At 64.6% G+C, this 115,343-nt stretch carries 102 protein-coding genes, 1 tRNA gene and 3 pseudogenes (2 of these 106 only partly in view); 39 read left to right on the top strand and 67 right to left on the bottom strand.

Annotation, left to right across the window (positions count from 1 at the left end; genetic code table 11):
• The 3 genes from RMCB_RS21735 to RMCB_RS21725 all read left to right on the top strand — a co-directional run.
• Positions 1-878, top strand: the 3' portion of a protein-coding gene (locus tag RMCB_RS21735; RefSeq protein WP_062830424.1) for an ABC transporter permease. 139 nt of this gene lie to the left of the window's left edge; the window shows 878 of its 1,017 coding nt (coding positions 140-1,017); its start codon lies beyond the left edge, outside the window; the stop codon is at positions 876-878.
• Between the two features lie 52 nt (positions 879-930).
• Positions 931-1,980 (top strand): substrate-binding domain-containing protein, encoded by a 1,050-nt coding sequence (locus tag RMCB_RS21730; RefSeq protein WP_062830535.1) that lies wholly within the window; start codon positions 931-933, stop codon positions 1,978-1,980.
• 77 nt (positions 1,981-2,057) lie between these two features.
• A complete protein-coding gene (locus tag RMCB_RS21725; RefSeq protein WP_029368301.1) occupies positions 2,058-2,897 on the top strand; it encodes a DeoR/GlpR family DNA-binding transcription regulator in 840 nt (279 codons plus the stop codon).
• Between the two features lie 7 nt (positions 2,898-2,904).
• Here RMCB_RS21725 and RMCB_RS21720 read toward each other — a convergent pair whose 3' ends face one another.
• From RMCB_RS21720 to RMCB_RS21710, 3 genes are all read right to left on the bottom strand, one after another.
• Positions 2,905-3,780, bottom strand: a complete 876-nt coding sequence (locus RMCB_RS21720; protein ID WP_029368302.1) for an SDR family oxidoreductase — start codon at positions 3,778-3,780, stop codon at positions 2,905-2,907.
• 21 nt (positions 3,781-3,801) lie between these two features.
• Positions 3,802-5,040, bottom strand: a complete 1,239-nt coding sequence (gene mshC / locus RMCB_RS21715) for a cysteine--1-D-myo-inosityl 2-amino-2-deoxy-alpha-D-glucopyranoside ligase (protein ID WP_062830534.1) — start codon at positions 5,038-5,040, stop codon at positions 3,802-3,804.
• Between the two features lie 121 nt (positions 5,041-5,161).
• Positions 5,162-5,920 (bottom strand): 3'(2'),5'-bisphosphate nucleotidase CysQ, encoded by a 759-nt coding sequence (locus RMCB_RS21710; protein WP_062830423.1) that lies wholly within the window; start codon positions 5,918-5,920, stop codon positions 5,162-5,164.
• Between the two features lie 131 nt (positions 5,921-6,051).
• On the opposite strand from RMCB_RS21710, the gene RMCB_RS21705 reads away from it, so the two are divergent.
• Both RMCB_RS21705 and RMCB_RS21700 read left to right on the top strand, forming a co-directional pair.
• Positions 6,052-6,438 carry a DUF2628 domain-containing protein gene (locus RMCB_RS21705; protein ID WP_062830422.1) on the top strand — a complete coding sequence of 129 codons (387 nt, stop codon included), beginning with the start codon at positions 6,052-6,054 and terminating at the stop codon, positions 6,436-6,438.
• Positions 6,439-6,444: 6 nt separating this feature from the next.
• Complete coding sequence (locus tag RMCB_RS21700; protein WP_062830421.1) at positions 6,445-7,122, top strand: DUF6891 domain-containing protein; 678 nt, start codon at positions 6,445-6,447, stop codon at positions 7,120-7,122.
• 22 nt (positions 7,123-7,144) lie between these two features.
• Here RMCB_RS21700 and RMCB_RS21695 read toward each other — a convergent pair whose 3' ends face one another.
• The 6 genes from RMCB_RS21695 to RMCB_RS21670 form a co-directional block, all read right to left on the bottom strand.
• A complete protein-coding gene (locus RMCB_RS21695) occupies positions 7,145-8,062 on the bottom strand; it encodes a TIGR03619 family F420-dependent LLM class oxidoreductase (protein ID WP_062830420.1) in 918 nt (305 codons plus the stop codon).
• A 170-nt stretch (positions 8,063-8,232) separates the two neighbouring features.
• Positions 8,233-9,069, bottom strand: coding sequence for an Rv2133c family protein (locus RMCB_RS21690; RefSeq protein ID WP_062830419.1), 837 nt, complete (start codon positions 9,067-9,069; stop codon positions 8,233-8,235).
• Positions 9,053-9,640 (bottom strand): Rv2134c family protein, encoded by a 588-nt coding sequence (locus tag RMCB_RS21685; protein ID WP_029368310.1) that lies wholly within the window; start codon positions 9,638-9,640, stop codon positions 9,053-9,055. The genes RMCB_RS21690 and RMCB_RS21685 overlap by 17 nt, the downstream gene beginning before the upstream one ends.
• A gap of 35 nt (positions 9,641-9,675) precedes the next feature.
• Positions 9,676-10,347 carry a histidine phosphatase family protein gene (locus RMCB_RS21680; protein ID WP_062830418.1) on the bottom strand — a complete coding sequence of 224 codons (672 nt, stop codon included), beginning with the start codon at positions 10,345-10,347 and terminating at the stop codon, positions 9,676-9,678.
• 25 nt (positions 10,348-10,372) lie between these two features.
• Positions 10,373-11,203 carry an undecaprenyl-diphosphate phosphatase gene (locus RMCB_RS21675; RefSeq protein WP_062830533.1) on the bottom strand — a complete coding sequence of 277 codons (831 nt, stop codon included), beginning with the start codon at positions 11,201-11,203 and terminating at the stop codon, positions 10,373-10,375.
• Between the two features lie 45 nt (positions 11,204-11,248).
• A complete protein-coding gene (locus RMCB_RS21670; protein WP_029368313.1) occupies positions 11,249-11,560 on the bottom strand; it encodes a hypothetical protein in 312 nt (103 codons plus the stop codon).
• 114 nt (positions 11,561-11,674) lie between these two features.
• On the opposite strand from RMCB_RS21670, the gene RMCB_RS21665 reads away from it, so the two are divergent.
• From RMCB_RS21665 to RMCB_RS21655, 3 genes are read left to right on the top strand one after another with little or no spacing between them, the layout of a single operon-like run.
• A complete protein-coding gene (locus RMCB_RS21665) occupies positions 11,675-12,697 on the top strand; it encodes a YncE family protein (protein ID WP_201028328.1) in 1,023 nt (340 codons plus the stop codon).
• Between the two features lie 2 nt (positions 12,698-12,699).
• Positions 12,700-12,960 carry a DUF5703 family protein gene (locus tag RMCB_RS21660; RefSeq protein WP_029368317.1) on the top strand — a complete coding sequence of 87 codons (261 nt, stop codon included), beginning with the start codon at positions 12,700-12,702 and terminating at the stop codon, positions 12,958-12,960.
• A complete protein-coding gene (locus RMCB_RS21655; RefSeq protein WP_072278526.1) occupies positions 12,960-14,021 on the top strand; it encodes a quinone-dependent dihydroorotate dehydrogenase in 1,062 nt (353 codons plus the stop codon). The genes RMCB_RS21660 and RMCB_RS21655 overlap by 1 nt, the downstream gene beginning before the upstream one ends.
• 87 nt (positions 14,022-14,108) lie before the next feature.
• Here RMCB_RS21655 and RMCB_RS21650 read toward each other — a convergent pair whose 3' ends face one another.
• Entirely contained in the window at positions 14,109-14,633 is a 525-nt protein-coding gene (locus RMCB_RS21650; RefSeq protein ID WP_062830415.1) for a YbhB/YbcL family Raf kinase inhibitor-like protein, read from the bottom strand.
• Between the two features lie 9 nt (positions 14,634-14,642).
• A complete protein-coding gene (locus RMCB_RS21645; protein ID WP_062830414.1) occupies positions 14,643-15,986 on the bottom strand; it encodes a M20/M25/M40 family metallo-hydrolase in 1,344 nt (447 codons plus the stop codon).
• Between the two features lie 117 nt (positions 15,987-16,103).
• Here RMCB_RS21645 and RMCB_RS21640 point away from each other — a divergent pair.
• A tRNA-Leu gene (locus RMCB_RS21640) sits at positions 16,104-16,189 on the top strand.
• Here the strand turns inward: RMCB_RS21640 and RMCB_RS21635 are convergent.
• From RMCB_RS21635 to RMCB_RS21620, 4 genes are all read right to left on the bottom strand, one after another.
• Positions 16,171-17,817 carry a recombinase family protein gene (locus tag RMCB_RS21635; RefSeq protein WP_011560558.1) on the bottom strand — a complete coding sequence of 549 codons (1,647 nt, stop codon included), beginning with the start codon at positions 17,815-17,817 and terminating at the stop codon, positions 16,171-16,173. The genes RMCB_RS21640 and RMCB_RS21635 overlap by 19 nt on opposite strands.
• 189 nt (positions 17,818-18,006) lie before the next feature.
• A complete protein-coding gene (locus RMCB_RS21630; protein ID WP_011560559.1) occupies positions 18,007-19,506 on the bottom strand; it encodes a replication initiator in 1,500 nt (499 codons plus the stop codon).
• Between the two features lie 4 nt (positions 19,507-19,510).
• Positions 19,511-20,956, bottom strand: a complete 1,446-nt coding sequence (locus RMCB_RS21625; protein ID WP_017205322.1) for an FtsK/SpoIIIE domain-containing protein — start codon at positions 20,954-20,956, stop codon at positions 19,511-19,513.
• A gap of 92 nt (positions 20,957-21,048) precedes the next feature.
• Entirely contained in the window at positions 21,049-21,393 is a 345-nt protein-coding gene (locus RMCB_RS21620) for an SCO3933 family regulatory protein (RefSeq protein WP_011560561.1), read from the bottom strand.
• Between the two features lie 253 nt (positions 21,394-21,646).
• Here RMCB_RS21620 and RMCB_RS21615 point away from each other — a divergent pair, with 253 nt between their 5' ends.
• Both RMCB_RS21615 and RMCB_RS21610 read left to right on the top strand, forming a co-directional pair.
• On the top strand, positions 21,647-22,447 hold the full coding sequence (locus tag RMCB_RS21615; RefSeq protein WP_011560562.1) for a hypothetical protein: 801 nt from the start codon (positions 21,647-21,649) through the stop codon (positions 22,445-22,447).
• A gap of 6 nt (positions 22,448-22,453) precedes the next feature.
• The gene (locus RMCB_RS21610; protein WP_005110618.1) at positions 22,454-22,921 is read left to right on the top strand and encodes an NUDIX hydrolase; all 468 of its coding nucleotides are present in this window, start codon (positions 22,454-22,456) and stop codon (positions 22,919-22,921) included.
• Positions 22,922-22,929: 8 nt separating this feature from the next.
• Here RMCB_RS21610 and RMCB_RS21605 read toward each other — a convergent pair whose 3' ends face one another.
• The 8 genes from RMCB_RS21605 to RMCB_RS21565 form a co-directional block, all read right to left on the bottom strand.
• A complete protein-coding gene (locus tag RMCB_RS21605; protein WP_005110615.1) occupies positions 22,930-23,466 on the bottom strand; it encodes an HD domain-containing protein in 537 nt (178 codons plus the stop codon).
• A 349-nt stretch (positions 23,467-23,815) separates the two neighbouring features.
• Positions 23,816-24,058, bottom strand: a complete 243-nt coding sequence (locus RMCB_RS21600; RefSeq protein WP_005110614.1) for a hypothetical protein — start codon at positions 24,056-24,058, stop codon at positions 23,816-23,818.
• On the bottom strand, positions 24,055-25,830 hold the full coding sequence (locus tag RMCB_RS21595) for a ThiF family adenylyltransferase (RefSeq protein ID WP_011768281.1): 1,776 nt from the start codon (positions 25,828-25,830) through the stop codon (positions 24,055-24,057). The genes RMCB_RS21600 and RMCB_RS21595 overlap by 4 nt, the downstream gene beginning before the upstream one ends.
• On the bottom strand, positions 25,827-26,840 hold the full coding sequence (locus RMCB_RS21590) for an SMODS domain-containing nucleotidyltransferase (RefSeq protein WP_005110610.1): 1,014 nt from the start codon (positions 26,838-26,840) through the stop codon (positions 25,827-25,829). Before RMCB_RS21590 ends, RMCB_RS21595 begins: the two co-directional genes overlap by 4 nt.
• Positions 26,827-27,942, bottom strand: a complete 1,116-nt coding sequence (locus tag RMCB_RS21585; protein WP_011560565.1) for a CBASS cGAMP-activated phospholipase — start codon at positions 27,940-27,942, stop codon at positions 26,827-26,829. Before RMCB_RS21585 ends, RMCB_RS21590 begins: the two co-directional genes overlap by 14 nt.
• Before the next feature lie 177 nt (positions 27,943-28,119).
• The gene (locus RMCB_RS21580; protein WP_011560566.1) at positions 28,120-28,863 is read right to left on the bottom strand and encodes a nucleotidyl transferase AbiEii/AbiGii toxin family protein; all 744 of its coding nucleotides are present in this window, start codon (positions 28,861-28,863) and stop codon (positions 28,120-28,122) included.
• A complete protein-coding gene (locus tag RMCB_RS36295) occupies positions 28,860-29,771 on the bottom strand; it encodes a hypothetical protein (RefSeq protein WP_017205323.1) in 912 nt (303 codons plus the stop codon). Before RMCB_RS36295 ends, RMCB_RS21580 begins: the two co-directional genes overlap by 4 nt.
• Positions 29,772-30,385: 614 nt before the next feature.
• Positions 30,386-31,548 (bottom strand): IS3 family transposase gene (locus RMCB_RS21565; RefSeq protein ID WP_225323256.1). Its coding sequence is split into 2 segments (ribosomal slippage): positions 30,386-31,261 and positions 31,264-31,548, totalling 1,161 coding nucleotides; the frame shifts between segments, so codons are not numbered across the junction.
• 68 nt (positions 31,549-31,616) lie between these two features.
• On the opposite strand from RMCB_RS21565, the pseudogene RMCB_RS21560 reads away from it, so the two are divergent.
• A pseudogene (locus RMCB_RS21560) lies at positions 31,617-32,060 on the top strand (DDE-type integrase/transposase/recombinase); the annotation flags it as partial.
• A 40-nt stretch (positions 32,061-32,100) separates the two neighbouring features.
• Here RMCB_RS21560 and RMCB_RS21555 read toward each other — a convergent pair.
• The 14 genes from RMCB_RS21555 to RMCB_RS21490 form a co-directional block, all read right to left on the bottom strand.
• The gene (locus RMCB_RS21555; RefSeq protein ID WP_011856018.1) at positions 32,101-33,300 is read right to left on the bottom strand and encodes an acyl-CoA dehydrogenase family protein; all 1,200 of its coding nucleotides are present in this window, start codon (positions 33,298-33,300) and stop codon (positions 32,101-32,103) included.
• 160 nt (positions 33,301-33,460) lie between these two features.
• Positions 33,461-34,567, bottom strand: coding sequence for an NDMA-dependent alcohol dehydrogenase (locus RMCB_RS21550; RefSeq protein ID WP_011560572.1), 1,107 nt, complete (start codon positions 34,565-34,567; stop codon positions 33,461-33,463).
• A gap of 148 nt (positions 34,568-34,715) precedes the next feature.
• Entirely contained in the window at positions 34,716-35,126 is a 411-nt protein-coding gene (locus tag RMCB_RS21545) for an SCP2 sterol-binding domain-containing protein (protein WP_005110592.1), read from the bottom strand.
• Positions 35,127-35,217: 91 nt separating this feature from the next.
• The gene (locus RMCB_RS21540) at positions 35,218-36,276 is read right to left on the bottom strand and encodes a BtrH N-terminal domain-containing protein (protein WP_005086581.1); all 1,059 of its coding nucleotides are present in this window, start codon (positions 36,274-36,276) and stop codon (positions 35,218-35,220) included.
• A gap of 49 nt (positions 36,277-36,325) precedes the next feature.
• Positions 36,326-37,471 carry an acyl-CoA dehydrogenase family protein gene (locus RMCB_RS21535; protein ID WP_005086582.1) on the bottom strand — a complete coding sequence of 382 codons (1,146 nt, stop codon included), beginning with the start codon at positions 37,469-37,471 and terminating at the stop codon, positions 36,326-36,328.
• A 38-nt stretch (positions 37,472-37,509) separates the two neighbouring features.
• A complete protein-coding gene (locus RMCB_RS21530; protein WP_017205326.1) occupies positions 37,510-39,129 on the bottom strand; it encodes a fatty acid--CoA ligase in 1,620 nt (539 codons plus the stop codon).
• A gap of 26 nt (positions 39,130-39,155) precedes the next feature.
• Positions 39,156-39,809, bottom strand: a complete 654-nt coding sequence (locus tag RMCB_RS21525) for a transglutaminase-like domain-containing protein (protein WP_011560574.1) — start codon at positions 39,807-39,809, stop codon at positions 39,156-39,158.
• Positions 39,806-41,263, bottom strand: a complete 1,458-nt coding sequence (locus RMCB_RS21520; protein ID WP_011560575.1) for a cytochrome P450 — start codon at positions 41,261-41,263, stop codon at positions 39,806-39,808. Before RMCB_RS21520 ends, RMCB_RS21525 begins: the two co-directional genes overlap by 4 nt.
• Before the next feature lie 145 nt (positions 41,264-41,408).
• Entirely contained in the window at positions 41,409-42,908 is a 1,500-nt protein-coding gene (locus RMCB_RS21515) for a flavin-containing monooxygenase (RefSeq protein ID WP_017205328.1), read from the bottom strand.
• Between the two features lie 76 nt (positions 42,909-42,984).
• A complete protein-coding gene (locus RMCB_RS21510; RefSeq protein WP_012296509.1) occupies positions 42,985-43,950 on the bottom strand; it encodes an alpha/beta hydrolase in 966 nt (321 codons plus the stop codon).
• Positions 43,947-45,464, bottom strand: a complete 1,518-nt coding sequence (locus tag RMCB_RS21505; RefSeq protein WP_011560579.1) for a flavin-containing monooxygenase — start codon at positions 45,462-45,464, stop codon at positions 43,947-43,949. The genes RMCB_RS21510 and RMCB_RS21505 overlap by 4 nt, the downstream gene beginning before the upstream one ends.
• A 44-nt stretch (positions 45,465-45,508) precedes the next feature.
• Positions 45,509-47,002, bottom strand: coding sequence for a flavin-containing monooxygenase (locus RMCB_RS21500; RefSeq protein ID WP_011560580.1), 1,494 nt, complete (start codon positions 47,000-47,002; stop codon positions 45,509-45,511).
• Positions 46,999-47,922: a hypothetical protein gene (locus RMCB_RS21495; protein ID WP_005086594.1), complete on the bottom strand. Its 924-nt coding sequence runs from the start codon at positions 47,920-47,922 to the stop codon at positions 46,999-47,001. Before RMCB_RS21495 ends, RMCB_RS21500 begins: the two co-directional genes overlap by 4 nt.
• 13 nt (positions 47,923-47,935) lie before the next feature.
• Positions 47,936-48,790, bottom strand: a complete 855-nt coding sequence (locus RMCB_RS21490) for an SDR family NAD(P)-dependent oxidoreductase (protein ID WP_011560581.1) — start codon at positions 48,788-48,790, stop codon at positions 47,936-47,938.
• A gap of 197 nt (positions 48,791-48,987) precedes the next feature.
• On the opposite strand from RMCB_RS21490, the gene RMCB_RS21485 reads away from it, so the two are divergent.
• Complete coding sequence (locus RMCB_RS21485; protein ID WP_005131302.1) at positions 48,988-49,551, top strand: TetR/AcrR family transcriptional regulator; 564 nt, start codon at positions 48,988-48,990, stop codon at positions 49,549-49,551.
• A 181-nt stretch (positions 49,552-49,732) separates the two neighbouring features.
• Here RMCB_RS21485 and RMCB_RS21480 read toward each other — a convergent pair whose 3' ends face one another.
• Positions 49,733-50,602, bottom strand: coding sequence for a metal-dependent hydrolase (locus RMCB_RS21480; RefSeq protein ID WP_011560583.1), 870 nt, complete (start codon positions 50,600-50,602; stop codon positions 49,733-49,735).
• 69 nt (positions 50,603-50,671) lie between these two features.
• Here RMCB_RS21480 and RMCB_RS21475 point away from each other — a divergent pair, with 69 nt between their 5' ends.
• From RMCB_RS21475 to RMCB_RS21450, 6 genes are all read left to right on the top strand, one after another.
• Positions 50,672-51,346, top strand: a complete 675-nt coding sequence (locus RMCB_RS21475) for a TetR/AcrR family transcriptional regulator (RefSeq protein ID WP_011560584.1) — start codon at positions 50,672-50,674, stop codon at positions 51,344-51,346.
• Positions 51,347-51,689: 343 nt separating this feature from the next.
• Positions 51,690-53,291, top strand: a complete 1,602-nt coding sequence (locus RMCB_RS21470) for an acyl-CoA carboxylase subunit beta (protein ID WP_011560585.1) — start codon at positions 51,690-51,692, stop codon at positions 53,289-53,291.
• Positions 53,292-53,296: 5 nt separating this feature from the next.
• Entirely contained in the window at positions 53,297-55,330 is a 2,034-nt protein-coding gene (locus tag RMCB_RS21465; RefSeq protein ID WP_005116476.1) for an ATP-binding protein, read from the top strand.
• 54 nt (positions 55,331-55,384) lie between these two features.
• Positions 55,385-56,539 carry an acyl-CoA dehydrogenase family protein gene (locus RMCB_RS21460; protein WP_011560586.1) on the top strand — a complete coding sequence of 385 codons (1,155 nt, stop codon included), beginning with the start codon at positions 55,385-55,387 and terminating at the stop codon, positions 56,537-56,539.
• Between the two features lie 26 nt (positions 56,540-56,565).
• Entirely contained in the window at positions 56,566-58,119 is a 1,554-nt protein-coding gene (locus RMCB_RS21455) for an acyl-CoA synthetase (protein WP_011560587.1), read from the top strand.
• Positions 58,120-58,338: 219 nt separating this feature from the next.
• Positions 58,339-58,932, top strand: a complete 594-nt coding sequence (locus RMCB_RS21450) for a TetR/AcrR family transcriptional regulator (RefSeq protein ID WP_011560588.1) — start codon at positions 58,339-58,341, stop codon at positions 58,930-58,932.
• Here the strand turns inward: RMCB_RS21450 and RMCB_RS21445 are convergent.
• From RMCB_RS21445 to RMCB_RS21390, 11 genes are all read right to left on the bottom strand, one after another.
• Positions 58,929-60,653, bottom strand: a complete 1,725-nt coding sequence (locus RMCB_RS21445) for an acyclic terpene utilization AtuA family protein (protein WP_011560589.1) — start codon at positions 60,651-60,653, stop codon at positions 58,929-58,931. The two genes, RMCB_RS21450 and RMCB_RS21445, sit on opposite strands and share 4 nt — an antisense overlap.
• Positions 60,650-61,462 carry a TIGR03084 family metal-binding protein gene (locus RMCB_RS21440; RefSeq protein WP_011560590.1) on the bottom strand — a complete coding sequence of 271 codons (813 nt, stop codon included), beginning with the start codon at positions 61,460-61,462 and terminating at the stop codon, positions 60,650-60,652. The genes RMCB_RS21445 and RMCB_RS21440 overlap by 4 nt, the downstream gene beginning before the upstream one ends.
• Position 61,463: 1 nt before the next feature.
• Positions 61,464-62,231 (bottom strand): enoyl-CoA hydratase/isomerase family protein, encoded by a 768-nt coding sequence (locus tag RMCB_RS21435; RefSeq protein ID WP_011560591.1) that lies wholly within the window; start codon positions 62,229-62,231, stop codon positions 61,464-61,466.
• A gap of 43 nt (positions 62,232-62,274) precedes the next feature.
• Positions 62,275-62,745 carry a hotdog family protein gene (locus RMCB_RS21430; protein ID WP_011560592.1) on the bottom strand — a complete coding sequence of 157 codons (471 nt, stop codon included), beginning with the start codon at positions 62,743-62,745 and terminating at the stop codon, positions 62,275-62,277.
• Positions 62,742-63,233, bottom strand: coding sequence for an FAS1-like dehydratase domain-containing protein (locus RMCB_RS21425; RefSeq protein ID WP_017205330.1), 492 nt, complete (start codon positions 63,231-63,233; stop codon positions 62,742-62,744). The genes RMCB_RS21430 and RMCB_RS21425 overlap by 4 nt, the downstream gene beginning before the upstream one ends.
• Before the next feature lie 32 nt (positions 63,234-63,265).
• Positions 63,266-63,691, bottom strand: a complete 426-nt coding sequence (locus RMCB_RS21420; RefSeq protein WP_011560594.1) for a dihydroxy-acid dehydratase — start codon at positions 63,689-63,691, stop codon at positions 63,266-63,268.
• Positions 63,688-64,146, bottom strand: coding sequence for an FAS1-like dehydratase domain-containing protein (locus tag RMCB_RS21415; RefSeq protein WP_011560595.1), 459 nt, complete (start codon positions 64,144-64,146; stop codon positions 63,688-63,690). The genes RMCB_RS21420 and RMCB_RS21415 overlap by 4 nt, the downstream gene beginning before the upstream one ends.
• Positions 64,139-65,182: an LLM class flavin-dependent oxidoreductase gene (locus tag RMCB_RS21410; protein WP_014382413.1), complete on the bottom strand. Its 1,044-nt coding sequence runs from the start codon at positions 65,180-65,182 to the stop codon at positions 64,139-64,141. Before RMCB_RS21410 ends, RMCB_RS21415 begins: the two co-directional genes overlap by 8 nt.
• Complete coding sequence (locus tag RMCB_RS21405; protein ID WP_011560597.1) at positions 65,179-65,616, bottom strand: Zn-ribbon domain-containing OB-fold protein; 438 nt, start codon at positions 65,614-65,616, stop codon at positions 65,179-65,181. The genes RMCB_RS21410 and RMCB_RS21405 overlap by 4 nt, the downstream gene beginning before the upstream one ends.
• On the bottom strand, positions 65,613-66,779 hold the full coding sequence (locus RMCB_RS21400) for a thiolase family protein (RefSeq protein WP_011560598.1): 1,167 nt from the start codon (positions 66,777-66,779) through the stop codon (positions 65,613-65,615). The genes RMCB_RS21405 and RMCB_RS21400 overlap by 4 nt, the downstream gene beginning before the upstream one ends.
• A 280-nt stretch (positions 66,780-67,059) precedes the next feature.
• The gene (locus RMCB_RS21390) at positions 67,060-68,064 is read right to left on the bottom strand and encodes a helix-turn-helix domain-containing protein (RefSeq protein WP_011560599.1); all 1,005 of its coding nucleotides are present in this window, start codon (positions 68,062-68,064) and stop codon (positions 67,060-67,062) included.
• 114 nt (positions 68,065-68,178) lie between these two features.
• Here RMCB_RS21390 and RMCB_RS21385 point away from each other — a divergent pair.
• The 3 genes and pseudogenes from RMCB_RS21385 to RMCB_RS21375 all read left to right on the top strand — a co-directional run bounded on the left by RMCB_RS21385 (position 68,179) and on the right by RMCB_RS21375 (position 71,114).
• Positions 68,179-68,499, top strand: a pseudogene (locus RMCB_RS21385) (2Fe-2S iron-sulfur cluster-binding protein).
• A 30-nt stretch (positions 68,500-68,529) separates the two neighbouring features.
• On the top strand, positions 68,530-69,918 hold the full coding sequence (locus RMCB_RS21380) for a cytochrome P450 (RefSeq protein ID WP_017205331.1): 1,389 nt from the start codon (positions 68,530-68,532) through the stop codon (positions 69,916-69,918).
• Positions 69,915-71,114, top strand: a complete 1,200-nt coding sequence (locus RMCB_RS21375; protein ID WP_011560602.1) for an NAD(P)/FAD-dependent oxidoreductase — start codon at positions 69,915-69,917, stop codon at positions 71,112-71,114. Before RMCB_RS21380 ends, RMCB_RS21375 begins: the two co-directional genes overlap by 4 nt.
• Positions 71,115-71,130: 16 nt before the next feature.
• Here RMCB_RS21375 and RMCB_RS21370 read toward each other — a convergent pair whose 3' ends face one another.
• From RMCB_RS21370 to RMCB_RS21355, 4 genes are all read right to left on the bottom strand, one after another.
• Entirely contained in the window at positions 71,131-71,712 is a 582-nt protein-coding gene (locus RMCB_RS21370) for a TetR/AcrR family transcriptional regulator (protein WP_005110548.1), read from the bottom strand.
• A gap of 90 nt (positions 71,713-71,802) precedes the next feature.
• On the bottom strand, positions 71,803-72,714 hold the full coding sequence (locus RMCB_RS21365) for an alpha/beta fold hydrolase (protein ID WP_011560604.1): 912 nt from the start codon (positions 72,712-72,714) through the stop codon (positions 71,803-71,805).
• Positions 72,714-73,151 carry a PaaI family thioesterase gene (locus tag RMCB_RS21360; protein WP_011560605.1) on the bottom strand — a complete coding sequence of 146 codons (438 nt, stop codon included), beginning with the start codon at positions 73,149-73,151 and terminating at the stop codon, positions 72,714-72,716. Before RMCB_RS21360 ends, RMCB_RS21365 begins: the two co-directional genes overlap by 1 nt.
• A 45-nt stretch (positions 73,152-73,196) precedes the next feature.
• A complete protein-coding gene (locus tag RMCB_RS21355; protein ID WP_370474583.1) occupies positions 73,197-73,850 on the bottom strand; it encodes a TetR/AcrR family transcriptional regulator in 654 nt (217 codons plus the stop codon).
• An 84-nt stretch (positions 73,851-73,934) separates the two neighbouring features.
• Between RMCB_RS21355 and RMCB_RS21350 the strand changes: the two genes are divergently transcribed.
• From RMCB_RS21350 to RMCB_RS21340, 3 genes are read left to right on the top strand one after another with little or no spacing between them, the layout of a single operon-like run.
• Positions 73,935-75,428, top strand: a complete 1,494-nt coding sequence (locus RMCB_RS21350; RefSeq protein ID WP_024445489.1) for an acetyl-CoA acetyltransferase — start codon at positions 73,935-73,937, stop codon at positions 75,426-75,428.
• Positions 75,425-76,525, top strand: a complete 1,101-nt coding sequence (locus RMCB_RS21345) for a zinc-dependent alcohol dehydrogenase (protein WP_017205332.1) — start codon at positions 75,425-75,427, stop codon at positions 76,523-76,525. The genes RMCB_RS21350 and RMCB_RS21345 overlap by 4 nt, the downstream gene beginning before the upstream one ends.
• Positions 76,526-76,560: 35 nt before the next feature.
• The gene (locus tag RMCB_RS21340) at positions 76,561-77,139 is read left to right on the top strand and encodes a carboxymuconolactone decarboxylase family protein (protein WP_014382408.1); all 579 of its coding nucleotides are present in this window, start codon (positions 76,561-76,563) and stop codon (positions 77,137-77,139) included.
• Positions 77,140-77,446: 307 nt separating this feature from the next.
• Here the strand turns inward: RMCB_RS21340 and RMCB_RS21335 are convergent, their stop codons facing one another.
• Genes RMCB_RS21335 through RMCB_RS21325 form a run of 3 tightly spaced genes read right to left on the bottom strand, consistent with a single transcriptional unit; the run spans position 77,447 to position 79,217 of the window.
• Positions 77,447-77,959 carry a YkgB family protein gene (locus tag RMCB_RS21335; protein WP_062830413.1) on the bottom strand — a complete coding sequence of 171 codons (513 nt, stop codon included), beginning with the start codon at positions 77,957-77,959 and terminating at the stop codon, positions 77,447-77,449.
• 23 nt (positions 77,960-77,982) lie between these two features.
• Positions 77,983-78,630: a nitroreductase family protein gene (locus RMCB_RS21330; protein WP_062830412.1), complete on the bottom strand. Its 648-nt coding sequence runs from the start codon at positions 78,628-78,630 to the stop codon at positions 77,983-77,985.
• A 47-nt stretch (positions 78,631-78,677) separates the two neighbouring features.
• Complete coding sequence (locus RMCB_RS21325) at positions 78,678-79,217, bottom strand: carboxymuconolactone decarboxylase family protein (protein ID WP_062830411.1); 540 nt, start codon at positions 79,215-79,217, stop codon at positions 78,678-78,680.
• 111 nt (positions 79,218-79,328) lie between these two features.
• Between RMCB_RS21325 and RMCB_RS21320 the strand changes: the two genes are divergently transcribed.
• The gene (locus tag RMCB_RS21320) at positions 79,329-79,952 is read left to right on the top strand and encodes a TetR/AcrR family transcriptional regulator (protein WP_062830410.1); all 624 of its coding nucleotides are present in this window, start codon (positions 79,329-79,331) and stop codon (positions 79,950-79,952) included.
• A 31-nt stretch (positions 79,953-79,983) separates the two neighbouring features.
• Here the strand turns inward: RMCB_RS21320 and RMCB_RS21315 are convergent, their stop codons facing one another.
• From RMCB_RS21315 to RMCB_RS21295, 5 genes are all read right to left on the bottom strand, one after another.
• Complete coding sequence (locus tag RMCB_RS21315) at positions 79,984-81,216, bottom strand: PucR family transcriptional regulator (RefSeq protein ID WP_062830409.1); 1,233 nt, start codon at positions 81,214-81,216, stop codon at positions 79,984-79,986.
• Between the two features lie 15 nt (positions 81,217-81,231).
• The gene (locus tag RMCB_RS21310) at positions 81,232-82,092 is read right to left on the bottom strand and encodes a phytanoyl-CoA dioxygenase family protein (protein WP_062830408.1); all 861 of its coding nucleotides are present in this window, start codon (positions 82,090-82,092) and stop codon (positions 81,232-81,234) included.
• 150 nt (positions 82,093-82,242) lie between these two features.
• Positions 82,243-83,358: a Zn-dependent alcohol dehydrogenase gene (locus RMCB_RS21305; RefSeq protein WP_062830407.1), complete on the bottom strand. Its 1,116-nt coding sequence runs from the start codon at positions 83,356-83,358 to the stop codon at positions 82,243-82,245.
• A gap of 17 nt (positions 83,359-83,375) precedes the next feature.
• On the bottom strand, positions 83,376-84,914 hold the full coding sequence (locus RMCB_RS21300) for a class I adenylate-forming enzyme family protein (protein ID WP_072278520.1): 1,539 nt from the start codon (positions 84,912-84,914) through the stop codon (positions 83,376-83,378).
• A gap of 9 nt (positions 84,915-84,923) precedes the next feature.
• Positions 84,924-86,093 carry a saccharopine dehydrogenase family protein gene (locus RMCB_RS21295; protein WP_062830405.1) on the bottom strand — a complete coding sequence of 390 codons (1,170 nt, stop codon included), beginning with the start codon at positions 86,091-86,093 and terminating at the stop codon, positions 84,924-84,926.
• 216 nt (positions 86,094-86,309) lie between these two features.
• On the opposite strand from RMCB_RS21295, the gene RMCB_RS21290 reads away from it, so the two are divergent.
• The 7 genes and pseudogenes from RMCB_RS21290 (at position 86,310) to RMCB_RS36915 (ending at position 93,852) form a co-directional block, all read left to right on the top strand.
• Positions 86,310-86,990 carry a TetR/AcrR family transcriptional regulator gene (locus tag RMCB_RS21290; protein ID WP_165606307.1) on the top strand — a complete coding sequence of 227 codons (681 nt, stop codon included), beginning with the start codon at positions 86,310-86,312 and terminating at the stop codon, positions 86,988-86,990.
• A 247-nt stretch (positions 86,991-87,237) separates the two neighbouring features.
• On the top strand, positions 87,238-88,743 hold the full coding sequence (locus RMCB_RS21285) for an APC family permease (protein ID WP_063979654.1): 1,506 nt from the start codon (positions 87,238-87,240) through the stop codon (positions 88,741-88,743).
• Positions 88,740-90,071, top strand: coding sequence for an MFS transporter (locus RMCB_RS21280; RefSeq protein WP_062830403.1), 1,332 nt, complete (start codon positions 88,740-88,742; stop codon positions 90,069-90,071). Before RMCB_RS21285 ends, RMCB_RS21280 begins: the two co-directional genes overlap by 4 nt.
• Positions 90,072-90,218: 147 nt before the next feature.
• Positions 90,219-90,923, top strand: a complete 705-nt coding sequence (locus RMCB_RS21275; RefSeq protein ID WP_062830402.1) for a hypothetical protein — start codon at positions 90,219-90,221, stop codon at positions 90,921-90,923.
• Between the two features lie 123 nt (positions 90,924-91,046).
• Complete coding sequence (locus RMCB_RS21270) at positions 91,047-91,637, top strand: MspA family porin (RefSeq protein ID WP_062830401.1); 591 nt, start codon at positions 91,047-91,049, stop codon at positions 91,635-91,637.
• A 29-nt stretch (positions 91,638-91,666) separates the two neighbouring features.
• Positions 91,667-92,245 (top strand): hypothetical protein, encoded by a 579-nt coding sequence (locus RMCB_RS21265; RefSeq protein ID WP_131805564.1) that lies wholly within the window; start codon positions 91,667-91,669, stop codon positions 92,243-92,245.
• 228 nt (positions 92,246-92,473) lie between these two features.
• Positions 92,474-93,852 (top strand): annotated as a pseudogene (locus RMCB_RS36915) (flavin monoamine oxidase family protein).
• A 35-nt stretch (positions 93,853-93,887) separates the two neighbouring features.
• On the opposite strand, the gene RMCB_RS21255 reads toward RMCB_RS36915, so the two are convergent.
• The gene (locus RMCB_RS21255) at positions 93,888-94,868 is read right to left on the bottom strand and encodes an SGNH/GDSL hydrolase family protein (RefSeq protein WP_084388575.1); all 981 of its coding nucleotides are present in this window, start codon (positions 94,866-94,868) and stop codon (positions 93,888-93,890) included.
• A 244-nt stretch (positions 94,869-95,112) separates the two neighbouring features.
• Between RMCB_RS21255 and RMCB_RS21250 the strand changes: the two genes are divergently transcribed.
• The 3 genes from RMCB_RS21250 to RMCB_RS21240 all read left to right on the top strand — a co-directional run bounded on the left by RMCB_RS21250 (position 95,113) and on the right by RMCB_RS21240 (position 99,062).
• A complete protein-coding gene (locus tag RMCB_RS21250) occupies positions 95,113-96,648 on the top strand; it encodes a flavin-containing monooxygenase (RefSeq protein WP_062830399.1) in 1,536 nt (511 codons plus the stop codon).
• Positions 96,645-97,712, top strand: coding sequence for an alpha/beta hydrolase (locus tag RMCB_RS21245; RefSeq protein ID WP_062830398.1), 1,068 nt, complete (start codon positions 96,645-96,647; stop codon positions 97,710-97,712). Before RMCB_RS21250 ends, RMCB_RS21245 begins: the two co-directional genes overlap by 4 nt.
• Before the next feature lie 81 nt (positions 97,713-97,793).
• Positions 97,794-99,062, top strand: coding sequence for an HNH endonuclease signature motif containing protein (locus tag RMCB_RS21240; protein ID WP_062830397.1), 1,269 nt, complete (start codon positions 97,794-97,796; stop codon positions 99,060-99,062).
• A gap of 37 nt (positions 99,063-99,099) precedes the next feature.
• Here the strand turns inward: RMCB_RS21240 and RMCB_RS21235 are convergent, their stop codons facing one another.
• From RMCB_RS21235 to RMCB_RS21225, 3 genes are all read right to left on the bottom strand, one after another.
• Entirely contained in the window at positions 99,100-101,556 is a 2,457-nt protein-coding gene (locus tag RMCB_RS21235) for a hypothetical protein (RefSeq protein ID WP_062830396.1), read from the bottom strand.
• A 230-nt stretch (positions 101,557-101,786) separates the two neighbouring features.
• Positions 101,787-103,163 carry an alpha/beta hydrolase gene (locus RMCB_RS21230; protein WP_062830395.1) on the bottom strand — a complete coding sequence of 459 codons (1,377 nt, stop codon included), beginning with the start codon at positions 103,161-103,163 and terminating at the stop codon, positions 101,787-101,789.
• 19 nt (positions 103,164-103,182) lie between these two features.
• The gene (locus RMCB_RS21225) at positions 103,183-105,021 is read right to left on the bottom strand and encodes a S8 family peptidase (protein ID WP_062830394.1); all 1,839 of its coding nucleotides are present in this window, start codon (positions 105,019-105,021) and stop codon (positions 103,183-103,185) included.
• Between the two features lie 424 nt (positions 105,022-105,445).
• On the opposite strand from RMCB_RS21225, the gene RMCB_RS21220 reads away from it, so the two are divergent.
• From RMCB_RS21220 to RMCB_RS21210, 3 genes are all read left to right on the top strand, one after another.
• Positions 105,446-107,260 carry a peroxidase family protein gene (locus RMCB_RS21220; protein ID WP_062830393.1) on the top strand — a complete coding sequence of 605 codons (1,815 nt, stop codon included), beginning with the start codon at positions 105,446-105,448 and terminating at the stop codon, positions 107,258-107,260.
• Positions 107,257-108,357, top strand: coding sequence for a catalase family protein (locus RMCB_RS21215; protein ID WP_062830532.1), 1,101 nt, complete (start codon positions 107,257-107,259; stop codon positions 108,355-108,357). Before RMCB_RS21220 ends, RMCB_RS21215 begins: the two co-directional genes overlap by 4 nt.
• A gap of 119 nt (positions 108,358-108,476) precedes the next feature.
• Positions 108,477-111,077 carry a LuxR C-terminal-related transcriptional regulator gene (locus tag RMCB_RS21210; RefSeq protein WP_062830531.1) on the top strand — a complete coding sequence of 867 codons (2,601 nt, stop codon included), beginning with the start codon at positions 108,477-108,479 and terminating at the stop codon, positions 111,075-111,077.
• Positions 111,078-111,080: 3 nt separating this feature from the next.
• On the opposite strand, the gene RMCB_RS21205 is transcribed toward RMCB_RS21210, so the two are convergent.
• Together RMCB_RS21205 and RMCB_RS21200 are read right to left on the bottom strand one after the other, a co-directional pair.
• Entirely contained in the window at positions 111,081-115,148 is a 4,068-nt protein-coding gene (locus tag RMCB_RS21205) for a bifunctional nitrate reductase/sulfite reductase flavoprotein subunit alpha (RefSeq protein WP_062830392.1), read from the bottom strand.
• A gap of 132 nt (positions 115,149-115,280) precedes the next feature.
• Positions 115,281-115,343: the end of a universal stress protein gene (locus RMCB_RS21200; protein WP_062830391.1), read on the bottom strand. Its footprint extends 330 nt past the window's final position; only the last 63 of its 393 coding nucleotides appear in the window; its start codon lies off the right edge, out of view — the gene reads right to left on this strand; its stop codon occupies positions 115,281-115,283.

The raw sequence follows: 115,343 nt of genomic DNA, 5'->3' as shown, positions 1-115,343 counted from the left end.
ACTTCAGCTACCGCAGCGTCCGGTTCGCCACGCCGGACAACGCGCTGACGATCCTGGTGGCCGCCGCGCCGTTCGCGCTGGTGGCCCTCGGGCAGACCTTCGTGATCCTCACCGGGGGCATCGACCTGTCGGTCGGCAGCGTGATCGCGGTCAGTGCGATGACGGCGTCCTCGGTGGTGGTCGGCCATCCCGACCGGATCTTCCTGGGACTCGTGGCAGGGGTCGTGGTGGGTCTGCTGATCGGCCTGCTCAACGGGCTGGTGGTCAGCAAGCTGGGGGTGGCACCGTTCGTCGCGACACTGGGCACCCTGACGGCGGGCTCGGGCCTGGCCTACGTGATCGGTGGCGGGGCGCCGATCAACGGGCTGCCCGGCGAATGGGGCAAGATCGCCAACACCACGCTGTTCGGCGTCCAGCTGCCGGTTCTGATCATGATCGCCGGCTTCATCGTCTCGTATCTGGTGCTGCGCAAGACCTCCTTCGGGGTGCGGGTGTACGCCGTGGGTGGAAACCGGACCGCGGCCGACGTCGCCGGCGTGAAATCCGGGCAGATCCTCGTCGCGGTGTACACCCTCAGCGGTGCACTCGCGGGGCTCTCGGGCGTCATCCTGTCCTCCCGCGTCATCTCCGGCCCGCCCAATCTTGGGTCCGGCTATGAGCTGGCCGCCATCGCCGCCGTCGTCATCGGTGGCGCGAGCCTGCTCGGCGGCCGCGGATCGGTCTGGGGCACCCTGCTGGGCCTGCTGCTGATCCAGACCCTCAACAACGGCCTGGACATCCTCGTCGTGCCCGCCTACTGGCAGAAGGTCATCAGCGGCGTGCTGATCGTCGCGGCGGTCGCGGTCGACGTGTGGGCCGTGCGCAGACGCAGCAGTTGACCCGAAAAGCTTGCACCCCAACCTCATCCACTTACAGAAAGGCACCACCCCGATGTCCCGCAGACTGACCCGCATGCTCGTGACGGCAGCGGTTCCCGCCCTCATGGTGTCCGTAGCCGCCTGTGGCGCAGGTGATCCCAGCGCCAAGAACGGCCAGCCGTCGACACGTGTCGGCGTCACCGTCTACGACATGTCCTCGTTCATCACCCAGGGCAAGGAAGGCGCCGAGGCCTACGCCAAGGCCAACAACATCGACCTGGTGTGGAACTCCGCGGGCGGCGACGTCTCGACCCAAGCCAGCCAGGTCGACCAGCTGATCAACCAGAAGGTGGACGCCATCGTGATCGTCCCCGTACAGGCGGATTCCCTTGCGCCGCAAATGGCTTCGGCCAAGGCCGCCAACATTCCGGTGATCGCCGTGAACACCGCATTGGCCGATTCGGGTGCGCTGAAATCCTCCGTGCTGCCCGACGACGTCGCCGCCGGGGCCCAGGAAATGCAGATGATGGCCGACAAGCTCGGCGGCAAGGGCAACATCGTGGTGTTGCAGGGCCCGCTGGGATCTTCCCCCGAACTCGACCGCACCAAGGGCATCAAGGACACGCTGACCAAGTACCCCGGCATCAAGATCCTGGCCATCGACACCGCCAACTGGAAGCGCGACGAGGCGGTCAACAAGACGAAGAACTGGATCTCCAGTTTCGGTGACCAGATCAACGGCATCGTCTCGGAGAACGACGACATGGGCCTCGGTGCCGTGCAGGCGCTCTCGGAGGCGGGCAAGTCGGTGCCCGTGGTCGGCATCGACGGCATCCAGGACGGCCTCGAGGCGGTCAAGAGCGGCAAGTTCATCGGCACCTCCCTGCAGCACGGCCGAGTCGAGATGGCCGAGGGCATCGCGGTGGCACAGCGCGCCGCGAAGGGCGAGCCGGTCGAGAAGAGCTACGTCTACAAGATGCCGCCCGTGACGCCGCAGAACGTCGACCAGTATTACCAGAACGTGGTGACGGGCAAAGACGCCTTCCTCGCCCAGCTTCCTGCGCTGGTCGCCCAGAACCTGGCCTCGGGTGATCTCTCCAACGAGAAGCTCAACCAACCGTGACCGCGATCAGCGTCTAAGTAAGGTACGGACGGGGCGTGCGGGGCGCGTCCCGTCCGTATGACAGAACAGGAGGCCCGATGCCGAACCCAGCGGGTGTTGGTCGGTCGCACCGCGACGGACAGGCCGAGCCTCCGGCGGGACCGAACGAACGCCGCGCGGCCATCCTGGAAATGGTGATGGCCGCCGGATCGGTGAAGATCGAAGATCTGCCCGACGCGTTCGGTGTCAGCCTGATGACGGTGCACCGCGATCTGGACACCCTGGCCACCCAGGGGCTGATCCGCAAGACCCGCGGGGTCGCGACGGCCATGCCGAGCACCCTGTCGGAGGCCAGCACCGAGTTCCGCGCCCGCCAGAACGTCGCCGACAAGCACGCCGTCGCCAACGCCGCGCTACAGATGATCGAACCCGGGCAGTCGGTGATCATCGACGACTCCACCACGGGGCTGCATCTCGTGAGCCAGTTGCCCGAGCGTCAGCCGCTGACCGTCATCACCAACTTCCAGTCGGCGCTCGACGCTCTGCTCAACCAGCCCGGCCTGAACGTCATCGCGCTCGGCGGCCAGTACTACCCGTGGTGCCGGGCCTACATGGGATCGTTGACGCTCACCGCGCTGCGGAACATCCGGGCCGACGTCTTCATCATGTCGACCTCCGCCGTCACCGACGGCATCTGCTTTCACCAACATCACGACACCGTCCTGGTGAAGCGCGCGATGTTCGAATCGGCGCGCACCCGCATCGCCTACCTCGACCACTCCAAGTTCGAGCGCCGCGCACTGCATGCCCTGGGCCCGCTGAGCGACTTCGACACCGTCATCGTCGACAGCCGCACCCCTGAGGACCAGATCCGCGCGCTGCGCCTCGACGGCGTCAACGTCGTGGTCGCCCCCGATATCGGCGCGTCCGCGCTGTAGCCCGCGGCTACTTCTCCAGCGCCTCGGTGCGCGCGCTCGTGGACCTGCCGAGCGCGGCGGCCTCGGCATCCAGCTTCGGCAGCAGCTCGGGAGTGAACTTGCGAATATCGCGCTCGCCCAACGGGGTTGCCACCACCGGGCGGATCCAGCGGAACAGGCCGACCCAGTCCGGGCAGTAGATGCGGCTCTTGCGGCCCTCGATGCCCTTGACGAACGCCGCACCGCACTTGTCGACCGTGGTGGTCTGCTTGAGCGGCCCGGGCATCTTCGACAGCATCACGCGGAACGTCGAGAGATCCGACTTCGCGTCCTGCACCAACGGGGTGTCGATCCAGCTCATATGGGCCGAACCCACATCGACACCGAGGTGGGCGACCTCCAGCCGAAGTGTGTTGGCGAAATACTCGGCGCCTGCCTTGGAGGCGTGATACGCCGCGAGCCCCGGCGCGGAGGTGAAGGCCGCCAGCGAAGACACCACCAGCACGTAGCCGCGGCGCTTGATCACCTCGGGCAACGTGGCGCGGACGGTGTTGAAGACGCCGACGATGTTGACGTCGATGACGCGCTTGAACGCCTCGGGGTCCACCTGAAGCACCGAGCCGAAGCTGGCGATGCCGGCGTTGGCGACCACGATGTCGATGCCGCCGAACCGCTCGACGGCGGCGTCCGCAGCCTTTTGCATGGCAGGCAGGTCCCGCACATCCGCCAGGGCGGTCAGCACATGTTCCTCACCCAGCTCGGCGGCCAGGGCGGCGAGCGGGGCCTCGTCGAGATCGGTGAGTACCAGCTTGGCGCCCTTGCGGCGCAGGCGGCGGGCCACCTCCTCGCCGACCCCGCGAGCACCACCGGTGATGAAGACGACCTTGCCGTTGACTGAACTCATGCCGCCAACGTACCGCCCTGTTTAGAGCTCCACACCCAGCAACGCGTCGATCGCGGTGGCCACTGCGCGTGGTGCGCTCGGATCGTGCCCACCGTAACCGATCGCGTCGTCAGCCCAACCATCAAGGGCTGCAAGGGCTTTCGGGGTGTCCAGATCGTCGGCGAGATATTGCCGAACCCGCGCGATCACGTCGGTTGCATCCGGGCCACCGGGCATGGTCGTGGCGTGCCGCCAACGTTCCAGCCGGGCGTTGGCCTCGTCGAGCACCTGCTGGCTCCAGTACCGGTCGGCACGGTAATGCCCCGCCAGCAACCCGAGGCGGATGGCACCCGGGTCGACGCCGTCGGCGAGCAACCGGGACACCAGCACCAGGTTGCCGCGGCTCTTGCTCATCTTGTGCCCGTCCCAGCCGATCATGCCGGCGTGCACGTAGTGGCGCGCGAATCTGCGCTCGCCCGTGACGGATTCGGCATGCGCCGCCGAGAACTCGTGGTGCGGGAAGATCAGGTCGCTGCCGCCGCCCTGGATGTCGAGGCCGGTGCCGATGCGGCTCAACGCGATAGCCGAACACTCCACATGCCAGCCCGGACGGCCCGGCCCGAACGGAGACGGCCAGCTCGGCTCGCCGGGCCGGTGCGCGCGCCACAGCAGCGCATCGAGCTCGTCGCCCTTGCCGGCCCGGTCCGGATCTCCGCCACGCTCGCCGAACAGGCGCAGCATGGTCTCGCGGTCGTATCCGGATTCGTAGCCGAACTGCACGGTGGCGTCGGCCCGGTAGTAGACGTCGGGGTACTGCGGATCGTCGACCACGTACGCCGCACCGGAGGCGAGCATCTTCTCGACCACCTCCACCACTTCGCCGATCGCGTCGGTGGCGGCCACGTAGTCGTGCGGCGGCAACACGCGCAACGCCGTCATGTCTTCGCGGAACAGCTGGGTCTCGCGGTCACCGAGCGCACGCCAGTCCAGGCCGTCGCGCGCGGCCCGCTCGAACAGCGGGTCGTCGACGTCGGTGATGTTCTGCACGTAGTGCACGGTGTGCCCGGCGTCCAGCCACAGGCGATACACCAGGTCGAACGTCAGATAGGTTGCGGCGTGGCCGAGGTGCGTAGCGTCGTAGGGCGTGATGCCGCAGACGTACATGGTGGCCGTCGGCCCCGCCGCGACGGGGCGGACCTGCCGGTCTGCGGTGTCATAAAGGCGCAGCTGAGGACCCTGCCCCGGGAGGGTAGGGATGTTCGGCGCCGGCCAAGACTGCATGGCTTCGACTTTAGGGTGCTCGGTCAGCACGGGTCTCCCCCGGTCGGTCGGGTCACCGAAGACAGCCTCGGTTCACACCAGACAGACAACGCCGAACGCAGATCCATTCCCGCCTTTTCGATCACGCCGCGCCGATCGCCTCGAGCAGGATCGGGGCCAGCTCCTGGCGGCACATCACGAAATCCGGCAGGTAGGGGTCGGCGCGGTTGTAGACCAGCGTGGACCCGTCCAGCCGGGACGCGTGCAGCCCGGCTGCCAGCACCACACCGGCCGGGGCGGCCGAATCCCATTCCCACTGCCCGCCGGCGTGGATGTAGGCGTCGACATCGCCACGGACCACAGCCATCGCCTTGGCCCCGGCAGAACCGATCCGCACCAGCTCGAAGTCCAGCCGCTCGCGCATCCGCCACAGCACCGGCGGCGGCCGGTTGGTACTGGCGGTGATCCGGATCGGGCCGTCCCGGCGCGGCGGCGGGGGCTGCACGGTGTCGCTGCGGTACACCTCGCCGCGGGCCGGCAACGCCACCACCGCGTCGGTCAGCCCAGGACCGCCCGCTCGGTGGCGCTGCCACAGCGCGATGTGCACGGCCCAATCCTCACGACCCGGAAGCGAATACTCGCGCGTGCCGTCGACGGGATCGACGATCCACACGCGGTCGGCATCGACCCGCGCCAAATCGTCGACAGCTTCTTCGCTGAGCACCGCGTCCTGGGGCCGGGCCGCGGCGAGCCGGTCCAGGATCAGGGCGTTGGAGCGCAGATCGCCCTCGTCGCCCAGGTAGTACGGGTCGTAGAAACCGATCTCCTCACGCACGGCCAGCAACAACTCGCCGGCCTCCTGGGCCACGGCAGCGGCCAGGTCGGCATCGGTCGAGTGCATCCAGTCAGTTTGACTGGTGCGCGGGACGGACCTCGAATCGGGGTTGGGCCGTGGTGGTTGCGCCGATCGCGTGGCGAAGCCGGGCCGCCGGCACCATTAGGATTCATCGGGTGACCGAGCAAACCCCGAGCATGACCCTGTCCCCCGCCTGGCAAAGGCGATTCGACTTCTTCAATGTCTACGGCCTGCCCAACTCATCGCCGGAATCCAAGGCGGCCTACCGGTCACTGCCGTTCGGCACCAAGTTCCGCATCGGCTCGAACTTTCCGGCCTTCTTCTTCGGCCCCATCTACTTCTTCGTCAAAGGCATGTGGCGCAAGGGCCTTACCCTGTTCGGCCTTGCGATGGCCCTTTCGGTGGTGCTCGTGGTACTCGACGTGCCCGACAGCGTCGGCCGCGCCGCAGGCATAGCCGTGGCCTCGGTCGCGATGAGCACCGCCAACTACGCGTACTACCTGCATGTGACCAGAGGTAGCCAGTCGTGGAATCTCTTCGAGGGTTTCGGCCGGAAGCGGTAGCCGGCGATGCGAATCCTCGACTGGGACACCGGCGATCTCGACGAGCTCAGCGGTTTCATCCGCACGCGGTTGGTCGCGGGCTTCTGGGAGTTCGACGAGCTGCTCGACTGGGTGACGGCGTGGGTGGACGATTCCGGGGTGGTGACGCCCGAGGAGGCCACGGCGCTGCTGCAATCGATGTGGGGCCAAAGGCTTTCCGAACAGGCGGCGTGGCAGGACACCGGCGACTACGGGCGGCTGCAGTACCTGTTCACCCAGTTGGAGTCGGAAGGCATCCTGGCCCGGATGTGCTTTTCGTGCTGCACCACATGCGCGACGCACGACATCGACGACGAACGGACACCCAACCCCGATCCGAACGACTGGTATCGCTTCCGCGAGTGGGCGTACACCTTCTTCCACGAGCAGGACGCCGTCCGGCTCGGCGATCCCGACCCCGTGCTCTACTTGGGCTACAGCGCCTTTCGCCCGCACCCGGCGTTACCGCAGGCACTGATGCGCGCCGCTGCGGCCGGTGACACATCGGCGGCCGAAGAGATGACCGACCGCACCGAGACCCTGCTCGGTGAGCGAATCGTCTTGTTGGCCAACCACTATGGGCTGGCGACCACGTGGTCCGGGTCCAGGCACGACCGTATCGAGGTCAACGTCCGCGAATGGCGTAAGCCGCTGCCCGGCCAGTGATTTCGCGTATGGTCCGACGACGTTAGACAGCGGGCGCGATCTCCTCGATGACCCACTGCGCGTAATCCAGGTACGCGCTTGCGTCTTGCACCGGTGGTATCGGCACACTGCTCGTCGTCACCCCCAGTTCACCGAACCGCCCCAGCTTGTCGATGATCTCGCCCGCACTCATGCCCGGACGCTGGGTCGGATCGTCGTTGACCACATGGCCTTCGCCGATCAGCGAGGTGCCCAGGCCGTACACCACTTCGAACGGACGACCGTCATAGGTCGGCTGGGATTTGATGAAGTCGATTCTCGCCGGAAAGTCATCGGGTTGGGTGAGGAATGGCATCCAACCGCAACTGAACCTGGCCGCCCGTTCGAGCGCCCGGTCGGCGTCACCCCCGATCCAGATGGGGATGTGCGGACGCTGCACGGGCTTGGGCTGGAACGCGACATTGTCGAACGACACATACTTGCCTTCGAAGCTCGGCGACTCGCTGGTCCACAGTTCGATGATGGCGGCGAGGTACTCGTCGGCCATCCGCCCCCGTTCGTGAAACGGCACCCCGAGCATGCGGAATTCCTCTGCATCCCAGCCGATGCCGAATGTCACGCCGATACGTCCGCCACTCATCCAGTCCGCAGTCGCCAACGCCTTGGCCATGACGATGGGGTGTTGCACGGGCAAGAGCGTGGCGCAGGTGTTCAGCCGGATACTCCGCGTCGCACCTGCGAGATACGCCTGGGCGACCGTGGAATGGAAGTAGTGCGGTCCGGTGAGTTCGACGTGCGTGCGCGGCACGACGAAATGCTCCGGGACGGCGAGCAGCGAGTATCCGAGCTCCTCGGCCCGCTTGGCCATCCAGGTCTGGTCAGCCCCCGAAACGGTGAGCTCCCAGGGCTGGGTCAACGCCGCAAGTTCCATGGTGTGGGGCATGACAAACATCAGCTGCATCGTTGCCGTCCTTCCGCCGCGCCGCGCCGGCACGTCAGCGGTCGCCGCACGACCCGACGGGCGAAGATCTGTTCCATAGCCTGAGTCTGTGCTCGCGTTGCGCGGGCGGGCAGAGTAACCGGCTACCCGAATTCAGGCCGACGCGCCGGGGCCGTCGCTCAACGGAGCCCCTAGAACGCCGGCCACGGGATCGGCCTGCGCCGGTCCGGCGTCGGCATCACCGGATTGTCCAGCAGCCCAGCAACTCTGGCGCGCAGTGCGGAAACTTCGCGGTCGGTGATGTGGTCGCACAGTTGTTCGGCCAGGCCGCCGGCCAGCCGGTCTCGCAAGGTCGCCACCGCGGCCAGCGTGTCGTCGTCCACGGGCTTGCCCGCCCAGCCCCACAGCACGGTGCGCAGCTTGTCCTCGTGGTGCAGGCTGACACCGTGGTCGACGCCGTAGACCTTTCCATCGACGCCGGCCAGGATGTGCCCACCTTTACGGTCGGCATTGTTGATCAGCACATCGAAGACCGCCATGCGATACAGCCGGGGGTCGTCGGCGTGCACGAGTGTCACCTCGTCGCCGGCGTAGTCGTAGGCCTGCAAGATCGGCATGTATCCGGGTGGCACACGGCCCGCGGGCACCAGATCGACGAGATCGAGCGCGGCCTCGGGGACTTCGCCGTCGTCGTCCCCTGGCTGGTCCACCCAGCGCTGCACCATCCCGATGCCTGCAGGTCCATCACGAATGATGGTCTGGGGCACGATGTTCCACCCCAGCGCCACCGACACCAGATACGCGGCCACCTCGCGGCCTGCGAGTGTGCCGTCGGGGAAATCCCACAGCGGGGCCTCGCCACGCACCGGTTTGTACACGCAGTGGACCACAGCGTCCCGCAGTTGCGCCTCGCACAGGAAGGTGGCGTTGCTCGCCGAACGGATCCGACCGATGACCGTGAGTTCGCCGCCCGCCAACGCCTCATCGAGGTCAAAGGAGTCCGGCTCGCCGTCAGCCCTCGGCGTCATCGTCGGTTCCGGCGATGGCACCGCGCCGGTAGCCGTTGGTACGTACGCAGATGTGGCCGTCGGGGTCCAGCGGCTCGTCACACAGCGGGCACGGCGGCCGGCCGGCAGAGATGACCCGGTTGGACCGCGTCGCGAACTCCCTCGCCGACTCGGGCGTCAAGAACACCCGCACCGCGTCGGGGCCCTCCTCGGCATCGTCGAGCACCACCGATGCATCGAACTCGGCATCGGAGACCGCCAGCAGTTCCACCACCACCGTCTGCGCTTCGGAGTCCCAGCCCAGGCCCATGGTGCCGACGCGGAACTCCGCGTCCACGGGCGTGATGAGCGGCCGCAGGTCGGCCACTTCGCCGGTATCGGGCGGGATGGGGGTGCCGAAGCGACGGTTGATCTCCAGCAGCAGGGCCCCGATGCGTTCGGCCAGCACCGCGACCTGCTGCTTCTCCAGCACCACCGAGATCACCCGGCTGTCGTGGACAGCCTGCAGGTAGAAGGTCCGATTACCGGGTTGACCGACGGTCCCGGCCACGAAGCGGTCGGGAGTGCGGAAGACGTGAATTGCGCGGGCCATGGCACCTTCCAAAATACCGGTTGGAGCACCAACGGTCAGTCAGTGGACCCGCCGACCACCGCATCGGTGGCAGGTTTGGCAGCCAGCCCAGCGCTCAGCTGCGGACCGGTGTGGTTGATGTGCACGACAAATGGGCGCATGTCGGTGTAGCGGATCACGCTCATGGACGCCGGATCGGCGGTGATGCGCTGAAAGCCGTCGAGGTGCACGCCGAGCGCATCGGCAAGGATCGCCTTGATCACGTCGCCGTGGGTGCATGCCACCCACAGCGCGTCGCCGCCATGCTCGGCGGCCAGCTCACGGTCGCGTTCCCGGATCGCGGCCACCGCGCGGGCCTGGACCTGCGCCAACCCCTCCCCGTCGGGGAACACCGCGGCGCTGGGCTGTTGCTGCACGACGCCCCACAGGGGTTCTTTCACCAGCTCGCCGATCTTGCGGCCGGTCCACGCGCCGTAGTCGACCTCGGTCAGTCGTTCGTCGACGATCGGCTCGACGCCGAGAGCAGCGGCCAGCGGCTGCACCGTCCGCTCGCAGCGCAGCAACGGCGACCGGACGATCGCCCGCACCGGCAGCTCACCTACCCGGCCGACGACGGCCTCGGCCTGTTCGACGCCACGCTCGTCGAGGTCGACGCCTTCCGACCGGCCCGCGAGCGTCTGGGCAGTGTTCGACGTCGAGCGCCCGTGCCGCAGCAGGATGACGGTCATATCAGCTCCTCGCGCATGCACTTGATCATTGGGCCGCCAGTACCCCGGTACCCAGCAGCACGAGCACCACCGCGCCGGCCACCACGCGGTAACCGACGAACCAGTACATGCTGTGGGACACGAGGAATTTCAGGAACCAGGCGATGGCGGCGAAGCCGACGACGAAGGCGATGACCGTCGCCACCAGCAGTTGCGGACCGCTGGCGCTCATGCCCTCGCCGACCGGATGAAACGCGTCGGGCAACGAGAACAGCCCCGACGCGAACACCGCGGGGATGGCCAGCAGAAATCCGAACCGGGCCGCCAGTTCGCGGTCCAGCCCGAGAAACAGTCCCGCGCTGATCGTCGCCCCCGATCGCGACACGCCCGGCACCAGCGCAAGGCACTGCGCCAGGCCGACCACCACGCTGTCCCGCCAGGTGAGCTGCTCCACCTGGCGTGTCTGCTTACCGAAATACTCAGCCGCGGCGATCACCGCCGAAAACACGATCAGTGCCGACGCGACGAGCCAGAGATTGCGTGCGCCGGTGCGGATCTCCTCCTTGAACAGCAACCCGAACACGCCGATCGGGATGCTGCCGATGATGACGAACCAGCCGAGGCGGTAGTCGGCGTCCCGGTGCGCGGCGACGAACAGCCCGTTGAACCAGGACTTGACGATCCGCCAGATGTCCCGCGCGAAATAGACCAGCACCGCCAGTTCGGTACCGAGTTGGGTGACCGCGGTGAACGAGGCTCCTGCGTCGTCATGGAAGAACAGTCGTGACGTGATCGCGAGGTGCCCGGACGATGAGACCGGAAGAAACTCGGTGAGCCCCTGCACAATCGACAGCACGACAACTTGCAGCCACGACATCGCCGGCACGTCAATCACGACGACGACCGTACCGTGGGGGTTCGGTCAGCGCCCCAGTCGCGGTACCGGCTGCGCGTCGGCGACCGCGTCGCGCACCGTCGCCGACAGGCTGCGCTCGTCGGTCAGATCGATGTCGGTCAGCTTGCGGCTGGCGAGCGCCACCACGTCTTCTTCAGCGGGCACCGGCCCGGACAAGCGCGGCCGGTACACCTCGATGATCAGCTGCCCGCGTTCGATGTGGAAGGAGAAGGTACGGCCGTCACCGACCTGGCCAAATCCACTGGCGTGGACACCCGTGGAAATGTCCTCGATAGCAAACTCCTGGTACCCCGGTTCCCGGTCTGCGGCGAGGGTCATGCTTCGCACCATACTCTTGCTTATGCAAGCACGTGCGCGAGACGCGTCCAATCGCCCGCTGCGGTGGTGCATAGACTGGTCGGTCAACCATCCGCCCCGAACGAGAGCCATCCGTTGCGCCTAATCCCTGCAGGTCAGCCGATTCGTGCTGGCGTGGCAGCACTGGCACTGCTGCTCGCGCCGGGTTGTTCGTCAAACCCGGCCGATGCTCCGCCACCGACCATCGAACCCGCCCAGGCCGCGGTTTCGCCACCGGTCACGGGCGCCCCCGACGGCGAAGTCCGCCCGGTCGGCGGCCGTGCACAGTCCGCGGTGTTCGATCCAGCAACGGCCATCCTGGCCGTCCTCGGGCCCGGGCCCGACGGGCAGTCGATGGTCACTCTCGTGGCGGGGACCCAGCCGCCGCGCACTGTCCTGCTCCCCGCGACGGCATCGACGATGGCTGCCGACGGCCACGGCGGGATCCTCCTCGCGACGCGGGGCGGGTACTTCCGCGTCGACATCGCGGCGGGCAAGGCGACCAAAGTCACCGTCGCCGGCGAGCAGGACACCGATTTCACCGCGATCGCGTTGCGGGCGGACGGCAAAGCGGTACTCGGCAGCGCCGACGGCGCGGTCTACACCCTGAGTTCCCCCGACACCGTCGGCGCCAAACTGAAGATCTTCGCTCGGGTGGATGAGCTTGCCACCCAGGGGAATACCACGGTGGTGTTGGACCGCGGCCAGACCTCGGTCACCGAGGTCGACGTCACTGGCACCAAGGCCGAGCAGGCGCTGCGAGCCGGCGACGGCGCCACCACCATGGCCGTCGATCCCCACGGCCGGGTCCTGGTCGCCGACACCCGCGGCGACGAACTGCTGGTGTTCGGTACCGACCCGCTGATCATGCGTCAGCGCTACCCGGTGCGGGCCGCGCCGTACGGGCTGGTCGGCACATCACGGCTGGCCTGGGTGTCACAGACCGCCGACAACACTGTCATTGGTTACGATCTTGACACCGGCATTCCCGTCGAAAAGGTGCGTTATCGAACCGTGCAGCAACCCAACTCCCTGGCCTATGACGACAAGTCCGGCACGCTGTATGTGGTGTCCGGCTCGGGAGCGGGCGTGCAGGTGATCCCGCGCGCGGGGGGATGACCATGACATCGATACAACGCGGCCGAATGCCGGCGGGGTGGGACGCCGAGGGGCTCTCCGACGAGTACGAGTGGGTGCCGCTGCGGCTGCCACCCGACGTGACCAGGCTCAGCGCATCCATCCGACTGTCCATCGAAGCGGAATACCGCGGCTGGGAACTCACCCGGGTGCGGGCCTATACAGACGGGAGTCGACGGGTGCTGTTGCGCCGCAGGAAGACCGCCGCCACCACGCCGGGCACCCCGGACCAGCCGACACCGTGATCTACAGCGCGCTGCGGCGGGCACTGTTCCTGGTGCCGCCCGAACGGATCCATGTCTGGGTGTTCGCGCTGTTGCGCATCGCATCGGGCCCGGCGGCGTTTCGGCGGGCGCTGACGCGCTGGTTGGCGCCGTCCGACCCGGTGCTGGCCAGCACGGTATTCGGGGTGCGGTTCCCCGGGCCGATGGGACTGGCCGCCGGATTCGACAAGGACGGCCGCGGCCTGGCCACCTGGGGTGCGCTCGGTTTCGGGTACGCCGAAGTGGGCACCGTGACCGCCGCCGCCCAACCGGGCAATCCACAGCCACGCCTGTTCCGCCTGCCCGACGACCGCGCACTGCTCAACCGCATGGGCTTCAACAACGCGGGTGCCGGCGCACTGGCGATGCGGTTGGCCCGGCACGCTGCCGAAGTGCCGATCGGGGTGAACATCGGCAAGACCAAGGTCACCCCGGCCGAGCGCGCGGTCGAGGACTATGCGCGGAGCGCGCGACTGCTGGGCAACCTGGCCGCCTACGTGGTGGTCAACGTCAGTTCCCCCAACACCCCCGGGCTGCGCGACCTGCAGGCGGTGGCCTCACTGCGACCGATCCTGGCTGCAGTCAAGGCAGAGACCACCAAGCCGGTGCTGGTCAAGATCGCGCCCGACCTCTCCGATGCCGATATCGATGAAATCGCCGACCTGGCAGTGGAATTGGGCCTCGCCGGAATCGTCGCGACCAACACCACGATCTCGCGTGACGGCTTGGCCACCCCCGGCGTCGACGACCTCGGGGCGGGCGGCATCTCGGGGCCGCCGGTGGCCCGGCGTTCGGCTGAGGTGCTGCGCCGGCTGTACCGCAGAGTGGGCGACAAGCTGGTGTTGATCAGCGTGGGCGGTATCGAGACGGCCGACGACGCCTGGGACCGGATCACCTCCGGGGCCACGCTGCTGCAGGGCTACACCGGGTTCATCTATGGCGGCGGTTTGTGGGCCAAGCAGATTCACGACGGCATCGCCGAACGCCTACACGCAGGCGGGTTCGCATCACTGTCCGACGCGGTGGGCTCGGCCGCCCGCTGACCACCACACCGCGAGGGTGCGTGTCTGCTGCCTGACACGCGGGCGTGTCGCGGAGCAGACACGCACCCTCGCGGTGCTGCGCTGGGGCTACTTCTGCTCGTAGTTGCCGTGGATGACGGCGCGAGCGATGGCCTGGCTGAACAGGTTGAAGCCGAGGTAGGCCGGCGTGGCACCGTCGGGCAGTTCGAGCGACTCGACGGGCAGCGCGTGCACGGCGATGTAGTAGCGGTGGGGGCCGTGTCCGGCCGGCGGGGCGGCACCGATGAAGCGCTTGAGGCCGGCGTCGTTGGCCAGCGTGACTGCGCCACCGGGCAATTCGCTGCCGTCCCCCGCACCTGCGGGCAGTTCGGTGACGGAAGCGGGCAGATCGGCCACTGCCCAGTGCCAGAAACCCGATCCGGTCGGGGCATCGGGGTCGTACATGGTGACGGCGAAGCTCTTGGTCTCGGCCGGGAATCCCGACCAGCTCAGCTGCGGCGACACATCGGAACCACCCGCGCCCATGATGCCGCTGACCTGGTCGTTGCCCAGCGGCTGCCCGTCGGTCACCGACTCCGAGGTCAGCGTGAAGGTCGGAAGCTGTGGCAGGTTGTCGTACGGGGAATTGCTCATGATGCCCTTTCAGCAGTGCGTCAAGAAATGTTCGAGGACCTTCGCGCCGAACTGTAATGCGTCGACGGGTACCCGCTCGTCCACCCCGTGGAACAGCGCAGCGAAGTCCAACTCCGGCGGCAGCTTCAGTGGGGCGAAGCCGAAGCAGCGAATACCCAACCGCTGGAACGATTTCGCGTCCGTGCCGCCGGAGAGCATGTACGGCACGATGCGCGCGTCGGGATCCACCGCCAGCAGCGCGGCATTCATCGCGTCCACCAGATCGCCGTCGAAGGTGGTTTGGTACGACGGCAGGTCACGCTCCCAGCTGCGCGTGACGTTCGGCCCGATGAGCTCGTCGATCTCCCGCTCGAACGCCGCCTTGCGGCCCGGCAGTACACGGCAGTCCACGACGGCCTCGGCCGTGGCCGGAATGACGTTGGCCTTGTAGCCGGCTTTCAGCATGGTCGGGTTGGCCGTGTCACGCAGCGTGGCCGACACGATGCGCGCCACCCCGCCGAGCTTCTCGATCGCCACATCCAGGTCCGGGGAGTTGACGTCGAACTCGTAGCCCGTCTCCTCCGAGACCGCGGCCAGGAACTGCTCCACCGCCTCATTGAGGACCAACGGGAAGCGGTGCCGGCCCAGCCGGTCGACCGCACCGGCGATCGCCGTCACGGCGTTGTCGTCATGCACCATCGACCCGTGCCCAGCCCGGCCCCGCGCCGTCAACCGCATCCAGGACAGCCCCTTCTCGGCTGTTTCGATGAGGTAGAGCCGCCGCTCACCGCCGTTCTTGCGCGGGACGGTCAACGAGAATCCACCGACCTCGCCGATCGCCTCGGTGACTCCGGCGAACAAGTCGGGCCGGTTGTCCACCAGCCAGTTCGCCCCGTAGGTGCCGCCGTGCTCCTCATCGGAGACGAATGCGAACACCAGATCGCGCGGCGGCACGATGCCCGCCCGCTTGAAGTGCCGGGCCACCGCGATCATCATCCCGACCATGTCTTTCATGTCGACCGCGCCCCGGCCCCAGACATAGCCGTCTTTGATCGCACCGGAGAACGGGTGCACGCTCCAGTCCGCAGGCTCGGCCGGCACCACGTCGAGGTGCCCGTGGATCATCAGCGCCCCGCGCTGTGGGTCGGCGCCGGGCAGCCGCGCGAACACGTTGCCCCGGCCTGGCGCGCCGGCTTCGACGTACTCGGTGGTGTAGCCGACCTCGCGAAGCCGGTCAGCGACCCATTCGGCACAGTCGGCCTCGCCTTTGGTCGTGGCGGGGTCGCCGGTATTGGAGGTATCGAACCTGATCAGAGCGCTGACGATGTCGACCACTTCGTCAGCGCTGCCCACGGGGTCAGTCACAGTCACCATTCGTACCACTGCAGGCACCGTCGCGCGGTGGGCCGACACGGCGGCTTGCACCGACCTGGTTTGGGTCCTGGGCCCTCAATCCGTTAGCCTTAGGCGCCCAACCACTGAGGTTGGCAAGTCCGAGTGGCGGAATGGCAGACGCGCTAGCTTGAGGTGCTAGTGCCCTATTAACGGGCGTGGGGGTTCAAGTCCCCCCTCGGACACATCCGGCGACACGACTCAGGTCGGCAGTCGCCGTGACTCGCCGAAGATGCGGGTCGTAGTCGAGACGCAGGCCCAAGCTTGCGTACACCTCGGCGCGCTCAGCTCCGGTTGCCGCGCCGAGGATGACCGACAGTCCGCCTAACTCCTTAACTAACTCACTGATCTCGGCGGCACACATGGCGCGGGGCCGCTCCACTCGCTCAACGCGTGCCCTCAGCTCGTCGCGCTCGGCGGTACGTTGACGCAACGCAGCAGTTAGATCCTCAACGGCCACGCCAGACTCCACGGCGGTGATCAAGGCAGCCACTTTGGCATTCGCCTCGCTCAGCTGGCGCTGCAAGGCGGCGTAGCCAGGTCCGGCCGCCGGGTCCACGTCTTGCCCGCGTGCGAGGTCTTCTGGATCGGCCAGAGTGGCGATCCATTCGTCGAGTCGCGCTGTCACTGCGTCTTCGCGGAGATAGACGGTGCGCGGATGATCACTCAGGTCCACAGGTACAGAACGTGACTTGCCGAACTCACAACGGTAGAGGATCCGCGTTGTTTGCTTCCCCGGCCGGGCGGCGCCCTGCATTCGCCGTCCACATGCGGCGCAGAACAGCAGCCCACGCAGCGCATACGGCACTGTCGATTCTCTGCTGCACACGCGACCGGGACCACGCCGCGCCTGCATCCGGAGACGAACAGCCTGCGCCAGCTCATCAGGGATCAGCTCTTCGTGCGTGCGTCGATCGGGTGCGATCCAGTCGGCCCGATCGCGCCACCGCATGCGAGTCTCATATCCCGCGGCGACATCATCGGGGTTCAAAAGGACCTCATACTTCTCCTGCTTGCCCCAGACACGGATACCGCGGTACGCAGGGTTGTCGAGAATGGCGCGGATCGCCGAATGGGACCATCCACGTGGGTCACGATGCCGGTTCCGTGCCGGGTCGTATTGGCTCGGTGATGGCACTCCATCGTCGGTGAGCTGCTGTGCGATGAAGCGCAAGCCAGCACCATCGGCATACATGCGATAGATCCGCTCGACGGTCGGGGCGGTCTCGGGGTCAGGCTCCAGGCGGTGAAGACGCTGCCCAAGACTTGCCTTGGCGGGGTTTGGGTGCGGGCCGGCATCGACGAGTTGATAACCGTACGGTGGGCGACCGCCGAGGTATCTGGTTGTGTCCTGCGCGAGTGCCGACATCGCGGTACGCACGCGCATCTGGATTCGCGCACGTTCTCCCTTGCTCATTCCGCCAAAGAGCGTCATCACGAGGTCGTGTGCCTCGGATCCGGGATCAACCGCTCCGCCAACTTCAGGCACCCATAGGCCGACCCCGTAGTGCGTGAGCACCGGGAAGGTGAGCGCAAATTGCGGTCCGTAGAACGCGCGAGCAGGTTCCCCGATCACGACGGCATCGAAGCCACGGCCACGAGAAGTGACATCTGCGAGCAGACGTGAAGCCTCCGGCCTGCGTTTCCAGGGAAGCGACCGGCTCTGGCCTATATCGAAGTAGTCGGCGGCGAGGACGCCGCCATGCGGACTGATCAGATCGATGGCACGACGTTTCTGCCAGCTGCGGCTCGCCTCCGGATCTTGGGCGTCCTCGGTACTCACTCGGCCATAGAAGGCGAACCTGAGGCTCATGCCACTCCCCTCCCTGATCTAGGCGTCCGGTCCCGCATAGCCAGTATGACGTTTACCAGCGCGCGGTTGGCCTCGCGCGGGAGCCGATACCGGTTCGGCAGGTCAATTTCAACACCTCCCTCTGACATGTTCGGAGCATCGACTCGAACGTCACACTCGGAGCGAGCATGTGTCGTAGTCGGGCATCTTTCAGCCATCGCTTGCCCCTAGCGGATCCCATTGTTCGTTGTGGGCTTGGCGACGTGCTTCTACCAGTCCGATGAGGCGGGAGTGGATGCGTTGGAGGGCCGCGGAATAGACGAGACTGCGATCGCCGAGGCTGCCGAGGCCGGCACGTTCGAACTCCCACGCCACCAGATCATCGCGACCGGCGAAGTCACAGTTGGGATCGTATTGGTATGCAGTGCTTTTCAAGCGTTCTTCACGCGTCCAAATGGCGCGCTGTTCGCGCAGCACGGTCATGGTAGTGGAATAACGGCGGGATTTGCTGGTGATGTGGCCGCGGAATCCGAGGGTGTGCAACCACCGCCCGATGCCGGACAGTCCTTTGTCCGCGAGATCGCTGATGGTGGTCAGGATGGTCCGCACATGCTCTGACACGTCCAGGTCGGGTATGGCTTCCGTAGATAGGCGGCGCGCGCTGATTCCGAGGTCTACCAAGGATTTGGTGACATACTTGGCGAGATAGCGTGCCACCAGCCGGCCAGACATGGACCGTCCTGAGCCTGACCCTGGTTCTGGTTCTGGTTCTGGTGGAGCACTTTTCACTGGTTTTGCGGATGCGGCGAGGGGTTGGGTGTCGATCTGTGTGCCGAAACGCATCGTCCGCGCATCGGTATCAGCGGTCGGATCGTCGATGGTGAGCGTGACGGTGCGGGCGGCGTGTTGGATGATGGTGGCGAGTTCGACTGCACCGATGGGTGATTCCCAATCGGTCTGATCGGGGTCGTCTTGGGGGTCCAGGCGGATCAGGGCGTGGATGTGTGGGATGGCGCGGGCTTGCAGTTCGACGATTTTGATGAAGCTCACCCGCACCGCATCCGGATCCACACCGGTGGCTTTCAGTTCTTTGCGGAGGGTGCGCCGCATGGTGATGGTGAAGCGTCGCCACAGTTCGGGAAGATGCCAGGCGAACAGGACATGCCCGGCATAGTCGTAGCACTCCGGACAGAGCGGCTGACCGACCCGCTCGTCGCCATGATCATGGGACATGCTGCACCACAATTGTTTTCCATGCGGGCAGCGGCGGTAGCCGCCGATCCGGTGCTGGTCTCGGCATACCTGCGCTTTCTTGTCCCCCGACGTCGTGGCGGTGTGGACGGCCCCGAAGCTGGGGGCAGTCAGGGTGAGGAAAACTTGCGGATGATCGCCCACCGCGGTGGGCATGCCGTGGTGGCCTCCCGCAGCGCCGGCGTGCACGAGTTGCCAGGTGTCGCGGGCGTAGAGATCTGAACACGACGGGCAAATGTGGGCGCGACGGTTGTTGCACCGCGTCCACACCACCCGCTGACGCCCGTACTCATCGGTACCGATCAGCTGGATGGGGTGAGCGCAGAATCCGACGGATTCTGCTCGTCGCCACCAGGATTGGTATCCCATCGACGCGGCCCGGCGCACCATCTGCTCGACCACTCGGGTGGTATCAACTGTATCCGGAACACCCGGCAGGGCAAGCTGCGCCGATGTCATGGAGCTATTCACCGCTGCCCTCACCCACGGTGTGCCCGGTATCGGTGTTGTGTGGCTGGTGGGTCTTGTTCGGTCGGCTCGGGGGTCGGCGGAACCGAGTGGCCAGCGCGGTGATGTCGTGGTCGGTGACGTGGAAGGCCCGCACCCGCTGGGCGTAGGCGGTGCCGTCAACCATCATGTAGCCAACACCCGGTGTCGCGTCGGGGATGCGGTCACATTCGGCGCCGGCATCGCGTGCTCCCTGTCCCAGGACCATAGTGGTTTGGGTGGCTTCAGTCAGGCGCAACCCGATCCGCACCGTGAACAGCTGCCTTAACGGCAGGGTGTCTTTGGCGGGGTCTTGCACCGCGGCGACGACGCTGATGCCGACTGCGCGGCCTTGCGAGAGCAGGAGGCCCAGGAGTTGTTCGATTTCGGTGCGGACCTTGCGGTCGGTCACATACGCACTCAGTGCTGCGATTTCATCGATCACTACCACGAACAACGGCTCCGACGTCGTGGGAGTGTGTAGTCGGGTGTGGCCGCGCAGACGATTCGCCCGGGCGTGCATCACCGTGACGAGCTGGCGTAGCAGCTCCAGGGTGGTGTCGGTGGCGTCGTGGGTGAACACGGTGAACAGGGGTGCTCCGGCACCGAGTTCCATGCCACCTTTGGGGTCGATGACACATAACCGCACCAGTCCGGTCTTCACCGCGGGGGCGATGCCGGCGATCAACGACCACAGCACTGAGCCTTTACCTGCGCCGGTTGCCCCGGCGATCAGCACATGGTGACCGAGCAGCGGCACTTGCCACCAATGCCGCGTTTCGGTGATCCCGACCCGCACCAGCGCCAGGTCCACCGGGGTTGCCGGGGCGGGCATGGGCAGGACGATCGGTTCAGCGAGCACGTCTGCCCGCATTAAAGTGATGCGCAGTTCGCCAGGCGAGGTGGCGGTGATGCTGATGCGGTCGGCGCGCCACGCGGCGGCCAGCGCGTCGGACTGTTTATGCCAATCTGCCACGGACTGGCCGGTGACGATGCGCACCGCCAGCACATCGGTGGTTTTACCGATTGTCACCGTGCGCAGGGTGGGAGTGAGGGTGCGGCCGCCGAGTGTGGCCGTCAGGCCGTGCAAGGTGCAGGTCGATTCCCAGGTGCGGGTGTAGCGCGACCACGTGAGCCAGCGCCGCCGTACCGGTTCGGTCACCCAGGCGCGAAATGACCCCGGTTGGAGCCAGGCCCAGCCCGCATACCCGGCACTGCACACGATCGCGCAGATCAGGCCCACGCGTGGGCCGTGGCTGATGGCAAGCACGAGGCTGGCGATGATGGGCACGTTGATCGCCGGGAACAGCACCGCCCACCAGAGCACATACCCGGCTGCGGTGAACAGCGACATGACCAGTTCTCCGAACCAGTCGTCATCGCCTGATCCACTGTTGGTGGTGTTCTTATTGTTCGATGTCATGAGAGATGCCCTCCGTGAGCGTGTGGTCAACAGCAATGCCCGGGGTGGCGGGGTGCGGTGATCGGTTCACCGCACCCCACACCCGCTTGGGGTTACTTCTGCGGGCGTGTCTGCTCACTCGGCGCAGCACCACTGGCGGTGGCGGGGGTGAGGGCATCAGCGCGGAACGCCACCCCGCTGCGATCACCTTGGGCCCACGGGATGGCCACCAGACCAACCACCGAAATAGACTGCGTGACTGTAACTTTGGGGTCTCCTGCCACGGTGACATTGAGTACTTCGCCGCCGGAGTCATCCAGCGCGAGGACCTGGGTGGCGTACATCGGCATCCCGGTGGCGGTGTCGACTTTCGGGGCGCCGGTTTCGAAGTTCAGCCGTGGCTCCGGAGCGCGGGTGACGATAAAACGAGTTCCAGACGTATCGATTCTCAAACGCATTGTCCTACTAGTCCTTTCGTGAGATGTTGACGCCGGTCCGGCGCTGGATTCAGTTCACGTGGACATCACGGACGTTGCGAGAGACATGTGCCGACATTTCCGACACATCCACGGGCATTTCGGACACGGCCGGACATACCCACGGACATCACACCGACACTATCGCCGCAGGGTGGCGGCAATCGCATGGCAAACTAGACACCACGCGCTGAAGGATGGATACGGACGACACGGGAAGATGTGCGCTGACACGATGGACGAGCAGGACGGCACCGAGGCCGCCATCACTCCCAACGATCGCCTCGCGCAGCGGCTACAGGCCAAAGGTCTGTCCTCGCAGCGGTTCGCCACCGCGGTGGGTGTCGATATCAAGTCGGTGCGACGCTGGCTGGCCGATAGCGACTACAGAATTCGCGAACACAACGCCCGCAGCGCCAGCGAGGTGCTCGACTGCACTCCGCATGACCTGTGGCCCAAGCAGTACCCGGCCGCTACCCCCCGTGCAGTGACAACAGCGTCTGCGGGTGGGCCATTCACCGCGACCCTGTATGCCAGCCGTACTCAGCTGCCGATCACGACGTGGCAGCAGCATTTCGCCGACGCCACCACCGGCATCGACATCCTCGTGCTCGCGGCCACGTTCCTGTTCGACACCCTCGACGGATTCCTCGACACCCTGCTCGCCGCCGCCGCCCGCGGTGTGTCGGTGCGGTTTCTCGTCGGGGATCCCGACACTGCGACCACGATCTTGCGCGGTGAGGAGGAAGGGATCGGCGAGGCTGTCATCGCCCGCTGCCGCACGTCGGTGGAGTTGCTCGCCCCTCACGCTTGTACCCCGGGGCTGGACATTCGCACCCACGACACCGCGCTCTACACGTCGATCTTTCGGGTCGATGACGCCATGATTGTCAACTTCCACATCTACGGCTCACCCGGGCGCAACAACCCTGTGCTGGTTCTGTCACGTCACCATGAGCCAAGGCTCTGGACCACCCTCGAAGACGCTTTCACCCAGGTCTGGAACCGCGCCAGACCGCTGACCGCGAAAGGCTGACCCCCGATGCGCACCGACTACTACAATGACCCCAACGCCCCGGCGCCCAACAGTGTCGTTCCGTCCGCCTCGGCCATCGTCACCGACGAACAAGGTCGTATTCTGCTGATCAAACGCCGCGACAACACCCTGTGGGCGTTACCCGGCGGCGGACACGACATCGGCGAAACCATCGCCGACACCGCCGTGCGGGAAGTCAAAGAAGAAACCGGGCTCGACGTCGAAGTCACGGGTCTGGTCGGTGTCTACACCAACCCCCACCACGTGGTCGCGTTCACCGATGGCGAAGTGCGCCAACAATTCTCGCTACTGTTCGCCACCACGGTGCTCGGCGGGACCCTCGCCATCGACCACGAAAGCACCGACATCGCCTGGACTGCCCCCGACGACATCGCTGGCCTGGATATGCATCCGTCGATGCGACTGCGCGTCGAGCACTACCTGCAACGCCGCGACAGCCCCTACCTCGGCTGACCGCTGGGCTACAGCCAGTCGCGTACTCGCCGGACCGCCGCCAACAATTCGTCGCGGCCCGCGTCGACCGCCCGGTGCACCGGGTCCTCGGATCCATAACGCGCCAACACGTCGCGTAGTCGATCTCGCGGTGATATCGGCGCCCCGTCAGGTCCAGTCGTCAGATCGCAAAAAGTCAACGCATCAAGGACATTGCTGGGCGGATCGCTGAACGCGGACAAACCCGACAAGCCCCGCTCGGCAGCCTCCGCGTGCGCTCCGGTATGAAAGGCCACCAAGGAAGCGACCAGCTCCCCGAAACCCGCCGATCGCACGAACTCCGCTCCATCAAGGGGATGAAAACCGGTCCGGCGCACCGACGGTGCGTAACCGATATCGTGCAACCACCCCGCCGCGACCAGACAGTCCGCCGTTTGAGCATCGAAACGCCGGCTCAACCGCTCGGCAGTCGTCGCGACCCCCCGGACATGCGCCAACCGCCGCGGCTGCTCAGCCAGCCGCGCCTCGGCCTCGCGCCGTGCACGCTGCGCCAAAACTACGCTCACAACCGCCAGCCTACGAGCCCCAGCACCATGCCGCAGCCCCGTCGCGGCTGATGGCGCAGATCCTGGACACCCGCGACCCGCAGGAACCGGCGGCCACCAGCAGGCTTCGCTACGCTCGCTCTGCTCCCGTCCGCTGGCGCTCCCGTCCGCGCCGCTCCCTGCGCTCCGCCCTCCGTCCGCCGCCACGCATGCATGCACCCACGACCGGCGCCGGAACTAAGTCGCAGGCCACAGCGCTGGCATCACGACGAGGCGCAGCTGCCCTCGCTGCTCGCCGCATCGAGACGCCGCGAGCGGCAGGCCGGACCAATAGCCTGACCGTCGCTGACCTGCGATGTGAGAACTTTCTTTACTGGTATCGAGACACCTGCTCGATACAGCGGCGAAGGCGTACCGCCGCTAACAGGAAGAAGTGCAGGTCACGTTCAAGAGTTTGGAGTTCCACGTGGTCGGCGTGCCGCTTGTTGAAGCGTCGGTCGATGCGTCCTGATTGGAGCGCCACGGCGTTGATCCAGTTGGTTGCCTCGGTGCGAAGACGCTCGACAATGACGCCCTCTGATGGGGCATTGCGTTGACGTTCCGTTGCCCTCATTCTGTCCCTGCTGTGTGATCCATGGGGTGCGTTACACCGGGGAGGAAGTGGTGTCGGGGGCCGCTGGCCGCGTGCGGCAGAGCGATGAGGTGTGTGCCCGAAACCGCGGAGTCCGGTTGTTGGAGGTGGCTTCCGATCAGGTTGACGAGTGTGGCTGCGACCGCTACGAGGTCGGCTGCCGAGCCGTGGAATGTGGGGACCGAGCAGCCCCTGGTTGGTATAAGTTCGTCATCGCTGGGTTCTTGCCACAGCGTGTGGTAGAGCTCAAGTCCGCTGTCGCCCTGGATTGTTCGGCCAGCGTCTTGATCGATGCTGGAAACTGTCGCTGTTGCGCTTGCGGCGCACAGCACGGCTAGGCCGAGCGTGCCAGAGCGAGCGTCTGTGGCGACCTGAGCGATCAATGCCTTTCGCGTCGGCGCAGTTGCCAACGCATCGAGACAGCTCGTGATGCCGTTGTTCACTGTGGCGTCGATGATGAGATCCGCTGCCAGGCATGACGTGTGGTCTTCTGGGAGGTGCCCTTCTGCGACGGTGACCGTCAGGTCATCACGGATCGCGCGGAGCCGTCCAGCGAGTGCCTCGGCTTTGGAACGGCCAATGTCGTCTTCGACGTAGTTTTGTCGGACGAGCAAGCCGCCGGTGACGATGCCAGGGTCGCACACGGTGATCTCCGATGCTCCTGCGCGAGCGATGAATTCGGCGATCCATGATCCGAGCCCGCCGCAGCCCCAGATGTGGACAGTCTTTCGTTGAAATCCGTTCACGGGGCGGCCGTCGTCGCGGCGGGTTGTCACTTCGGGTCGTTCGTCGGACATCCTGCACCACTCAATCGGGATTTCAGTGTTGATCTTCGCGGGGTCGAGAACAACCCCCACACCCCGTTGCTGCGCGACCTCGCGGAGCGCATTCGCCGTTGGGGTGGGGAGCCGTCCGCCCAAGAGGTGGGGTGGGCCTCCAGCGGGGTGCGGCACGGCGAGGACGAAGTATTGCTCGGCGTCGTGGTGATTTCGTAACGCACTCGCCAGGAGGGCGGTGAGGAACGCCGGCGATTGCGGTGCGATCCGGGGAGCCCGTCCTTCGAGGCGGTCAAGGTAGGGGTCGTCCAGGAGAGCAAGCAGTAGCGCGAATGTGGATGCGGCACCGAACGGCAGCGCGGTGGCCAGGGTAATTACCGGTACGCGATGCCCGGCAGCTCCAGGCGAGTACGTCAGGTCGTATCGGTGCGTTGACCGGGCGATCAGGTGAGCCGTTTGGTGGCGCTTCGCCGGTCCGGGTTCTCGGGTAACGATCGTCGGTGTGTCATGTGCCTGATGCGGCACTCCGCCAACAGCGTGGTACATGGCGGTGGCGGCGTCGAAGTTTCCGGCGGCCGCGTCGACGAGCCAGTCCCAAAGGCGGGTGAGTAGGCCGGCCACACCAAGCGTCGGCTGCCATTCCCGTGAAGGATCCAAATAGATGCATAGTCGTTGACCCGCGAGCACATGGGGGTAGCCGAGAAACCGAGTGTGATCAACGTCGATAGCCGGTAGCGAGTACGAAGAGGGGCGAAGCTGAAGGATGAACTCCTCGGTCTCTTGAAGTTGCAGGCCACCCGGATGATGCGGGATGGCGGCCGTGCGTAGCGAGATGCGGAGCGACGCCTCGCCGCTAGCGTCGAGCGTGGGTCTTCCTCGGACCTGGATTTCGTTGGGACGTTGTTGCGCTAGCGCTTTGAGTTCGGCGAGGAGATGCTTCTGCCAGCCCGTCAGCGTGGGCTGGTGGCGTCTGGTCACCCTGCCCGACCAGAGCGCCCCACTGTTGAGTCCGCGGCAGAGGTGGCTGCTGGAAACTTCGCGCTAGCGGTTGTTGTGGCCGGCGCCTTGAATCCGTCGCCGAAGATGTTCTGCCACAGCTGGACACTGCGGTCTTTGTCTTTCTCCTCGTAGGCCGCTTCGATGTCGGCGGCATGCACGTGGATTCGGTCACGGAAGTAGCTGTAGGTCGCCTGAGCGCTCTCGGGGTCTGGTCCCCACCGGTGGTCGAACGTCACGCCGGAACCGGACGGGTCGGCGATGGAGGGCTTGATCGGGTTCGCTTGCAACCAGGTGTCGAGGTCTTGCACGACATGAAGAAGAGTTGTGGGGACGTTGCTGTAGTAACTCGGGTCCAGGAGCTTGCGCAAGTCTGTTACCTGCTCCCCCAGCATGGTGGTCAGCAGGACTGAACGTGTGCCGGTGAACGAATTCTTGTGATCACGAAGGTATTTCATGAGTCTGATCACTTTGCGTAAGTTCCCGCTGGCGATAGAGTCCTGTTTCTTCATCCAATCGGTGAAACCCTGCGGGTTCGTCAGCTCCCACTCGTTGTCGTCGCGGTTGACGATGACCTCTCGACCGTCGGCCAGGTTGAGGTGAGGGACGATGTCGACGTGCATGGAGTTGGCGTAGACGAGCCGCGCGCAGCGGCACTTACGTGAGTGCGGCATGGTGCCGTAGGTGCTGTGCCGATGCAGGGCTGCGTAGACCTCATCGATGTAGGTCTTGGGGTTGTCGGCCCAGTCCGGGTTCTGGCTCATGTCGAGCATGAAGTCGGCGTCGAACTCGTTGTCACCGACGGGGTTGATGATCGTGCGGTGTGCCCAGGAGCCTTGCGGCGTCTTGCCGGTGATCAGCGCACCGATTTCGACGTCGGCTTTGAGTGCCTTGTAGATGGCTTCGACGCGCTGGTTGAGTAGGTCCAGTTTGAACTGGCTGAGATTGACCGTGTCTTTCAGCAAGACGTTGAAGTGGTCAGCGAGTTGCATTGGGGGCCTCCGTGTGTGAAATGCTGCCCGGATCGTCGCGGTGTCGGCGTCCGTTCACCGGTGTGTATGCGGGCGCCTGGTGGTCAGCGAATTTCGCGGTGTAGCTAGGGCTGAGTTCTCGGCTGACTGAGGCAGCGAGGCCGGCCACGTCCTTTGGGTCCGCCGAGTCCAGTGCGTAGAGGCCGCCGGGCACTAGAGCGTCGAAGCGCGTGTAGTTGGATTTGCCGATCAAGTGTTCGGCGAGGCCCTGTCCGCCACGGCTGCTGGCGTTAAGGATCAGCGGGGCAATCGGTCTTGCCCAGTGTAAGAGTCCGCCGCGGTCCAAGCGCTTGGGGTGATCGGTCAGCTGATCAATGGTGCCGACGTTGAGGACGGTAATCGCGTCGAGAGGAACACCGAGCATGCTGACGGCCTCGGCGATCGCGACGACAGCCGGGTTGTTGGCCCATACTCCGCCGTCAATGAGCCTGTGTCCGTCGACGTACGCCGCGGGGAAGTACAGCGGCGCCGCCGAGGTCGCCAGTGCAACGTCCACCATCGGTATGCGCCAGTCGCGGGTCAGCCGTGTGTGGTGCGGAGTCTTGAAGATGTGCACGGCCCCGCGTTGTACATCCCACGCGGGAATGACGAGTCGCTTCGTGCTGTCGCCAAGGAGTCGGGCTCCGAGGACGCCGGTCAACGCTTGCCGCAGCGCCTCTGCGTCATAGATGGGCGATCTCAGCTGCCGTGGTCGGCGCCATCCTCGCCGCCTCGACGCCGGAAAGACTTTCTCGACCAGTTCTTCGTAGTGGGAGACAATCTCCTTCGGCGTGAGGCCCGCACCGAGACCCAGTGCGACGATGCCGCCCGCCGACGTGCCAGCAATGAGGTCGAAGGAATCGGTGATCCTAACGCCCAGATCCTGCTCCAGACGTGCAAGCACATGCGCAGTGAACAACGCCTTGGCGCCCCCTCCATCGAGAGCGAGGACCTGGAAGCGCTCGGGGCGCGGGCCAGCCGCCTCGCGCTCGGCTGCTGGATAGACCTGCGCGGCGAATTCGCCAGGTCCCGGCGAGGACGTACCATTATCAAGGTTGGCAGGCGTCGCGGGAACTACATCCATGTAACTAGACTACGCCGCTCCGCCGACAACGACCTAGCCGTTATTGCCACCGGCGTGGGGACCCGCGCAGCCAGCAGCCATGTCAATGCTCCGGCTCAGCATTTGCCGGCTCCGTCGAGACCGAAACCGTTTCGCTCGGCGTAGCCGCACGGAAACGAACGACTGTCTGCTGGTGCGTCATCGCGACACGATGGCGACATGGCGCCGGAGCAGCGCCCGCACTCTGGCCGGCACCCTCGTCGGCGGACTGGAGATCATCTGCGCTGCCACACGCGCAGCGTCGCCGCGCTCGCCGGCCTTTGTGATCTTGGGGTCGCCCAGGCGCCACGGCGAAGCGTGGTAATCGGGTTGTGACGCGACGATCTCCAGTAGTGTCTCGATATCCTGGAGGTCACGTTCGGAGTCGCGAACGGTACGTGCCAGCATCTTCAACACGAATGCTGCCTCGACGTCGGGAACCGGAATTTCGAACTCAACCGTGTCGCCGTCGGTGAGTCGGGCTGTGACGGCGACTTCGATCGGCGGTAGGGCGAGCGCCAACCGCAGCCCTGGCGCTCCGTCGAAGGCTCGTTCGCCGATGATCCGCTTGCCTGGTTTGGCTGCGGTGGGAACTAAGAGGTCGACCGCTTGCTCACCCCGCTCGTAGCGGTTGCCGCACTCAGCGGTGTACCCCAGTGCGGTGAGTCGATCGTGGAGGTTCCCGGTGGACGCCACGTTGACGTCGATCCCGGTGTCTGCGTCGGAGGTCAGTCGCGGTATGCCCGACACGTTGTAGACGTGCCGCAGCAGTCGCACCATGTGACCGCCGATGACGCGGTACTCGATGTCGGCAGTGACTGCGGCCACGTCACGCAGTGCACGCATTCCGTTGTCGTCGGCCACCGCAGTGCAGGCGATTTGCACCGATGCTGTTCCGGTCACCGGTGCACGATCCAGTCGCTGAGATGCTGCGGTGCACCGTCGCCAAGATCGGCACCGCCGCTGAGGTCCTGAAGCGCAATCACTGGATCCACAGTGATGATGTCGGAACGCTGCGTATCACGAACCCGCCGCCACCAGGCCGCGGTCGTCCAGACGGTCGGGTCGGCGGGAACCCGCACAGTCAAGGTCGCTTCCTCGGCGGTGGCCTCCACCAAACCGAACTCGGAGAGGTCGACCAGTTCTTTGGCATAGACCAGACCTCTGGTTGGTACCTGCCACGGTCGCAGGACGTCGGCGGCGACCTCGCCGCCAGCAAGGATCGGCACGGTGAGCTCGGCGCCGAGTCGGGTCGCACTGCGCACCTGCTCCACTACCGGATCCATTCCATACCAGTACGTTTCGACAAGTCCGCTGTCCGCAGGTACCAATGCCAGTTTCACCAGGAGCTCCCGGCGCGCAGCCTCGGTCATCGGCGTGTCCGGCAGCGGATCCTTCTCGGTCATTTTGGACACCGCCTGCTGGCTAACTCCGATGGCCGCGGCAATGTCGCGTTGGCGGAGGTGACCGCGCGTAAGCACACAGACCCGTTCAGCCGCCCGCCGCCGCCAGCTGCGCTCGCTGGCGGCGCGGGGCGGCCGTCCTGGTGTTGGCGTTCGGTAGGTTCGCCCGGAGAGCACCAGTTCGCCGGTGCTGCCGACGCTGAGATCCACGTCAGCCTGAGCCAGGAGCGCTGAACGTGCCTCATCTGAGATGGTCTCGCACACCACGAATACGCGGCGGCCTGGATGGCGGCGCACACGACTAAGGACTGCGGCCGGAGATGGCACACGTTCTGCCAGAACCAGGTCCGCTACTACGGCGCGGCCATCGATTCGGTATGTGATGCTGTGTGCATCACCAGTCACCATCCGCACGCCTGCGTCGACCAAGCGGGCAGGAATCGAAGCAGAGAGCACGTCTGTTACTCTACTCAGTGACTACTTGTCAAACAACCTATTGTCGATAAATAGCGTTCTGGTTGTTTGACTTCGACCAACCAGTGGCGTACAAACCGTCCATTGATCCGTCATACGCTGGTGGAGTTTAACGGGCCTAGCGTCGAGGAACCTGAGCAGATAGAGCTACTCTGACGTTTTCGCGGCGACGCCGGTAGCCCAGGCATCGCTGACAGCCGCTGACTCTTAATCAGCGGGTCTGGGGTTCGAAACCCTGACGGCGCACCATGCAAACGCAATGCTCAGGCAGGGTTGTTGTCGTTTCGGAGTGTTTGCTGCCTGTGACAGATGTGACCGATGTGACCGAAAGGTCTCCATATTGTCCCCGCGCTGCGGAAGCAGACCCACCACAGCAAACGGCGCGTCGGCGTGACATGTGAGACCGCCGTCCTAAGGTCGTGCCGTGTCTAATATGCCTCCCGACCCCGATGCATCTGACTCACGCGAGGACGGTGCACCTACCAAAGAGGCCTGTGCCAAGCTCTATCAGGAAGTGGGTCTGCTGCACGATCAGGTGACAATTTCGGTCACGCGGCCTGACTGGCCGTCGTGGTCATGATGGCTTCGTATTCGACGGGGGTCAACCGGCCGAGGGCGCCTTGGCGGCGACGTCGGTGGTAGGTGCGTTCGATCCAAGTGACGATGGCGATCCGCAGCTCCTCTCGGGTGGCCCAGCGGCGGCGGTCGAGGACGTTCTTCTGCAGCAGGCTGAAGAAGCTCTCCATCGCCGCGTTGTCGCCGGCCGCGCCGACACGTCCCATTGAGCCGACCATGCCGTGATGGTGCAGGGCCTGGACGAACTTTCGACTTCGAAACTGCGACCCTCTGTCCGTGTGAACCACGCAGCCGGCGACCACCCCACGGCGGCCGACCGCGTTGCGCAGCGCGGCGGTCGCCAGGCGTGACTTCATTCGGGAGTCGATCGAATAACCCACGATGCGGTTGGAGAATGCATCCTTGATCGCGCAGAGGTAGAGCTTGCCCTCGCCGGTATAATGCTCAGTTATGTCGCTGAGCCACAACATGTTTGGCGTTTCAGCGGTGAAGTCGCGCTGGACCAGATCGTCGTGCACCGGCGGTCCTGGTTTGCCGTTCTTGCCGCGCTTCTTGCCGAACACGCTCCACAACTGCTGCTGTGAGCAGATGCGCCAGGCGGTGCGCTCGGCCATCGGCTCGCCGGCCTCACGGGCCTCCTCGACGAGGTAGCGGTAGCCGAACTCGGGGTCCTCGCCGTGCGCGTCGAACAGGGCGTTGGCGCGGTATGCCTCGACGAGTTCGGCATTGGTGATGGGATTTGCCCGCCAGCGGTAGTAGGGCTGGCGGGCGAGCTTGAGTACCCGGCGCGTCACCGCGACGGGAATCCCGTCGGCGGCGAGCTCACTTACGAGCGGGTAGACCCTTTTCCCGGCAGATTGGCCTGCGACAAGTACGCCGCTGCCCGCCGTAAGACTTCATTCTCTTGTTCCAACAACCGATTTCGGCGTCGTAGCTCGCGCAGATCAGCGGAGTCATTGGTGCTCTTACCTGGCTTGGCGCCCTCGTCGACGTCGGCTTGGCGCATCCACTTGGTCAACGTCATCGGGTGCACGCCGAAATCGGTGGCGATCTGCTCGATCGTCACCCCGTCGTCGCGGTTACGGGCAACGCGGACGACGTCGTCGCGAAATTCACGGGGGTAGGGCCTAGGCACACTGACATCCTTCCAGCCCGCCCGCTTTGGGCAAGCCAACTCAGATGTCACCTATTGGTGCAGCAGACCCGATGATCGTGGGCTGGCGGGTAGCGTCGCACATGCGTACCACCATGGTGCTGGATGCGTTGGAGATGGCTCGTTGGTCACGCGGAAACACATTGCCGGGCTTGACATGTCACTCCGATGCCGGATCGCAATTCACCTCTATCCGCTATGGCGAACGGCTCGCCGAGATCGGAGCGGTCCGCTCGATCGGCACGATCGGAGACAGCTACGATAATGCCCTGGAGACGGTGAACGGCTACTACAAGGCGGAGCTGATCTACGGGCCAGTCCGCACCAGGCCGTGGAAGACCGTCGAGGACGTCGAACTCGCGACCCTGAGCTGGGTGTACTGGCACAACACCAGCCGCTTACACAGCTACCTTAATGACATCCCACCCACCGAGTTCGAAGCCGCGTTCCACGATGCACATGGGACCGACCAACCCCTGGCCGGAATCCAATAACCCGAGCCTCCGGGAAAGTCAGGGCGATTCAATCAAGTAGCTAGAGTCCGATACGTTTGGCGATGACCTCGTTCATGATTTCGTTGGTGCCGCCGCCTATTCCGAGAATTCGGCAATCTCGATAGTGTCTCTCGATCTCAGACTCACGCATGTAGCCCATCCCACCGAAGATCTGAACCGCCTCATTGACCACGTAGTCGCACGCATACACAGCGGTGTTCTTGGCCATCGACACCTCGGCAACGACATCCTCCCCCGCTAGCCACCTCTGCATGACCGCACGGGTGTAGGTGCACGCCACGTCGACCTGTCGAGCCATCTCCGCAAGCTTATGGCGAATGATCTGGCGCCCCGTCAAGGGTCTACCGAACGTTTCACGTTCCCGCGCCCAACTCTTGGCAAGGTCGAGAGCCCGACCCGCCGTCGCGTACGCCTGGACGGCGATGCCGAGCCGTTCAGCCTGAAATTGCTGCATGATCTGCAAAAACCCACTGTTCTCTGCCCCCACCAGGTTGTCAGCCGGTACGCGAACGTCGACGAAAGACAACTCGGCGGTGTCGCTACATCGCCACCCCATCTTGTCTAACCGGCGGGACACTTCGAATCCAGGCGAATTCTTGTCGATCACAAGCAATGAAACTCCACCGTAACCCGGTCCGCCGGTGCGTACCGCCGTAGTAACGAAGTCCGCTCGAACTCCGCTGGTGATGAACGTCTTTGCTCCGTTGACCACGTAGGTGTCCCCCTCGCGCACCGCGCGTGTGCGCAGATTCGCGACATCTGAGCCTGCCCCAGGCTCGGTAACGCCCAGCGAGCCGATCATCTTTCCTGCGAGCGTAGGACGGACATATCGTTGAATCAGGGCGTCGGAGCCATTGGCGGCAATGTGGGGAAGGGCAATGCCATGGGTGAACAAGGCGGCGCAGACGCCAGTGGACCCGCCTGCGGCCAGGATGGCCTCAGTGACCAGTGCAGAGTCAATCGCATTGCCGCCGCTGCCGCCGACTTCTTCCGGGAACCCGATTCTGAGAAGCCCCACCTCGGCAGCATTGAGATGCAGGTCGCGCGGAATCTCACCCACGTGCTCCCATTCCGCTAGCTTCGGCGCGATTTCACGTTCCGAGAAAGACCGCGCCATTTGGCTCAGCGCTCGTCGCTCCGGCGTGGTCCACACCTCCGGGGCGATAGCGAAACGAGCAGCCCCATCCCTGCTTGCCGTGGTCGTGCCAGCGTCCGTCATCTCAGCCTCCCAGAGAATGTGATAGATGATCGATGAGGTGTCTGATGCTTGCCGTCCTCACGACGGGAAAGAAGGACCCGACGCCAACCACCCAAGGGGCCCGGCCGCATGATCTGCAGCAACGCAAGGACATGGAGACCAGCAGTGGGCATGATGCTCTTCAGAACCGGACCAGCCCTCGGATATTTTTTCCTGAACGCATATCCTGGTAGCCCTCATTAATTTGGTCGAGGGAGTATTCGCGGGTGACCAACTCATCGAGCTTCAACAACCCAGCGGAGTACAGCTCGACCAGTCGCGGAATATCGTGCGGCGCATTGGATGAGCCATACAAAGCGCCACGAATCTGCTTCTCGTAAAGCGTCATTTCAAGCAGTGATCCTGAGATCGATGAGTCGTCGGGGTGCCCGATGGCCGTGACCACGACGCGCCCGCGCTTTCCGACCAAGGCCAGCGCTTCCGCGGTGTAGGAGGCCTCAGCCACATCGGTGGTGAGGATGCAGACATCAGCCAGCTTGCCCAGCGTCATATCGCTGACCAGCGACCAAGCTTCATCCATCGAGGCCGCGGTGTGCGTCGCACCGAACCCGCTCGCTTGCTCTCGCTTGAACTTCACCGGATCGACCGCCACAATCGCCAGCGCTCCCGCGATTCGCGCGCCCTGAATCGCATTCATTCCGATTCCGCCCGCTCCCACTACCACGACGGTGTCCCCGGCGCGCACCTCCCCAGTCCGCACCGCAGATCCGTAACCGGTCGTGACGCCGCAACCGATCAAGGCTGCCCGATCCAGGGGGATTCCGCCGTCAATCTTGACCACGGACGCCTGCGGCACCACTGTGTACTCGGAAAACGTCCCGAGCAAACACATCTGCCCGACGTCCTCGCCTCGTGCGTGAAAGCGATAGGTGCCGTCGATCTGCGGTCCCATCATGAGCGCCGCTCCCAACTCACAGAGATTGCCCATGCCGCGCGCGCAGTACGAGCAGCGCCCACACGAGGGAAGGAAGGTCAAGATGACAGAATCACCTTCGGACAGTTCCTCAACCCCTTCGCCGCACTCCACGACTGTGCCAGCACCCTCATGACCCCCCACTACCGGCAATGGGATCGGGAGGTCGCCGGTCACCAGATGTTCGTCGGAATGGCACAAGCCGGTGGCCGCCAGCCGCACGAGGACCTCCCCGGGACCTGGCGGATCCAAATCGACTTCTTCGACCTCCCACTTCTGCTCCAAGCCCCACAAAACAGCCGCACGTGTCTTCATGTTGAAGTCCCTTCTATCGAATTACGCTTCTCGAGTAGTTATCCCGACCGCGCACGGTGGTCGCGCGAACTGTCCTGGATGATCTCCGGGCACATCGCCCAGAGGCCCGCGCCGCTCACCCGGGCCCGGGCGCGGTACCGCACCGACATCACACATTGAGCAGGTCGTGACGCTTGTCGGCCTCAAGGATTGCCCGGTATTCCGGAAAGAGGTTCTTTGCCTGCGGTATGAGCTTGATCAGTTTGGTGACAGGACCTTTCGCTCGTACAGTTCCTTTCGCCATCGCCATGGTCAAGTTCACCTTCCCCAACCAGAACCTGTTGCCGGTATCCGCGGACATGAACAATTCGACATTCGGTGTAACGCCACTGTCCGCGCCGGTCTCTACGACCTTCTCCGGCATATCCACGGTTACTACCGCATCCGGATCGGTGTAGTGGATCCGTAACACCACCCCGGACCCGGCAAGTCTGTTCGCAAGGTCTTCGTTCTCCAAACCTCGTCGAAAGATGCCGGCGAGGTAGCGGTAAACCTCTTCCGCATCAGCGAAGACAGCCATCGTGATTCTCCCTTCCTATGACACAATTCAAAGCGCTCAAATAAATCTGCTGGGTCGCAACCAGTTCGGCTTGCTCCGAAGCAATCAGAACTCATAGGAGTAGATCTCCTGCCTCCCTCAGCGCCTCCGCGAGTCGACGTTCGGCTGTCGGCAATTGCGCAGCCACGGACGCGGCGCCGCTCGCTCTTCGGTGCGGATCTGCACCGCGGTCATAAGCGGCGTGCGCAACCGCGGTCCACAACTCAGATGCGGTCTTTGCAGCCTCCGCTGCTTTAAACGCAGGTTCGAAACTCAACTCTTCAGCGACGCGCCGACATCCACGTGCTTGCAGATCTCGGAACAGACCGCCTCCGGTTCCGGCTTTTTCGATGAAGGCGCTCAGCGCAAACAAGGCTCCGTCGAGGGTGTCGTCGTCAAAGATCTTCGGCCACCGCTTGAGATCCTCCACAAAAGTCGATACCCCTGGTAGCCCACGCACCTGAATTTCACAATCGGAGTCCTCGGTGATCGGCGCGCTCACACACGAACCCTGCATCGCGTCCGCGGACCTACGGAAGGCCGACCGGGCAGCATTGCCGAGATCTGGTGCCGCGCCGGGCCACTCGACTACGTAGGTGGTGTGCCGCGTGGGGACGGGAAATCCCGTCGATGCCCGCGCCTTCCGTAGATTCTCGTAAGGCACGGCTTGAGGTGTATCGCGATCGTTATCGACCACGAAGGCGAGTTCCTCGTCGTCGTCGTACCCTACGATCACGACATCGTGCCGGCTCATACTCAGACGCGTTCTCAGATAGGGCAATTCGGCGATGTCAGTCCACACCATGACCGGCGTACCGGCATCGATCTGTTCGGTCACCCATTTCCACCCGAGATCGGGGTCGTCTGTCGAACGACACTCGAAGCGCGCGCCCAACCGGGTCAAGTATTCGTCTTCGAGGTCCGCGCTGCGTCCAACGAGGTAGATCGGTGGACGTAGGTGGGCCGAGCGAACATACGAGAAGTCGAGGGCCCCGCCGAGAGCAAACACGATGCCTTCGTCCGGGGTGTCATCACCCCAACGGATCCCGGCCCATTCGGTCAAATCCCGAAGAGCCCCCGATCCGCAGTGGCCGCCCATGTCGTGGCGATACGGCACCACCATCGATGCCATCAGTCCTCCTCCTCTAGATGACTAACGTGCGGGCGGCAACTCCTCTGAGTCATAGGGAACGCGAGATGATTTCCTTCATCACCTCGTTCGTGCCGGCATAGATTTTTTGCACGCGCTGATCCACCCACAACCTCGAGATGGGGTACTCGGTCATGTAGCCATATCCGCCGTGAAGCTGCATACAGTCATCGAGTACCTTCATCGCTCGCTCAGTGGTCCACCACTTCGCCATGGCGACGGTCTGCACGTCGAGTTGACCCGCAAGGTGCAGGTCGATGCAGTAGTCGAGGAACACTCGTGCGATGCGCGTTTCTGTCGCGGCTTCAGCCAGCGTGAACTTGGTGTTCTGAAAGCCAAAGACAGGCCGACCGAACGCCTCCCGCTCACGCGTGTACTTGAGCGTCTGCTCCAGGGCAAGTTCCATCGCTGCGACAGCCCCCACCGCGACGATGAGTCGCTCTTGTGGCAGCTGCGTCATCAGCTGAATGAAGCCCTGTCCCTCAGACTGGCCCAGTAGATGCGAGCGCGGAACTCTCACTTCATCGAAGAACAACTCGGAGGTGTCCTGGCCGCGCTGGCCGATTTTGTCGAGAACCTTGCCGCGCCGGAATCCCGCCCGGTCAGCCTCGACAACGATCAAAGAGATGCCCGCAGCGCCCTGGCTCGGATCTGTCTTGGCAACAACGATGATGAGGTCGGCCTGTTGGCCGTTGGTGATGAAAGTCTTGGAGCCGGTGATCACGTACTCGTCACCGTCCAGGAGGGCTTTTGTCTTGACGCTCTGCAGATCGGACCCGGTCCCCGGTTCTGTCATGGCGATCGCCCCGATCATTTCACCGGACGCCATCTTGGGAAGCCACTGCGCGCGCAGCTCTTCAGTCGCGTACTGCAGGATGTAGTGGGCGACGATTCCGCTGTGCAGTCCCGCGCCCCATGAGCTGTCACCTATGCGGGCCTGCTCTTCAAGCACGACCGCTTCGTGCGCGAAAGTGCCACCGCCTCCGCCGTATTCCTCAGGTATAGACATGCAGAGCAGGCCCAGCTCGCCTGCTCGGTTCCACAGTTCTCGGTCGACGTGGTGCTGGTCTGCAAAGCGGTTCGCATGCGGCGCCAATTCGGCCGAGAAGAACTTCGCAGCGAGGTCACGAAGCTCGAGTAATTCGGCATTCATCCAGGGAGAGATTGGTGAGGACATGATTACCTTCCGACTGTTGGAATTCCAGGGATTTGACGTTATGACGTTTCGATTTCGATGAGGTATTCGCCGGCAGAGTGGCGCGCACGGATGACCTTTTTGTCGTACTTTCCGACGCTCGTCCTCGGAATATCGGACACGAAGCTCCATCGCTCGGGAATCCACCATTTGGCGACTTTGTCCGCAAGGAACGATCGGAGTTGGTCAATGTCAACGTCGGTTCCGGGGTGGACGACGACAAGCGCCAACGGCCTTTCCTGCCATTTATCGTCCGCGACGCCGACTACCGCCGCTTCGTACACGGCAGGGTGGCCGATCAGCGTGTTTTCCAGCTCCACCGAGGAGATCCATTCGCCACCTGACTTGATGACGTCTTTCGAGCGGTCGGTCAGTGTCAGATAGCCCTCGGCGTCGATCTTGCCCACATCACCGGTACGCAGCCATCCTTCGTCGAACTTCTCCGTATCGTTGTTTCCGAAATAGGACCCGGTGATCCAGGGACCGCGCGCCTGGATCTCCCCAACTGATTGCCCGTCCCACGGCACGTCTTTCCCGTCGTCGTCCCGCAACCGGATTTCGACACCGCAGATCGGTCGGCCCTGGGATGCGCGCAGCTCCCAGCGCCGCGTCGCGTCGGCTCTGTGAGCCGGACGTGCAACGGTCGCCAACGGAGAGGTTTCGGTCATACCCCAGGCCTGCACAATGGGCACGTCGTACTTCTCTTCGAATGCCCGCATCAACGAAAGCGGAACAGCAGACCCCCCGCACGCGACCAGCCGTAACGAAGAAATGTCCCGCTCAGGGTGCGAATCCAGATATCGGTCGACATCGTTCCAGATCGTCGGCACTGCACCGGCCAAGGTCGGTCTGGTGTCTTCGATGATCGACACCAACGGTTCGGCTTGGAGATACCGGTCAGGCAGTACCAGATCCGCACCGGACATCAACGCTGCGTAAATAAGCCCCCACGCATTGGCGTGAAACATTGGGACGATGGCCAGCACACGGTCGGCCTCGCTGACTGACAAAGCGTTAGCTGTGCAGGCGGTCAGGGAGTGAAGGTACGTCGAACGGTGGCTGTAGACGACGCCTTTGGGATCTCCGGTGGTACCGCTCGTATAACACATGGCCGCGGCGGACAGCTCGTCGAGCTCAGGCCAGTCAAATGATTCTTCTTGGCCGGCAAGCACTTCCTCGTAACGCAGAACGGTCTTCCCGCATCCCTGGAGCGGGGCAAGGTCGCCCTCTCCGGTGACGATGACGGTGTGCACCGACGCCATCGCTGGGAGCGCGCGCGCCAACAACGGGGCAACCGAAGCGTCGACTAGGACGATCTGATCGCTCGCGTGATTGGCGATGTACGCCAGTTGCTCTGGGGCCAAACGAATGTTGAGCGTGTGCAGGACCGCGCCCATGGAGGGAATCGCACAGTAGGCCTCCAGATGTTCCTGGTTGCTCCACTGGAAGGTGGCCACGCGTTGGTCTGCCGTGACGCCAAGACTGCGCAGCGCATTGGCAAGGCGAGCCACTCGCGCCAGCACAATGCGGTAAGGCGTTCTCCGATATCCATTTCCGGTCGGAGTGACGACCTCGCTGTCACCGTGTATGGCTGCCGCATGCTGGACGATCGCCGACACCGTGAGCGGAACATTTTGCATTGTGCTTTGCATCGTGTAGTGCCCTTTCAGGCGAAGAGGTCGGGACGGCTGTTCGGCTGATCGATGAATGTGCCGTAATGCGTTCTCAGTGCTTGCAGGATGTCTGCTAGGGGTAGATCGTCGTAGGCTCCCCGGTCGCGCAGATACTCCATGTGCTGGGTGCCGTCAGCGGTGAAACCATGGAGTAGCGCGTCGCTACGGCCGTCGAATTCGATCGGCGAGACACCGAAGCGTGCGCACAGCTCGCGATTGAACGCCGGGGTGGCCTTTACCCACGCACCGTTGAGGAACATGAGACTGTAGCCGTGGTAGACGAAAACGTCGCTACCACCCATCCGCTCGCGCAATGCCTTGGTCTGGAGGTGGTTTCGGACGTCGGCGAACCCCAGCCGCGCCGGGATTCCCGCCGCTCGGCACGCTGCAGTCAAGAGCACGGCCTTCGGGACGCAGTAGGCCCGTTCTGCGGTCGCGACGGTGCTGGCGCGATACGCGTGCGGGTTGTCGGTCACCGTGTAGGGGTCGTACCAAATGGAGTCACGGACCGCGGTGAAGATGGCGATGGCCTTCTCGGTGTCGCCGCAGGCACCACGGATCGCCGATGACACGAAGTCACGTACCGAATCTTGTTGCCAGTCAAGAAACTCCGTGGGTTCGAGGTAGGGGCTGTGGTCGACGGTCATCGGCGCTTCATCTCCAACGGAAGTCCGTCCACCGGAATGGGCAGCGAGGTGTTGTCCCATCGGACGTGATAGTTCTCCGGAACCTTCCAAGTGAACGAACGCAGCATCCTGTGCAGGATTGCTTTGACTTCGAGCGTCCCGAATTGCATGCCGATGCACTTGTGCGCTCCACCTCCGAACGGAACCCAGGCGAATCGGTGGTGTTGGTCTTCGCGCCGAGGCTCGTCGAAACGTGAGGGATCGAACCGCTCCGGATCACTCCAGATCGTTCGATCGAAGTGATTCACGGCAGGCGTTATAGCGCATAACGTGTTCGAGGGGATGTGATATCCATCGATGGCGACATCTCGAACCGTCTTGCGCATCACCAGCGGAACAGGTGCAAGCAGTCTGAGCGCTTCCTTGATCACGAGGTCGATGACCGTCATCTTCTCCAGGGCCTCGATGTCCGGCAACCCGTCACCGATGGCCGCGGCTTCCGCAGCCGCAGCCTCCTGCCACTGCGGATACTTGGCAAGGAAATAGGTGACCGCTGTGGTGGTGATCGTCGAGGTGTCGTGGGCCGCCATCATCAAGAAGATCATGTGATTCACCACATCCTCGTCGGAAAACCGCTCCCCGTCTTCGGTCGTGGCTTGACAGAGAGCAGCGAACAGATCCTCCGTTTCACCGGCTCGCGCGGCCGGCAGATGCCGGAAGAAGTAGTCCTCCAAAACGCGCCGCCCTTGCACACCAGCGCGGAATCTGGTTCCCGGAAGCGGAGCACGCACAAGGGAACTCGCCGCCCGGACCGTAGCGACGAACGCCTTGTTGACAGCATCGCTCTCGTCCTTGCCGCGGCCGCCCATGAAGACGTCGGTAGCGATGTCGAGGGTGAGTTCCTTCAACAGTGGGTAGATTCGAACCGACGGGCCCACCGGCCACGCAGGCACTGCCGAGCGAACGCATGGCGTTACCTGTTCGACGTATCCGGTCAGGCGCGGACGCGTAAACGCCTCCTGCATGATGCGCCGGTGCATCAAGTGCTCGTCGAAGCTCATGAGCATCAAACCGCGATGGAAGAAGGCGTCGATCAGGAAGGACCAGCCATCCTGAGAGAATGCTTTCGCTTCGCTCGTGAACGCCTCTCGAGTGGCGTCAGGGCCGGCGATGACCACCATCTTGGTGCCGAACGCGCCCATCCACGACACCGAACCCAGACGGTCGTAGCGCTCTCGACTGAAATCCGAGCCGAATCGGATGTAGTCGAGCGTGTGACCTACGAAGGGCAGTCCGGCATCCCCCCGGACGGCTTTCAATCCACTGCCCGCGGGTGCCGGTGCCAGTTCACGAACCGGCCAGTCCCGGCTCCATCGACGCCATCTGTCGTCGACGGCGTGAGGCGCGGGGACCATGATCACAGAGGACAACCGCTCCTTCACGTGGTGCGCAGGTGCGAGAAGGTGATTCGTCATGGTTCCTCCTGGACGCTGGGCCGCTTTGACGGCGTCCACCAGTCTTTACAAAGATGCCATTGATGTCAATATCTAGACATTATTGGCCTAGCGGTTAAGTGCGCGTCTCGTGCCCTTAGTCGGCCAGGCTCGGTTCTGCAGGGTCTCAGACCTTTAGACGCCCGACGTTTCTCAAGACGTAATCGCCGCTGTGCGGCTTCCGGGTAAGGAGTCGATAAACCAAGGTAGGCCCCGGCCAGTTCGTCGGGATTTCCCCGCTCGAGGTTCGATACCAGCTCGCACACAGCGCCCACACCGACCTCCGTAGTCGCCTTCTCAAGCGCGTGTTGTAGCGTTGCGCGCTCTCCGTCCTGACATCGATCGCATGACCCGGATGAGCAGCCACGGCTTTGATGAGCGTTGCGATGTGACGGACTTGTGACTCGATCATGTAGAGGATCGACCCCGAGCCCACATTCGTGTTGGGACCATAAAGCAGGAACAGGTTCGGGAACATGGGGACAGTGATGCCCAGATATGCGTACGCCTGGGTCTTCCACACCTCGGCCAAGGAGACTCCGCGAGAGCCGCGCACGGACATCGGGGCGAGAAAATCGGTGGCGCGAAACCCGGTTCCGTAGATCACGACATCTGCAGGACGAAACTCTCCATCCACGGTCTTGACACCGTTGTCGCAGAGCTCTGCGATAGCCTTCGGCACCAACGACACGCGATCACTCGCGATTGCTGGATAGTAATCATTCGAGAACAGCACTCGCTTGCACCCTGGCGCGTCCGAAGGCATCAATTGCTCGCGCAAAGATGGGCTAGCAACCTGCCGATGTAGGTGGCGGCGCGCGATCGCACCGAGGACGCGTGAGAGGGGCTTCGCGTCGACTAGCGTCACAGCGAGCAACTCGAAAATTAGCCATACCGCGAAACGCTCGAGGCGCAGCGCCATCGGCAATAACTCGCTCACCCTGTCGTGAAGGACTCCATACCTGCTGTCCCACTTCGGCAAGATCCACGGAGCCGTGCGCTGATATAGCGTGACATGCTCCGCCTCCTGGGCGATGTGTGGCACGAATTGGATGGCACTAGCTCCTGTGCCGATGACGGCTACTTGCTTGCCGCGAAGCGAAACCGATCGGTCCCAACGCGCCGAATGAAAGCGCGGCCCCTGGAAGGTGTCTGCGTCGGCAATAACGGGTACGTGGGGCAAGGAGAGCTGACCCACGGCCGAGACGACGACATCGCAGGTTATTGTCTCGTTCGAGTTCGTAACCAGGGTCCAACGCCCTAGCTGGTCATCGAAGGTCATTGCGACAACTTCGGTCTGGGTACGCAGATGCGCGGCCAGTCCGCCACTCTCCACGAGTTGTTGGAGGTACTTGAGTATCTCGGGTTGCTCGGCATATCGCCGTGACCAACGAGGATTGGGCTTGTACGAGAGTGAGTACAACGCTGACGGCACGTCGCAGGCCGCTCCCGGATAGGTGTTGTCACGCCAAACACCCCCGATGTCTGCAGCCTTTTCCAGGATCGTGAAGTTCGTGAACCCGTCCTTCTTCAGCCGGTGGGCCATCGCAACCCCGGCGAAGCCGGCCCCGATGATCACGATCGACGGATCGTATGCGCGACAGGCCGTCGCGAAGTTGCTGCTCATGAGGCAGAGACGACTGACTTCACGCTGCGGCGGTCGAGGTGGTGTAGGTGTAGGAGCATTGCCTGTTCGGACACTTTCACCTGACTTCCGAGGCTTCAAGGAAGCGTCCCGCTCGATGAATCGCGTCTCGGGCTTCGGGAAGAATCCGGAACATAGCCTGGAATACATGGATCTGTCCCCGGTATACCTGGATCTCGACGTGGGATCCAGCTGATTGAAGTCGCTCGGCGAGACGGCGCGAGTCATCGATCAACATTTCTCTCCCGCCCACCTGAATGAGGATCGGCGGCATCGAGGTGAGGTCCGCGTCAAGCACGCTGAGGCGCGGATCTCCGCGATCTGCGCCACCTACGTAGAGGTCAAGAGCGCGCGCCGCTGATTGAGCGGAGGCAAAAGGATCCCGGCGGCGAATTTCACGCGCTCTGGCAAGTTCGCACCTGAGATCCAGGACGGGAGACATCAGCAGCATCGCATCAGGGAGCGGCAATCCAACTGCACGTGCGCCCAAGGCCGTGGCCATCGTGAGCTGACCGCCCGCTGAATCGCCGGCAACCGCGACGGTGCGCTGACAAGAACCCGGGGACCCTCCGCTGGTAAGCCAGCGATACGCATTCAGCGCATCGTCCGCGGCTGCGGGATAGGGATACCGCGGGGCAAGACGATACTTCACTGCGAAGATGGGGCGCCCGCTCGCCGAGGCGAGTTCACCAAGAAGACCGCGGTGCGTCTCCGGCGAGCACATAGAATAGGCGCCGCCGTGGATGTACAGCAAAGGGTTGGCATGCGGATTAATGGCAGGCGTGGTGATCCAGTCCCCACGAACCGGGCCTCCGGCGAATACAGTGTCAACCTTGCGCACTGTGACGCCGCGCCGAGGCCGTGAGGCTACGAGCGCTGTTCGAAGCACGCGATCCATCACCGCAAGTCCGTAGGCGTTTGATGGCATCAGCTGCGCCAGTGGCCGCAGCGTGGTTCGCGAGGACATCGCGACGAGATGACTGGCAAGACTGGGCTGCCAGTCAGGGGCATCCATTCTGGTCACCGGGGACACACCTCTTCGGGCCGATTCTCGAATCGGTAGTCCGAGAGGCGAAAGGTGCGGCTCCGCCAATAGGTCTCCAGAGTCGTTGATGGACGGAGTGGAACGTCACCGTGCCTGTCGAAGTAGTAGCTGTTGGCATTGGAACAGCTCGGCTGCCAGAAAACCTGTCTGTGACGCCGCCTTAGCACTTCGGCGAAATAACGGTCGTTCGCCTCCTTCTTGACCTCCACGCAGTTAGCACCCAGCGCCCGCGCGCGACGAAGACACCGGACGATGTGCCGACTCTGCGCCTCGATGAGCGTGAAGTACGAGGAACCGTTGTAGCCGTACGGGCCGAAGATGTTGAAATGATTCGGAAATCCCGGGACGCTCACCCCTTCGAAGGCCTGCAGTCGATGCTCGTCCCACCATGTAGCCTGCTCCAGCCCGCCGCGTCCCTTCAATACGTAAGTTGGCATGTTGCCCGACTCCATCACTTTGAAGCCGGTGGCCAGGATCAAGACGTCAATGGGATGAGCTTTGCCGTCTCGAGTATGGACGGATGCATGGTCGATATGGGTTATGCCGCTCGTCTCGAGCGAAACGTTGGACCGGTTGTACGTTGCGAGATAGGAATTGTGGAAGCTGGGTCGTTTACAGCCCAACGAGTAGCGCGGAATGAGTTGTTCTCTCGTCGTCGGGTCATGGACCTCACGCCGCATGTACCGCTTTGCGGCGCTCTCCATGACATCGGCGAACGGTATCACCGTATGAAAGTGAGCGGCGATTGGGAAAGTGATTTCCACGAACGCCTGGCTGGCGGTCCGGGTCGCCAATTGTGCCCCCGGCAGGAAATGTAGAAGCCTTCCACCCCACGTCGGTATGGGGAAGTCTGGCTTCGGCAGACAATAAATTGGAGTTCGCTGAAATACCGTCAGACTCTCTGCTTTCTTTGCGACTTCGGGTATCAGTTGCACCGCCGATGCACCGGTACCGATTACTGCAACCCTCTTCCCGCTGAGATCTTTGGCATTGTCCCATCTAGCCGTGTGGAGCGTAACGCCGGCGAAATCTCGCACCCCCTTGATTTCAGGCCACTTTGGCCGACTGAGAACGCCGGAGCAATTTATCACGAAGCGTGCCGTGAACTCCTCACCATTGGCACTGGTCAAATGCCACCGTGTTGCGTTCTCGTCGAAACAAGCCTCGGTAATGGTTGTGTTGAAACGAATATGGTCCCAGAGCCGATACTTTTCAACACATCGCTCGGCATAGGCTTTGAGCTCATTGCCGTGGGCGTACGTGCGCGACCAAGAGGGCCGCATTTCGTATGAGAATTGATAACTGAACGACGGTATATCGACAGCGATACCCGGGTAGGTGTTCCAGTGCCACGTACCACCTACGCCATCGGCGTCATCAACCATCAAGAAGTCGGTAAATCCCGCCTTCATCAAGCTAATGCCAGACCCGATGCCGGAAAATCCAGCTCCTATGATAATTATCTCGTAATTACGGTCGGACTTGCGATCCATTCCTGTATTTCACCGTTCTGACGGTCAGCCCTGCAAACTTGTATTCAGAGTGATTGCGTCAGCTCGACGTGTGTATCGTCGCGCCGGGTTATCACGTAATCATGAGGATCCAAGCGGGATAGTTCTCTCATAAACTGGGTCGCGAAACCTGGGTACATCGTGCCGTTGTAGCCGTCCTCGGTCAAATACCAACTGCTGCACCCCGAATTCCAAGTCGTTCGTCGAAGGCGGCGCTGAATTTCGGAGTGATAGCGGTCCTGACGATCCTCCCTCACATCCAAAGTGCCGATGTCATTTTGCTGAAGGAGCTTGATCGCCTTGACTATATAGTCAATTGCAGCCTCCATATATACGAGCGCCGAGTTGTGGCCTGGCCCGGAATTCGGTCCGAAAGTGAAGAATAAGTTCGGATACCCGGCCACGCTCACGCTCTTGAAGGCAAATGTCCCCTGAGACCATTCATCGCCGAGCTTCCGACCGCCGAGGCCGCTAATCGGGAACGGGGTGCCACGTTTGGCCACATCGAAGCCAGTGGCAAATACGATACAGTCCACTTCGTGCTCGACACCGTCGGCGGTCCGAACACCGTTGGGTGACAATGTGGCGATCGGCCAGCTGATCAGCTTGCAGTTATCCGCCTGTAGCGCAGGGTAATAATCACTGGTCATGAGCATGCGCTTGCATCCAGGCCTGAAATGGGGCGTCAACTGACGTCTCAACCAGGAGTCTTTCACCTGCCGACGGAGATGAGCCTTGGCCGCCAGCTGTATCGCGGACGTCGCGGCGGTGTTCCAGACCATACCCACTGCCATCACTTCGTGGGCCCAAAACCACGCGTCGCGGAGCGCTTGTTCGCTCACCGGCAGGTGTGTGAAGGTCGAACGCGCCCAGGCCGGATGCCTGAAGTTCACCCTGGGCAACACCCAGCCGGGCGTTCTCTGGAAGACTTTGACCGAGGCAGCCGACTTTACGAGCTCGGGAATGATCTGAACCGCGCTCGCGCCTGTCCCGATGACTGCAACCCTCTTACCGCCGAGATCGTAGCCATGGTCCCATCGAGCGCTGTGGATCTTTTTTCCACCGTACGAGTCAATACCCCGAATATCGGGAAAGCTGGCGTTGGCAAGTGGTCCACTGGCCATCACAACTGACCGGGTGTGATACCGCTTTCCATCTGCCGTGTCGGCCATCCAGATGCCGGCACTCTCATCGAATTCCAAGGCAGTCACGTCGGTATCAAACTGGATGAACCGGGCAAGATCGTACTTGTCGACCATATCGTCGATATATTCGAGGATCTCAGCGCTCCCCGAGTAGGTACGAGTCCAGCCCGGATTCGGCTCGAACGAGTAGGAGTAGAGAAGCGAGGGAATATCGCAGGCCGCACCGGGATAAGTATTGTCTCGCCAGGTGCCTCCGACGCGATCTGACCGTTCCAGGATGACGAAGTCATCCGTGCCCTCTTGAAGCAGTCTGATCGCCGCACCGATACCTGCGAACCCGGCGCCGACGATCAACGTCGTCGTGGTGCCTGTCATTTGGCAACCGGTTCGTAGGTCAGTTCGTCCGTCCAGGATGGCGGCCGACCGAAAATCTGAACAGGGAAAACATCGATCGCATTGCCAAGGCGCTGAGACACGAAGTGCAGAGGCTGGGACCGCTTGATGGACGACGACATGTGCGCCTTCAAGATGTGATAGCCGGGCACCCTCCGCGTATGCTCACTGCGATCGCCGACATTGGCATACCGCGTCACTGCGTTGTATAACTTCTCCTCGGACAGACCCATAGCGTTGAGATTCATCAACATGCGCGTCAGGAGCGGGATATACAGCAACGCGCCGGTGAGAATGCGCGGGTCGACAAGAGCACCCGCAGTTTGAATGGCGTGGATTCGCATCGGGCTGGCGCCCAGGTCATTCAAGACCTGGAAGCCAACCGCGAGATGCCTTGATTCGTCGCTGTTGACCTTGTTGAACACCTCCCCGCACACAGGGTCGTCAACCTCATCGAGGAGAAACTTCAGCAGCGCTCCATCGAGCGCAGTCTCCAGTGCCGGAATCGCGGCCCCGATGACGGTCAGGGGCAGGGCTTCCGCATAACGGTCCAGCCATTCGATGACCAGCCGAATATTCTTGTTCGGGACCGGTTTCTCGCCTTCCTCGAGCATGCCCCAGCGACGCATCAAGGCAAGTTCGGCATTGGCGTGACGCTGCTCCTCGGCGTGAAAGTAACGGTAAATGTCTCCGAGCGCTTCGAATGGCGCCTTTGGAGCCATCGCGGCGAAGGCACGTGCTCCAACATGCTCAATCCACACCACGTCGGACATGAATTGCTTGAGTTTGGGACGCTGTTCATCGGTGATCAGTTCCGCGCCAGGGGCGTTCCAATCGATATCGGCAAGAGCCCATTGCTTGTTTTTGATTGTCTCGAGCATGTCACTGTATGCGAAAGCCATTTTCCCTGCTCCTCTACTCGGCTGAATCGTTCCATGAGGCCATGCGCTCCACGAGGCCCAGCGTGCGAGTAAAGGGGCCGGGTAGGGCTCTCTTGAGTTGCCACAAGACTTTGGCATCGAGTTGGGGTACTACATAAATTTGTCCGCGATCGTGCGCGTTCAACGTCGTTCGAGCAACGTGCTGTGGCGAAATGCCGGTCCATTTCATCAGGTTGGCCGCGAGTCTTGCAGCCGCCTCGTCGATTTGAGGATTGTTGACGATGTTCGTCTTCACGAAGGTGGGGCAAAGCACTGTGACGTTGATGTCAGTACCGCTCAGTTCGGCCGCCAATGTCTCCGACAGAGCGAGCACCCCGGCCTTGCTCACGTTGTAAGCCGCCATCCGAGGGGCCGAGCCAAAGCTCGCTGCCGACGCCACATTGATGACTCCGCCATGCCCATTGCTGCGGAGCCGAGGCACAAAAGTCTCGCAGCCGTAGATAACGCCCCAGAGGTTGACAGAAATCGCCGCGTTCCAGTCCTCGATCGACGTCGCGCCGATGCGGTTGCCGCCCGCACCGATTCCGGCGTTGTTGATGACGAGGCTCGCAGCCTTCTCGAACCAGTCTTCGCTCACATCAGCGAGGTTGCGGACCTGCTCAAGATCGGTGACATCGCATTCGATGTCGAAGCCCTCGCCGCCAGCCTGCCTCACCAACTCTGCCGACTCTTTTGCAGTGACGGGATCTTTGTCGGCGCACACCACGCGTCCACCTCGGCGCGCAAGCTCCACGGCGAATGCGCGGCCGATACCGCTTCCTGCGCCCGTGACGACTGCATCGGCGCGGTGCGTTCTGCCTGGTGCGCCGCCGAAGGGCAGCAATCTCATCCGTCTGCCTTTCGGGTCGCGACATGGACGTCTGCTGTGGGGAAACTCTCATCTGGGGGCACCAGCCACCATTGGTGTCGCATGCCACCAGTTTGGTGGTGGAACGAGCACCTTGTCAAGATGGAGAGGTGCGGTCGAGAAACAAGCGCTGGGGTGGTCGGACCGGGGCCGAGCGTCGTGCCGAGCGACGGCAGCAATTGATCGAGGCCGCAACCGAGATTTGGAGTGAGAGCGGTTGGGCCGCGGTCACTATGCGCGGCGTATGCGCCCGCACAGGGCTGAACGATCGATACTTCTACGAGGGCTTCAAGACGCGCGATGAGCTGCTCGTTGCTGCGTGGGATGGCGTCCGCAATGACATGCTCGGCGAGGTCGCCGCGCTCTTCAACGAGCGTGCGAATCGGCCGCCGATCGAAACCATCACCGCGGCGATCACCATCGTGGTCGACCGGATCGCACGCGATCCCGGCCGGGCACGCATCCTCCTCGCTCAGCATGTCGGTAGCTCACCGCTACAAGACCGCCGCGCCGTGGCGCTACAGGAAGCAACGCAGTTGGTCGTTGAGGCAAGCCGGCCACACCTCCGACAAGATGCCGACGAGATAGCCCTTCGCATGGACACCCTGATCGCTGTCGGGGGATTCGTCGAAGTCATCACCGCCTGGCACTCCGGTTTGCTTGCGGTGACCGAGAAAGAAGTGGTCGCGCACACCAGCAGACTTGCTGAAACCCTGGCTCAACGCTATGTCATCAGCGACTGATCGAGGCTCACAACAGGCCAGCCAGCCCCGTGGCGATCGCTGCGAACCGCATTTGCGGGTCCGACCGCCACCTTCACCGGCCACCGAGCACCGAATCCGTGAGTCACCGACGCGTCGCACCCTGTTCGGAAGGAGCGACGCAGGAACGGTGCTCCTGCGTCGCCGCACTTCCGCATCTTTGCTATCCCGACGAAGCGATAACTCGCTGTGAACCGTCTTGGTCGAACAGTTCTTTGCTCCAATGCTCCAGGACCGCGGCGCTGTCCCAATCATCAGGATGGAAACCCGGGCGATTGTAGGAACGGAAACGCCGCAGCGCATCGGCGGTGAACATCGGGGTGCGACTAAAGCGGTACAGACTGCGCACCAGGGTGACCGGGTTATATGAGGCTCTATCAGCGGCCATAGACAAGGCAGTCTGCAGAATGAGCTCGCCGAACAGAATTACTGAAGCGATCCGCATGCCCCGTACACGGGTGCGCTCGGTTGCTCCCACCAGCCGATAGACATCAAAGGCAACCGCTTTGTGCTCCGACTCCTCGAAGGCATGCCACAGCAGAATCGGTCGAACCTCTGTCTGGCCGATGAGCTTCTGGGCGTCTTCGCTGGTAAGAATGATTTCTGCCAGCGTAGCGGTGTAGTGCTCCAACGCGGAGGTCATGGACAGCCGCATTTCCGGCGAAAAGCGCCGTTCCAATCGCTTGATCAAGCGTCCGACATGACGGTCGATTCGCGCGGTCGGATAACCCATGACCTGGAGTCGCTCGTTTAGGAGACGATGCTGGTGTCGATGTGTGGCCTCTTGTCCGATGAAACCCTTGACCGCTGTCTCTAGTTGGGGATCGTCGATGGAACTCTGGAAGTTCCTGACCGAGCGGATGAAGAAATCCTCGCCTTCCGGGAACGTCGCAGAAAGCACCGAGATGAAATGGCTCATCACCAGGTCGCCATCGACAAAATGTTGCCGCTTCGTGGAGGTCGGCATCGGAAACCGAACGCGCCTGGGTTTTGGCAGCACCCGGGTCGGGGTCGGGGCTTGATCGTCCGACATTTGAGGTCCTTCCTCGAAGTTTGGATCTGACTTTATGCCTTGTCAGATAAGACTGCCAGACTGTAGGACATGAGTCCAGCACGTGTCTATGGCGGGCTGTCCGCAACTCAACGCGATGCACAGCGTCGCGTGATGTTGATTGATGCCGCGGTCTCAATCATGGGCACCCACGGAGCTACCGCGTGCACCGTGACCGCCGTGTGTGCGAAATCAGGAGTGACGAGCCGGTACTTCTACCAACAGTTTCGCGATCGAGACGCGCTCTTGCGTGCGGTATTTGCCAAGATCTCCACTACCTTCCAAGCGGTGATAACCAGCGCCATTCCGGACGACACGGTTGCTCCTCAAGAACTGGCTTACGCTCCGATCAAGGCCCTGGTTCAGGTGATCGAGAACGATCCCCGCATGGCCCGCATACTGTTTGTCGAGTCGGGCGCAGAACCCCTCCTTCGGCAGCTGCGAAGCGATCTGATGACCGATTTTGCGGAGCTGGTGCTCAGAGAGGCCCGCTTGCACCTCGATATACCCAGCGATGTGCTCCAAGTCGCAGATCTCGCCGCTACCTACGGTGTCGGGGGCCTGTTCGAGATACTCCGTCGCTGGATAGATGGACAACTGAACCTCTCGACTGAAATGCTCATCGAGCACTGTGCGGGTTTTCTCGGCATTCTCGGCCTGTATACCCTCGGACAGGCGCCTGATCAGGCCGCTCCGCCGCTGGCCAAAGCCGAGGAGACCCGATAGATTCTGGCCGACCGGCGTTATGCACTACTCGGTTGGCTGAAGGGCATGGCGCGACACTGACAATCGCTGCGGGTGTTCACCCGAGATCGCGAACCGTAGACTCCACGCGCGCCGGACGAGGAACTCGATACGACCTCGCACGGGCCCTGTGTGCCGTCCCTCCCCAGTCAATTCCTTCGATCGCTCGATCTGCAGCGAACGCACCGCTTCGATCCTCGCCATTCGACGGAACCACGGCGCGGAACAAATCCGACGCCCGCCTGCGCCGTTGTCACCTGATGTTAATTGCGGCTAACATCAGCGCCTAGTAGATCGACGTCGATGCTCGCCCGGAAGGAAAACTTTGGTACAGGTCCTGCCCGATCGGGTCGACGACACCGCGCCCGGCTATCTCAAGAACCGCGAAGGACTGAGCGCGCAACTCGACACCATCGCGGAGCAACTGGCGCTGGTCAACGGCGGCGGCGGCGCGAAATACGTTGCGCGCCACCGTAAGCGGGGCAAGCTGCTTGTCCGCGAGCGCATCGAGCTGATGCTCGACCCCGACACGGCGTTCCTCGAACTATGCCCCTTCGCCGCCTGGGGCAGTAAGTTCCCCGTCGGCGGTAGCGTGGTGGTAGGCATCGGCGTGGTCGAGGGCATCGAGTCGATGATCATCGCCCACGACCCCACCGTCCGCGGCGGCGCATCGAACCCTTATACCTTCCGCAAGGTGTTCCGCGGCATGGCCATCGCGCGGGAGAACCGACTGCCCATCATCAACATCGTCGAATCTGGCGGCGCCGACCTGCCCACACAGGCAGAGATCTTCGTGCCCGGCGGACAGCTGTTCCACGACTTGACCCAGCACAGCGCAGCGGGGCTGCCGACACTGGCCCTGGTCTTCGGCAACTCGACCGCGGGAGGTGCGTACGTCCCGGGCATGTGCGACTACGTCGTGATGGTGCGCAACCGTTCCAAGGTGTTCCTCGGCGGTCCGCCGCTGGTCAAGATGGCCACGGGCGAGGTCTCCGATGACGAGTCGCTCGGCGGCGCCGACATGCACGCCCGCACCTCGGGGCTGGCCGATTACATGGCCGAGGACGAGCAGGATGCGATCCGCATCGGCCGTCGCATCATGGCGCGGCTCAACTGGCGGAAGAACGGCCCCGGACCCACCACGCCGCCGCACCCACCGGTGCACGACCCCGATCAGCTGCTCGGCATCGCGTCGGTCGATCCGAAGGTGCCCTTCGACCCCCGCGACGTCATCGCCCGAGTGGTCGACGGCTCGGCCTTCGACGAGTTCAAACCTCTCTACGGCACGTCACTCGTCACCGGCTGGGCCTCGATCCACGGCTTCCCGGTCGGCATCCTCGCAAACGCACGGGGCATCCTGTTCAGTGAGGAGGCCGAGAAAGGTTCGCAGTTCATCCAACTGGCAAATCAGATCGACACCCCCCTCATCTTCCTGCAGAACACCACCGGTTTCATGGTCGGTGCCGAGTACGAACAGGGCGGCATCATCAAGGACGGCGCCAAGATGATCAACGCCGTATCAAACAGCACGGTCCCCCACGTGACCATCACCATGGGTGCGTCCTACGGTGCCGGGAACTACGGCATGTGCGGGCGATCGTACTCACCGCGTTTCCTATTCGCTTGGCCTAACTCGAAGTCGGCCGTGATGGGTCCGGCGCAACTGGCCGGAGTGCTGTCCATCGTGGCGCGCGAGTCCGCCGCCGACCGCGGGCTGCCCTTCGACGAGCAGGCCGACGCCCAGATGCGCGCCGCCGTCGAGGAACAGATCGAGCGCGAATCCGTCGCACTGGCCAACAGCGGCCGACTTTACGACGACGGGATCATCGATCCCCGCGATACGCGGACCGTTCTCGGGTTCTGCCTGTCGGTGATCCACAACGGCGAGGTCCGTGGCCAGCGTGGCTACGGCGTGTTCCGGATGTGATGGCGATGCCCAAGATCCGCAAGGTCCTGGTCGCCAACCGTGGCGAGATCGCGCGGCGGGTGTTCCGCACTTGCCGCGATCTCGGGATCGCCACCGTCGCGGTCTATTCCGACGCCGACGCCGACGCGTGGCACGTCGCCGACGCCGACGAGGCCGTGCACCTTCCCGGCTCGTCTGCCGCCGAGACCTACCTCGACATCCACCGGATCATCGCCGCTGCCTCGCTCACCGGCGCGGACGCAGTACACCCCGGCTACGGCTTCCTTTCGGAAAACGCCGGGTTCGCGCGCGCCTGTGCCGCCGCCGACCTCGTCTTCATCGGTCCGCCGCCCGGGGCGATCGACGCGATGGGCTCGAAGCTGCAGGCCAAGAAGACGATGTCCGACGCGGGGGTGCCTGTGCTGCCCGGTGGCGACACGACGGGGCTATCGGCCGAGCAGCTGGCGAAGCTGGCCGCCGACGTCGGCTACCCCGTGCTGGTCAAGGCCAGCGCCGGCGGCGGTGGCCGAGGCATGCGCATTGTCGCGTCGCCGGACGAGCTCGACGAAGCGGTCACCTCCGCTTCGCGTGAGGCCGCCGCCGCGTTCGCCGACGGCACCGTCTTCCTCGAGCGTTACGTCCAGCGCCCACGCCACGTCGAGATCCAGATCATGGCCGACACGCACGGAAACGTCGTCTCTCTGTTCGAGCGCGAGTGCTCCGTGCAGCGTCGACACCAGAAGGTGATCGAGGAGGCGCCGTCACCGGTCGTCGACGACGCGTTGCGCGCTCGGATGAGCGAGGCCGCCATCGCCGCCGCGCGCGCCGTCGGCTACGTAGGCGCCGGGACGGTCGAGTTCGTCTACGACGCCGCTCAGGATGGCAAAGCCGACTCCTTCGCCTTCCTAGAGATGAACACCCGGCTGCAGGTCGAGCACCCGGTTACCGAGCTGATCACCGGCCTCGACCTGGTGCGTGCCCAGCTGCTCGTAGCCATGGGCCGCCCGCTGCCTGAGGAGATGCACAACCCGCGAATTCGCGGTCACGCGGTCGAGGCCCGGCTGTGCGCCGAGGATCCGGCCGATGACTACCGGCCCTGTACCGGCACCCTGCGCACCTTGGATGTCCCGGCGCTTGCCGGCGTGCGGGTTGACTCGGGTTTTCGTGCCGGTTCGGTCATCAGTCATTACTACGATTCGCTGCTGGCCAAGGTCATCGCGTGGGCACCAACGCGCGACGAGGCACTTGCCAGCCTCTCGGCGGCGCTGGCCGGCGCCCGTATTCACGGCGTGACCACCAATCGCAACCTGCTTGTTCGCGTCCTGCGCCATGACGAGTTCGCCGGGCGGGGCACCGACACTGGGTTCCTTGACCGACACGACGTCGCCCAACTCGGCGCTGCCCTCCCAGACACGCAGTCCGAGCGCCTGCACGCCGTCGCGGCGACCGTGGCCGGGGTGGCCGCGCGGCGTGCCGTCGCAACTCTGCAGGCCACGTTGCCCGCCGGCTGGCGCAACAACCCTTCGCAGCCGCAGACCACAACCTGGCAGACCCAGGGCGGGCGCGAAGTGCGCGTCGGGTACACGTTAGGTTCGACAGGGACCTGCCTGCAGGTCGACGACGAGCCGTTGGCCGACGTCGAGGTTGTCGAGGGCAGTAGCGAGCGGGTGGTGCTGCGCGTCGACGGGGTGCGCCGCACTTATGATGTCGTCCTCGACGGCGATGTTGCCCACCTCGACTCGGTCGCCGGCTACTCCGCCCTGCGGCTGGCGCCACGCTTCGTCGACCCGAGCACTCTGAACCCGCCCGGGTCGCTCACCGCGCCGATGCCGGGCTCGGTGATCCGACTACCGGTCGCCGAGGGCGAGACGGTGTCAGCCGGTCAAACGCTCGTCGTCCTGGAGGCGATGAAGATGGAGCACACCGTCGCGAGCCCGATCGACGGGGTGCTGAGCGCCCTGCCGGTCCAGGTCGGCCATCAGGTCTCGAGCGGTGACGTCCTCGCCGTGGTCGAGGCGGTGGACGGCGGTGAAGTGGCGTCGGACGCCACGGAGCTCTAATGAAGCCGGCGCGCTCCCGATCGGTGGCGCGTCGATACCGATGTGAGGAGTGTCATGGAATTGCACGAGACAGAGGAACGTCAGGACCTGCGCAAGGCGGTCGCCGAGATCGCCAAGGACTTCGGACACGAGTACTACCTGGAAAAGTCGCTGGCCGGCGGGAAGAGCACCGAGCTGTGGCAGGCCGTGGGCAAACAGGGCTTCCTCGGGGTGAACCTTTCCGAGCAGTACGGCGGCGGCGGCGGCGGCATCTACGACATGCAGATCGTCGGTGAGGAGCTCGCCGCGGCGGGCTGCCCGCTGCTGATGACCGTCGTCTCGCCGACCATCTGCGGCACGATCATCCAGGCATTCGGCAGTGAGGAACTCAAGCAGCAGTGGCTGCCGGGCATCGCCAGCGGCGAGACGATCATGGCATTCGCGATCACCGAGCCGGACGCGGGCTCGAACTCGCACAACATCTCCACGACCGCGAAACGCGACGGCGACGACTGGGTCATCAACGGCACCAAGTACTACATTTCTGGTGTCGACGAAGCCGAAGCGATCCTGGTCGTCACCCGAACGTCTACCAACGACAGTGGTCGCGGACTACTCAGCTTGCTCGTCGTGCCCACCGATGTCCCCGGGCTCACCAAGTCACTCATCCCGGTGCAGGCGGTCACTCCAGAGAAGCAGTTCACTCTATTCTTCGATGACGTCCGCGTGCCGGCCGCCAACCTTATCGGCGCGGAGAACGAGGGCCTGCGCCAGGTCTTCATGGGCCTGAACCCGGAGCGAATCATGGGGGCGGCGCTCGGCAACGGCATCGGTCGCTACGCGCTGGATAAAGCCGCCGATTACGCCCGCAACCGCCACGTGTGGGGAACGCCGATCGGCTCGCACCAAGGCGTATCGCACCCGCTCGCCCACGCCAAGATCCAGGTTGAGCTGGCCCGGTTGATGACTCAGCGTGCCGCCTCCCTGCACGACGCCGGCGATCCGGGGTCGGGTGAGGCGTCGAACATGGCGAAATATGCCGCAGCCGAGGCGGGCATCCTGGCGCTCGACCAGGCGATTCAAACCCACGGCGGCAACGGCATGGCCACCGAGTACGGCCTCGCCACGTTGTGGGGTCCGGCCCGGCTCATGCGCACCGCGCCGATCAGCCGCGAAATGATCCTCAACTTCGTGGCGCAGCACAGCCTGAAACTGCCCGCGTCCTACTGAGTCGCCGCGGAATGAAAGGGAATCGAATGCAACTCGGCATCGGTCAGTGGGTGAGCCGGCGCGCCTTCCTCAACGGCGGGCGCACCGCGTTGATCAGCAACGGCGCGCACATCACCTACGCCGACCTCGATCGGCGCACCAACCAGGTCGCCGCCGCACTCATCGCCCTCGGCGTGCGCAAGGGCGATCGGGTCGCGATGCTGCTGGTCAATTCGACCGAGTTCATCGAGGTGCTGCTGGGCTGCGCCAAAATCGGCGCACTTGCAGTTCCGCTCAACGTGCGCCTTGCCGGACCCGAGATCGGCTACATCCTGGCCGACTCAGGCGCCGATGTTCTGGTCTTCCACGAGCCGTTCGCCGCGCAGGCCAGGAGCGCCGTCACCGAGTCCGGAGTCCGCGTGCGCCATGTCGTGCGCGCCGGTGGGGTGCCGGCGCCGGGCGAGCTCGGCTACGAAGACGTCGTCTCGGGCGCCGCGCCCGAACCGCTCAACGGTGACGTCGACGGCCGCGACCCCGCGTTCATCATGTACACGTCGGGGACGACGGGCCGACCCAAGGGCGCGATCCTCACCCACGACAACCTGCTATGGAACGCGATCAACGTCCTCGGCACCGACATCGGCCTGCGGGGCGAGGACGTCACCGTCGCGGTGGCGCCGATGTTCCACATCGGCGGGCTGGGAGTACACACCCTGCCGCTGTTGTACGTCGGCGGCACCAGCGTGATCATGCCGTCCTTCGAGCCGCGAGCGACGTTACAGGCGATGGCCGACCACCACGTCACGGTCCAGTTCATGGTGCCGGCCATGTGGACCGCACTCACACAGGTGCCCGACTTCGACTCCTTCAACCTGTCTGCGCTGCGTTTCGCCATGGGCGGCGGGTCGCCCGTCCCCCTCACGGTCATCGACTTCATGCGCGAGCGAGGCGTGCCCTTCACCGAGGGCTTCGGCATGACCGAGACCGCTCCCTTGGTGACCGTCCTCGACGCCGAGAACGTCAGCACGCGGGCCGGGTCGATCGGCCGCGTCGCAATGCATGTCGACGCCCGCATCGTCGACGACGACGACCGCGACGTCGCGACCGACACCGTGGGCGAACTGATCGTGCGCGGCCCGAATGTGTTCACCGGCTACTGGATGAAGGCCGAGGCGAGCGCCGAGGCGTTACGCGGGGGCTGGTTCCACACGGGCGACCTCGGGCGCATGGACGCCGAGGGCTTCATCACCCTCGTCGACCGCAAGAAGGACATGATCATCTCCGGCGGCGAGAACGTCTACCCGATCGAGGTCGAGCAGGTTCTCTTCCGCCACCCGGCGGTGTTCGACGCCGCCGTGATCGGCGGTAAGGACGCGAAGTGGGGCGAACGCGTCGTCGCGGTCGTGGTCGCCGACCCGGCGACACAGGCGCCGAGCGCCGAGGAGATCGTAGCGTGGTGCCGGGAGCGGCTGGCACACTTCAAGTGTCCGCGTGACGTGCACTTCGTCGCCGAACTGCCGCGCAATGCCACCGGCAAGCTGCTCAAGACCGAGCTGCGCGCGCAGTTCACGGGCATCGAGGGCGGAGTCGTTTTGCGCTGAGTCGTGCCGCTGCACATCGCGGGTTCGAAGCAGGGCCCCTAAATCATGAACTGAGAAGAGGATGCGACAGCATCGGCGGGGGCTAGCGGTTTCGTTCACCTCCCTTGATTTGGTGCGGCGGGTGCCGACGCAGGCAACCCCAGCGCCGGTAGGATCCCAGCCCGGCCCAGCGGATCGGACGGCGAACAACGTAACCACAAATCGACAGGAGGCCTGAAAGTGGCCGGTTTGCGCCGCAAACTGCTCCTCGAGGCCGCCGCCGACCTGTTCGCGCGGCAAGGCTTTCACGCCGTGGGCATCGACGACATCGGTGCCGCAGCAGGGGTGAGCGGGCCGGCCGTCTACCGGCACTTTCAGAACAAGGACGCGATCCTGCGCGAGTTATGCGACGCCGCCATGACTGAGCTGCTGGCCGGCGCCCGGCGCGCCACCAACGCCGGCACACCGACGGAGGTCCTGCACGCCCTTGTCGACCTACACGCGGCCTTCGGCGCGCGACGACGCGGCCTGTTGGCCGTCTACGCCCGCGAGCACCGCTCGCTGTCGCCGCTGGCGACCCGTGCCCTGCGACGCCGACAGCACAGGTACGAGTCCTTCTGGGTCGACGCGCTCGTACGAGCACGGGGCGATCTGGACCGTGAGCGCGCACAGGGCCTGGTCGCCGCCGTGCTGTCATTGCTCAACGCGTCCGCGTACATGCCGGCGTCGCTGGACGACGCGACGATTGAGGCGATGCTGGCCGCCGCGGCCGTTGCGGCGCTGTTCAGCCGCGCGGTTACACAGCAGGTAGACGGCGCCCCGCACCGGATTTAGTGTGTGTCGAGCAGCGATTCGGGAACGTCCACCACTCGGGATCGCACGTACTCCCCGAGCCCCTTGGCCTGCGCGTCCGGCCGGGTCGAGGAGGCCACCCCGTCACCGAGCAAGCCGTGCACCACCACGTTGAGCGCGCGCAGGTTCGGCAGTTCGAAGCGCTCGATGCGCAGGTGCGCCGTCTCCGGCCCGAGCAGTGTGCGCAGCCGCTCGACGCTCAGGTACTCGCGCGCCCACGCGTAACCGGGGTCGTCGCGTGCCCACAGTCCGAGGTTGGCGTTGCCGCCCTTATCTCCGGACCGCGCACCGAGTACCGACCCGAGCGGCGCGAGCCGCGTCGGCCCGGATGGCGCCGGCAGCTTCGCGGGCGGGGCGATCCCAGCCGGCGGGACCGCACCGGTCGGCGGGTCAGGGATCACGTGCCGATTGCCGTCGGCGTCGACGAGCACGTGCGTGAGGGCCGAGCGCGGAACGTAGGCCGGCCGGTAGACGCCGAACGCGGTCTCCGAGGACGGTGGCGTGGTGGTGTGGAAGCCGGCGAAACCAGCCAGGGCGATCTCCATGACCCCGCCGGAGAAGGCTCGGCCCACCTTTCGCGGGTCGGCGTCCTTCACCGTCACACGCAGGTGCGCGCAGGCTTGCTCGTTCGTCGGCGCATCGGAGACGTCGAAACGCAACAGTCGCACGTCGACTTCGTCGAAGGCGTCGCGTCCGCCGAGAACGTCGAAGAGCTGCTGTTCGGCGAAGGCCGCCTTGGCCTCGATGTCGAGGCCGGTGAGCACCATGGTCATCGTGTTGCGGAAGCCGCCCACCTCGTTCAGCGCCACCTTCAACGTGTCCGGCGGCGGACTGCCTTTCGTACCGCTGATCGCGACACGGTGCTCACCCTGTTGAGCCAGGCGAATGGTGTCGAAGTGGGCGACGACGTCGGGGCCGAGGTAGGCAGGTTCAGCGATCTCGTAGAGCAGCTGGGCGGTGACCGTGCCGACTGAGACCAGTCCCCCGGTGCCGGGATGCTTCGTGATCACCGAAGAGCCGTCCTCGGCGACCTCGGCGATCGGAAACCCCGGGTAGCGGCGGTCGGTGATCTCGTCGAGGAACGCGTAGTTGCCGCCCGTCGCCTGAGGGCCGCACTCGATCACGTGCCCGGCGACGACCGCACCCGCGAGCCGATCCCAGTCGGCGCGTGCCCAGGCGTGCCACCAGGCCGCGGGACCGACCACGAGGGATGCGTCGGTGACCCGGCCGGTCACGACGACGTCGGCGCCCGAATGCAGCGCCTCGGTGATGCCCCAGGCGCCGAGGTAGGCGTTGGCCGACACCGGTTTGATGTCGCCGACGGGCGGCGTGATTGCGTGGAGGTCGCCACGTAGGTCGTCGCCCTCGACGTGCGCGACGCGCGCGGTGAGGCCGAGACGTGCGGACAGCTCGCGCAACGCGGCGGCCAAGCCGGCGGGATTCAGCCCGCCCGCGTTCGCGACGACCTTGATGCCACGATCGAGACAGGTGCCCAGCACCTGTTCCATTTGGGTGAGGAAAGTCCGCGCGTACCCGCCGGACGGGTCTTTGGCCTGGGCCTTGGCCAGGATGAGCATGGTCAGCTCGGCCAGATAGTCACCGCACAGGACGTCGATCGGTCCGCCCTCGACCATCTCGCGGGCTGCGGCGATGCGGTCGCCGTAAAAGCCGGAGCAGTTGCCGATGCGGACCGGGACGCTCACCGCTGACCCCCTGCGAACTGGCCCGCCACGCGCCCGCCGCCAGGGGGCCCCGCGAAGGCCTGGGCGATCGCGAGCCACTGGTCGGCCAGCGGTCCGTCGGCGACCAAAGCGGTGTCGTCGCGGTGGCGGCGTTGGGTCACCAACAGGCAAAAGTCCAGCGCCGGCCCGCTCACGCGGTTGGCGGCGTCGGCTGGCCCCCACGTCCAGACGCTGCCGTCCGGAGCGGTCAGCTCGACGCGTACCGGGTCCGCGGGGAGGTCCAGACCGTTGGCCAGGTAGCTGAAAGCGCGCGCACCCACCCCGATGTGGGCCACGTGCCGCAGCCGTGCCGTGGCCTCGCGGGTCGCGCCGAGCGCGTCGACGATGTCCTGGCCGTGCGCCCAGGTCTCCATGAGTCGCGCTGTCAGCGACGAGACCGCGCTCATCGTCGGCCCGAACCACGGCAGGCGGGTCGCCGGGGCAATGTCCGCGAACGCCGCAACGAGGGCTGCACGCGACGTGTCGAACCACGCGAGCAGGTCGGCAGCCGGCATTTGACGGTAGCGCTCAGCGATGACGTCGGGTGAGATGCTTCCGTCGGCCATCATCGGCAGGTAGTCGCTGCTGAAACCGTCGGGGTCGGTGGCCGAGCGCACCGCCACGTCGTCGAAGAACGCCAGATGGCTGATCTGGTCGCGGATCGCCCAGCCCACGGCCGGAGTCGGCGCGTCCCAGCCGCGCGGACCTTCGGGCAGCGGTGCGATGAGTTCGCGCAACGCGGCCGTTTCGGCTTCGATGTCGGCGATTACCGACTGCATGGTCACCGCCATGTCAGCGTCCCTTCCACTGTGGTGCGCGCTTCTCGCGGAACGCCGTCGGGCCTTCCTGCGCGTCGTCGCTCAGATAGACCGGCTCCCATATCTCGTCGGCCAGGTCGTAGGCGGCGGCGAGGTGGTGCTGTGCCGAGAGGTACACGGTGCGCTTGGACGCAAGCACCGATAGCGGTGCGTTCGCGGCGATGCTGAGCGCCAACTGCCGGGTACGCTCGCGCAACTGATCGGCCGGCACCACCTCATTGACTAAGCCGACCTGGTGGGCGCGCTCGGCGGTGATCGGGTCGCCGGTCAGCAGGATCTGCATGGCAACGCGTGGGGGCACCAGCCACGATAGCGGTGCCGCCCACGGCGACCCGCGGCCGACTTTGACCTCGCTGACGGCGAAGGTCGCGTGTTCGGCAGCCACGACCAGGTCGCACTGCTGCGCGAGCAGGAAGCCCCCGGCGAACGCGACACCGTTGACGGCCGCGATCGTCGGCTTCGCGACATCGATGTTGCGGCCGAACTGCGGAGCGAAGTCCTTCGGGGGCACCTTGAGCGCGTTCTGCGCCATCTCCTTCAAGTCCCCGCCGGCGCAGAACGCCTTATCGCCCACGCCGGTGAGGACGAGCACCTTCGCCGCGTCGTCGTCATTGAAGCGGCGTACCGCGTCGAAAAGCCCCGTGCGCACAGCGTTGTTCAGCGCGTTGCGCGCCTCGGGCCGGTTGATCGTCAGCCAGGCCACGCTGTCGACGACCTCGTAGCGAACCGGTTGCTCGGCCACCGAGCCTCCGTCCCTCACCGTCGCCTCGCATGTGAGTGGCAGCTCACCCCGGCACCTCGACAAACGGGTCGGCCAGCTCAACGGTGGCTTCACTCGGCACGCACGGACCATCTTCGCTCGAGACGAGCAACTCGAGGTCGACGAGGCGCCGTCCGCCATCGTCGCGTTTGGCCACGACCTTGCCGCTCAGGGTTGCGGTCTGGCCCGGATAGATCGACCGGATCATTGAGATTCTGCGGCGCCGGATGAGCGCGTCGGGTCCGGCCCATTCGTTGAGGCCGCGGTCGATGAAGCCATGGAAGAAGAGGGTTGACAGGTAGATCGTGCGCTGGCCCTGGCTGCGCGCGTAGTCGGGGTCGTGGTGACCGGGGAACCAGTCCCATGTCGAAGCCGCGTTCATGCAGATGCGCTTGTAGCTGATCTCGATCGAGACGGGCGTCAGGGTGTCGCCGACGGCGATGTCCTCGAACCGCACGGGGACGCGGACCATGCTGCGCTCGGTGGAGTCGTTCATGATGCGCCTTCACTATCGGCGGTGTCGTATCGGAAGAGCACGTTGGTGTTGCGGCCGATGACCTCACCGTGCTGGTCGGAGAAGGTGCTCACCGTGGTGATGAACACACCGGTGCCCACCCGCGTCGTCTTGGGCTCGGAGATCGAGGCGATCTCCTCCACGATCGACACGTGATCGCCTACCCGGGGCCGGCGTTCGAACTCCGTCGTCGTCGAGGCGTTGATGATGTGGTGGCCCGGCAACGGGACGCTGAGCGCGAACATCATGTCGGCACGCGCTAGGTACCCGGGCACCCACTGCGGCGCGAAGCCGAGGCTCATCAGCAGCCCGGGCGGGCAGTCCTCACCCTCCCAGTAACGGGGGTTCGCGTCCTCGACGAGCGAGCAGTAGTACAACACCATCGAGCGGTCGATCGGGAACCACGCATGCCGCGGTTCGGAGCGATGACCGACCCACGCCCGGCCTTCGTCGAAGGTCCCGAACGTCATCCCGAGGCCGGTGACGTCGCTCGTTGGCGCGCTCACCGGGTCACCTGCACGACGGCGCTCCCCTTTATCGCGGGTTCGCCGGTCTGGCGCGTGACCACGAGTTCGAGGTCTGCCACCTGCTGCCCTCCGGCCTCGCGCACGCCGGTGACCCTGCCGCCGAAGCTGAGCAGGTCACCGGGCCATACCTGACCGGTGAACCGGATGCGGAACGAGCGGATGTTGGCCAGCCCCACCCAGGCGGTCAGCCGCTGCGCGAGCACACCGCCGTGCAGCAGTCCCATGCCGAACACACCGGGCATGCCGGCCGCGCGGGCGAACTCTTCGTCGTGGTGGATCGGGTTGAAGTCGCCGCCGGAGCCGGCGTAGCGAACGATGTGCGAGCGCGTCAGCGGGCCGAACTGTGAGGTCGGCATCTCGTCGCCGATGGCCAACGCCACCGGCGCGGGGGATGTCGTCATTGGGTGGAGCCTCCGGTTTCGATCAAGACGTCGGTCTGGCGCACGACGAGTTCGTCGCGCTGGTTGGTGAAGTCGGTCTCGATCGTCACGATTGTCATGATGCCGCCGCGCTTCCCCTCGCGGCTGGTCACGTTCGACACCCGACGAGTCTCGGTGAGCTCGTCGCCGACGAACACCGGCGCGAAATACTCCCAGCCGCACTCACCGTGCAGTACGCGTCGCAGGTCGAGCCCGAGGGCGCCGAACATGTCGTCGTCGGCGCGCCAGTGAGCCGAGGAGACGACGAAGGTCGGAGGAGCGGGGATCGCGCCGAAGCCGGCGGCGCGGGCGGCCGCGACGTCCTGGTAGATCGGGTCGCGGTCGCCGAGCGAAAGTGCGAACTCGCGCACTTTGGACCGGTCGACGGGAAACGTGGTCCTCCCGAGTTGCGTCCCGATGAGCGATGCGTCAGCCACTCTGGTCACCTTTCCCGCCGGCGAAGGCCGGCGCACAATCGCGAATGAGGCTGCCGAGGTTCTCGGCGATGCGCTCGGGCGCGAGACCAATCGAGGGTGAGTAGAGAACGATGTGGTCCAGCACGCCCTCGTAGCGGCGCAGCCCTTCTCGGACCTCGGCGGCGGTGCCGGCCACCGCCATCGCGTCGATCATGTCGTCGGTGACCGCGGCGAACATGGCCGGCAGGTCACGCCGTGCGAACGCGTCGCGGATGGCCGCTGCCTGCCTGGCGAAACCGCTGACGTCGAGCACGTGCTCGTAGGTCTTCACCGAGGAGTAGAACGCGATCTGCTGCGCGGCCTCACGACGTGCGATCTGTGGGTCGTCGTGCACCGCGCAGATGACCATCGAGACGATCTCAATGTCGGCGGGATCGCGTCCGGCCCGCTCCGCACCGCGCACGACGGCTGGGCGGGCGACCTCCTCGACGTAAGTCGTGGTGAACAGCGGATGACCAGCCAACCCGTCGGCTACGCGCCCTGCCACCTCGCACATCCGCGGACGCACGCCCGCGGTGATGATCGGGATCGCTCGCTTCGGCGGCGCGACGTCGCCGGTTGGGACGAGATTCATCCGGTAGAAGCGCCCCTCATGGCGCACGGGGCCCTCGTGCAGGTTCCAGATCCGACGCACGAGCGGGACCAGCTCCTCCATGCGCAGAGCGGGAGCGGAGGTGTCCTCCACGCCGTGCCAGTCGCTCATCATGCGGCGTGTACCGTTGCCGAGCCCGAGTACGACGCGCCCGCCTGAAAGCTCGTCGAGGTCACGCGCCTCGGTGGCGAGCACGAGCGGGCTGCGCCCGACGCCATACAGGATCGACGACCCGATGCGGCAGCGCTTTGTGCGCGCGGCCATCGCGGCCATCGAGATCGAGCCGGAGCGCGAGTAGAACTCCGAGGCCCAGGCGGCGTCGAAGCCGGCGAGGTCGGTAGCCTCGGCGGTCTCGACAAGGGTGGCCAAGTCCGCGCCGAGCACCGAGACCCCGTACGTGGTCACGACGCCGCCAGCCTGAATCGGACCAGCCCAAGGTCCTCGTTCACCCGCTCGAACACTGCGCGCACTCTCGCCCCGATCGCAACTTCATCTGGGGCCACGCCCTCGAGACTGGCCAACAACTGCGGCCCCTCGTCCAGACGAACGAGCACGACGACGTACGGCTCGCTGCGCGGGAACGAGTCCCACGGGGGGCGGTACACCGGCGCGAAACTGACGATCTCACCAGTACCCGCCGCGGTCTCCCAGGCCAACTCACCGTCATGGCAGACGGGACACACCAGCCGCGGGTAGAGGAAAGGGTGGTCGTTCGCGCACCGCTGGAAGACGAGTACACCGCGGGCCGCTGCTGCGAAGTAGGGACGGTTGACATCGGTCAGCGGCGGCAGCGCCTCAGGATCGTGCAGACCGTCGAGAGAACTCGAAGCTGCGGTCATGACGCTCCCTCCATCACCATGCTGACGTGACTGCACAGCATCGAGCCGTAGCTGTGCACGAACGCGGTATCCGCCCCGGGCACCTGACGGCCCTCGGCGCGACCGGACAACTGCCAGTAACCCTCAAGGATCTGCGAAATGCCAGAGGAGGTCCCGGTGTGCCCGAACCGGATTAGGCCGCCGTCGGTGTTCACCGGAAGGTCGCCCCCCGGATCGGCGCAGCCGTCACGGTAGAAATCGCCTGCCCCACCGGGCTTCACGAAACCCGCCTCCTCAAGGATCATCGCCGGGTTGGAGGCGAAGGCGTCGTAGAGCAAAGCGATGTCGACGTCGGCCGGCGCCCGTCCGGAGCGCTCAAAGGCCATCGGACCCGAACGGGCGGCCCCGGTACGACCCGGCCGGGCCAGCGAGGTCAGAAAACCGTGGGTGTGACCCTCTCCAAAGCCCAGCAAATGCACCGGCCGGTGCTTGCCCGCGCGAGCCCGGCGGGCCGAGCCCAGCACCAGCGCGCCACCGCCCTCGCAGGGAATCGAGCAGTGGTAGAAGTGGAACGGCCCGGCGATCGGCCGGGACGCCAGCACGTCCTCCACAGTCAGGCGTTGAGCGCCGTGCGCGATAGCCGCGGGGTTCAGTGCGGCCCAACGGTCCTGCGACACGGTGACCTCGGCGATGTCCGCCTTGCCCTGTCCCGTCTCGTGCATCCAGGCCTGCGCGATCAAACCGTAGAGCGCCGGCACGGACGGTCCGTAGGGCATCTCGAACGCGTGGTCACACACCAGCGCCATCAGTTCGCGCCCGCCATCGCGGATCGGTGGAAACTTGCCCGCCGACACGACCAGCACCGTCTCGGCCTCGCCCCGGGCGATGACGTTACTCGCCATGCGCGTCATGGCGAGATGGGTCCCGCCGCCAAGCTGACAGGTCATCTGAAGTTTCAGATTGTGCAGCCCGAGATAGTCCATGAGGTCCTCGGACAGGAAGATCGAACCCTCGTTCGTCATCGGCCCGGCGCACACCAGACCGTCGACCTCGTCTGGGACCACCCCTGCGTCGGCGAGAGCCGCGACCGCGGCGCGCACATGCAATTCAGTGGAGGTGTACGGAACGTTTCTCCCTGGAGCGAGTTCGGCGGCACCGATGATGGCCGGCTGGTCGTGTGGCATCCGGACTCCTCTCGACCACGCGTCCAACGCCGGTCCCGACGTGAACGACGGTTAGCATAGCGTGCCTAGAGGTCCGCGTCACCCCCGCCCGCACCCGCCGCTAGCGCGGTATGGATTCTCTGGAATGTCCTTGCGCCTCTTCCCAAGAGGGTGCTGCGATGACCGAAACCCGCGCCGATCGTGTCGTTTCTCGACGATGTCCAGGTGACAGATGAGGCCGATCGTGAAGCCCGCTGGTTCCGATGGTCGCCCGGCACACGCCGGGGCGGATCTATAGCCCTCAGTCGCGCGTTTTTCTGAAGTGGCGCGGTGAACGACCGGTCCACCGTTTGAAGGCATGTGTGAAGTTCGTGAGCTCCGCGTACCCGAGTTCTGCCGCGATCTCGCTTACAGACAACGATCTGTCGAGAAGTCGCAGAATTGCTCGCTCCCGCAAGAACGACTGACGCAATTCGCGAAAGGTGGTCCCCTCTTCGCGGAGGCGCCGCTTCAACGTGCTCGGGGATATCGAAAGCTCGCCCGCCGTCCGGCTGATGTTCGTTTTTCCGGGATCTTTTTCGAGCAGGTCCCTTACTTTTTCGGAGACCGACGTGTCACGTCGTTGATCGAGAGTTCGCTGCAAATCGGTGACGGCAATCCGGTACGCCACAGGATCGGAGAATCGACAGACCTCCTCGAGCGAAGCCGCGGGAACGTGGACGAACGAGCTGGGGGCGTCGAAGAAGATCCGACCCGCCAACACTTCGTCATGAAGAACCCACGACTCCGGCGCTGAATGACTTAAATGCAGTTCAATATTCGGTACGGCACCCGCGAGCATGTCGAGCAGACGCAACAGCGCCAGCCCACCGTAGGTGACGGCCAGGCAGTTCAGGCCCGCGTCACCGGTGCGACCGGTGAGCCCGATCGTGAGGCCGCGTTCCGTCGAATGGAACGTCGGGCTGAGGGCTGTGGTGATCACCGGCAGATAAGCAAGCAACTCGACAACCTCGGCTACCGAGCCCGCGCTGACCAAGGGAACACTGAGTGCCCCAAAGGACGTCAGTTTGGCGTGTTCAGCGAACGCGAAACCCAGACGGGTTCCCTGATCACAATCGAAATCGGAATATATCTCCCTGAACCACCGTAAGGGGACCTGCGCGTCGCGACCCACCAACATCGACTCGGTAACGTGCTCGCGAACCATGATGCTGCGGAGCGCAATGCTGGCGTCATGCCCCAGCGCCTCACTGTCCAGCATCTGCAGGAAAGCCAGCGCTGGCATACCCGAGTCGTCGAGTTTCACGTGCCTCCCTGCGCGTGAGCTAAAAACACAACTTTTTGACTCCTGCGAGCCTAGCGACGCTGGTCACGCGCGACAACGCTAAATAGAGGAGTTCCAAATTGAGGAGAGTTAATCATGGCAGTCGTCACCTTCGTCTCTCACGACGGCGAGAAGTACGAAGCCCCCTTGGCCGAAGGGCAGTCCTTGATGCAGGTTGCGGTCAACAACGCGGTGCCCGGCATCGACGGCGATTGTGGAGGGGAAGCCGCATGCGGAACGTGCCACGTGATCGTCGCAGGTGTATAAGAGACAACGGTGGGACTCTGCGGCGCCAACGAAGAGGAGATGCTCGCGATGAACCCCGAGCGTCAGCGGACGTCGAGGCTGTCTTGCCAGATGTCCGCCTCCGAGGCATGGGATGGCTTGACGGTCGAGCTACCTGAGTTCCAGCTCTGAAACAACGTCATGGATTTGGAGGAAACAATAATGAGTATTCCCGCGGCAGTGGCCGCCAAAGCCCAGTCTGCCGTGCCTCTGGAGCTGCAAATCCGCGGCGCACACCTCTACGACAAGACACGCCGGTGGGTAACCGGAACCAATGGTAAGAAGATCTTCACCGAGACGCCCATTCCTCCGGTCGAGGACGTTGATATCGCCGACATCGATCTCAGCAACCCGTTCCTCTACCGCCAAGGCCGCTGGAAGTCCTACTTCGAACGCGTGCGCAACGAGGCGCCGGTGCACTACCAGGCTCACAGTGCGTTCGGCCCGTTCTGGTCGGTGACCCGCCACGCGGACATCATCGCCGTCGACAAGAACCACGAGGCTTTCTCCGCAGAGCCGTTCATCATCATCGGGAGACCGCCCCGCTTCATGGACATCGCCATGTTCATCGCGATGGATCCGCCACAACACGACTTGCAGCGCGCTTCCGTCCAAGGGGTTGTCGCGCCGAAGAACCTGCGCGAGATGGAGGGGCTGATCCGCTCGCGTGTCCAGGAAGTGCTGGACGATCTACCGGTGGATCAGCCGTTCAATTGGGTGCACCACGTCTCCATCGAACTGACAGCGCGCATGCTCGCGACCCTGCTGGACTTCCCGTACGAGCAGCGGCACAAGCTCGTGGAATGGTCGGACCTCGCCACCTCCATGGAGCAAGCCAATGGTGGTCCTTCCGACAACGACAGAGTGTTTCGTGGCATGGTCGACATGGCGAAGGGTCTCAGCGCTCTCTGGCATGACAAGTGGGCCCGTACCGCCAACGGGGAGCGACCGGGCTTCGATCTGATCACGATGCTGCAGGCCAACGAGGACACTAAGGATCTCATCGACCGCCCGATGGAATTCCTCGGCAATTTGGTACTGCTGATCGTCGGGGGAAACGACACGACTCGCAACTCGATGAGCGGAGGGGTTCTCGCCTTGAACCAGTTCCCCGATCAGTTCGAGAAGTTGAAGGCGAACCCTGACCTGATTCCCAACATGGTATCCGAGATCATTCGCTGGCAGACCCCGTTGGCGTACATGCGCCGAGTCGCGAAAAAAGACATCATGTTGAACGGGCAATTCATCCGCAAGGGCGACAAGGTCGTGATGTGGTACGCCTCTGGTAACCGCGATGAGCGTGTCTTCGAGCGGGCCGATGAGTTGATCATCGATAGGAGCAACGCCCGCAATCACATCTCGTTCGGGTTCGGCGTGCACAGGTGCATGGGAAACCGACTTGCTGAGTTGCAGCTTCGAATCCTGTGGGAGGAATTGCTCCCTCGCTTTGAGAACATCGAGGTGGTCGGCGAACCCGAGTATGTGCAATCGAATTTCGTCAGGGGTATCAGCAAGCTGATGGTTCGCCTCACTCCCAGGCCAAGTGCGTGACTCCCGAACGAGCGGTGATCGTCGGCGCGAGCCACGCCGGCGCGCAGTTGGCAGCTAATCTTCGAAGGGAGGGGTGGTCTGGGGAGGTCGTGCTCATCGGCGACGAGGGGGGACTGCCCTACCACCGGCCTCCGTTGTCGAAGGGATACCTGGCCGGCAAGAACGGCCTCGACGACCTCCTGATTCGCGGCGCTGATTTCTACGAAAAGCAGCACATTCGACTCTTGAATGCGACCGTGGAGGCGATCCACCGGAGTGCCAAGCGTGTGTCTCTGAGCACCGGCGACACGCTGACGTACACCAAGCTCGCGTTGTGCACCGGCGCAAGGGCCAGACGACTCCCCACACCAGGGGTGGATCTTCCCGGAATTCACTACCTGCGTACCGCTGCAGACGTCGAGTTGATCCGTGCCGCCGCTACACCGGGTCGGAGGGTTGTGATCGTGGGCGGCGGTTACATCGGGTTGGAAACGGCGGCCTCGCTGTGTTCGCTCGGCATGAACGTCACCGTCCTCGAGGCAACCGAGCGTGTACTCGAACGGGTCACCGCGCCGGAGGTTTCCGCGTTTTACACCCGAATCCACAACGGCGAGGGAGTGGAGATCCGAACACACGCTCTCGTCGAAGCCTTCTCCGGCAACGGCAGAGTGCAGGAGGTCGTGCTGGCAGGCGGCGAACCGATCCCCGCCGACTTGGTCATCGTCGGCGTCGGTGTGGTGCCGAACACCGAGCTCGCCTCGGCCGCAGGATTATCCGTCGACAACGGCATCGTGATCGACGACCAGGCCCGCACCAGCGACCCCGACATCGTGGCCGCCGGCGACTGCACCAGCCACACCATGGCTCGATACGGCTCGCGTATTCGTTTGGAATCCGTATCGAGCGCCGGCGAGCAGGCCAAGATCGCTGCGGCGACAATCTGCGGAAAACACAGCGCAATCGCTGCGCTTCCGTGGTTCTGGTCCGACCAGTACGATCTCAAACTCCAGATCGCCGGTCTCAACACCGGATACGACGAAGTGGTCTTCAGCGGCGACCCGTCGCGTGACCGTGACTTCAGCTGCTTCTACTTCCGCGATCGTGAACTCATCGCCGCCGACTGCGTCAACCGTCCTCGCGATTTCATGTTCAGTAAGCGGGCCATCAGCCAGCAGCTCCGAGTTGACCGCTCAGAGCTCCTCGCCGGCTCGATCTGACACGAGAGCTTGCTAGTTACAAACTGTGGACAACTCCCAGGTACCTGAGTGCTACGCGGGAGATCCGCTCACCGGTGGTGGCGATGTCCGCGGCTGGGAGTACAACATGACTCACTGTCAGTCGCACCAGAACATCTGCGACCTCCTCAACGTCTTCGGGATCGAGATCGTCGAAGTGGTCGTTAAACCACGTGATCAGAGCCGCGGAGCAGAGCTGAAGCAGGGAAGCCGACGTCGGCAGAAGAGGTAGGACTCCAGTAGACGACGAGCCACCGCGATCATTCCCCGAAGGGTTGGACGTCAGAACTGCCTTGAGGAGCGGGCTGTCTTCTGCTTCACAGAGGGTGAATTGCACCGCTGCGGTGATGCCGCCCCGCACGTCGCCCACGTGTTCGGCAAGGACGGCAAGAATGCCTTCCATAAAGCGCTGGCCCTCCGACACCACAAGCGCGTCGCCGAGCCCCTGTTTGTCGCCGAACTCTTTGTACAACGTCGGGCGGGAGACGCCGACCGATTCGGCAACCTCGCTCATCCGGACCTGATCCCAGCCCTTCTCGATGGCGAGTTCTCGTGTCGCCCTCAAAACCTTTTCGCGCACATGCCGGCGGAAAGACACCCGCGCTGGTTCAGTTGGCATAGGAGCAGGATAGGCGCCAGCCCTACATGGGCAGTCAACCGACAGCAGGGTTCATGTGGTCCTGTCGAGGAATTCGACGACCGCCGTCGAGAATGCGTCGTTGTTGTCGCCGGCAATCATGTGTCCCGCGCCCGATACGTCAACGGTTTGCGCGTGCGGAACGACGGTCAGGAAATGCTTTACTGTCTCTTCGGAGACCATGTCAGATAGTAGGCCCCGGACCAGCAGCGTTGGCGCGGACACCTGCCTCGCACCATCAAGAAGGAACGCGCTCATCATGTCGAAGTCTTTAGCGCCTTCGTCTGGATCACCCTGCAGGAACTGGAAATTCGACGTCACGAAAGCTGGATCCCATCGCCAGGCCCAGCGACCGTCTTCGCGACGGGCGAGGACTTTTCGGAGGCCGTCGAGGTTTTCGGGGCGAGGGCGGTGCGGGTTGTAGGCGGCGATCACGTCAGCGGCCGACTCTAGGCTGTCGAAACCTTCGGGGTGTGCCGACATGAACGCTACGACTCGTCGGGCGCCTTCCATCTCCATTCGCGGAGTGACGTCAACCAGGACGACGGCCTGCCATAGGTCCGGCGGGGCGAGCAAGTGTGTTCCGAGAATGGTCAAGCCGCCCAGAGAGGCGCCGATCGCGGCGACGGGGCGGCCGGAATCGGCGTATGAGCGCACGGCCAATAGGTCGGATCCAAGCCGGTCCCCGTCGTAGCGTCCGTCGGGGTCCCAGTCGCTGTCCCCGTGTCCCCTGGTGTCGTACGCGGCCACCGTGTAGCCCCGCTGGTGCAGGCGTTGGGCGGTGACGTCCCAGGCGTGTCGGCTTTGACCTCCGCCGTGAAGGAGCAACACGACCGCCCGCGGCGCATCACAGCGGTAGAGGTCGACCGCCAGCGTCAGCCCGTCCGCCGTGGGCACGCGCTCGACCACAGGAGCCGACGAATCGCCTGTTCTCTTTGCCGACATCAGGAGCTCGTCTTCGGTGCGACGACGGTGACGGTTCCCTGGGCCGCACACACCGCTCTGCCGTCGTTGCAGATGTCGATACGCGCCACACCGCTGGTTCTGCCCAGCGAGATGATCTCGGCTGTGGCTACACAGGTGCCGCTAGAGACCGGACGAAGCAGATTCAGTTTGAACTCCGTTGTCGCGACCCAAGATCCCAGTGGAATCACGGGATAAAACACCACTCCGAGGCAGTGGTCGACCATGGCCGATAAGCAGCCCCCATGCAGGTTCCCGAAAGGCGTCTTCAGGTCGTCGCGTGCGTCCATCTCCGCGACGAGCCGTCCCGCAGTGAATTCGGTGTGACGGAAGCCGAGGTAACCGGCCAACCCGCCCGTGGTTTCTGCTGCGCTCTTTAGTTGCTCAGCGACCTGTTCGTTGAACGTGGTGAATTGCACAGGCCCTCCTACCTCATCTGCCGTCGAGACATTACGCCATAGATGTCACATCGGTCGAGCGTGGTCACCCGCCAGGATCGCCGGAAGGAGAAACCTCGACAGAAACGCCCGGAGTCCGTCACGACTGCGCTCCCGCGGCCCTCGAACAGTCAGCAGGCTCAATATCGTGCGGACAACCCACTCGGCGGCGTCGTCGACGGAGACGCCCGGTTCCACGCAACTCCAGTGTCTGGTGAAGATGGGACGCAGAAATTCGGTGACGATTTCGAAGAGGGACGTCGAGGTCCCCGCCGCGAGACCCACGCCGGCGAGTTCCTCGTCGCTGCCGAACAACAATCCGATGATCTCTTCGCGGCGCGCGGCCTCAACCGTGTATTCCACGAAATCGACGAGCGCGGAGCCCAGGTCGGCGTGCGCCGCGATCCGCGGGCTGATGCGGTCGAGATAGCGCTCGGCGGCGCGAATGATGACACCCGACATCACCGCCTCCCGACTGGGGAAGTAGCGATACACCGTTGCCCTGGACACACCCGCTGTTCTGCCGATGTCCTCCATGGTCGTGCCCACCACACCGCAACTCTCGAGGCACCGCTCGGCAGCATCGAGCAACCGGTCGCGAGCGGACCCACGATCTGTCGGCGCGGCGGCGCCCCATCTCAACAACCTCGTCGACACACAGCCAGTATGCCGCGAGCGCACACCATTGTGACTTGCCCACGCACATGACACCATCGCAGTTATGTCTCAAGTCAGCCCCGTGGCCCTGAGCGGATGCCGATGCCGATGTTGGTAGAAGCGCGTACCCCGGTTGTCGTCGGCGTGGGCGAAGTTACCCATCGCGGGAACGACTTCGTGGACCCGATCGACTTGGCGGTAGAAGCCGCACGCCGCGCGGTCAAAGACGCAAGTCGCCCGGTCGAGCGGCGCATCGACACCGTCGCGACTCCGGGCATCCTGGTCATACCGCGCGACAATCCCGCCAGCAGGATCGCCGAAGCGATGCACATCAGTCCCGCCCGCCGCATCAGCTGTCCCGTCGGCGGAAACACCCCGCAGTATCTCGTCGAAGTGTTGGGTGGCGAAATAGGCGAAGGCCGTGCAGATGTCGTCCTGGTCGTCGGGGCGGAGAGCGGGCATTCCGCACGCAAGCTTCAGGGCGGGGCACTTCTCGACTCGCCGCCCCCACCCCGCTCCGACGACGAATCCCTGGGCGACGCCCGCCCCGGGCTGAGTCAAGCCGAATTGTCGGTGGGTCTGAGTTGGCCGCACGAGGTGTATCCCATCTTCGAGTCCGCGATCGCCGCGCGCCACGGCCGCGACTTCGATGCTCAACGGGAGTGGCTGGGCACGCTGATGGCCCCGTTCACAGCCGAGGCGGCACGCCATCCGGAACAGGCCTGGTTCCCACGCGCACGAAGTGCCACCGAACTCAGCGAAGTCACCGCGGAAAACCGCATGGTCTGCTTGCCCTATCCCAAGCTGCTCAACAGCATCATGTCCGTCGACATGGCTGCCGCCTTCATTCTCATGGCGGCCGAGGTGGCGGACGAATTAGGCGTCGCGCGCGATCGTTGGGTCTTTCCCTGGTCAGCAGCGACTTGCAACGACGTGTACTTCCCCGTGGAACGGCCGGACCTCAGCCGCTCATCGGGTATCGAGGTAGCGGCACGGAAGGCTCTCGATGCGGGCCGGTTGACCACCGACGACATCCGGTGGTTCGACCTCTACTCCTGCTTCCCGTCGGCAATTGAGATGGCTGCCGAGGCTCTCGACTTGGACCCCCTCGACGACAGAGGCCTCACAGTAACCGGAGGCCTGCCTTATCACGGCGGTCCCGGAAACAATTACGTCAGCCACTCGATCGTGGAGATGGTCCGACGGTGCCGACGCGACCCAACCGATGCCGGACTCGTCACCGGCCTCGGGTGGTATTCGACGAAGCATTCGGTCGGTGTGTGGTCGGCCACCCCGCCACCAGCCGGGTGGCGACTGCTCGACACGGCGGTCGAACAAGCTCAAATCGATTCATCGCGGCTGGCCGTCGCAGGCGCCGACGAGGCGACCGGTTGCGCGACAGTCGACGGATACACCGTCGTCTACGACCGAGACGGCCAACCTCGATGGACTCCGATCATCGCGCACCTGTCCGACGGGCAAAGAGTCGTCGCACGCAGCGACGATCCGCAGATCGCCGAGGCGATGGGCGCGGAAATGTACGTAGGTAAAACGGTGTGCCTCCGAAACACAGGGTCGTTCACCGGGTTCGAGCTTCCATGATCGCCGAGGCGATGGTGCTGACCGGACCGCGGAGTCTGCAGCGGCGCCAGATGACCATCCCCGACGTCGGCGACCGGGGTGCGATCCTGCGAGTTGAAGCATGCGGTCTGTGCGGAACAGATCACGAACAATTCACCGGACACCTGCCTGCCGGCTTCTCATTCGTTCCAGGGCACGAAATCGTCGGCATCGTCGAACATGTTGGCGCTGCGGCTGGCCAACGCTGGGGTGTACAAGCCGGCCAGCGCGTGGCCGTTGAGGTGTTCCGGTCCTGCCGAGACTGCCCCGAGTGCCGCCGCGGCGAATACCGGCGGTGCGCGGTGAACGGCATCGCCACCATGTTCGGGTTTGTCGACGTGGAGGTCGGCGCGGGCTTATGGGGCGGATACGCCACCCATGTGGAGCTTCCGTGGGACGCGATGCTGCTCCCGATTGCCGAAGACATGGACCCCGTTCTCGCCACGTTGTTCAACCCTCTCGGGGCCGGTATCCAGTGGGGGGCGACTCTTCCCGACACCAAGGCCGGGGACGTCGTAGCGATCCTGGGGCCCGGCATCCGCGGAATCTGTGCGGCGGTGGCGGCCAAAGAGGCGGGAGCCGCGTTCGTCGCGATGACCGGCGTAGGCCCACGCGACGAACAACGACTGGCCATAGCCAGATCATTCGGTGTCGACCTGCCCATCGATGTATCGCAGGACGATGCAGTGACCGCGCTCCAGCGTGAGACAGGCGGACGGCTTGCCGACGTGGTCGTCGACGTCACCGCTAAAGCACCCTCCGCGTTCGCCGATGCCGTCGGCCTTGCCAGGCCCGGCGGCACAATTGTGGTGGCCGGCACCCGTGGAGGAGGCGGCACGCCCCGGTTTGAACCAGACTTGTTGGTCTATAAAGAATTACACGTCGTAGGCGCACTCGGCGTGGAGTATCCCGCCCACCGGGCAGCCCTCGAGATTCTCGCCCTGGGCCGCTGGCCGTTCGACCGGATCACCAGAGAATCAACCGGATTCGCTGGGCTCGCGCAGCTGCTCACTTCGCTTGCAGATGAAAGTGCCCGATCAAGTGGGGCGCTGCACAACGTCTTTTTGCCCACGCCCTAACGGCGTGGGCAGAGGTTCAACAGAGAGGGCCACCCGTGACCATGGCGGAACGCGTACCGATGCTCGACCGTGAGCAGGCCCAGCTGCGAGCTGCCGAATGTGGGTTGCCCGAAGAGTTGGCAGACCTGTCGGTATTCCGCGTGGCACTTCATCAGCCGCGTGTGGCGGTTGCGCTGTATGGGCTGCTAGACGCGTTACTCTTCCGCGGTTCCCTTGACGCGCGGCTACGCGAGCTGGTCATCATGCGCATCGGCTGGATTACTGGCTCCGAATACGAATGGACTCAACATTGGCGAATCGCCACACTGCTCGGCGTGCCTGAGCATGATCTCCTGGCGGTGCGCGACTGGCAGAATTCCGAAAGCCTCGGGCCAGTCGAGCGTGCGGTCCTCGCAGCGACCGATGATGTGGTACGCGACGGGGTCATCTCCGAGGAAAACTGGGCTGGGTGCCAGAAGGCATTCAATAGCGATCACGCCGTTTTGGTCGAACTTGTCGGAGCAATCGCCAATTGGCGGCTCTTTTCGATCCTGCTTCGATCTCTGAATATTCCGCTTGAGTCCGGTACCGACGGCTGGCCGCCCGATGGGCGAGCTCCTCAGGGTTGCGATTGAGCGAAAAACGTGGACCGGTGCTTGACCGAAGCGGTCAGCGCCCCAATCGCCAGACCACGACCCGTGTCGTAGACGGACAAGTCCCCCCTCGGACACACTGTGATGAGTTGAGTCATCGGTTACAGAAAACCCCGGCCTTTGGCCGGGGTTTTCTGTTGGGGGTGGCCGCGCATGTCCCTGAAAAATCAGCCTCGTATGGATGGCCCAGGCTCCGGCAAACCGAGCGCCCCGCACCTATGTTGCACACCAGGCTCGACAGCTTGAAATGACCTGGCGGCACACAACGACTCGACCACCCGAGACGAATTCACACTGTTTCCACCGTCACTCGATGAGCGATGGCTTCCATCGCATCAGCGAGGGTGAAAATCGAAGCTCCCAGCAACACGATGTCTTTGATGAGAAATTGCCCCGTCATGGAGAGCAGCGGGAACCCGCCGGCCGATGCTTCACCGACCCCAGGTGTCGTGATGACGAATGACAACGTGCTCACGAACAGCACTATCGCCAAGGCACTGCCCACCAGCGAAACCCTCGGATACCACGGCTTTACCATCAGCAGAAGTGCGGTGACAATCTCCACGACGCCGAGGATCGACGAAAACGTCGTGGCGCTGAAAATGCCGTAGAGCCAACCCATGAAGGGGCTGTTGGCAACCAGTGGCTCGATGTTGAGGGCCTCGTAGGAGCAGAATTTGAAGATTCCGATCCAGCCGATCACTATCGCAAGCCCATAGCGGGCGACTAACTGCGCGAGAGTCCTGACGGCCGGGGCGTTGTTTTGACAGACAGTAGTGAGCACGTCGTTCTTGCTGGACATTCTTGCGTACCTTTCTTTCAGGTTCAGACGAAGGTGAAGAGCCGGTCGTGGTCGAATCTCGAAATCGGGTTGGTGTAGACCTTGGCGGCGTCCGGGTAGCCGAGGGCCAGCAGAACCGTCGTGGTGTATCCGGTTTCTCGGATTTTGAATGCCGCGTCGACACTGGCCGGGTCGAAACCTTCCAGCGGCGTGGCATCGAAGCCCAATTCGGCGGCCGCCATCATTGTCATGCCCAGCGCCATGTAGGACTGCTTCTCCATCCAGTGGCTCAAGTCCTTATAGCCGTAGGTGCGGAGGTTGAGGAAGTCGCGGGTCATCGATTCCCATAGCGCCTGTTTCGTAGCGTCGGGGAAGCGCCGGTCAGCCTGCTCTTTGCCGAACACCTCGTCGAGGTGGCTGTCGGGCAGGGCGGCTCTGGTGGTGAAGATGATGACGTGCGACGCATCCCGGATCTTTGCGCCGTTGTCGAGGAACCGTTCGCCGAGGTTGTCCGCGAGCCGCGCCTTCCCTTCGGGCGTGCCGAGCACGTAGTAGCGACTGGCTTGCACGTTCACCGATGACGGCGTCGAGCGCAGAAAGCGCAGCAACTGCTGTAGGGATTCCGCCGGGATTGTCTTGCTGGAGTCGAAGTATCTCGTAAGGTGCCGGCTCATGAGGTTGTCGATGTTCATATCAATTCGCTTTCTTCGCAATGGGTTTGACGTGACGGCCGGTGGGGTTACGCGGCAGTGCCTGCCGCCGGAATATCGATGACGGTCTGGTTGACGTTGTTGATGTAGTTGGTCAGCAGGGTCTGCACGGCGACGGTGATGATGGCCAGGATTTGCGGATCGGTGTAGCCGGCCCCTCGCACCGCGGCCAGGTCGGCGTCGGTGACCTGGCCCCGGGTTTCGACCACTCGCTGAGCAAACCGGGCGACGGCGGCGCGCTTGGGATCGATCGAGCTACCGGACCGCGCCAGGGCGATGTCGTCGTGCGCCATCCCGCCGAGCTCAGCGGACACATATGAGTGCACCGCCAGGCAGTAATCGCAGCTGTTGGCTTCGGACACCGCCAGCGCAATGGTGTGCCGGGTCTTGGCGTCCAGCACGCGGCTCAGGCTGACCTGCAGCGACATGACGACATCCAGCACCGTCGGATTCGACGCAAGCATCGCGAACATGTTCGGAACAAAGCCGAACTGCTTACCGACGTTGCCCAGGACGCTCCGGGCGTCAGCGGCGATGTCATCGGAAGCGGGAGTGGTCAGACGTGACATGGCGGATCAACCTCCAGTAGTGGGGAACTCTTTTTGGGCTGTTTAGCCCACTTCTGGAGTGAACACGAGATGCAGTGGGCTGTCAAGCCCAATTTTGGTATTGTCTCGACCATGACCGACAAAACGGCAGTGCACGAGGCGCGCAAGCTCACCAAAAAGGGAGAAGCGACGCGGGCGCGGATCCTCGAGCACGCCGCCGAGCTGATCCACGCCAACGGCGTCGCCGCCACCAACAACGAGCAGCTCCGTCGTGTCACCGGAGTCAGCGGATCGCAGCTCAACCACTATTTCCCGACCAAAGAAAGCCTCGTCCTGGCGGTGATCGAATGGCAGTCCGAGCGCATCCTGAACTTCTACGGCGGCGAGCAATTCGCCGGCTTCGACAACATCGATGCACTTCGGGCCTGGGTGGATTACTACGTCGTCCACGAGAGCGCCTACCAGGACGGTTGCACGCTTGGCTCCCTGGCGAGCCAGATCATCAAGTCAGATCTGGACGTTCACGACGAGCTCGCCCGAGCATTCGATCAGTGGCGGGCGATCTTCCGAGACGGACTCGTGCGGATGCAGACTCTCGGCCGCCTCAACGCCGACGCAGACCCTGAGCAGCTCGCCGATCTCCTGCTTTCGGCCTTCCAGGGCGGCATGGTCCTCACCCAGGTGCAACAAGATGTCGCCCCGCTGAAAAACGCGCTCAACGCGGCCATCGACCACGTTCAGACCTTCGCGACATAGCTCCGCCAACCACCCCACGCCTGGGCGCAGCTCACTGCCCTGCGCGTACCCGGAGCAGCGTCAGGGCAGCTGTCACTTCGATCGGGTTGCGCGCGAATGGTTTCGGCAGGAGCTCGTCGACGCGGGCAAGGCGTCGATCGATGGTGTTGCGGTGTGTGTATAGCCGCTCGGCGGTGCTCGTCCGGTTAAGTCCCTCGTCGACATAGGTCAGTACGGTCTGGTGCAGTGCCGGGCTGGCGTCCTTGAACTCACCGAGCACGTCCGTCACGAACTGATCAGCAGATGACAGGTCGGTCGACAACAAGTCCACCAAGTGGACGTCCTCGTAGCGCACGATGGACAGCTCGGATTCCAGGCGTGCTAGAAGCCGTTGCGCTGCAGCGGCATCCATATGTGTTCGCCGGAAACCGCTGACGCCAGGTGCCGTGCGGCCGAGGGCCACGCGCACACCGCGCCGTCGCCCCAGGTGCTCGGCGAGGGCATCGACCGTTGGGGTTGTCTTCGCCGGTATCCACAGCCACAACGCGGTGGTGCCGGCGACCACCGTCAGCCGCCGGTGCGCACCGCATGCCCGCATCACCTGCTCACTGCAACGCTCGAGTAAGCCGACATCCTGTTCCGAGTCGACCCAGACGACGGCGCCGACGTGCGAACCGGTCAGCGCGTAGCCGAGCTGCGCTTCGGCGCGCGATGGTGCTATGTCTGCGCCCTGGAGCAGGAGTTCGACGGTGGCGTAGCGCTGCAGCTGTGAGCCACCGGCGAATTCCTCGCGTACCCGACGGATGTGTTCGGCGAGTTCGGCGATGGAGTCGTCGACGAATGTTGTCAGCGAATTCCCGGAGATCTCGATCAGTTCGCGAAGCTGATCCGCATTGTCCGTCGTCTTGAAACACGCCGCTAGCCACCAATTCCAGGCGACGCGTTGAGCGGATCGCCACCCCAGGACATCGTCAGTCGTGAGGCCGCGCAGCACCACATCGCGGGCATATGTGCGCATGACGCTTCCCGTGGCGGGACTGACCCGACGACCGGGTTCTGCAATGTTAGACGTCAGCCAGTGCTTGAGGTGAGAGACCACCATCTGCGCGTCGGCATCCGCGAGCACCGGGTCATCGGCGATCGCCCGGTACTTCGGGTCCTGCAGCGACGCTGCAGTCAGATCGTCGATGACGTCGCCGGACCTCGCCAGCATCGACTCAGCGAGTTCCCGGATCAACCGGCGGACCGGATCGGATGCATCGGGCCACAGCTGATCCGGTGTCATGGCAACAGTCTGCCGTTACAGGCCGAGGTGATCGGCGAGTTCGCGGTAGTCGACCATCCACAGACCGGGCGAGCCCGTGGGGTACTGAGAGCGGAACCCGAGGATGCGCTGGACGCGCTCAGGCAGCGTCTTCACCACGTCCCGATCAACCAGGAACGGGTAGGCCTCCTCCCCGACCAGGAAGCCCGGGTTGAACGCGAAGGACACCGCGCGGCGGTACTGATCGGTGGTGACGTTGGCGCCACCGCCGTGGGCCGTCTTGCCGCTGAAGAACAGGGCGTCGCCCGCCTTCATGATCGCGGGAACCGTCTGCTCGGGGGTGCCGCGATCTTGGAAGTCGGGCCACTTGTGGCTGCCCGGGATGACGCGGGTCGCACCGTTCTCCTCGGTGAAGTCGGTGAGGGCGATGAGGAAGTTGAGGGTGATCTCCGGGCCGGCGGGGCCCATGCCGACGAAGGGGAACCAGTTCTCGAGATCGCGGTGCAGGAACTGCGCGCGGTTGCCGGGCCCGATCTCGATGACCTGGGCGGTGGTCATCCAGTAGGTGCCGGACTCCTCGAGGAAGGTCGCGTCACACAGCGCATGCACCAGGTCGTGGTTGATGATCTCGTTCCGGAAAACCGGGCTGTGCGTGACCAGGTTGGTGAGGCGCTTGGTGTTGGCGCCGTGGAATTCGTTGACGATCTCGAGCTCGTGTTTGCCGCCGGGGGTCAGCGCGGCCAGCGGCGCCTCGATCTCGGCGTTGAAACGCGTGACCTGCTCGGGGGTGAGCAGGCCCTCGATGATCACGCCGCCGTCCTCGGCGACGACGGCGCGAATGTCCGCGATGTCCGCCGTGTGGGGCAACTTCCTGAGGTTCGAAACTGCGGTTGTCATCGCGTATCTCTTTCTGCGAGTTGAGTTTTGATGGAACGCCTAGCGATTGGTGTGGCGTACATCTCACTATTGCCGCTTCGCTGGCGCAGTGCCACGGGCACCTCTCAACCAATCACGCGGGCACACGGTGCATATTGCACCCATCGACCGTCAGTACTTGATCACCGAACGGATCCCGATGCCGCGTTTCATCTCGTCGAACCCCTCGTTGATCTCCTCCAGGGCGATGACGCGGGTCACGAGCGAGTCGAGGTCGATGCGGTCGTGCATGTAGTGCTCGACGAGCAACGGGAAATCGGTGGCGGGCTTGCTTGAGCCATAGTTCGACCCGATGAGGGAAAGCTCTTGATCAGACATGACGAACGGGTCGATCGTGATCTTCATGCCGTCCGCCACCTGGCCCGCGACGACGGCGGTGCCGCCTCGGGCCAAGGCAGCGTAGGCGGCCTCAATGGTCTGCGGCAGTCCGATGGCCTCGATGGCGACCTCCACACCACGCCCGTCGGTCAGTTGTGCGATTCTCTCCGCCAGATTCTCTTGCGCGCTGTTGATGATGTCGTTGGCTCCGAAAACCCGTGCTTGTCGCAACTTTTCGTCGGAGATGTCGGCGGCGATGATCTGCCGCGCACCGACCAGGCGCGCACCCTGGATGGCGTTGAGTCCGACACCGCCGCAGCCGATGACCAACACGATGTCACTGGGCCGCACCTTGGCGGTGTTGACGGCGGCCCCAATACCGGTGGTGACGGCGCAGCCGATCAATGCCGACTGTTCGAAGGGCGCGTCGTCGCGGATCGCGATCGCGCCGGATTCGGGCACCATCGCGTATTGGCCGAACGTGCCGACGCCGGCGAAGCTCAGGACGTCCTTGCCGTCTGCCCCGGTGATCCGCGACCGGCCGTCGAAGGACAGATGGTTGGCCGAATGCTGGCTGACCATGTCGCACAAGACGGGCCGCCCGCTGATGCAGTAACGGCACCTGCGGCATGAGGGTGTCCACGACAGCACAACGTGATCGCCTTTCGCCAGGGTGGTCACCCCCTCCCCCACGCTCTCGACGATCCCGGCGCCTTCATGGCCGAGAATCATGGGTGTCGGCACGCCCCACTCACCGGCAAGCACGTGAAAGTCGCTGTGACACAACCCGCTAGCCTTGAGCCGCACGAGTACGTCGCCGGGCGGAGGCGTCGACGGCAGCGAAACTCTCTCGATGGTCAGTGGTGCGTTCGGCGTCCTGAAGACGGCGGCGTCGAATTCGATGGTCATGGCAGATCCCTTTTCAGTCATAGAGGTTTCGGGTTCAGTGCTGCCTCGAAGTCAGCACGGACGGCCTTACGATCGAATTTGCCGGATGCGTTCAGGGGAAGCGCGTCGTACAGGACCCATCGATCGGGAATCGCATAGTCCGGCAAGCACGTCCGAAGAAACCCGACGAGTTCCTGCTCATCGAAGGCCGTGCCCGGGCGAAGCTCGACGGCCGCTGCGATACGCTGTTGCAGAATATCGTCGGCATAGCCGAAAGCGCATGCGGCCGCCACGTTCTCGTGACGAGCGATGTGCGACTCGACGAACGTGGGCATGATCTTCTCACCCCCGCGGTTGATCACGTCGTCGGCTCGGCCGTGCAGCCACAGCAGGCCGTCGTCATCGATGTGACCGATATCGCCTGTGCGCAGCCACTGCCCGGTCATCTTCTCGGACGTCAAACCCGGCTCATCCCAGTAGCCGAGCATCCGCGTCGGTCCGGCGACCCACACTTCTCCCAGCCCGGCAGGTTCCACGTCTGCGCCCGACTCGTCCACGATGCGCAATTCGACGCCGGGCAGTGGCCGTCCCACCGATTCGGCTTTGGTCGCAGCCAAGTCACTCGGCAGGAACGTGCACACCGATGTGAACTCGCTCAGTCCATAGGCGTGCACGAGCTTGAGGTGGGGCCACCGCCGAAGGAGCTCCTGCACCCAGGCCTCGGGCATTGCGCTGCCGCCGTACATGATTGCGCGCATGCCGCCGAAGATCGCGTCAGCCTCGTCGTGCAGCATCAGCATTCGCAGCATGCTCGGTACGGCCGCCAGAAATGTCACCGGCCGTGCTATCAACTCCGCTGCCGCTTCCCCAGTCCGGTAACGCCGCAACAAGTTCGTCGTCCCGCCGGATGCGACCATGTGCGCCAGTTGATCTGCGAAGCCCGTGTTGTGAAAAATCGGGACGACGATGAGAGTGCTGTCGTCCGGACCCGTTTCGAAATAGTTCGAGAACGCGTATACCAGCTCAGAAATCGCGACACTGCCGATGACTGCACCCTTGGGGATTCCAGTGGTACCCGAGGTGAAGCTGATCAGCGCGGGAACGTCATGGCCTTCCGAATCGTCAGATGCGGCAACCTGATCGAGGGGAAACTGTCCCGTCTCCCGTAGCAGCGCCTCGAGCTCGATGCACTGAGCGCCGGTCGAAGCGAGTAAGTCCGGAGGGACGAGGCCCGCGTCGTGAAGCACCACCTTGGCGTCGACCTTGGCGACCTGCGCCACGATCTGACTGCGTGCGAGCCGGGTGTTCATCGGAACGACGATCAGACGTGCGCGTTGACACCCGAGGAATGCGACGACCCATTCCAGGCTGTTCTCCCCGAGCAACACGACACGATCGCCGATTCGCGCACCGCGAGTGCGCAGTGCGGCGCCGAAGCGGGTCATCGCTTCGTCGAGTTCCAGCCATGTGAGAGCCGTTCCGCCGCAACGTAATGCGACGGCTGTCGGTCGTGTTGCCGCCCAGCGAGCCACCGTCTCGGCAAGGCTCGCATGCTCGGTGTCCGAAGAGTGCGTCATCGAGATCCCTCAGACTCCGGCAGGCGCCGAAAGGGGTGCAGATTCGGCTGCGAGGCTCTGGATACCCGGCCCGAATCCGCCCAGCGAGCGTCCGATTCTCTCGAACTCGGTGAGGGCGAACTGCCAGGGGAAGATCTCCGGCCCCCACGCTCCCGGCGGAGGACATTCCCGCAGCGCCGAAAGTGCGGCGACAGCCGCACCGAGGCCTGTACCACGCGACATCGGCGCATCATCGATCAGTGCAACGGCACCGTGCACGCGAGGCCCGTTGAGAACTTGAATCAACAGCGCTGTCAACGGTTTACCGTTCTTCGGTCTGGCCGATGCCTCGTGCCGTGCCCACATCATCTTCCAGAGGAACTCTGCCGGTTCCACATCCTGTCCGGCGATGTTCACCACGACGTCATCGTGGCCGAATCCGATGCGCCCCAGCGTCGAAAATGCTGCGTTCGCCCAGTCGGGGCGCAATGACCCCTTGCAACTCGCGTTTCGCAACCGGGGGAAGAACCTGGCGAGGGTCCTCGGCTCTGGGTGAGCGGTGTCATATGCCTGGATGACGCCGAGTGGATCGGGGAAGGTGAACGTCGCGGCCGTTTCCGGCACAAAACCCGGCGACTGCACCCACTGCCCGTCGCGCCAAACGGGACACGGCGTGACCGCCATGTGGAGCATGTGGCGCAACGGAGCCAGTCCTCCGGGATCCCGTTCGTGAGTCGCCCACACCACCTGGACGCCGTCACTGTCGGGGAATTCGTCAAGCAAACGGGCGGCGCACCAGTTCGATACTCCGGGGGACCATCCCGCACCGCTGACGAGCGCGACGCCCGCGCGCTTGGCATCGGCGTCCATAGCCAGGACCGTCTCGGTCGCCTCGAGGTCGTCACCGATATCGATGTACGTCGTGCCCGCCCTCAACGCTGCTTGGGCCAGGCTGCCCGAACCGGCATAGAACGGCCCAGACATGTTGAGCACCAAGTCAAGCCCGTCCAGGTCCACCGTCCCCGTGGTGACGTCGACGATCTGTCCTCGAACGCGTCCCGGGTCGAGCGCCTCGGCGCGGCGGAGCGCTTCAGGCGAACGGTCCATCGCCAAGAACTGCGCATCGGGCAGATGGTCGAGCAAGATCCGCAGAGCGGCTCCGCCCATCTGCCCCAGGCCGGCAATACCTACAGACACCATGTCGTGCCCCTTCCAAGATCGCGCCCTCGCCGAGGTACGCCAGTCGGTGCGGATTCCTCACGCAAGCTTACGAACGAACATTCGTTAGGCTACGGTCGACGCTGGTTCCCGTCAACAGTTCGCCCTGCATTCATGCGCCGGTACCGCGCAGCCCACCGAATTCAGGCCCGACCCGAGGGTCGTAACCTTGGACCGACCCGGCTACCTGGAGGACACATGACATCCGCAAGAGGTTCCTCGGCCCGGCATGCCGCGAGCTCCCCGGAGCGGGACCGTTCAGCAGCCATTGCGAGCCTCGGCCGGGTTTTCGATCCGGACGTCATGCGCGAGAGGATCCTGGCAGCCGCCATCACGATCGTCGCCGATCGCGGATTCGGCGCCTTCACCGTTCGGGAAGTCGCTGAAGCCGCCGGCATCAAGGCGCCCGGACTGTACAGCCACTTTCCCTCGAAGGAAGCGATCCTTACCGAGGCGGTGTCCCGGGTACTGGCCGACTTCATGGACAACGCGGCAGACGTGAGCGGCCTCGATCCCGAGGAAGAACTGCGGGAGACGGTCCGCCGACACGTGCTGTACCAAATCCAGAACATGCACATTGCTCGCGTCGCGGATCTCGTTCTCAACACCGCCACCGCGGGCCAGTTCTTGTCGACCGACGACTACGACAGGCTGCTCTCCGCGCAACGCGCCTACTTGAATCTGGTGTGCGACCGCGTGACGGCCTTCGCCCCAGAGGTGCCGCACGCCGAGGTCACGATTGTCTCGATCGCCATCATCGCCATGTGTGATCGTGTCGCGAATTGGTTCCAGACCGACGGCCCGATGAAGCCCGAGGAAGTCGCCGAGCTGCATTGGCAGATGGCGCGCTCCATGCTCGTCGGACATCGGGCCGACTGAACCCGGACAGCGGCACATACCGTTCGCCGCTGCAGTTACTGCGCCCGACGAGGCGCACACCCTAAGTACGCCAAGGTAATTCGCTCCTCGGCCGCCACCCGGCGAGTCCCGGGATCAGCCGACCGTTGACATGGCGTTCGGGCGAAAGTAGCGTACGTCACTTATACGAACGAATATTCGTTCGCTCACATTTCTCGCATCACATCCACCTCCGGCTAGTTGCCGGACACTCAGATAGGTAGGTCTCATGACTGCCGAGGAAGATCTGGTCCTCAAGCAGCTTGGTTATGCCCAGCAGCTGGACCGATCAGTAAGTCCATTCGCCTCGTTCTGCGTCGGATTCGCCGTGATCAGCGCGACGACAGCGGTGTATGCGGGCTTCGGCTTCGGCCTGAGCACCGCTGGGCCGGCCTTTGTCTGGACAGTGCCCGTTGTCGTCGTCATCTTCGCCATCTGGGCGATGATCGCGGCCGACCTTGCGGTCAAACTCCCGCTTGCCGGCTACGCCTACCAATGGACCAGTAGGCTCGTCCATCCCAGCCTCGGGTGGTTCACCGGCTACCTGGGTTTGATCGGCTTCATCTCCGGATTCACCGGGGTCGCCTACACCTTCTCGACGTACTTCGCCGGACTCATCGGTTGGAACGCGACCACCCCCGAGCTGGTCGGCACCACAGCGATCGTCTTGCTGGTCTGTGTCTTGATCAACGTCTACGGCATTCGCCTCGCGACGGCGATCAACAACCTCGGTGTGATTCTCGAGATCTTTCTGACCGTAGGGGTTACGGCCTTCGTCCTCATCTTTGTCGTGCTCATCAGGCACGCCGGCCAGCCGCTGAGCTACTTGGCGTCGCACGGTGACACGGCCACGTCGCCGTACATGTTCGCCTGGATGGTCGCGAGCCTGGGCGCGCTGTTCGGACTGCTCGGCGTGGAGGCGCCGGCCGATATCGCGGAAGAGACCAGGGCCGCGCGTCGGGTGATTCCGCGCACGATGTTCATGGCGCTCGGTACGGCCGCGGTGATCGAGTTCTTCATGTACGTCACGTTCTTGCTGGCGACGGGTGATCGCAAGGCCGTCAACGGAAGTGCGACGCCCATCGAAGAGATCATCGCGTCACAGATCTCTCCGCACTTCGCAGACTTCGTCGTCGCCATCGCCCTGACGAACATCTTGGTGTGCGTGTTAGCGAACATGCTCGTCGCGACCCGCCTGCTCTACGCCATGTCGCGCGACAACATGACGCCACTCGCGCGCGTGTTCAACACGGTGTCCGCCAAGCACCGGGTCCCGACCTCCGCGGTGTGGGGATCGGCAGCAGTTTCAGCGTTCTTCCTGGTCACAGCACTGTTCAGCGAAGCAGCATTCGCCTACATCCTGGGCATGGCAACCATCGGCTATGTCGGGGTCTACATCCTCACCACGGCAGGAATGCTCGTAGCCGACGCTCGCGGCACGTTCCCGAAGTCGGAACCGGGCTTCTTCGACCTCGGACGCTTCCGCAGGCCAATCCACATCCTTGGCCTGGCGAGCTTCACGATCGTGCTGGCCGCGCTGGTTCTGCTGCCCGACTTCCGGCCCAACCTGCTTCCGCTGGCGGTGTTGCTGGTCCTGGGCTTCGGCTGGTGGATGTTCGTGCTTCGTCGGCGCATCGCCACGGGTGACGCCGGTCCCCGGCGATCAACGATCACCGACCGCGCCGTGGTGACCGCCGATGCCACCCCGGGTGATCAGACGAAGAACGCCGGATGAGTCTGGCCGAGGCGACGGCGACGCGTGCCGCCGTCGCGCTGGTCGTGATTCGACGTACTGCCCAGAAACGCAACGCATTTCGTCTAGAAAGCCCAACCCGGACGCCTCCTGCCGAGGAGCGAGTCACCGTCACGCGTGAGGAGGCGACACTCGAAGAACCCGGCATCGCGGAGCACGCGAAGAGCCGGTGGTCCGTCTTTGTCGCGTATGGACTGCTCGCCGCCGCGACCCAGGCGCTCGTCGTGAACTACGCGCCGGTGACCGATGACGCCGCGCGGCACTTCGGAGTCTCAGTAGCCTCAATCGGTTGGCTGTCTCAGGTCTTTCCGCTGATCTACGTGCTACTCGCCATCCCGGCAGGCCTCACGCTCGATCGGTTTTTCCGTCCAGCCCTGATCGCCGGAGCGCTTCTCACCGCCTGCGGAGCATTCCTGAGACTGGTTGCGGACGACTTCACGTGGGCACTGATCGGCCAGGTTGTTGCCGCGGTGGGACAGCCCTTCGTCCTCAACGCCATCCCGGGGCTCGCTGTCGGCTATCTCGCCGTCAAGGACCGCGCAGTCGGAATCGCCGCGGCATCGTCGGCCACTTTCGGCGGGATGGTCGTGGGATATCTGCTCGGCGCGTGCTTGCCAGGCGACCGCAATATCCATGCCCTCACCATCATCACCGCCCTGCTGGCGCTGGATGCCGGGCTGTGTCTGCTTGGGGCGCTACACTTCTCGCAGCCGCGGGGAGGGGACGAGGCTATGCGCGTGACCGGTGGCCTTCGTGCGTTCCGCACCGCATTCGGCAACCGCTACCTGCGGCGTTTGTGCGCTGTCGTCGCCATCCCGATGGGTACGTTCATCGCGCTCGCGACGTTCGTCCAGCCACTACTGGAACCGGCCGGAGTCTCGGAGTCGACCGCAGGCCTCATCTTGGCGTTCACCATGATCGCCGGTGTCATCGGCTGCGCCGCCGTGCCGGTTTGGGCGAATCGACATCGCCGGGAGGTCCAAATCATGGGCGTGGGAATCGGTTTCACCGCCGTAGCGTGTTTGCACCTGGCATTGGTCCCCAGTACGACCATGGCGTTCCTCACCTTGATCGGGGTCGGATTCCTGCTCCTTCCGGCGCTGCCCATCGTGCTGGCTCTCAGTGAGCGGCACGCCCCCGACGCCGAGAGCACAGCGGCCGGGCTCATCTGGATGGCAGGCAATCTTGGGGGCGTCGTCATCGCCACGGCTGTCGGATTGCTCGTCACGCATCCGGCGACCGCGTTTTTAGCTCTGGCTGCTGCGACCCTGCTGGCAATGCCCGCGCTTCGCTGGTTCGACCGGCTGTAGCGCAGTGTCCCCTGAGCTCGGATGTGTGCACGCTGCACCTCTTCCGGCCCAAAGCAGGTGCGCCCTGTCGTTGTGACTGGGGTCACTGAACGGCGACAGTTGCACGTCGATCCCACCGCGATCTGCACTTCGAGAGGAATCACTGCGATGAAGGATCTCATCTTCCTTACCGCCGCTGTCTGGTTGGCTGCCGTCGGCTACTGCTTCGGATGGAAGTTCATCCGAAACTACGGCAATTACCTGCTCGGCCTTGAATGTCTGGTCGTCGGCGTGTCCGCCACCAATTTCCTCATCGGGTCTCTACTCGGCCCCGCAGAGGGCGGCGTCGCCTACGACATCTCCTTTTTCCTCGACGCGTTCTCCCGGTCGTTCGGTTTCACGCTGATCCTCGTCATGGGCCTGATGGCCGTCACCCATCAATACAAGCCGACGATTGCCGTCGAGATCGGCGTGTTCGGGCTCGCCATCGCCGGTGGCGTGTTCCTCCGGAAGTTTCACGACGAGACGCTCCACGTCGCGCCGGCAACGTTTTATGTCGTGGTAAACGTGCTCACGACCGCGTTCCTGGCGTACTTCGTCAAGAGAGTGTGGGAGTCCGGTGCCCAAAAGCTGGCCGTCGCAACCGGTCTGGTCACCGCTGCAGCATCAGCCATTGCGATGAGCTACGACTTCTTCCCCCTCCCCTTTGACGACCAGAACCGCACGCTTTTCTACACGGCCGCTCTGATCACGTGGGGAAGCCAGGGTCCCATCTACTTTCTCGCCTACCGAGCGCTGCACAACCACAACGTGGCCACGGGCACGGAGGGAAACCGGAGCCAGAAAGCAGATGCCCGGCACAGTATCGGCTGAATCCTTACTCGGCGGCCGGACTCAGATCCGGTCGCACACCTGACATCACCAACAACATGAAAGGAATACAACGTGAGGCTGAGGTTTTCGTCCTCGCCCGTTCTCGCGGCTGCGGCGGTGGCCATGGGGGTAGCGAGCTTGTCCGCGGCGCCTGCCGTCAAGGCTGAGCCAATCCACATGGCGCCGCAGGTCTATGACAAGACTTCCCCGGACGGCTGGCAGCTCGACCTGCAGATCAAGGACGAGGTGGTGAATTCCGTTCCCAACCTTGCTGCGGCGTCCAACTCACGCGAGGCGTTTGTCACCGCGACGGCGACGGCCACGGCGACCGGTGGCGCGAGCCCGATCCAGGACAGCCTGTTCATCCTGGGCTATCAGCTGGGATGTCAATCGGACGTTTCCGCGGGTCTGGTGGTGGGCGGCACCGGTGGCGTCGCTGGTGCGGTCGGGCTTCCCCCGACCACGGTCGGTGGTAGCGCCGGCGTGGCCGGATTCTTGGAGACCATCGTCCAACCCGGCGTGATCGTCGACCTGCCGATGACCAATATGGCGCTGAGCCCCGGCAACACCGCGTCGCTCGGCGTTGACAACCTTCACGTCAAAGCCGACGCGTGCGGCGGTGACGTCAACATTCGTTCGTACGCGTACCTGCGTATTTCGACTGCCGCCAGCCACTTTTCGTACGCCATCTATGGCGATCCGATCAAGATCTGACCTCCGTCAACATGAGAAAGGAGACGTCTGTGGCACCACTCCGAATCCGTCAATGCGTCGCGTGCGGCGCGATGATCCTGGCAATGGGCTCGGCGGGCAGCGGTATCGCGAGTGCCGATCCCCCAATTCTGCCGTTCGTCCCAGGCGTGCCCGGCATTCCGTACCAGGGCGCCTACACCTACGAATTCGGCACGGGCTCATACACATATCCCCCGCACACCACCGACACCCGCGGCGTGAGAACAAGCGGGCCAACTGCTGATCCGACCCAAACCAGCGTGAGTCTGCCCAACAGCAAGCCTGGTCCTCCGGTGCCGAATCAGTCGTTCATCCTGAACTACACCAACATGCGCTACGGGGTGCAAGGCGGAATCGTGCCGCCCGACAGCGCCTCGGCCCTCTTGCAGTCCGACACCGGAACCCTGCCGGGAATGGTCTCCAGCGCAGGACCTTGGCCGCAGCCGCTGTTGGAGAGCCCCACCGGGGCGCCGCCGAAGACCGGAGTGCCCACCGGCGAGGTGACGAACGCGACCCCGCCGAGCTACCCACAACTGGAGCCACCGGCCCAGCCTGAGCCCGCTGACCAAGCCGCAACGCCCGGGCAATAGACCGCGGGTCCGGCACGCCCCGGGGCCAAACGTCGTAATCGAAGCGCGAAAGTCAACGATTTTGGTGCACCATGCACCTCTTCGCGCCAGAAACTGGTGGGCACTGCCGTGGCGGCCCCGGGCCGGCGCTGGCGACACTGGTCGTGTCAGTTGCGAGATATGCGGATTGCCAAGGCAATCCGTTACGCATCATGCCGAGCGACGGAGGAAACCATGAAAGAGCAGACCATGTCGGTACCGCAGGAGGGCGGCGCGCAGGCGGCATCAGTCGATGTCGTAGTTGTCGGAGCGGGCTTCGCCGGCTTGAGCGCCGCGGATCGGCTGTCCAGTCAGGGTGCATCAGTTCTCGTCATTGAAGGCCGTGACCGGGTCGGTGGCCGTTCCTTCACAGGCAAGGTCGCCGGGGTCAAGGTCGACCTGGGTGCGACGTGGGTTGCGCAGCGCCACACCGCGATCCGTGACCTGATGGAGCGCTTGGGGTGTTCGCTGACCCCGCAGTTCGATGAAGGCGTCAACCTCTTGTGGATGGCCGGGCAGCGTCGCCCTTGGACGGGCACCCTTCCGATGGTCGACCCGGTCGACTTGGAGGACCTGGGGCGCATCCAAGGGGAGATGACCAACCTGCTGGAAACCATCGATGTCGATGCCGCGTGGAATTCACCCAACGCCGGCGAACTCGACGCGATTTCGTTCGGCGAATGGCTCGACCAGCAGCAGGCCGTGACCAGCACTCGCGCGCTGATGTTCATCGTCACCAAGGTGCAGTGGGGCTGCAGCCCACTAGACGTGTCATTGCTGCATGTGTTGCGCTATATCCAGGCCGTGGGCGGGCTCGACCACATGCTCGCCGTCGAAGGCGGGCAGAATGAGTATCGAGTCACCGAAACCACTCAAGAGATTGCCAAGCGGCTCGCTGAGCAGCTCGGCGACCGAATTGTGTTGGACACCCGCGTTCGTCAGATCTCCCAAGACGATCACGGCGTCACGGTCTACACCGATACGGCGGTGATCAATGCCAAGTACGCCATCGTCGCGGCGGCCCCCAGCATCGGGCTTACATCGAGTACCAACCGGCCCTGCCGAAAAAGATTGAGGGACTCACGACGAGCTTTCCAATGGGCGCGCTGAGCAAGGCGTTCGTCGCCTACGACAAGCCCTTCTGGCGGTCTGAGGGGCTGTCGGGTGAGGCAGTGACCGATACCGCGCCGGTGTTCATCACCTTCGACGTCTCGCCCAGCGATGACGGGCCGGGCATCCTGATGGTCTTCTGCACCGCTCGGGTCTACGACGGCTTCGGTCCGGACGTTCGGCGGAAACTGGTGCTCGACCAGTTGGTCGACCTGTACGGCCCACAGGCCGGGAGCCCCATCGACTACATCGATCACTGTTGGGGCACAGAACCTTTCGCCCCTGGCGGCCCGCATCCGGCCGCGCCGCCCTTCGCAACGGTGAGCTACGGCGACGCCCTCACCACGCCACACGGGCGCATCCACTGGGCGGGCACGGAAACCGCAGGCGAGTGGGTCGGGACCATGAATGGCGCCATCCTGACAGGTCTGCAGACTGCCGATCAGATTGCCCAGCGACTCGGCGTCGCCTCGGCCTAGGCCCGGCCCGGCCCGGCGCATGCGACTGCGGGCGGCTATCTCGAATCGAGAGTTCTGTTGATCTGCGCTGCGATCTCGGTCATGGCTCGTAGAGTCGGGTGATAGGCCATCGGACCGTAATTCAGCGGGCTCGCGGAGAAGGTATAGCCGTAAACCCATGGATCGGCCGCGCAAATATCGTGACCCCGGGTCAGGTCAGCGGCCGATACCAGCAGTGACCCCGTCGCCCGTGCGGCCTCATCCGTCTTGGCGACAAGCGTTTTCGCCAGTTGTCGTGCCCGGTCGAACTGCTCGTCGGTGATCGGTATCTTGGCAGGACAGTATCCGGCATCGGGCAGGACGGTTGTGTAGTTGACGTACACGACCGTCGCATTCGGCGCCCGCTTGTGGGCCTCGATACCGATCTCCGTCAAACTCGCCCCGACTTGCTGAACTGCGCGGTCGACGTCCGCGTCCGACTTGGCGTCACAGACCGCGATGCGCCACGCGAACGACAACGCGCCGGGGTCCTTGGCGCATGACCAGGCGAACAGATTCGGCAAGTAGTAGATGTCATTTCCGCCCGCCGTGATGGTGATGAGCTTCGTGGTGTCGCGGACTGCATCGAGTTGAGGTGGCTGGAAGAATTGGCCGCCGTGCAGAACGTTCTGCGCCGTGGCTCCTGAACACGTCACGTCGGTCAGGCTCAGGTGACGCAACGCCGCCAACTGATGTGCGTAGTTGTGGTCGGATCTGATGCACAGCGTCGGGCTCGTCGGATCACGATCGGGCACACCGGGGCCTGCACCGAACGAACTACCGAGAGCGACGTAGTCATGGTTGCCGGCCGGCGCCCGCTTGCCCTGGTAGTAGACCATCGCAATGGCCGCACCGATCACCACCAACACGACCACGACCAACGCACCGAACACCTTCAGCAACCGCGACAACACCCTGCGCGGCCGCGACCGTGACCTGTGCTTTTCCGGCGCCGCACCGGGCTCATCCTGGGACCGTTCACGACGACCTGCACTCATTGCTACGCCCTCCAGCTCCCCAACGCCCAAGCGGGAAGTATCTCCCGGGAGAAGCGTAAGGGAGCAGCCCTGATCTGGGACGCTCGCGCCGCAGGACGGCCGGGCGGCTCGGCAGAACCGGGGTGCGATTCACACCACCGAGGCCCGCAGGTTGATGCATTTCGGTGTGGTGGCTGTCACGTGGTTCACGGCACTCTTGGGATCATCACGACGCGCCGATACCGGCACAGGAAGGAATCGACAGATGACCCTCTCAGCAAGCGGCCCGGAGTACTTCGATGTGGTCATCATCGGCGGCGGCATCTCAGGGATCGGCGCCGCGGCGTACCTCACCAAGGAGTTCCCGAGGAAGAAGGTGGCGTTGCTGGAGGCGCGCGACGCCATCGGTGGTACGTGGGATCTGTTCCGGTACCCCGGCATCCGGTCCGACTCGGACCTGCACACGTTCGCGTACGAGTTCAAGAGCTGGCGCCACGAGAAAGCGATCGCTGACGCGCCGCTGATCCTGGACTACCTCAAGGAGACCGTCGACGAGTACGGCCTCGACGACATCATCAGGTACCGCCACCACGTCGTGGCCGCCGCCTGGTCGAGCGACGACGCGCAATGGGTGCTGACGGTCGAGGTCACTGATTCAGACGGCGCGCTACGCAATGAGGTGATCAAGGCGGGGTGGGTATACGCCGGCACCGGCTACTACCGGTACGACGAGGCGTACACCCCGGAGTTCGAGGGACGGGACGACTTCGAGGGCGACATCATCCACCCGCAGTTCTGGCCCGAGGACTATGACCACTCCGGCAAGAACGTCGTCGTAATCGGCAGCGGCGCAACAGCAATCACCCTGATTCCCTCGATGCTCAAGGGCGACAACGCCGCCGACCACGTCACCATGCTGCAGCGCACACCGACGTACATCATGTCACTGCCTCGCGTCGACGCCCTGAGCCTCAAGCTCACTCGACTCCTCGGAGAACGGCGCGGCTATCTCGCGACCAGGTGGAAGAACGTATTGCTCGATTGGGTGGTCGTCGAGTTGATGACCAAGTTCCCGAAAACCGCACGGCGCCTCATCCGCCACCTCAACATAAAGGAGCTCCCAGCGGGATTCGACGTGGACCGGCACTTCAACCCGCCCTACGATCCGTGGCACCAGCGCTTGTGCCTGGCGCCCGACGGCGACTTCTTCGCCTCGATCCGCGAAGGCCGAGCGTCGGTGGTGACCGACCGGATCCGCCGGTTCACCAAGACCGGAATCGAGCTGGAGTCGGGCAAGGAGCTGCCGGCCGACCTCATCGTCACGGCGACCGGGCTGAACCTGCGCTTGTTCGGCGGCATCGACATCACCGTCGACGGTCGACCGGTCGATCTGTCCAGCAGCGTGGTGTACCGGGGGCTGATGCTGTCCGGGCTGCCGAACTGGATGATGGCGGTCGGCTACACCAAATCATCATGGACGCTGAAGATCTCGCTACTCGGCAAGAGCCTCATCGAGCTGCTCCGCCACATGGACACCCACGGATACGACACTGTCGTTCCCTATGCAGCCGAAGGGGTCGGCACGCGTTCGATTCTCGACCTCGAGGCCGGCTACATGCAGCGCGCGAAGCGTGCCCTGCCGCGTCAGGGCGACTCGATGCCTTGGCAGATGCGAAACGTATTCCTGGAGGACCGCAAGATGTACCGAGGATCGGTCATCGACGAGAATCTCCGTTTCAGCTCGCGATTGGAGCGCGAACTGGAGGACGGCCGGACAGCTTCGGCAAGTGTGGCGTCATGACGACGCTCACCGCGGTGTCCGCAGCACCGGTTCCCCCGCGCCTGACCGCTGCCGAGCTGATCCAGCGCGCCGCGTTCACGACTGTGGGCCGTGTTCCGAAAGCGATTCTCCGCAGGCTCATCCCACCGACCGTCAACGCCGACGGTGATGTGATGGAACCGGAGATCGCCCTGCTCATGCGAGTCACCGCCGCGGAGCCTGATTTCAGCGACGGTACCGTTGCCGATGCCAGAGCTGCCATGGAGAACGACTGCAGGGTGTTCGCCGACAGATCCGCAGACGCGGATGTAGCCGTCGACACCAATATCGTTCTCCGTAGCGGTATTCGGGCCAGCCTGTATCGGCCCCGGGTACGGTCCAACGGGCTGGTGCTGTTCCTCCACGGCGGAGGTTTCGTGCTCGGCAGCCGCAGCGCCTACGACTCCCCCGCCCGGCTCATCGCATCCCGCGCCGGGGTCAACGTCTTGTCGATCGAGTATCGACTGGCCCCCGAGGCACCCTTCCCCGCAGCGCCCGACGACGCCATGGAGGCATGGCAATTCGCCGTCGAGGGGTGCGCCGACTGGGGAGTCGATCCGCAGCGCATCGTGCTACTCGGTGACAGTGCGGGCGCGAATCTCTGTGCGGTGCTGTCGAATCAACTCCAACACGAGACACTTCGCCCCAGGATGCAGGTACTGATGTACCCTGTCGTCGACGCTGCGGGTGACTATCGTTCGCGCGAGGAGTTCGCGGACAACCCTGCGCTCACCGTCAAGCAGATGGACTGGTTGGCCGGGCTGTATGTAACCGATGCCCGCGACCGGTCCGACCCACGCGTGTCACCGATCCTCGCCGAGGACCTTTCTGGCGTGCCGGCAACCCTGATCACCGTTGCCGGATTCGATCCGTTGCGGGACGAGGCCATCGCATATGCCAGTCGGCTCAATAGCTTTGGAGTACCCACCCGCTTGCTTCGAGAAGGCGGCCTCGTACACGGGTACCTCTCCATGACCCAGATCAGCCCGGCGGCACGCGAAGCGGTCAACCGCGTCGCCGACGCGATCGGCCGCGCTGTGCGCTAGCGCTCCCCATAGTCGACCGCCGCGCTCGGTGGTGAAATGCAGCGGTCGGAACTTGTCGGTCCCCGCTGCAATAATGGTGTCATGCCATCGGGCGCAATATCTTTCGACCCTGACGCGGTGAGTCCTGCGCAGCGGCTGGAGGTGTTGCTCGATGAGGTGGCCGAGTTGGTCGGGCAGCGCAACGCGATCGACGGGCGCATGGTCGACATTATCTCCGAGTTGGAGCGCGACGGGTTGTGGGGCGCCACCGGTGCCCGGTCGATCACCTCGTTGGTGGCCTGGAAAACCGGTGTGACGCCCAATAATGCCGAGACGGTGGTGGCGGTGGCGCGGCGGGCCGAGGACTTCCCGCTCTGCGTGGAGGGGTTGCGGGAGGGCCGGTTGTCGTTGGATCAGGTGGGGGTGATCGCCGAACGAGCCGCTGACGGTTCCGATGCGCACTACGCCGAACTGGCCGAGGTCGCCACCGTCACCCAGTTGCGTACCGCGGTGAAACTCGAACCGCGCCCCGAACCAGTGCCACGCCCGGAACCCAAACGGGTCTTCCGCAAAGACGTGCGCGAGGATCACACCACCTACCAGATCACCCTGCCCCACGATGAAGCAGCGACCGTTGACGCGGCGATGCAATCCCATCAGGATGCACTGATCGCAGAGTGGAAACGCGACCACGAAGATGCTGATGGCGAGACCTCGGAGCAGGCGCCGCCGTTTCCGGATGCCGTGGATGCGTTCATGAGTGTGGTCGAGGCCGGCTGGGATGCTGATGTGGCGCGTCGCCCGCATGGGCAGCGCACGACCGTCGTCGTACACGTTGATCTCGACAAGAACGGGGAGAAGCCGGTTGCCGCGCTGCATTTGGGCCCAGCACTGTCGGATGACGAGCGGCGCTACCTGACCTGTGATGCCACCTGCGAGGTGTGGTTCCAACGCGCGGGGCAGGTCATCGGCGCCGGCCGTACCACCCGCACCGTCAACCGGCGGTTACGCCGCGCCCTGGAGTATCGCGATCGCTGCTGCGCCGTGCCCGGATGCGGCGCCACACGGGGTTTGCATGCCCACCACATCACCCATTGGGAGGAAGGTGGCCCGACTGACCTCGACAATCTGGTGTTGCTCTGCCCGTACCATCATCGGTTGCATCACAAGGGTGGCATCACCATCACCGGCCCCGCACACCAACTCAGCATCACCGACCCCACCGGCCAACAGCTACACCCCGGGTCCCTGGCCCGACCACCGACCACACCGCCACCCGATGTTCCGCCTTACCGCGGGCCGACCGGCGAACGCGCCGATTGGTGGTGGTACACACCCTTCCAACCGGAACCACCACCGTCGCCCAACTAACCCACCACCCGCGCCCACGCGGGCCGAATGACGCCGGCTAGTGAGATGGCTTGGGCGGCGGTCGGAGCCGGTTCGGCTCGGCTCCGGGTGGAGCCGGCAGCGGCGGCTGGGGTGGCAACGGCCCGGGCACGGGCATGACGTTCCCGCCCGGCACCGGGGTCGCAGGATCGAGGACCGCCTTGTTGTACAGAAACTGCTGATACTCCGCGGCGCCGGGCCCAGTCCAGGGCGGGTCTTTGAAACTCGCCACGCGCATGGTTCCGTCGTCGACCCGATAGCGCGTCCAGAACGGCCGCTCGGCCCCCGGAACGAAGCCATACTCGGTTTCGAACCGGATTTTCGAAACCGGATCCTGCCACGCGATCGCGGACTTGACCGGAGTTCGAGATCGCAGGGCCAGGGTGTCCCCGGTGACGAGGTCGAAATCGGCCATCGAGGGCAGACGATCGAATGCGAGCCCGCGGTTCGGGTGGTAGTGGATCTCCAGGTGCCACTCGGCGGGGTCGCCGTTGCGGAAGTTCTCCTTGAGCATCTGCCACGAGCGACCTTCGACAAATGAATGCCCACCTTGAACGGCGACACATTCGCCGGTGGCCGTGTCGCGGAAGATCGCTGCCTCACGCGACGGGTCGTCGCTGATCATCGCTTCGAAGCTCCGCTTGGCGCCTGCGTTGTCGAGACCGTACTCGACCAGTCCGGCCGGATCGGTGATGGCGCCGGGCTGTTCCGGGGTCGCCTTGTCGCGCAGCCACTCGTCGAAGCGCTTGCCCCGATCCGGGTTGTCCTTGTCGCGTGAAGCTTTCTTCCACGTCTCGTAGTCAGCCTGGAGTTTTTCCGGATCGGCGACGGCCAGGTCGGCCAGGCTGACCTCGTTCGGCTTGTCCCGGCTGGCCGTGATGATCAGATCCTTGAGTGCCGGATCCTTGATCTTGTCCAGAGCAGCCCTGAGATCGGCGGCCATGGATTCGGCATCGCCCATCGCGGTCGCGACGATCTGTGCGCCCAGTCCTGGCTTCTCACTTGCTGATTCCACCGCGGCGGTCAATTTCTTCTGTGCCGCCAGCACCTCGGCTGCTCCCGTGCCCTTGGCCACCTTGGCGATGGCCGCGGCGGCACGCGCCTCCTTGTAGGCACCGCTGACAGCCTTGAACACGGTGATCGCACCCTCGAGGGCCTTGACCTCCGCGACTCCTTCGAGCAGACCGAAAGCAAGTGCGGCGCCCAAGGAGAACAGCGACGGGTCGGTCTGCGATATCGCCTCGGCTTTTTCCATCGCGGTGCCCGATGCCGCTTCCTCCCAGAAGAAGTCCTGGAATGCGCCGTAGACGTCGACCGCAGCCATCGCCATGCCGATTCCGCCGGCGACGAGTCCGACACCCGGAATGAGTGATGCGAGAAGCAATCCTGTGCCGATGGCCGTCTTGAGCTTGCTGTCGAACTCCGCGTCCTCGTTGAGGTCCCGGATCTTGTCGTCGATCGCGGCGCTGGGGAACGAACCGGCGCCGATCGCCATCTTCCGCTTTGTGCCGTCGCGCAACGAGGGGTTGGTCCAGAACTTCTTGATCTTGTCGTCGTCGTTCATGTTGCTCTTGACGTACGCGATGTTCGCCAGCTTGTCGGCGATGTCGTGACGAATCTTCTCCTGAGCATCCATCAGCGCCGCCGTGGCAGCAGGACCGGCCGAACCGGGTTGCGCGAATTGAGCATTGGACGCCAGCTCGGCGAGCTTCGCATCATCGCGTTCGAACGACGATAGGATCGGGTACTCGCTGCACTGCTTCTGCCGCAGGTCGTGGTACTCCTTGACCGCGGGTTCCAGCGTCGTCGGCCGTACCATCTCTCCGAGAATCGGCCCCATCTTGGCATTCGCGTCCTTGGCCTTCTTCAGCTTCTGCTTGCCGTCGGCGAGGATCTTCGCGGCCCGCATCATCCCGCGGAGTTCTTCGCTCCACGGCATCGACCCCAAAATTGCGGCTTGGCCGGCGCTCATCGGAGTGGGGTTGAGGATCGACTCCTGATTGGGAAATCCGTAGCGCTTCCCCTCGGCGAGAAGACGGCTCTCGCTGGAATCCAGCATGCTGCTGACCGTCCCGAGCAGATCCTGCTGAAACTGCTTCTGCGCCGCCGTCACACCTTCGTCGACGGCCCGCTGACCTTGCTGGGCATTCGTGGCCATCGTCGGCTCGACGCTGACGGTCTGGCCCTTCGTCGCGTCCTCGTACTTGTGGATGTTGCCGCTCGGCGTGCCGTTCATGTCGGCGACGAACTCCGCCTGCCATTTGCGCTCGGCAACGAGTCCGTTGCGTCCAGCCATATCGGTCAGCAGCTTGTTCATCGCCTTCGCATCGACGCTGACGATGTCGTTGCCGTAGCGGTAATTACCGGGCGCGAGCGGCGGGCCGTCGACGAGGGCGAGGCGCTGCAGATGAGGCAGCGTGAGGACAGCCTGATTTCCGGCTAGACGTTGGAGGGCGACGAGGGCGGGAGCGTCCACGGCGTTGACCTTGGGTGCGACGTCGCTCCTGATCGCGGACAGCGGGGTGTGCGACTGGCGAGACCGATCGTGACTGCGCTGAGGCTCGGGTCGTGCCCTTGATACGGACATATCGCCCACTCCCTACGACGGCGCCTCCTCATTGTGTTGAGGGCGACGGATACCCCGCAAGGACAACGACCAATGACTGCCCCTTCGGACCTCAGAGGGACCCGAGGGATCCCGCCGAGTCACGGCTTGTTCAAGCCGCCCGCGGATGCGGTCACCCAGCTGAGTTCGGAATGGAAGATGTCGCTGTGCGCGCCCGATGGCCCGGCGTCGGCGTTCACGACGGCCGAGGCGTCCAGGTTGAACAACTGTCGTGGCTGGAAGCGGTACGGCACTCCGTCGTCGCCGAGCGGTTGCGTCACGGCCCGGTAGGCACCCATAGAGCCCATGGCACGCCAGCGGAACAGCGGATCGTCCAGACCTGCCGCGTCGTCCCCCGCCGCCGCGGAGGCCAGCGGATAGAACGTGCTCAGGGCCCGGTCATAGCGGGAGAAGCAGATCGCCACCGGCCCATCGACGCGGTTCTGGCAGCCGGCAAGAGCGCCGGACGCCTGCCGGAACGGCAGCCGATCGGCGAAGGCGAATCGTGAGTACGCCGCCTCCATCAGCGTCACAGCTTTCACCGGCGAGGGCTTGCGGTCCCGCATCCCGGCCAGGGCGTAGGACACCAGGCGACCACCGAAGCTGTGCCCGACGAGATGGAATCGCAACGCCGGGTACTCATCTGCCAACCGGTCGATCTCCGGGCCGAGCCCGTTGCGGCCGACGACACCGGCACGGTTCTTCATCTGCCAGTAGCTGAGCTGCCGCAGCGCCTCCTTCGCGCCCTGCCAGACCTTGCCGGCAAGGTCACCGAGGCCGGCCGCCCCGCCACCGTCGCCGCCGAACGTCACGCCCGCGTCGGCCAGCCGGTCACCGAACTTGGTGAACACGTCGACGGGATTGCGCTGCGGGTCGAGCATTCCGGGGGTACCCGGGGGCAACATCGCGGCCGGGTCCGCTTCTCCGTCACTGAATCCGGTGTTGGTGTGGGCATTGAACGCGCGCAGCGCCGCGAACATCTGGGTGGCGCCCACCGCGCTGGGCGGTTGGGCAAGCAGGCCGGCGATCACGTCGAGGTCCGCGCTGCCGCCCGGGAACATCTCCTTGAGGTCGGCGAGTTGGGCATCGTCGAGGGTTGGCGGCCCGGCGGGGAACGTCGGGGTCTGGGCGAGCGCGACGGCCCCCGCGGCGTCGTCGGTCTGTTCGTCGGCCTCTTCGTCGGGAAAGTCGGGGATCGGCTCGTCGCGCCACAGTTGCGATGGCCACCGCAGCCCGACGAACCCGACGGTGTACGACGGATCCAGTTGTTGGGCAAGCAGTTTGAACCACCGCTCGTAGAGCGACGTGGCAGCGGCCTCGTCGTTGTTCCAGCCGTGCGAGAAGATCACCAGGTCGGTGAGTGCGCCCGCGCGGATGCCTTCGGTGAGCTCAGCGGACGTCGCCGGATCGATGTCACCGTCGGCGTCGAACACCAGTCGAAACAGCGGTCGGCCGTCGATGCTGTCGATGTTGCCCATGGGTTTTTTTCCTTTCACCTCATACCGATTGCAGTGCGCGCAGCAGATCGACCAGACCGCCGCCCTCGAAGGCGGGATCGCGGCCGAGTGAAGTCGCGGATTCGACGAAAATGCGCTTGATGTCCTCGGGCTTGCCGATGAGTTCGCGCTGGACGGACAGGAACGCGGCGATGGCGCCGGACACGTGTGGCGCGGCCATGCTGGTGCCGCTCGCCTCGACGTAGAGCGCCACCCCGTCGGCGATCGGCGCCTCGGTCTGCTGCTGGACGCTGATCCGGTTCTTGCCCGCGGCAGCTGAGGTGATCCGCTCCCCTGGCGCCACCAGATCCGGCTTGCGTCTGCCGTCTCCGGTGGGCCCTTTGGACGAGAAGTACGAAACCCCATAGGTGTGCGGAGCGTCGCGATGCGTCGCCCCGACGGTGATGGCGCGTTCGGCGTTGCCCGGATCGTTGATCGTCATGTCGGCGCTGAACTTGGTGACGTCACTGGCGAACAGCGGGTTCAACGACACGTAACCGGTGTTGCCGGACGCCACGACGACCACGACGCCCGAGCGCACGGTTTTGTCGACCTCCAGGCACAGCGGGCTCTGTCCGCAGGCGAACCACTCGGCGGCGAATTCGTAGCCCAGGCTCAGATTGACCCCGTGGATGCGCGGCATCCGCTCGCTCTGCGCGTTCACGTCGCGGACGTAATCCAGCGCGCGCATCACGCGACTGACGCGCGACGTCTGATCGCCTGGGCCGAGGACCTTGAGGCTCACCAGCTTTGCAAGCGGGGCCATCCCGGCGAGCTTGCTCACGTCGGTCACCGTGCGCTGCTGCAGGATCGGGTCGTCACCCTCCGGCGACCCGACGTTGAAGCGTTTCTCGGCGACGTAGACATCCTCGGGCTTGAACCCCACCAGGCCTCCGGCGATGATCCCGGCGACGTGCGTGCCGTGCCCGTCGTCGTCGATCAGGGCGGAGGCCACCTGCTCGCCGGCCGTGAAGTCGCGGTGCAGGTCGGCCACCGCAGGATCGGACAGGGTCTGATGCCCGATGAAGTGCGGGTGGTCGGCCGCGATGCCGGAATCGACCACTGCCCACACGATTCCGTCGCCGAAGCTGTCGAACGCGCGCTGCGCGGGGATGGCCTTGATCGTGGCCGCGGACGCGTCGATGAGCGGGTGGGTGTCGAAGTCGGGCCAGATCCGGTAGACGGCCCGCGCCGGCCAGCGCTGTGGCACCGCGTCGGCGGACACCAACCCCTCGATCTGTCCGGTGGTCAGGTCTCCCACCAGGTACTGCCCGGCGACAGGCACCGGCACGCCCGCACCGTCGACCAGTCGCCACAGGTCGCGGACCCGTCGGATCGCCGCGGCCGTGCCGTCGGCGTACCGCAGGTTCAGCTCGATCATCACAGGCCACAACGCATCCCGTGCCGCGGCGGCGTCCCCGCCGGGAGGGACGACGAACTTCGCCCGCAGCGGCGGGGTGATCACCCCGGCGAGTAGTGCGTCGCGGCCCGGCCCGGCGGAAGGCGTCGCGGATGCGGCCGGAAGCGCCCGTTCGTCGGTGGCCAACGCCGACGCGCAGGCATCGTCGACACCGTCCCGACCCGTAGCGGTCAACTGCACGGCCTGGGCGGTCGGCGCGACGACCCCGGCGCCCAGGAGCTGGTCGACGGCCCGGTCGACTTCGCCGTGCCACCGCGGGCTTCCGTCGACGCAGGGCCGGTCCTGCGCGGTGAATCGGGAGGCGAAGCGGGCGGCCACCGCCTCGCGGATGTGCTGCGGGTCGGCAGGCATCTCGAGCGAGTCCAGGTGGCCGAGCGCGCAATGCACCCGGTCGGGCCATGGATCGTCGGCTGTGGTCACCGCGTTACCTCTGGCATCGCACCGGTCTCAATCCGACAGGTGCCGGTCGTGGTCCCAGCGCTCAAGCCAGCGCTGCAGGTCGTACACGCCGAGCGCCGCGGTGATCAACAGCAACACCGGCAGTGCGGCGAGCCACGCCATCATGATCGAGCCGATTCTCGGTCGGTCGAGGTCACAGACATCTCGGACATCTCCGATACTCCCCTCAGCAAGTTCTGTTGCCGATACCAGGAAACGTACGACCCGGCGGATATGTCTGACACGAGTGGCGCACTACTCCAGTTCGAACAGCACTACCCCATTGCTCACGCAAGTAGTCGCGCAGTGCCACTGGCGACTGGCTCGGTTCGAGTAGCGCACTACTCGTGCCTTTCCCCGGCTGCTACGGCAACATTCCTGGCGTGCGCGGATGGGGAGACGGAATATGGTGACCACGGCTCGACGCCCGAACTGGTTGGCCACCGTCGCCGCCCGGTTCGCCCAGCGGGTGGATCAGACTGTCGGCTGGTTCCGGCTGCCCACGGTGCTGGGCCTCGGTGTGCTCATCGGCTTGCGCCACCAGTTGCGCACCCAGAACCTCTTCGACGCCGGCCCGGTTCCCGATCCGGGCGATGACGGCCCGTCTGCTTATCTCGTCGCCCGCACACGCAACGGCAGGCACAACGATCTCGGCAGCCCCCAGATGGGAGCGTTGGGCTGCCGGTTCGGGCGCAATGTCCCGCCCGCCCATCAGTATCCGGAGAGCGCGACGCGACTCCTCGAGCCCAACCCCCGGCTGATCAGCCGGACACTGTTGGCACGAACCGAGTTTCAACCCGCCACCACCCTCAACGTGCTGGCCGCCGCGTGGATCCAGTTCGAGGTGCACGACTGGTTCAGCCACGGTACTGTCACCTCCCAACCGTGGATCGTGCCGCTGGCCGACGACGACCCGTGGCCGCAGCGACCCATGCGGGTCGACCGGACCGCGCCGGACCCTCATCCCGATCCGGTCGGCCCCACCACGTTCACCACCCAGGAGACCCATTGGTGGGACTCATCGCAGATCTACGGCACCACACCGGCATTCGCGAACGCGCTGCGGTGCCCGGAAACCGGGCGACTGCGTATCGACGACGCGGGCCTGCCGCCTCCCGACGTGGAGGCCACGGTCGATCTGACCGGCACCGCGGCCAATTTCTGGGTCGGCCTGGCGCTGCTGCATTCGCTGTTCATGCACGAACACAACGCGATCCGCGACAGGCTGGCCGACGCGTACCCACAGCTGTCACCGCAGCAGCTCTACGACAAGGCCCGGTTGGTCAATGCCGCGCTGATGGCCAAGATCCACACCGTCGACTGGACCCCCGCGATCATCGCGCACCCCACCACGGTCGCGGCCATGCGGGCCAACTGGTTCGGGTTGCTCGGCGAAGGGTTCGCGCGCCGGTTCGGCCGGTTGACCAGCAGCGTGCTGCTGCACGGGATCCCCGGCTCACCCACCAACCACCACGGCGTCCCGTACGCGCTCACCGAGGAGTTCGTCGCGGTGTACCGGATGCATCCGTTGATCCCCGACACCTTCACGTTCCGTTCGGCCAGCGACGACCGCGTGCTCAGCGAGCACGAACTGCCGGACCTGACCGTCGAAAACGTCCGGGCCCGGCTCGCCGAGACGTCGATGACCGACCTGCTGTACTCGTTCGGCCGCGCCAATCCCGGTGCCCTGAACCTGCACAACTATCCACACCACCTGCAGCATCTGCAGCACATAGACGGTGAGCTCCTCGATCTGGCCACCATCGATCTCATTCGATCGCGGGAGCGAGGGGTCCCGCGATACAACGAGTTTCGACGGTTGTTCCGGCTCAAGCCTGCGGCCAGTTTCGAGGAGCTCACCGGCGAGACCACCCTGGCGGCCGAGCTGCGGGAGGTCTACGACGACATCGAGTTGGTAGACCTCATGATCGGCCTCTACGCCGAGCCGAAGCCACCCGGTTTCGGCTTCAGCGACACCGCGTTTCGGGTTTTCATCCTGATGGCGTCCCGCCGGCTGGAAAGCGACCGCTTCTTCACCGACAGTTTCCGCAAGGAGATCTACACCGAGGTCGGGATGGCATGGATCCGGGACAACGACATGCGCTCGGTGCTGTTGCGCCACCACCACGAACTCGGACCTGCGCTCAAAGGCGTGCGCAATCCATTCACACCATGGAACCCGGTCGGCGCCTCATCGCCGAGAAAGGCCACGCCACGATGACTGCTGTCGACGAATCGATGTTCGTCCGGTACCACGACGATCTCGAACAGCCCAGACCCGACGAGGCCGAGGACATCGCCAAGATCGTCGAAGCGCTGCACAAGAACAATGTGCGGGCGTACAAGAAGTTCAAGCACGGGCTGCGCGATGCGCACGCCAAGAGCCACGCGATCCTGCGCGGCGAGCTGACCGTATATCCGGACCTGCCGCCGTCCCTGGCCCAAGGCTTGTTCGCCGAGCCGCGGACATACCCGGTGATCGCCCGGTTGTCGACCACGTCGGGTGTTCTGCGCAGCGACCGCGTGCGCGGTGTGCGCGGCCTGGCGATCAAAGTACTTGGCGTGCAGGGCCCGCGGGCCCGGGCCGGCGACGACGCCACCACGCAGGACTTCATCATGGTGACCCACCGCGAGTTCCTGTTCGCCGACGCCCACGACTATCTGGTGAAGGGCATGCCGACCGCCACGCTGCTGGCCCGGTTGCCCGACAGCGTGATGGCCGTCGGCAGCGACATCCTGGCCGGGCTCAAGCGGATCGGCGTACCGATTCCCGCCAACGTGGCGGTGTTCGTGGCCGCGAACCGGCCCATCCTGGGCGAGACGTTCTACTCCTCGGCGCCTATCCGCTACGGCGACTATGTGGCGAAGCTGCGCTACGCACCGCTGTCCGACGATGTCAAAGCCCTTGAGGACCAGCTGCTTCCGAAGGACGCCGGCCAGGACGCACACCGGGACCTGATCATGGACTTCCTGGCCACCCACGCAGCCGAATACGAGCTGAGCGTCCAGCTGTGCACCGACCCGAAGACCATGCCGATCGAGGACGCCACGGTGGCCTGGCCCGAAGAAGCCTCACCGCACCGCCCCGTCGCGAAAATCGTCTTCGGCCCGCAGAACCCGGCCGGTCCCCAACGCCGCGCCTTCGGTGACGACGTGCTGTCGTTCAACTCGTGGCGGGGCTTGGCCGCACACCGCCCCCTCGGCTCGATCAACCGGCTGAAAAAGGATGTGTACGACGCCTCTTCGATCTACCGGCACGAAGTGAACCGGGCTCCCAGCCTCGAACCGACCGATATCGCCCAACTCCCGGATTCCTGATCCGCAAACACCGAAACCTTTGCCCCATGCCTGCCATCGAGCGCCAGCAACCGAAGTGCCACATCGCGGACAACGCCCACGGCAGCGGTATCCGCCACCGGCACTTAGACTGTGCGTCCATGCCCGGGTATTGGCAGTTGCTGGACCGGCCCGCGGAACATGCGGCCATCCGCTCTGCGCTCAGCAGTACGGACAGTTGCGGCGTCGTACTCGTGGGGGCGGCCGGTGTCGGCAAGACCACCCTGGCGCGCACCGTCACGTCTTCGATGGACACGAAGGTGCACTGGACCGCGTGCACGGAGTCCTCCCGCAGCATTCCGCTGGGCGCCTTCGCGTCCTGGGTGCGGCCGTCGGCCTCCCGCGACCCGATCGCGCTACTCGGGTCCGCGCGGGAATCCCTTGTCGCCGAGGGCGACACCATCGTCGGCATCGATGACGCGCATCTGCTGGACCAGTTGTCGGCGACGCTGCTGCACCAGATCGCCGTCGAGCGCGCCGGCCGGGTGGTGGCCACCGTGCGCACGGGCGAGCCGGTACCCGATGCGGTCACCTCGCTGTGGAAAGACGGCTATCTGGAGCGCCTCGAACTGCGCCCGTTCAGCAAGGAACAGAGCATCGCGCTCATCGAGACCGTGCTGGGCGGCACGCTGGAGGGCCTCAGCGCCGACGTGATGTGGGAGTCCTCGGGCGGCAATCCCCTGTTCCTGCGCAACATGGTCGAAGGTGCAGTGGACGCCGGGACACTCACCGAGGTCAACGGCGTGTGGCAGTTCCGCGGCCCCACCGTCATCCCGTCCGGGCTCGCCGAGCTGCTCGACGAGCGCCTGGCGCACGCCGGCACCGAGGTGCTGCATGCGCTGAAACTGCTGTCGCTGTGCGAACCGCTGGACATCGACGCGCTGGCCGAGCTGGCGGGCGAGGACGCCGTGGACGGGGCCGAGATGCGCGGCCTGATCCGCATCACCGAGGACGACCGGCAGGTCAACGCCCGGTTCAGCCATCCGCTGTTCGGCGAGGTGGTCCGCAGGCGCGTGGGCACCGCGTCGGCCCGCAAGCTGCGCGGCAACATCGTCGGGATCCTGCGGCAACGCGAACTCGACTCGGCCGCAAGCAGAATCCGGCTCGCGCAGCTGTGCGTCGACAGTGATCAGTCCGCCGACGCCGACCTGTTGATCACCGCGGCCAAGGATGCGGTGTTCCTGTCCAACCTTCCGCTCGGTGAACGGCTGGCCCGCGCCGCGTTCGACCGGGGCGGCGGACTTCCCGCGGCCGAGCTGCTGTCCCGGGCGCTGCTGTGGCAGGGCCATCCCGCCCAGGCCGACAACGTGCTGGCCCGGTTCTCCCCCGACGAGCTCGACGAGCTGCAACTCGTGCAGTGGGGCATCCCCCGGTTGTCCATCCTGTTCTGGTCCATGGGCGACGTCACCCGGGCCGAGCGGTTGCTGGAGCTACTGCGCTCCCGCGTCACGCACCCCAGCCTGCGGCTCGTGGTGGAGGCCACCGGATCGGCGATGGCGGTGCACGAGAACAAGATCACCAGCGGGCTGGCGGCCGCCGAACAGGTGCTGGCCGACCCGGCCGCACCCAAACAAGCTGTGGACTTCGCCGCGCTGGGCGCGGGTCTGGCCATGCCGGTGGCGGGCCGGGGCACCGCATTCGAACCGATAGCCGCGCGCTGCCGCGCCGAGCGCAAATCCACCGACGGCATGATCCGTCTGATGGTCCACTACGGTGACGTGCTCGCGTTGACCCACCTCGGTGAGCTCGACCTGGCCGAGCAGCGGGCCGCCGAATACGCCGAATTCTCCACTGCCGGACAGTTTGTCGGCTGGGCGATCGCGAAGATGATGACCGGTCTGGTGGCCACCTACCGCGGCCACTTCCGCGACGCGATCACCGTGCTGGAGCAAGCGCTGGCCGCGTTGAACGCCGAATCGTCACTGCCGTGGCAGCTGGTCGGCCGACTGTTGCTGGCCCGCGCGTATGCCGCGGTGGGCAACCCCGAGCAGGCCGAACGCGTTCTCGAGGACGCGACCGAGCACTCGGGTCCCCATATGGCACTGCATGATCCGCAGTGGACCATCGCCAAGGCCTGGGTGGCCGCCGCCAAGGGTGGGCATCGCTCGGCCATCGACCTGGCCCGCGCGGCCGCCGACGCCGCGCATTCGTCGGGCCAATTCGCGGTCGAGGCCGAGGCCTTGCACCACGCCGCACGTTTCGGCGACCGCACGGTCACCCGCCGCCTGGAGGCCCTCGCCGGCCGCATCGACGGGTCGCCGGCAGCTCTCTACGCCAGACATGCCGCCGCCGTGGCCGCGGCTGATCCCCGCGAGCTCGACGCGGTGTCGGAGGCATTCGAGCAGGCCGGCCTGAACCTGTCGGCCGCCGACGCCGCCGCGCAAGCCGTCCCGCTGCACGACCGGGCCGGCCAGCGCCGCCGCAGCACCGAATCCGCGGCGCACGCCCTGCATCTGGCTGCCCGCTGCGGCGGTGCGGCCACGCCCGCCATCCGGTCGGCGGCCCGGCCATTGCCGGTGACCGCCCGGGAGCGCGAGATCGCCGGCCTGGTCGCCGGGGGCCTGTCGAACCGCGACATCGCCGAGCGTCTCACCGTATCCGTGCGCACGGTCGAGGGCCACATCTACCGGGCCTGCATCAAGCTCGGCGTGGCCGACCGCGACCAACTGGCCAAGATCGTGTGGAGCGATCCGGGCCAGTAGGGCTCAGTACACGTCGCGCACATAACGCTTGTCGGCGACCAGTTCCCGCTTGTAGTCGTGCGCGGCCTCGTCCGACATGGAGCCGTGCGTCCGGATGATCGTGCCCAGCGCCGTATCGACGTCCCTGGCCATCCGGGAGGCGTCGCCACACACATAGAAGTGGGCGCCGTCTTGCAGCCAGCGCCACAGCGCAGCGCCGTGCTCAAGCATCTTGTGCTGCACGTAGATCCGCCGTGCCTGATCGCGAGAGAACGCCAAATCGAGCCGCGTGAGCAGGCCGTCGCGCAGCATCGCATCGAAATCGTCGCGGTAGTAATAGTTCTCGTCGCGGTGCTGGTCGCCGAAGAACAACCAGTTGCGTCCGCGGTGGCCCAGCGCCCGGCGCTCTTGCAGGAAGCCGCGAAACGGTGCGACACCGGTGCCCGGACCCACCATGATCATCGGGGTGTCAGCCTCCGGCGGCGGCCGGAAATGCGGTGAGCGTTGCAGGAACACCGCGGCCGCAGCGGCCCGGTCGGCCAGGAAGGTCGAGCACACCCCGCTGCGGACGGTCCCGTCGGCACCGCGATACCGGACCACCGACACCGTCAACTGCACCTCGTGCGGGCTGACCAGTGGGCTCGACGATATCGAATAACTGCGTGGGGTGAGCCGCACCAAGACGTCCTGCCACTGTTCGGGGGTGGCACGGGTGGCGAACTCTCTGACGACGTCGAGCCCGTTGCGGTTGGCCAGCCAGGTGTCGAGCCGGTCGCGAGATCCCTTGAGGACCTTGGCGGCCGAGCGGTCAGCAGCCGACTCCGCGACGAATGCCAGGAGGTTCGGCGTGACGCGGCAGATGTCGTAGGACGTGATCAACGCGTCGCGCAACGACTGCTCGGTGGCGTCGACCTCGACGACCGCGTCGGGATTCAGCGCGGTGGCCGCCAGCCAGGCGTCCACCACCGCCGGGTCGTTACTGGCGTAGACCCCGAGTGAGTCGCCCGCCGCGTAGCTGACGTCGTAGTCGGAGATGTCGAAACCGAATTGCCTGACCTCTTTCTGTGAGGTCGGGGCGGTCAGCACCGTGTTGCGGACCAACGCCGCCAGAATCGGCTTGGCCCTGGTGAATTCGTCGGGCTCGGTACGGATGATGGTACGGGTGCCACCCGCGAGTCGTGCGGCGGGACCGCCCGCCGGCGCGTCGCTCTCACCGGCGATCAGCGCGGTGACGGTGTCGGCCCAGCGCTGCTTGGGTTCGTCGTCATAGGCCTCGCACTCCGTGCGGTCGAGCAACCGGGTGGCACCCAGATCGGCCAGGCGCTCGTCGAGGGATCTGGCGTGGCCGCAAAAGCTGTCATAGGCGCGGTCACCGATACCCAGGACCGCATAACGGATCCCGGCGAGATTCGGCGCGTCCGAGGCCTGCAGCCTGCTCCAGAAATCCGAACCGTTGTCCGGCGGGCCGCCGTCGCCGAAGGTGCTGGTGATCACCAGCACATCGCGGGCAGTCGCGAGATCGGACAACGCCAGATCATCCATGCCGATCAGTGCGGCGCCGGTCAACCGGCCGGCCAACCGGGCCGCGAACTCCTCGGCGTTGCCGGTCTGGGAGGCCCACAACACCAACGGTCCTGACGTGCCCGGCACCGCCGCCGGCGCACCGGACGCGGCGGGCCCGCCGGCAGCACGCGAATAGCGTCCCGCCAGCACCCCGTCGACCCACAACCGCACCGGGGTACTGACCGGTGCCGATTCCGGCAGCACCGGCACCCCGGCCGGACTGTCACCGAGACCGGTGAAAAACCCTGACAGATAGATCTTCTCGGGTTCAGAGAGACTGGGCTGGGCCGTCGCGGTCAGGCCGATCTCCGCGGCGACCGGGTGCGCCGGTGCGGTGCTCGCCACCGAAAGCACGGGCCGCAGGCTCACGGCGCAGGCCTTGAACTCGGGCTGCAGCGAGTCCGGGTCGACGGCGTCGTTGGTCAGAGCGTTGATAGTCAGGTATTCCCCGTGTTCGTCGTTCCAGTGAAACGGCACAAAGCAATTGCCGGGACGGACCCGGTCGGTGAGCACCGCGGGCAGCACCGCCCGGCCCCGCCGCGACGACAATTCGACCGATGCCCCTTCGACGATGCCGAGTTGCTGAGCGTCGGCGGGATGGATCTCCACGAAGGGCCCCGGATTGAGCTTGGTGAGCTTGGCGACCTTGCCGGTCTTGGTCATGGTGTGCCACTGGTGCTGCAACCTGCCGGTGTTGAGCATGAACGGGTAGTCAGCGTTGGGCAATTCCGCCGGGTCCAGGTGCGGGCGCGCGTGGAACACCGCGCGCCGCGACACCGTCGCGAAGGCCAGCCGGGGCCGGTGGCCGTTCTCGTCGATGAACAGGTCCTGGCTGATGCCGTCGTTGAGGTACCGGATGGGGTGCCGGTCGTCCCCACCGGTCGGGGCGTCCGCCGGCGGGCACGGCCACTGCAGCGGCGCCTGCCGCAGCCGGGCGTAGCTGGCTCCGCGTAGGTCGTATCCGGTCTTCGGGTTGGCGAATCCGCGGATCTCGTCGAAGATCTCTTCGGCGCTGCTGTAGCTGAATTGCTCGGCGAACCCCAGTGCAGCCGCGACACCACAGATCAGCTGCCAGTCCGGCCTGGCGTCTCCCGCCGGAGGTAGCGACGCGGACAGCAACGTCAAGTTGCGCTCGGAATTGACGGTGACACCTTCGGATTCGGCCCACAGCGCGGCGGGCAGCAGAATGTCGGCGTAGTGATTGGTGGCGGTGGACCGGTAGGCGTCCTGCGCGATCACCAGCTCGGCCGCCTCCAGACCGTTGATCACGGTCTTGCGGTTGGCCACGCTGGCAACGGGATTGGTGCAGATGATCCAGCACGCTTTGATCCGACCCTCGCCCATCTCCTCGAACATGCCGACCGTGCCGGGCCCCACCTCGGAGCGGATGGTGCCCGGCTCAAGCCCCCACTGTCCCTCCACGAATGCCCGGTCCTCGGCCGAGAAGACCGCGCGCTGACCGGGCAAACCCGGCCCCATATAACCCATTTCGCGGCCGCCCATGGCGTTGGGCTGGCCGGTCAGCGACATCGGGCCGCTGCCCGGCCGGCAGATCGCGCCGGTGGCCAGGTGCAGATTGCAGATGGCGTTGGTGTTCCAGGTGCCGTGCGTGCTCTGGTTGAGGCCCATGGTCCAGCAACTCATCCACTCCCGCGCCTCGGCGATCATCCGTGCGGCGGTGCGGATGTCGGCTTCGGGTATGCCGGTGATCTCGGCCACGCGCGCGGGCGGGTAATCGGCCAGGAACTGCGGCATCGCCTCCCAGCCCTCGGTGTGCTCGGCGATGAACTCATGATCGATCGCGCCGTCGGCCAGGAGCAGGTGCAGCAGACCGTTGAGCAGGGCCACATCGGTTCCCGGATTGATCTGCAGGAACAGGTCGGCCTTCTCGGCAGTGGCGGTGCGGCGCGGGTCCACCACGATGAGCTTGGCGCCGGCCTTGAGCCGGTCGGCCATCCGCAGGAACAGGATCGGGTGGCAATCGGCCATGTTCGAGCCGATCACGAAAAACAGGTCAGCGCAGTCGAAGTCGGCGTACGAGCCCGGAGGCCCGTCGGCGCCCAGCGATTGCTTGAAACCCGTTCCGGCGCTGGCCATGCACAACCGGGAGTTCGATTCCAGGTGGCGCGTGCGCAGATATCCCTTGGCAAGCTTGGTGGCCAGATACTGGGCCTCCAGCGACAGCTGACCCGAAACGTACAGCGCGACAGCGTCCGGACCGTGCGCGTCGATGATGGCGCGCAGCCTGGAGCCCGCCTCGGAGATCGCGTCGTCGACCGGGATGGGCAGCAGTTCATCGTCGCGGGTGGAACGCAGCAACGCCGACCGCAACCGGTCGTCATCAGCGGCCATCATCTCGGCGTGGGTCAGGCCTTTGGTGCACAACCGGCCGAAGTTCGCCGGGTGCAGTTTGTCCCCGGACACCCGGGCGATCACCGTGCGGTCGCCATCGACTTTGGTGGTGACCTCGATGCCGCAGCCGACACCACAGTACGAACACGCGGTTCGGGTGGACGTGCCATCTGCCATGCGGCCATGATCAGCCGCGCCTGTTCCGGTGGCTTTCCCCGCACGTTATCGCGACGAAAACTGGTCCTCACCACGCCCGGTGCGCCGCGGTGAGGATGGTTTGCCCAGTTCAGCGCCACATAGGCGAGAAGCTCACGCCCCTTCGGGTTTGACCGCGAGCACCGGCTTGGGGCATTCCAGCAGCAATTGTTGCGC

Origin of the sequence: Mycolicibacterium brisbanense (genome assembly GCF_001570425.1) — a bacterium.
In the GTDB taxonomy this organism is placed as follows: domain Bacteria; phylum Actinomycetota; class Actinomycetes; order Mycobacteriales; family Mycobacteriaceae; genus Mycobacterium; species Mycobacterium brisbanense.
Note: the sequence above shows the minus strand (reverse complement) of the source record. Positions and strands in the feature narration are given on the sequence as shown.

Bases quoted from the DNA above. Each gene is read 5' to 3' on its own strand.
- RMCB_RS21440 (WP_011560590.1), bottom strand. From the start codon at position 61,462: ATGGCGGTGACCATGCAGTCGGTAATCGCCGACATCGAAGCCGAAACG.
- RMCB_RS21515 (WP_017205328.1), bottom strand. From the start codon at position 42,908: ATGAGCAGCAACTTCGCGACGGCCTGTCGCGCATACGATCCGTCGATC.
- RMCB_RS21270 (WP_062830401.1), top strand. From the start codon at position 91,047: ATGGGGGTAGCGAGCTTGTCCGCGGCGCCTGCCGTCAAGGCTGAGCCA.
- RMCB_RS21645 (WP_062830414.1), bottom strand. From the start codon at position 15,986: ATGGTGACTGTGACTGACCCCGTGGGCAGCGCTGACGAAGTGGTCGAC.
- RMCB_RS21530 (WP_017205326.1), bottom strand. From the start codon at position 39,129: ATGCAAAATGTTCCGCTCACGGTGTCGGCGATCGTCCAGCATGCGGCA.
- RMCB_RS21670 (WP_029368313.1), bottom strand. From the start codon at position 11,560: ATGACCCTCGCCGCAGACCGGGAACCGGGGTACCAGGAGTTTGCTATC.
- RMCB_RS21490 (WP_011560581.1), bottom strand. From the start codon at position 48,790: ATGAGATTGCTGCCCTTCGGCGGCGCACCAGGCAGAACGCACCGCGCC.
- RMCB_RS21545 (WP_005110592.1), bottom strand. From the start codon at position 35,126: ATGGCTGTCTTCGCTGATGCGGAAGAGGTTTACCGCTACCTCGCCGGC.
- RMCB_RS21660 (WP_029368317.1), top strand. From the start codon at position 12,700: ATGACATCGATACAACGCGGCCGAATGCCGGCGGGGTGGGACGCCGAG.
- RMCB_RS21460 (WP_011560586.1), top strand. From the start codon at position 55,385: ATGGAATTGCACGAGACAGAGGAACGTCAGGACCTGCGCAAGGCGGTC.
- RMCB_RS21600 (WP_005110614.1), bottom strand. From the start codon at position 24,058: ATGAGGGCAACGGAACGTCAACGCAATGCCCCATCAGAGGGCGTCATT.
- RMCB_RS21550 (WP_011560572.1), bottom strand. From the start codon at position 34,567: ATGAAGACACGTGCGGCTGTTTTGTGGGGCTTGGAGCAGAAGTGGGAG.
- RMCB_RS21675 (WP_062830533.1), bottom strand. From the start codon at position 11,203: ATGTCGTGGCTGCAAGTTGTCGTGCTGTCGATTGTGCAGGGGCTCACC.
- RMCB_RS21610 (WP_005110618.1), top strand. From the start codon at position 22,454: ATGCGCACCGACTACTACAATGACCCCAACGCCCCGGCGCCCAACAGT.
- RMCB_RS21380 (WP_017205331.1), top strand. From the start codon at position 68,530: ATGAGTATTCCCGCGGCAGTGGCCGCCAAAGCCCAGTCTGCCGTGCCT.
- RMCB_RS21705 (WP_062830422.1), top strand. From the start codon at position 6,052: ATGACCCTGTCCCCCGCCTGGCAAAGGCGATTCGACTTCTTCAATGTC.
- RMCB_RS21710 (WP_062830423.1), bottom strand. From the start codon at position 5,920: ATGCACTCGACCGATGCCGACCTGGCCGCTGCCGTGGCCCAGGAGGCC.
- RMCB_RS21535 (WP_005086582.1), bottom strand. From the start codon at position 37,471: ATGTCCTCACCAATCTCTCCCTGGATGAATGCCGAATTACTCGAGCTT.
- RMCB_RS21720 (WP_029368302.1), bottom strand. From the start codon at position 3,780: ATGAGTTCAGTCAACGGCAAGGTCGTCTTCATCACCGGTGGTGCTCGC.
- RMCB_RS21620 (WP_011560561.1), bottom strand. From the start codon at position 21,393: ATGCGTTTGAGAATCGATACGTCTGGAACTCGTTTTATCGTCACCCGC.
- RMCB_RS21555 (WP_011856018.1), bottom strand. From the start codon at position 33,300: ATGACGGACGCTGGCACGACCACGGCAAGCAGGGATGGGGCTGCTCGT.
- RMCB_RS21695 (WP_062830420.1), bottom strand. From the start codon at position 8,062: ATGCAGCTGATGTTTGTCATGCCCCACACCATGGAACTTGCGGCGTTG.
- RMCB_RS21700 (WP_062830421.1), top strand. From the start codon at position 6,445: ATGCGAATCCTCGACTGGGACACCGGCGATCTCGACGAGCTCAGCGGT.
- RMCB_RS21295 (WP_062830405.1), bottom strand. From the start codon at position 86,093: ATGGTGTCTGTAGGTATTGCCGGCCTGGGGCAGATGGGCGGAGCCGCT.
- RMCB_RS21255 (WP_084388575.1), bottom strand. From the start codon at position 94,868: ATGAGTGCAGGTCGTCGTGAACGGTCCCAGGATGAGCCCGGTGCGGCG.
- RMCB_RS21505 (WP_011560579.1), bottom strand. From the start codon at position 45,464: ATGGATCGCAAGTCCGACCGTAATTACGAGATAATTATCATAGGAGCT.
- RMCB_RS21405 (WP_011560597.1), bottom strand. From the start codon at position 65,616: ATGACCGCAGCTTCGAGTTCTCTCGACGGTCTGCACGATCCTGAGGCG.
- RMCB_RS21420 (WP_011560594.1), bottom strand. From the start codon at position 63,691: ATGACGACATCCCCCGCGCCGGTGGCGTTGGCCATCGGCGACGAGATG.
- RMCB_RS21590 (WP_005110610.1), bottom strand. From the start codon at position 26,840: ATGCAACTCGCTGACCACTTCAACGTCTTGCTGAAAGACACGGTCAAT.
- RMCB_RS21220 (WP_062830393.1), top strand. From the start codon at position 105,446: ATGGTGACCACGGCTCGACGCCCGAACTGGTTGGCCACCGTCGCCGCC.
- RMCB_RS21245 (WP_062830398.1), top strand. From the start codon at position 96,645: ATGACGACGCTCACCGCGGTGTCCGCAGCACCGGTTCCCCCGCGCCTG.
- RMCB_RS21325 (WP_062830411.1), bottom strand. From the start codon at position 79,217: ATGTCACGTCTGACCACTCCCGCTTCCGATGACATCGCCGCTGACGCC.
- RMCB_RS21320 (WP_062830410.1), top strand. From the start codon at position 79,329: ATGACCGACAAAACGGCAGTGCACGAGGCGCGCAAGCTCACCAAAAAG.
- RMCB_RS21465 (WP_005116476.1), top strand. From the start codon at position 53,297: ATGCCCAAGATCCGCAAGGTCCTGGTCGCCAACCGTGGCGAGATCGCG.
- RMCB_RS21730 (WP_062830535.1), top strand. From the start codon at position 931: ATGTCCCGCAGACTGACCCGCATGCTCGTGACGGCAGCGGTTCCCGCC.
- RMCB_RS21290 (WP_165606307.1), top strand. From the start codon at position 86,310: ATGACATCCGCAAGAGGTTCCTCGGCCCGGCATGCCGCGAGCTCCCCG.
- RMCB_RS21215 (WP_062830532.1), top strand. From the start codon at position 107,257: ATGACTGCTGTCGACGAATCGATGTTCGTCCGGTACCACGACGATCTC.
- RMCB_RS21520 (WP_011560575.1), bottom strand. From the start codon at position 41,263: ATGACGAATCACCTTCTCGCACCTGCGCACCACGTGAAGGAGCGGTTG.
- RMCB_RS21680 (WP_062830418.1), bottom strand. From the start codon at position 10,347: ATGACCGTCATCCTGCTGCGGCACGGGCGCTCGACGTCGAACACTGCC.
- RMCB_RS21240 (WP_062830397.1), top strand. From the start codon at position 97,794: ATGCCATCGGGCGCAATATCTTTCGACCCTGACGCGGTGAGTCCTGCG.
- RMCB_RS21280 (WP_062830403.1), top strand. From the start codon at position 88,740: ATGAGTCTGGCCGAGGCGACGGCGACGCGTGCCGCCGTCGCGCTGGTC.
- RMCB_RS21630 (WP_011560559.1), bottom strand. From the start codon at position 19,506: ATGACATCGGCGCAGCTTGCCCTGCCGGGTGTTCCGGATACAGTTGAT.
- RMCB_RS21650 (WP_062830415.1), bottom strand. From the start codon at position 14,633: ATGAGCAATTCCCCGTACGACAACCTGCCACAGCTTCCGACCTTCACG.
- RMCB_RS21625 (WP_017205322.1), bottom strand. From the start codon at position 20,956: ATGACATCGAACAATAAGAACACCACCAACAGTGGATCAGGCGATGAC.
- RMCB_RS21585 (WP_011560565.1), bottom strand. From the start codon at position 27,942: ATGGATGTAGTTCCCGCGACGCCTGCCAACCTTGATAATGGTACGTCC.
- RMCB_RS21525 (WP_011560574.1), bottom strand. From the start codon at position 39,809: ATGACCGTCGACCACAGCCCCTACCTCGAACCCACGGAGTTTCTTGAC.
- RMCB_RS21540 (WP_005086581.1), bottom strand. From the start codon at position 36,276: ATGGCATCGATGGTGGTGCCGTATCGCCACGACATGGGCGGCCACTGC.
- RMCB_RS21400 (WP_011560598.1), bottom strand. From the start codon at position 66,779: ATGCCACACGACCAGCCGGCCATCATCGGTGCCGCCGAACTCGCTCCA.
- RMCB_RS21315 (WP_062830409.1), bottom strand. From the start codon at position 81,216: ATGACACCGGATCAGCTGTGGCCCGATGCATCCGATCCGGTCCGCCGG.
- RMCB_RS21250 (WP_062830399.1), top strand. From the start codon at position 95,113: ATGACCCTCTCAGCAAGCGGCCCGGAGTACTTCGATGTGGTCATCATC.
- RMCB_RS21210 (WP_062830531.1), top strand. From the start codon at position 108,477: ATGCCCGGGTATTGGCAGTTGCTGGACCGGCCCGCGGAACATGCGGCC.
- RMCB_RS21690 (WP_062830419.1), bottom strand. From the start codon at position 9,069: ATGACGCCGAGGGCTGACGGCGAGCCGGACTCCTTTGACCTCGATGAG.
- RMCB_RS21365 (WP_011560604.1), bottom strand. From the start codon at position 72,714: ATGTCGGCAAAGAGAACAGGCGATTCGTCGGCTCCTGTGGTCGAGCGC.
- RMCB_RS21335 (WP_062830413.1), bottom strand. From the start codon at position 77,959: ATGTCCAGCAAGAACGACGTGCTCACTACTGTCTGTCAAAACAACGCC.
- RMCB_RS21455 (WP_011560587.1), top strand. From the start codon at position 56,566: ATGCAACTCGGCATCGGTCAGTGGGTGAGCCGGCGCGCCTTCCTCAAC.
- RMCB_RS21430 (WP_011560592.1), bottom strand. From the start codon at position 62,745: ATGAACGACTCCACCGAGCGCAGCATGGTCCGCGTCCCCGTGCGGTTC.
- RMCB_RS21330 (WP_062830412.1), bottom strand. From the start codon at position 78,630: ATGAACATCGACAACCTCATGAGCCGGCACCTTACGAGATACTTCGAC.
- RMCB_RS36295 (WP_017205323.1), bottom strand. From the start codon at position 29,771: ATGGTGACTGGTGATGCACACAGCATCACATACCGAATCGATGGCCGC.
- RMCB_RS21305 (WP_062830407.1), bottom strand. From the start codon at position 83,358: ATGACCATCGAATTCGACGCCGCCGTCTTCAGGACGCCGAACGCACCA.
- RMCB_RS21725 (WP_029368301.1), top strand. From the start codon at position 2,058: ATGCCGAACCCAGCGGGTGTTGGTCGGTCGCACCGCGACGGACAGGCC.
- RMCB_RS21345 (WP_017205332.1), top strand. From the start codon at position 75,425: ATGATCGCCGAGGCGATGGTGCTGACCGGACCGCGGAGTCTGCAGCGG.
- RMCB_RS21495 (WP_005086594.1), bottom strand. From the start codon at position 47,922: ATGGCTTTCGCATACAGTGACATGCTCGAGACAATCAAAAACAAGCAA.
- RMCB_RS21635 (WP_011560558.1), bottom strand. From the start codon at position 17,817: ATGAGCCTCAGGTTCGCCTTCTATGGCCGAGTGAGTACCGAGGACGCC.
- RMCB_RS21475 (WP_011560584.1), top strand. From the start codon at position 50,672: ATGAGTCCAGCACGTGTCTATGGCGGGCTGTCCGCAACTCAACGCGAT.
- mshC (WP_062830534.1), bottom strand. From the start codon at position 5,040: ATGCAGTCTTGGCCGGCGCCGAACATCCCTACCCTCCCGGGGCAGGGT.
- RMCB_RS21685 (WP_029368310.1), bottom strand. From the start codon at position 9,640: ATGGCCCGCGCAATTCACGTCTTCCGCACTCCCGACCGCTTCGTGGCC.
- RMCB_RS21480 (WP_011560583.1), bottom strand. From the start codon at position 50,602: ATGTCGGACGATCAAGCCCCGACCCCGACCCGGGTGCTGCCAAAACCC.
- RMCB_RS21425 (WP_017205330.1), bottom strand. From the start codon at position 63,233: ATGACGTTCGGGACCTTCGACGAAGGCCGGGCGTGGGTCGGTCATCGC.
- RMCB_RS21350 (WP_024445489.1), top strand. From the start codon at position 73,935: ATGTTGGTAGAAGCGCGTACCCCGGTTGTCGTCGGCGTGGGCGAAGTT.
- RMCB_RS21500 (WP_011560580.1), bottom strand. From the start codon at position 47,002: ATGACAGGCACCACGACGACGTTGATCGTCGGCGCCGGGTTCGCAGGT.
- RMCB_RS21310 (WP_062830408.1), bottom strand. From the start codon at position 82,092: ATGACAACCGCAGTTTCGAACCTCAGGAAGTTGCCCCACACGGCGGAC.
- RMCB_RS21300 (WP_072278520.1), bottom strand. From the start codon at position 84,914: ATGACGCACTCTTCGGACACCGAGCATGCGAGCCTTGCCGAGACGGTG.
- RMCB_RS21205 (WP_062830392.1), bottom strand. From the start codon at position 115,148: ATGGCAGATGGCACGTCCACCCGAACCGCGTGTTCGTACTGTGGTGTC.
- RMCB_RS21275 (WP_062830402.1), top strand. From the start codon at position 90,219: ATGAAGGATCTCATCTTCCTTACCGCCGCTGTCTGGTTGGCTGCCGTC.
- RMCB_RS21230 (WP_062830395.1), bottom strand. From the start codon at position 103,163: ATGGGCAACATCGACAGCATCGACGGCCGACCGCTGTTTCGACTGGTG.
- RMCB_RS21615 (WP_011560562.1), top strand. From the start codon at position 21,647: ATGGACGAGCAGGACGGCACCGAGGCCGCCATCACTCCCAACGATCGC.
- RMCB_RS21285 (WP_063979654.1), top strand. From the start codon at position 87,238: ATGACTGCCGAGGAAGATCTGGTCCTCAAGCAGCTTGGTTATGCCCAG.